Annotated in this window: 73 protein-coding genes, 1 tRNA gene, 1 pseudogene and 1 riboswitch; of the genes and pseudogenes, 29 read left to right on the top strand and 46 right to left on the bottom strand. The window is 71.9% G+C overall.

Going from position 1 to position 86339, the window contains the following annotated elements; all coding sequences use genetic code 11:
• Both UWG_RS0110260 and UWG_RS0110255 read right to left on the bottom strand, forming a co-directional pair.
• A pseudogene (locus tag UWG_RS0110260) lies at window positions 1–599 on the bottom strand (ATP-dependent helicase); the annotation flags it as partial.
• 421 nt (window positions 600–1020) lie between these two features.
• Window positions 1021–1881, bottom strand: coding sequence for a glycoside hydrolase family 16 protein (locus UWG_RS0110255; protein WP_016907117.1), 861 nt, complete (start codon window positions 1879–1881; stop codon window positions 1021–1023).
• Between the two features lie 320 nt (window positions 1882–2201).
• Between UWG_RS0110255 and UWG_RS0110250 the strand changes: the two genes are divergently transcribed.
• Both UWG_RS0110250 and UWG_RS0110245 read left to right on the top strand, forming a co-directional pair.
• Window positions 2202–2801, top strand: coding sequence for a TetR/AcrR family transcriptional regulator (locus UWG_RS0110250; protein ID WP_016907116.1), 600 nt, complete (start codon window positions 2202–2204; stop codon window positions 2799–2801).
• A gap of 105 nt (window positions 2802–2906) precedes the next feature.
• The gene (locus UWG_RS0110245; protein ID WP_016907115.1) at window positions 2907–4646 is read left to right on the top strand and encodes an MFS transporter; all 1740 of its coding nucleotides are present in this window, start codon (window positions 2907–2909) and stop codon (window positions 4644–4646) included.
• A gap of 57 nt (window positions 4647–4703) precedes the next feature.
• Here the strand turns inward: UWG_RS0110245 and UWG_RS0110240 are convergent, their stop codons facing one another.
• The 7 genes from UWG_RS0110240 to UWG_RS0110210 all read right to left on the bottom strand — a co-directional run bounded on the left by UWG_RS0110240 (window position 4704) and on the right by UWG_RS0110210 (window position 10599).
• Window positions 4704–5141 carry a RidA family protein gene (locus UWG_RS0110240; RefSeq protein WP_016907114.1) on the bottom strand — a complete coding sequence of 146 codons (438 nt, stop codon included), beginning with the start codon at window positions 5139–5141 and terminating at the stop codon, window positions 4704–4706.
• Window positions 5142–5148: 7 nt separating this feature from the next.
• Window positions 5149–6168 carry a 5-oxoprolinase subunit C family protein gene (locus tag UWG_RS0110235; RefSeq protein WP_016907113.1) on the bottom strand — a complete coding sequence of 340 codons (1020 nt, stop codon included), beginning with the start codon at window positions 6166–6168 and terminating at the stop codon, window positions 5149–5151.
• Window positions 6161–6877: a 5-oxoprolinase subunit B family protein gene (locus UWG_RS0110230; protein ID WP_016907112.1), complete on the bottom strand. Its 717-nt coding sequence runs from the start codon at window positions 6875–6877 to the stop codon at window positions 6161–6163. Before UWG_RS0110230 ends, UWG_RS0110235 begins: the two co-directional genes overlap by 8 nt.
• Window positions 6878–6885: 8 nt before the next feature.
• Window positions 6886–7674: a putative hydro-lyase gene (locus tag UWG_RS0110225; protein WP_016907111.1), complete on the bottom strand. Its 789-nt coding sequence runs from the start codon at window positions 7672–7674 to the stop codon at window positions 6886–6888.
• Between the two features lie 32 nt (window positions 7675–7706).
• Window positions 7707–8954 (bottom strand): NRAMP family divalent metal transporter, encoded by a 1248-nt coding sequence (locus UWG_RS0110220; protein ID WP_029391333.1) that lies wholly within the window; start codon window positions 8952–8954, stop codon window positions 7707–7709.
• Window positions 8955–8992: 38 nt separating this feature from the next.
• Window positions 8993–9757 (bottom strand): LamB/YcsF family protein, encoded by a 765-nt coding sequence (locus UWG_RS0110215; RefSeq protein WP_016907109.1) that lies wholly within the window; start codon window positions 9755–9757, stop codon window positions 8993–8995.
• Between the two features lie 200 nt (window positions 9758–9957).
• Window positions 9958–10599, bottom strand: coding sequence for a GntR family transcriptional regulator (locus UWG_RS0110210; RefSeq protein ID WP_016907108.1), 642 nt, complete (start codon window positions 10597–10599; stop codon window positions 9958–9960).
• Between the two features lie 145 nt (window positions 10600–10744).
• Between UWG_RS0110210 and UWG_RS0110205 the strand changes: the two genes are divergently transcribed.
• Entirely contained in the window at window positions 10745–11938 is a 1194-nt protein-coding gene (locus UWG_RS0110205; RefSeq protein WP_337459925.1) for a pyridoxal phosphate-dependent aminotransferase, read from the top strand.
• Between the two features lie 87 nt (window positions 11939–12025).
• Here the strand turns inward: UWG_RS0110205 and lpdA are convergent, their stop codons facing one another.
• The 5 genes from lpdA to UWG_RS0110180 all read right to left on the bottom strand — a co-directional run bounded on the left by lpdA (window position 12026) and on the right by UWG_RS0110180 (window position 16104).
• A complete protein-coding gene (gene lpdA, locus UWG_RS0110200; RefSeq protein WP_029391332.1) occupies window positions 12026–13423 on the bottom strand; it encodes a dihydrolipoyl dehydrogenase in 1398 nt (465 codons plus the stop codon).
• Window positions 13424–13518: 95 nt separating this feature from the next.
• Complete coding sequence (locus tag UWG_RS0110195) at window positions 13519–13878, bottom strand: hypothetical protein (protein WP_016907105.1); 360 nt, start codon at window positions 13876–13878, stop codon at window positions 13519–13521.
• A gap of 78 nt (window positions 13879–13956) precedes the next feature.
• Entirely contained in the window at window positions 13957–14358 is a 402-nt protein-coding gene (locus UWG_RS0110190) for a tetratricopeptide repeat protein (RefSeq protein ID WP_016907104.1), read from the bottom strand.
• A 133-nt stretch (window positions 14359–14491) separates the two neighbouring features.
• Window positions 14492–15082: a dephospho-CoA kinase gene (gene coaE, locus UWG_RS0110185; protein WP_016907103.1), complete on the bottom strand. Its 591-nt coding sequence runs from the start codon at window positions 15080–15082 to the stop codon at window positions 14492–14494.
• A gap of 74 nt (window positions 15083–15156) precedes the next feature.
• The gene (locus UWG_RS0110180) at window positions 15157–16104 is read right to left on the bottom strand and encodes a PAC2 family protein (RefSeq protein ID WP_016907102.1); all 948 of its coding nucleotides are present in this window, start codon (window positions 16102–16104) and stop codon (window positions 15157–15159) included.
• Window positions 16105–16380: 276 nt separating this feature from the next.
• On the opposite strand from UWG_RS0110180, the gene UWG_RS0110175 reads away from it, so the two are divergent.
• On the top strand, window positions 16381–17349 hold the full coding sequence (locus UWG_RS0110175) for a right-handed parallel beta-helix repeat-containing protein (RefSeq protein WP_016907101.1): 969 nt from the start codon (window positions 16381–16383) through the stop codon (window positions 17347–17349).
• 124 nt (window positions 17350–17473) lie between these two features.
• Here the strand turns inward: UWG_RS0110175 and rpsA are convergent, their stop codons facing one another.
• Window positions 17474–18985 carry a 30S ribosomal protein S1 gene (gene rpsA / locus UWG_RS0110170; RefSeq protein ID WP_016907100.1) on the bottom strand — a complete coding sequence of 504 codons (1512 nt, stop codon included), beginning with the start codon at window positions 18983–18985 and terminating at the stop codon, window positions 17474–17476.
• Between the two features lie 372 nt (window positions 18986–19357).
• Here rpsA and UWG_RS0110165 point away from each other — a divergent pair, with 372 nt between their 5' ends.
• On the top strand, window positions 19358–20248 hold the full coding sequence (locus tag UWG_RS0110165; RefSeq protein ID WP_016907099.1) for a class I SAM-dependent methyltransferase: 891 nt from the start codon (window positions 19358–19360) through the stop codon (window positions 20246–20248).
• A gap of 141 nt (window positions 20249–20389) precedes the next feature.
• Here UWG_RS0110165 and UWG_RS0110160 read toward each other — a convergent pair whose 3' ends face one another.
• A complete protein-coding gene (locus tag UWG_RS0110160; protein ID WP_193386435.1) occupies window positions 20390–21970 on the bottom strand; it encodes a lytic transglycosylase domain-containing protein in 1581 nt (526 codons plus the stop codon).
• Between the two features lie 279 nt (window positions 21971–22249).
• Window positions 22250–24907 carry a DNA polymerase I gene (polA, locus tag UWG_RS0110155; protein ID WP_016907097.1) on the bottom strand — a complete coding sequence of 886 codons (2658 nt, stop codon included), beginning with the start codon at window positions 24905–24907 and terminating at the stop codon, window positions 22250–22252.
• A gap of 313 nt (window positions 24908–25220) precedes the next feature.
• On the opposite strand from polA, the gene UWG_RS0110150 reads away from it, so the two are divergent.
• Window positions 25221–27509, top strand: coding sequence for an FdhF/YdeP family oxidoreductase (locus UWG_RS0110150; RefSeq protein WP_016907096.1), 2289 nt, complete (start codon window positions 25221–25223; stop codon window positions 27507–27509).
• Between the two features lie 282 nt (window positions 27510–27791).
• Entirely contained in the window at window positions 27792–28265 is a 474-nt protein-coding gene (locus UWG_RS0110145) for a PaaI family thioesterase (RefSeq protein WP_016907095.1), read from the top strand.
• A gap of 271 nt (window positions 28266–28536) precedes the next feature.
• Here the strand turns inward: UWG_RS0110145 and UWG_RS33020 are convergent, their stop codons facing one another.
• On the bottom strand, window positions 28537–28767 hold the full coding sequence (locus UWG_RS33020; RefSeq protein WP_157838546.1) for a hypothetical protein: 231 nt from the start codon (window positions 28765–28767) through the stop codon (window positions 28537–28539).
• 1392 nt (window positions 28768–30159) lie between these two features.
• Here UWG_RS33020 and UWG_RS0110135 point away from each other — a divergent pair.
• From UWG_RS0110135 to UWG_RS0110115, 5 genes are all read left to right on the top strand, one after another.
• Window positions 30160–31401, top strand: coding sequence for a branched-chain amino acid ABC transporter substrate-binding protein (locus UWG_RS0110135; RefSeq protein WP_016907093.1), 1242 nt, complete (start codon window positions 30160–30162; stop codon window positions 31399–31401).
• 107 nt (window positions 31402–31508) lie between these two features.
• Window positions 31509–32438, top strand: coding sequence for a branched-chain amino acid ABC transporter permease (locus tag UWG_RS0110130; RefSeq protein WP_016907092.1), 930 nt, complete (start codon window positions 31509–31511; stop codon window positions 32436–32438).
• A gap of 5 nt (window positions 32439–32443) precedes the next feature.
• Window positions 32444–34288: a branched-chain amino acid ABC transporter permease gene (locus UWG_RS0110125; protein ID WP_016907091.1), complete on the top strand. Its 1845-nt coding sequence runs from the start codon at window positions 32444–32446 to the stop codon at window positions 34286–34288.
• 4 nt (window positions 34289–34292) lie between these two features.
• The gene (locus UWG_RS0110120; protein WP_016907090.1) at window positions 34293–35213 is read left to right on the top strand and encodes an ABC transporter ATP-binding protein; all 921 of its coding nucleotides are present in this window, start codon (window positions 34293–34295) and stop codon (window positions 35211–35213) included.
• Window positions 35210–35926, top strand: a complete 717-nt coding sequence (locus UWG_RS0110115) for an ABC transporter ATP-binding protein (protein ID WP_029391328.1) — start codon at window positions 35210–35212, stop codon at window positions 35924–35926. The genes UWG_RS0110120 and UWG_RS0110115 overlap by 4 nt, the downstream gene beginning before the upstream one ends.
• A 108-nt stretch (window positions 35927–36034) precedes the next feature.
• Here the strand turns inward: UWG_RS0110115 and UWG_RS0110110 are convergent, their stop codons facing one another.
• Window positions 36035–36736, bottom strand: coding sequence for an ANTAR domain-containing response regulator (locus UWG_RS0110110; protein ID WP_016907088.1), 702 nt, complete (start codon window positions 36734–36736; stop codon window positions 36035–36037).
• 132 nt (window positions 36737–36868) lie between these two features.
• Here UWG_RS0110110 and UWG_RS0110105 point away from each other — a divergent pair.
• From UWG_RS0110105 to pyk, 5 genes are all read left to right on the top strand, one after another.
• Window positions 36869–36942 (top strand) — tRNA-Leu (locus UWG_RS0110105).
• An 86-nt stretch (window positions 36943–37028) separates the two neighbouring features.
• Window positions 37029–39554: an aminopeptidase N gene (pepN, locus tag UWG_RS0110100; RefSeq protein ID WP_016907087.1), complete on the top strand. Its 2526-nt coding sequence runs from the start codon at window positions 37029–37031 to the stop codon at window positions 39552–39554.
• Window positions 39555–39747: 193 nt separating this feature from the next.
• Entirely contained in the window at window positions 39748–41169 is a 1422-nt protein-coding gene (locus UWG_RS0110095; RefSeq protein ID WP_016907086.1) for a pyridoxal phosphate-dependent decarboxylase family protein, read from the top strand.
• A 1430-nt stretch (window positions 41170–42599) separates the two neighbouring features.
• Window positions 42600–44072, top strand: a complete 1473-nt coding sequence (locus UWG_RS31690) for a lysine N(6)-hydroxylase/L-ornithine N(5)-oxygenase family protein (RefSeq protein ID WP_050988543.1) — start codon at window positions 42600–42602, stop codon at window positions 44070–44072.
• Between the two features lie 136 nt (window positions 44073–44208).
• On the top strand, window positions 44209–45645 hold the full coding sequence (gene pyk, locus UWG_RS0110085) for a pyruvate kinase (protein WP_016907084.1): 1437 nt from the start codon (window positions 44209–44211) through the stop codon (window positions 45643–45645).
• Between the two features lie 74 nt (window positions 45646–45719).
• Here the strand turns inward: pyk and UWG_RS0110080 are convergent, their stop codons facing one another.
• Window positions 45720–46502, bottom strand: a complete 783-nt coding sequence (locus UWG_RS0110080) for an SDR family NAD(P)-dependent oxidoreductase (protein WP_016907083.1) — start codon at window positions 46500–46502, stop codon at window positions 45720–45722.
• Window positions 46503–46597: 95 nt separating this feature from the next.
• Here UWG_RS0110080 and UWG_RS0110075 point away from each other — a divergent pair, with 95 nt between their 5' ends.
• The gene (locus UWG_RS0110075; RefSeq protein ID WP_016907082.1) at window positions 46598–47248 is read left to right on the top strand and encodes a TetR/AcrR family transcriptional regulator; all 651 of its coding nucleotides are present in this window, start codon (window positions 46598–46600) and stop codon (window positions 47246–47248) included.
• 125 nt (window positions 47249–47373) lie between these two features.
• Here the strand turns inward: UWG_RS0110075 and UWG_RS0110070 are convergent, their stop codons facing one another.
• Complete coding sequence (locus UWG_RS0110070) at window positions 47374–47709, bottom strand: chorismate mutase (RefSeq protein ID WP_016907081.1); 336 nt, start codon at window positions 47707–47709, stop codon at window positions 47374–47376.
• A gap of 289 nt (window positions 47710–47998) precedes the next feature.
• Here UWG_RS0110070 and UWG_RS0110065 point away from each other — a divergent pair, with 289 nt between their 5' ends.
• Complete coding sequence (locus tag UWG_RS0110065; protein WP_016907080.1) at window positions 47999–48907, top strand: hypothetical protein; 909 nt, start codon at window positions 47999–48001, stop codon at window positions 48905–48907.
• 49 nt (window positions 48908–48956) lie between these two features.
• Window positions 48957–49424 carry a PPOX class F420-dependent oxidoreductase gene (locus tag UWG_RS0110060; RefSeq protein WP_016907079.1) on the top strand — a complete coding sequence of 156 codons (468 nt, stop codon included), beginning with the start codon at window positions 48957–48959 and terminating at the stop codon, window positions 49422–49424.
• Window positions 49425–49557: 133 nt separating this feature from the next.
• On the opposite strand, the gene UWG_RS0110055 is transcribed toward UWG_RS0110060, so the two are convergent.
• Entirely contained in the window at window positions 49558–50130 is a 573-nt protein-coding gene (locus UWG_RS0110055) for an HhH-GPD-type base excision DNA repair protein (protein ID WP_016907078.1), read from the bottom strand.
• Between the two features lie 166 nt (window positions 50131–50296).
• Here UWG_RS0110055 and UWG_RS0110050 point away from each other — a divergent pair, with 166 nt between their 5' ends.
• On the top strand, window positions 50297–52045 hold the full coding sequence (locus UWG_RS0110050; protein WP_016907077.1) for an amidohydrolase: 1749 nt from the start codon (window positions 50297–50299) through the stop codon (window positions 52043–52045).
• Between the two features lie 97 nt (window positions 52046–52142).
• On the opposite strand, the gene UWG_RS0110045 is transcribed toward UWG_RS0110050, so the two are convergent.
• From UWG_RS0110045 to UWG_RS0110035, 3 genes are all read right to left on the bottom strand, one after another.
• Window positions 52143–53606, bottom strand: a complete 1464-nt coding sequence (locus UWG_RS0110045) for a glutamate synthase subunit beta (protein WP_016907076.1) — start codon at window positions 53604–53606, stop codon at window positions 52143–52145.
• On the bottom strand, window positions 53599–58149 hold the full coding sequence (gene gltB / locus UWG_RS0110040; RefSeq protein WP_016907075.1) for a glutamate synthase large subunit: 4551 nt from the start codon (window positions 58147–58149) through the stop codon (window positions 53599–53601). Before gltB ends, UWG_RS0110045 begins: the two co-directional genes overlap by 8 nt.
• Window positions 58150–58550: 401 nt before the next feature.
• Complete coding sequence (locus UWG_RS0110035) at window positions 58551–59282, bottom strand: VIT1/CCC1 transporter family protein (protein ID WP_016907074.1); 732 nt, start codon at window positions 59280–59282, stop codon at window positions 58551–58553.
• 242 nt (window positions 59283–59524) lie between these two features.
• Between UWG_RS0110035 and UWG_RS29800 the strand changes: the two genes are divergently transcribed.
• Complete coding sequence (locus UWG_RS29800; RefSeq protein WP_050988542.1) at window positions 59525–60307, top strand: DUF1275 family protein; 783 nt, start codon at window positions 59525–59527, stop codon at window positions 60305–60307.
• Between the two features lie 3 nt (window positions 60308–60310).
• Here the strand turns inward: UWG_RS29800 and mnhG are convergent, their stop codons facing one another.
• The 17 genes from mnhG to hisI form a co-directional block, all read right to left on the bottom strand.
• Window positions 60311–60823: a monovalent cation/H(+) antiporter subunit G gene (gene mnhG, locus UWG_RS0110025; protein WP_016907072.1), complete on the bottom strand. Its 513-nt coding sequence runs from the start codon at window positions 60821–60823 to the stop codon at window positions 60311–60313.
• The gene (locus UWG_RS29795) at window positions 60820–61227 is read right to left on the bottom strand and encodes an MrpF/PhaF family protein (protein ID WP_106429947.1); all 408 of its coding nucleotides are present in this window, start codon (window positions 61225–61227) and stop codon (window positions 60820–60822) included. The genes mnhG and UWG_RS29795 overlap by 4 nt, the downstream gene beginning before the upstream one ends.
• Window positions 61227–61817, bottom strand: coding sequence for a Na+/H+ antiporter subunit E (locus tag UWG_RS0110015; RefSeq protein WP_029391326.1), 591 nt, complete (start codon window positions 61815–61817; stop codon window positions 61227–61229). The genes UWG_RS29795 and UWG_RS0110015 overlap by 1 nt, the downstream gene beginning before the upstream one ends.
• Window positions 61814–63601, bottom strand: coding sequence for a Na+/H+ antiporter subunit D (locus UWG_RS0110010; protein WP_016907069.1), 1788 nt, complete (start codon window positions 63599–63601; stop codon window positions 61814–61816). The genes UWG_RS0110015 and UWG_RS0110010 overlap by 4 nt, the downstream gene beginning before the upstream one ends.
• A 70-nt stretch (window positions 63602–63671) precedes the next feature.
• Window positions 63672–64304, bottom strand: coding sequence for a Na(+)/H(+) antiporter subunit C (locus UWG_RS0110005; RefSeq protein WP_016907068.1), 633 nt, complete (start codon window positions 64302–64304; stop codon window positions 63672–63674).
• Window positions 64301–67324, bottom strand: coding sequence for a Na+/H+ antiporter subunit A (locus tag UWG_RS0110000; protein WP_016907067.1), 3024 nt, complete (start codon window positions 67322–67324; stop codon window positions 64301–64303). The genes UWG_RS0110005 and UWG_RS0110000 overlap by 4 nt, the downstream gene beginning before the upstream one ends.
• Window positions 67325–67465: 141 nt before the next feature.
• Window positions 67466–68434 (bottom strand): prolipoprotein diacylglyceryl transferase, encoded by a 969-nt coding sequence (gene lgt / locus UWG_RS0109995; protein ID WP_016907066.1) that lies wholly within the window; start codon window positions 68432–68434, stop codon window positions 67466–67468.
• 123 nt (window positions 68435–68557) lie between these two features.
• A complete protein-coding gene (locus UWG_RS0109990; protein ID WP_016907065.1) occupies window positions 68558–69301 on the bottom strand; it encodes a DsbA family protein in 744 nt (247 codons plus the stop codon).
• Window positions 69302–69437: 136 nt separating this feature from the next.
• On the bottom strand, window positions 69438–70268 hold the full coding sequence (gene trpA, locus UWG_RS0109985) for a tryptophan synthase subunit alpha (protein ID WP_016907064.1): 831 nt from the start codon (window positions 70266–70268) through the stop codon (window positions 69438–69440).
• Complete coding sequence (gene trpB / locus UWG_RS0109980; RefSeq protein ID WP_016907063.1) at window positions 70265–71518, bottom strand: tryptophan synthase subunit beta; 1254 nt, start codon at window positions 71516–71518, stop codon at window positions 70265–70267. The genes trpA and trpB overlap by 4 nt, the downstream gene beginning before the upstream one ends.
• Window positions 71519–71617: 99 nt before the next feature.
• The gene (gene trpM / locus UWG_RS33645; protein ID WP_078495630.1) at window positions 71618–71821 is read right to left on the bottom strand and encodes a tryptophan biosynthesis modulator TrpM; all 204 of its coding nucleotides are present in this window, start codon (window positions 71819–71821) and stop codon (window positions 71618–71620) included.
• 5 nt (window positions 71822–71826) lie between these two features.
• Window positions 71827–72636 (bottom strand): indole-3-glycerol phosphate synthase TrpC, encoded by an 810-nt coding sequence (trpC, locus tag UWG_RS0109975; RefSeq protein WP_016907062.1) that lies wholly within the window; start codon window positions 72634–72636, stop codon window positions 71827–71829.
• Window positions 72637–72861: 225 nt separating this feature from the next.
• A complete protein-coding gene (locus tag UWG_RS0109970; RefSeq protein WP_016907061.1) occupies window positions 72862–73254 on the bottom strand; it encodes a DUF2752 domain-containing protein in 393 nt (130 codons plus the stop codon).
• A gap of 44 nt (window positions 73255–73298) precedes the next feature.
• A complete protein-coding gene (locus tag UWG_RS0109965; RefSeq protein WP_016907060.1) occupies window positions 73299–73550 on the bottom strand; it encodes an HGxxPAAW family protein in 252 nt (83 codons plus the stop codon).
• Window positions 73551–73690: 140 nt separating this feature from the next.
• Window positions 73691–74392, bottom strand: a complete 702-nt coding sequence (locus tag UWG_RS0109960) for a TIGR02234 family membrane protein (RefSeq protein ID WP_016907059.1) — start codon at window positions 74390–74392, stop codon at window positions 73691–73693.
• On the bottom strand, window positions 74389–75924 hold the full coding sequence (locus UWG_RS0109955; protein WP_016907058.1) for an anthranilate synthase component I: 1536 nt from the start codon (window positions 75922–75924) through the stop codon (window positions 74389–74391). The genes UWG_RS0109960 and UWG_RS0109955 overlap by 4 nt, the downstream gene beginning before the upstream one ends.
• A gap of 91 nt (window positions 75925–76015) precedes the next feature.
• Window positions 76016–76390: a phosphoribosyl-AMP cyclohydrolase gene (gene hisI, locus UWG_RS0109950; RefSeq protein ID WP_016907057.1), complete on the bottom strand. Its 375-nt coding sequence runs from the start codon at window positions 76388–76390 to the stop codon at window positions 76016–76018.
• A 140-nt stretch (window positions 76391–76530) separates the two neighbouring features.
• Between hisI and UWG_RS0109945 the strand changes: the two genes are divergently transcribed.
• From UWG_RS0109945 to UWG_RS29790, 7 genes are all read left to right on the top strand, one after another.
• A complete protein-coding gene (locus tag UWG_RS0109945; RefSeq protein ID WP_016907056.1) occupies window positions 76531–77163 on the top strand; it encodes a TIGR03085 family metal-binding protein in 633 nt (210 codons plus the stop codon).
• 298 nt (window positions 77164–77461) lie between these two features.
• A complete protein-coding gene (locus UWG_RS0109935; RefSeq protein ID WP_016907054.1) occupies window positions 77462–78673 on the top strand; it encodes a helix-turn-helix domain-containing protein in 1212 nt (403 codons plus the stop codon).
• A gap of 94 nt (window positions 78674–78767) precedes the next feature.
• Window positions 78768–79253 (top strand): recombinase family protein, encoded by a 486-nt coding sequence (locus UWG_RS0109930; protein WP_033196067.1) that lies wholly within the window; start codon window positions 78768–78770, stop codon window positions 79251–79253.
• Window positions 79254–79306: 53 nt separating this feature from the next.
• The gene (locus UWG_RS0109925) at window positions 79307–79630 is read left to right on the top strand and encodes a hypothetical protein (RefSeq protein WP_237720043.1); all 324 of its coding nucleotides are present in this window, start codon (window positions 79307–79309) and stop codon (window positions 79628–79630) included.
• Window positions 79631–80029: 399 nt separating this feature from the next.
• Entirely contained in the window at window positions 80030–80170 is a 141-nt protein-coding gene (locus UWG_RS33015; RefSeq protein ID WP_157838545.1) for a hypothetical protein, read from the top strand.
• Window positions 80171–80224: 54 nt separating this feature from the next.
• Window positions 80225–81355: a methyltransferase domain-containing protein gene (locus UWG_RS0109915; RefSeq protein ID WP_016907050.1), complete on the top strand. Its 1131-nt coding sequence runs from the start codon at window positions 80225–80227 to the stop codon at window positions 81353–81355.
• Window positions 81356–81477: 122 nt separating this feature from the next.
• Window positions 81478–82791 (top strand): extracellular solute-binding protein, encoded by a 1314-nt coding sequence (locus UWG_RS29790; RefSeq protein ID WP_016907049.1) that lies wholly within the window; start codon window positions 81478–81480, stop codon window positions 82789–82791.
• 34 nt (window positions 82792–82825) lie between these two features.
• Here UWG_RS29790 and UWG_RS0109905 read toward each other — a convergent pair whose 3' ends face one another.
• From UWG_RS0109905 to UWG_RS29785, 4 genes are all read right to left on the bottom strand, one after another.
• Window positions 82826–84097, bottom strand: a complete 1272-nt coding sequence (locus UWG_RS0109905; RefSeq protein WP_016907048.1) for an MFS transporter — start codon at window positions 84095–84097, stop codon at window positions 82826–82828.
• A complete protein-coding gene (locus UWG_RS0109900) occupies window positions 84094–84771 on the bottom strand; it encodes an ArsR/SmtB family transcription factor (RefSeq protein WP_016907047.1) in 678 nt (225 codons plus the stop codon). Before UWG_RS0109900 ends, UWG_RS0109905 begins: the two co-directional genes overlap by 4 nt.
• A gap of 173 nt (window positions 84772–84944) precedes the next feature.
• Window positions 84945–85661, bottom strand: a complete 717-nt coding sequence (locus tag UWG_RS0109895; protein ID WP_016907046.1) for a M23 family metallopeptidase — start codon at window positions 85659–85661, stop codon at window positions 84945–84947.
• Window positions 85662–85774: 113 nt separating this feature from the next.
• Window positions 85775–85907: riboswitch (cyclic di-AMP (ydaO/yuaA leader) on the bottom strand.
• A gap of 213 nt (window positions 85908–86120) precedes the next feature.
• Window positions 86121–86339 (bottom strand): LysR family transcriptional regulator substrate-binding protein (locus UWG_RS29785; RefSeq protein WP_033196063.1); only part of this gene is annotated, 219 nt, incomplete at its 5' end.

Here is an 86339-nt window from a genome sequence, read left to right as displayed (position 1 = left end):
GGCAGCCGCTGCGGTTCGGCCGCCGCGAACGGCAGCCCGGCGGCGAGCGGCGCCGCCGGAGTGCGCGGGAGGGTGTCGGCTACCGCGTCGAGGAAGGCGCGGAGCAGCTCCTCCGGGGCGGGAAGGCGCGGCGGGACGCTGCCGGGCTCGGGGACCGCGTGGCCCTCGGCGGGCATGGCGGCGGCCGTGCGGCGCAGTTGCTCGCCCTCGGCGCCGGGGAACGGCCTGGCGTGCCAGGCGTCGAGAGCCCGAGGGGTGAGGCCGGGGGCGAGCCTTCCGCGTGCGGCGAGTTGGAGGGCGTGCAGCGCGGCGGCGCCCCAGCAGGCCGCGGCCGGATGCGCGCGGGGCGCGCCACGCGCACGCGTCAGCACGGGCAGTGCCTCGGAGACCGGCAGCAGCACCGCGGGGACCTCCCGCACCCGCACCCCGCTGCCGTACGCAACCGCGACGCCGATCTCGGCGACCTCGCCCGCACCGCGCGGAACCTCCTCGCCCCCCGGCCGCCAGAACGCCAACCGCCCCTGCCGCGGCACCTCTTCGGGCAGGAAGACGACGGCGCACCGGACCAGCTCCGCGGCGACGCCCTCGGGCACGCCCATACCGCCACCTCCCGCCGTTGCTCGCCGTACACGCCTGCCTGCGGACGGGCACCGCGCTCGATGCCCATCCGCACGCGAGTCTACGAACGACCACTGACAGAACCTCCGGACACCGGGAGCCCCCTCCCGGAGCCGGCAGGCGGCCGACCGGTACCACGGCGAGCAGCTACCGGACGGCGCCGGTGCGGACGGCCACGCCGCCCTGCCGCGCATCGACGCCGAGAAGTGCGGAGTTCGGCCGCCGCTGCGAAACGGTCCTGCACTTCCTCTGTCCGCCGGGCCGGTGTCCACGGACGCCGGCCCCGCCCGCCGACAGCGGGCGGCTCGTGGATCAGCCCAGGCACCCGGGCAGCAGCACGAGGAAGCGTGCCGCACCCGGCGCCCCGGAGAGGCGCCCGGCACGGTGCCGGGCGCCCTGGGATCACTCTCCGCCGGTGACGCGCACGTGGTCGACGACCATCTCCTGCGGGAACTCGGTGCCCTCGTCAGGGGAGCCGGGCCAGTCGCCCCCGACGGCGACGTTGAGGATCAGGTAGAAGTCGTGGTCGAAGACCCACTCACCGCCGACGTCCTCCGGTGTGAGCGTCTGGTACTCCGCACCGTCGACGGACCAGGTGATCTTGTTCGGCGACCAGTCGACCGCGTACGTGTGGAAGTCGTCGGCGAAGTCGCCTCCGTCGGGGAGCCGGTAGCTGGCGCCGACCCCCTCGCCTCCCGAGTAGCCGGGCCCGTGGACGGTGCCGTGGACGGTGTCGGGCTCGTTGCCGACGTTCTCCATGACGTCGATCTCGCCGCAGGCGGGCCAGCCGACGTCGCCGATGTCCGTTCCCAGCATCCAGAAGGCCGGCCACATCCCCTGGCCTCGGGTGATCTTGGCGCTGATCTCGGCGTGCCCGTACGTCGTGGTGAAGGTCTGCGCGGTGTTCATCCGGGCCGAGGTGTACTCGCACGGCCCGTACCAGCACTGCTCGCCGTTGGCCTCCCGCTTCGCCGTGACGACGAGGTGCCCCTCGCCGTCGAGCTGGGCGTTGGACGTGCCGTCCGTGTAGTACTGGAGCTCGTGGTTGCTCTCGTTGTCGCCGGGGTCCAGCCGCCACTTGGAGGAGTCGACGGGGTCGCCCGCCGCTCCGTCGAACTCGTCGCCGAATTCGGCAACGGCGGCGGCCTTGCCGTCCGTACGGTCCTGCGCTGCGCCGGCGTCGGCGGGGGCGGTGAGCCAGGGGACGGTGGCGAGGGCCGCCGTCGCGGCGAGCCCTGCGAGGAGGGAGCGCTTCTTACGCATGGAGCGGGTGCCTTCCTGTGGGGGAAGGGCCGCCGAGGCGGCCCCGAGGACGGCCACGCACCCAGGACACGGGCCTTGCCGCGGACCGGGAACCGGCCTGCTCGACAGCCGCCGTCCGCGCAACCATCACAGAGCGACGTCGCATACATGTCAACACCCGCACGGGAACTGGCACTTCAAACCCGCGGCGGAAGCGCACCGCGACGTGACGGAGCCCACCTCACGCGCCCGGTTTTCGCACACATGACCCTGTTACCGTTGCACTCGGTGCAGAGCGTGCATCGGGTGCACGGAACCCCTGGACGAGAACGGACGAGGCTGTGACGGAGAACGAGCGGAGCGACCTGCGCGCCGCACGCCGTCAGCAGACCCACGGACTGATCTCCCGCACCGCGCTCGAACTCGCCCTGGAACGCGGCCCTTCCGCGGTGACGGTCGACGAGATCGCCACGGCGGCCGGGGTCTCCCGCCGAACCTTCTTCAACTACTTCGCGGCGAAGGAGGACGCGCTCCTGACGGGGCCGCCGGCGCCGAGCACGGAGGAGTTGGAGCGGTTCGCCGCCGACCCCGACCCCTCCTGGTCGGACGCACTGCGGCGACTCCTCGTCGGACACGCACGCGGCGCCGAACACCAGCGCACCCACATCCACGACACCCACCGGCTGCTCTCGGCCCACCCGGAGCTGGCGGCACCGATGCACAGGCGGTTCGTCGCCTTCGAGGAATCGCTCGTCGCAGCCGTCGCGGACCGCGGCGCGCGGACGGGCAGCCCGGTCGACGCCCAGGTGGCGGCGGCGCTCTCGACCGCACTGCTACGGGTCGCCACCGAAAGGTGGCTCGCCGAGGAGGAACCCGCCGAGGGCCGCCTCGCCGCCCTCGTCGACGAGGCGGTCTCGGCTCTCCGCGGCCTCCTCTCCTAGCCCGGCGCCCACCGGCACCACCCGCCGGGTCGCCGGGCACCACCCGCGGGACACCCCGCACCCCGACTCGCGCCGCCCCGAGGGCGGCCCACCGCCAGGAGCACGATGACCGACCCCCGCACGCCCGCCACCGAACGCGCCGCCAGAGCCGCGGGCAGCGACCGCACCACCCACCACGCCACGGAGAAGAAGGTGAACGAGAAGACCGCCCCCGACCTCGACGGCATCGACCCCCGCGTCTACGCACGGCGTTGGAAGATCCTCGGGGCGCTCTGCGTCAGCCTCCTCACGGTGATGCTCGCCAACGGCAGCCTCACGCTCGCGCTGCCCGGCATGAGCGCCGACCTCGGACTCAACACGCTCCAGCAGACCTGGGTCCTCGACCTGTACTCACTCGTCTTCGCCGCGCTCCTCTTCACGTGCGGCGCGGTGGGCGACCGCTACGGACGCAAGGGCGTGATGCAGGCCGGCCTGGCGGTCTTCACCCTCGTCAACGTCTACGCCGCGGGAGTGGCCGACTCGGGTGCCGAACTCATCGCGATGCGCGGCCTGATGGGCATCGGCGCCGCACTGGTGATGCCGACGACGCTCTCCCTGATCAACAACGTCTTCCCGCGCGGCGAGCGGGCACGGGCCATCGCGATCTGGACCGGTGTCGCGGGCGGCGGCGCGGGACTCGGCAGCGTCTTCAGCGGCGTGCTGCTGGAGCAGTTCGACTGGCGGTCGGTCTTCCTCGTCAGCGCGGTGCTCAGCGCCGCCTCCCTGCTCGCCAACCAGCTCCTCGCGCCCGAGTCGAGGGACGAGAAGCGCACTCCGATCGACTGGTGGGGCGGCCTCTTCTCGACGATCGGCATCCTGGGCCTCGTCTACGCGATCATCGAGGGCCCCTCGGAGGGCTGGACCGACGAGTGGATCCTCGCCGCCATCGGCGTCGCCGTCGTCGGACTCGGCCTCTTCGTCCGGTGGCAGCTCCGGGTCAGGCACCCGATGCTCGACCTGAAGCTCTTCCGGAACCCGGTCTTCAGCATCTCCACCGTCGCCTGCACCATCGCGTTCTTCGCGCTGATCGGCTCGATGTTCGCGCTCGCACAGCTCTTCCAACTGATACTCGGCTACGGGGAGTTGAAGTCGGCGCTGCTCACGCTGCCGATGATGGTCCCGATGATGCTCCTCGCGCCGCTGGTGCCGACGCTGGTGCGCAGGTGGGGTCCTCGCTGGACCATGACGACCGGCCTCGGCGTCATGAGCGTCGGGTTCCTCCTCAGCACCCAGTGGGACGCGCACGTCGGCTACTGGTCCGTACTGCTGCCCATGGTCGTCATAGCCCTCGGCATGGGCCTGATGATGCCGCCCGCCACCGATCTGCTGATGTCGAGCGTCCCCCGGAACCGCTCCGGCATGGGCTCCGCGATGAACGACACCTCGCGCGAGCTCGGCGGAACGATCGGCATCGGCGTCCTCGGCTCGCTCCTCAGCTCCGGCTACGCGGCCGGGATCGCGGGGGCCGTCGTCGGGTTGCCGGACAGGCTGAAGGAGGTCGCGGAGAGCAGCCTCGCGGGTGCGCTCCACGGCGTCTTCCCCGCGCTCCGGGAGACGGCGGGGCCCCGTGCGGCCGAGCGGTTCCTCACCGAGGCCCAGCAGGCGTGGATGGACGGACTCACCACCGCGCTCCTCGTCGCCGCGGGCATCAGCATCCTCGCCGCACTGATCACGGCCGTCGGGATGCCGGGCAAGGCGAAGATCGGCCGGTACACCGGGCCCGCCGCCGAGCCGGACTCCCCCGCGCCCGAGGCGTCGGGGGACGACGCCGAGCGCGTGCCGGAGCCCGCGGGGTCCGGGCGCTGACGGAGGGCGGGGGGTCGCGGCCCCCGCCGTCCGTCGGCCCTGTGCGCGCGGCCGGCGTCACTCCAGTGCGGCCGTGAGTTCGATCTCGACGCATGCCCCGCTCGGCAGCGAGGCCACGCCGATCGCCGAGCGGGCGCACGCCCCGCGTTCGGCGAGCACGCGCGCCAACACGTCGGACGCCGCGTCGGCGACGCGCGAGTGGTCGCGGAACCCGGCGACGGCGGCGACGTACACGGTCATCCGGAGCAGCCGCACGCGAGCGAGCGTTTCGTCCTCCAGCGTGAGCGCCAGCAGTGCGTTGCGCACCGCGATCCGGGCCGCCTCCCGTGCGTCGTCCAGCGCGACGTCGGCGCCGACGACACCTGGGGACCGCATCTCGCCCTGTGCACGCGGAGTCATCCCCGCGGTCGCGACGATCGTCCCGCAGCGCCTGACCGGCCGGTAGTGCCCCTGCGGGGACGGAATCCGCAGCCCCTCCAACTCGGGGTGTGCCATCGTCACTTCACCTCGCGTTCGCTCCGCGGGGCCGCCGCTCTTCCGACGTGGCGGCGCGCAGCGAAGCAATGACCGTGGTCATACGTGCGCGTACCGACTGGACGGCCTCTGCCTCCCGGGCGCGCAGCCGGCGGGCGTCGGCGATCGTCAGCGGGACGAACCGCACCGGGGCGCCCGGCCGGGTCTGGGAGAGCGCGTTCATCGACGACGTGCAGATGACCCCCACCACCGGGTATCCGGCCGACAGCCCCCGCCCTCGGTTGAGGACGAGTAGTTCCTTGCCGCCGGAGACCTCGATCGACCCGATCGGCAGTGCACGCGAGAGGATCTCTCCCGTGTCGAGGCGGCGGGGTACGCGTCCTTCGAGGCGCGCTCCCACCGCGTCGGTCTTGTCGGTCATGACGTAGTCGCCCTCGAACAACTCGCCTGCCCGGTTCTCGAAGAGGTCACGGCTCTCCCCCGGTAGAACGCCGAGCTCTCCTTCGGCGAGCAGCGGGTTGCGCGGCGGGACGCACTCGGGAAAGGCGTACTGCCGGCCGGAGAGGTCGAGGCGGTCCCCGTCGCCGCAGGAGAGGGTCGTCCCGGGGACGAGGTCGAGGCCGAACCCGAGGGTCCGGTCAGGGGAGACACTGCCGAGGAAGGCGTCCGCGCCGTGGAATCCGCCGAAGACGCTGACGTAGCTGCGCATGCCGTCGCGGATGTCCCGTACGGCGAGTTCCCATCCTGCGGGCACGACGACGGCCTGGTTCGTCCGTGCGGAGAGGCCGCCGACCGTCACCTCGGCGTGCGCGCCGGTAACGGCCACGAGGGAGTCCTCGTCGAAGCGGACGACCAGATCGGTCATCGTGGCCTCGAGCGACGGCGGACCCATCGGGTTGCCGACGAGGGCGTTGCCGTAGTGGTAGGCGAACTGGTCGAGCGCGCCGTTGGCGGCGATGCCCCAGGACGCTCCCGCCGGGCGGCCCGCGTCCTGCAGGACCGCGAAGGTGCCCTCGACGACGGTGGCCGTGCCGGACGTTCTAGACACGGAAGTCCTCCATGGTCAGCCCTGCGTACTTCGCCCACTCGCCGTCGTTGATCGGGAAGTAGCTCACGAAGTCGCCGGGACGGTACGCGCACACCGGGTCGTTGCGGGTGGAGACGAGCAGGGCGGGAGTGCGTCCGATCAACTGCCATCCTGCGGGCGCGCTCACGGAGTAGATCAACGATTGCACGCCTGCCACCGCGACCGAGCCCTCGGGCACCCGCACTCGTGGGTCGCTGCGGCGCGGAACGGATACGCCGTCACGGAGCCCGTCCATCATCGGCGACGCCGCCGGCGCGCCGAAACAGCGAACGAGGTACCAGTTCGCGCTGTGCAGTCCGACGAGGTCGTCCTCGCTCTCCCCGAAGTGCTTTGCCACGAAACCGAGATCGGGGCCCAGTTCGCCTCCGTAGCGGACCGGGACGGAGAACCGCCGCGGCTCGCCGTCAGCGGTCACCGCGGTCCGGGCCTCTCGCGTGACTGCGAATTCCAGCAGCGATTCGAGGTTTTCCAGCCCGATGCTCAGGCTGTCGAACTCGACCAGCGCCGAGTCGTAGGTGGCCGCTACCCCGCTGATCGCAGGAAGCCGAAGCTCCTCCAGAGAGGCCACCAGACTCCGTACGCCGTTCCATCGCTCCTCCGAATCGCCTTCGGTGAACCGCACCCGGACAGCAGCGTCCCCTTGGGAGGTGATCTCCACCCCGCCGTGCATGCCGCCCCCTACGGTGTGATCAATTCGGACTCGTTGATATCAGTGATGGCCATCCGGCCCGGCGCGTGCGCGATGGCGAATTCCGGACGGGATTCGATGACCATGGCCTGCGGTGTCACACCGCAGGCCCAGAAAACGGGCACGTCCCCGTCCCGCATGACCGGTGAGTCGCCCCAGTCCGGCTTCTCCAGGTCGGTGACGCCGATGAGGCTCGGGTCTCCGATGTGCACCGGGGCCCCGTGCACGGCCGGATACCTCGCGCAGATCCGCACGGCGTCCGGAACACGGTGGGGCGGAACTCCCCGCATGGAGACCACCATCGACGAGGAGAACACGCCCGCTGACTCGCAGGGGAGCGTCGTCCGGTACATCGGAACGGTGCTCCCCGACAGCGTGTGCCGCATTTCGATGCCGGCCTCCGTCAGCGCCCGCTCGAAGCTGAAGGAGCAGCCGAAGAGGAAGGCAACGAGGTCGTCGCGCCAGAGGTCGGCGACATCGGTCCTCTCCTCGACCAGTTCCCCGTGCTCGTACACGCGGTAGGCGGGGACGTCCGTGGTGATGTCGCCCTGGAACCGGCTGCTCCGTGTGGCGCCAGGGTCGAACACGTCGAGCAGCGGACACGCCTTGGGGTTGCGCTGCGAGAAGAGCATGAGATCGAACGCCTGCTCACGAGGTACGGCCAACAGGTTGGCCTGCGCCCAACCGTCGGACCAACCGGACGTGGTGTCGGTGTGCCCGTCCCGGATCTTCTGCCGTGCCTCTCCGGGTGTGAGGGAGCGCTGCGTCTTGCTGTCCATCGAATTCGTCCTTCCTTCCGCGCGAGTGGCTACTACTGCAGGAGCCCGAAGACCGGTTCGAAAGCGAGCACCGCGAGCACCCACGAGACGGCCAGGCCGAGCACGCCCACCACGATGAGCCACCGCGGGTAGCGGTAACCCTGCAAGAGGTCCCGCCGCCGCCAGGCGATCCACATGGTCACGGTGAAACCGATGGGCAGCACCAGGCCGTTGAAGCCTCCGGAGAACACGAGCACGGTCGCGGGGGTCTGCCCGGCGAGCAGCAGAGCTGCGCAGCACGCCACGACGAACGCTGCGACCGCGAGCCCCTTGCGTTCCCGGACGTGCCGCGAGTAGGTCGCGATGAAGGAGATCGAGGTGAAGGACGCACCGATGACCGAGGACATCGCCGCGGCCCACAGCACCACACCGAAGATCTTGAATCCGATGTCGCCGGCCGCCGCCTGGAAGGCGTCGCCCGCCGGATTGTCGGTGACGTCGAGGACGGTCCCCGTCGAGACGACGCCCAGCACCGCGAGGAACAGCAGCCAGCGCATCGCACCGGTGGCGACGACGCCCGCCGCCGAAGTGCGCGCGATCTCGCGCGCCCGCCGAGGCCCGGTGACCCCGCTGGCCAGCAGTTTGTGGGCACCGGCATAGGTGATGTAGCCGCCGACGGTGCCACCGACGATGGTGGTGATCGCGAGGATGTCGATCTGCTCCGGCACGACGGTCTGCAGGGCGGCTTCGTTCACCGGTGGCGCGCTGACGACGGCGACGAGCAGCGTCAGCCCGATCATGATCACCCCGAGCGGGATGACCGTGGAATCCATGACCTTGATGAAGTACCGGTTCACGAAGATGACGAGCGCGAGCACGGTGGTGATGACCGCGCCCCACCGGGAGTCGAGGCCGAACAACACGTTGAGCCCCAGCCCGGCGCCCGCGACATTGCCCATGTTGGCGATGAATCCGCAGACGAACACGAGGATGCTGAGGACGACGCCCAGCCCCGGAACCACCCGCTGCGCCAATTCCTGAGCGTGCAGACCGGAAACCCCGACCACGCGCCACACGTTCATCTGAATGGCCAGATCCAGCAGAACCGAGATCAGGATTCCGAAGGAGAAAGCGGCGCCCAACTGCTGGGTGAAAGTCGCCGTCTGGGTGAGAAAGCCCGGCCCGATGGCACTGGTCGCCATCAGCGCGATGGCACCGACGAGTGGCATCACACGGCCGCCGAATTTCGACCGAGGCGCCTGCGTCGGAGCCGATCCGACGTCCTGCTCGGTATCACTCATGAGCAGTGATCCCTTCTGGGAAGGTGGAGAACGGCGGCCTAGCGGCCGGACCACGCGGCGACTTCCACGCCGGCGGATTCGAGACGTTGGCGAACGGTGGACGCCGTGGACACGGCGCTCGGACCGTCCCCGTGGACGAGGAGGCTGTCGCAGGCCAGACCGAGCGTCGTGCCCGATGCCGTGGTGACGGTCCCGTCGACGGCCATCCGAACGGCGCGCTCTGCGACCTCGTGAGGGTCCTCGACGAGAGCACCGGGGAGGGCCCGGCGGACGAGAGTGCCGTCCTCGTTGTACGCACGGTCGGGGAAGCCGACGCGCGCGACCGGCAACCCTTCCTCCTCGGCCGCGCGGATCATCCAGCCTTCCTGGTAGACCACGGTGAGACGCGGATCGAAGGCGTGTACCGCACGGGCGACGGCGCGAGCGTAGTCCTCACGGACCACCGTCATGTTGCCCAGGCTTCCGTGCGGGAGCACGTGGTGCAGGCGATGCCCGTGCGGCCGGAGAAAGGCCTCGAGCGCACCGAGCTGATAGAGAACGTCCGCCTCGATATCCGAGGGCGGCAATTCGATCCGGCGCCTGCCGAACCCCCGAAGATCGGGAAAGCTCGGATGCGCGCCCACGGCAACACCGCGCTCGACGCACAGAGCGACGGATTCCCGGATAGTCGAGGGGTCCCCGGCGTGGAAGCCGCAGGCGACATTGGCTGACGAGACGATCCGTGTCAGCGCGTCGTCTTCGGTCATCGTCCACGCGCCGTACCCCTCGCCGAGGTCAGCAATGAGATCGATGGACCTCGACATGGTCCTCCTTTGGACGTCGTCACCCCTGAGCCGCCCGACGCGATCCGGCTGGATCCGCGAAGGTCGGGCGAGGAACCCGTGGACCGGGTCCCCACACGGAGCAGCGCTCCCGGCGGGGCTTGATGAGCACCACCCTCAGCCCGTCAACGTTGAATGTCAACATTTAGAGATCGCCACTTCATCGCCCTGGGCACCTCGCGTTACTCGCCCAGTCGACCCAGCAGCCCTTCCAGCGCGGACTCCACGTGCTGCTCGGCGTACCGACCGGCAGCCTCGGCATCGCCGCTGGTCAGAATCTCGGCGTACCGCGAGTGCTCGACGACGAGCGACGAGTCGTACCCGCGCTCGGGCTCGGCGCTGCGCACGAGCTGATACAGGCGGATCTGGGAACGGATGGCCTGCCAGGCACTGACGAGGGGGCCGTTCTCCGCCACGTCGTACACCGCGTCATGGAACTCGAGGTCGGCACGCACCACCTCGCTGCGCGTCGTCCCGTCGGTCACCGCGGAGCGCAGGCCCTCCAACGCGGCAGCGAAGCAGTCCGGCCGCGCGCGTTCCGCCGCTCCCTGGGCGGCAATGCGCTCGAGTCCGGCACGCAACCGGTAGAGGTTCTCAGCGTGATCGCGCGACACCGGGATCACCGTGGCGGGCCGGTGCCAACCGGTGCGGATGATGCCCTCACGTTCGAGGATCGACAGCCCTTCGCGGACGGACCCGCGACTCACCGTGAGCGACTCCGCCAGGGCGCCTTCCCTGAGCTCCTCCCCCGGCTGGAAGGTCCCGTTCATGATCGCCTCACGGATCATGTGGGCGGCCTCGACGGCGATTCCACGGGTGTTCACCGGCCCGATCGGAGCTGATGTTCGCATGCCCGCAGTATGCCATCGACGTCAATGTCGAATGTTGACATTAGCTCTCCGTTGACAGCACACTGACCCTGCTGGGGCGGGTCCCGCTCCAGCGCACCAGGCGACAGCCGTCGAGAGGATGGATGACATGGCCGTGGCCCCTTGGCCCGCCCCCCACCGTTTCCAGCGCATGAGCGCCGATCACGCGCCTGGCCAGGAGCAGAGTCACGTCGCCCAGGGCCTCCACCACGTCGATTTCTCCCACGGCGACGTCAGTGCGTTCCCGCCCCCGCCCGAAGTCGTCGACGCCGTCACCACGGCATTGCGCGACGGAGGCCGCTACGCCTACTCCCCCTACCGGGGCCACACGTTCATACGGGATCTCGTCGCACAGCGGCTCGGTGACTTCACGGGCGCACCGATCGATCCCAGCCGGGAAGTCATCGTCACGCCAGGCACGCAGGGCGGGCTGTTCCTTGCGCTGTCAGCGCTGGTCGAACGCGGTGACAAGGTAGCCGTCGTCGCCCCCGACTACTTCGCCAACCGCAAGATCGTCGAGTACCTCGAGGCCACCCCGATACCCGTCGATCTGGCGTACCGCACAGCGGACGACGAACCCGCACGGCTGGACCTCGACAGGCTCCGTACGGCATTCCAGGACGGGGCTCGGCTTCTCGTCTTCTCCAACCCGAACAACCCCACGGGCGCGATCTACACAGCCGACGACATCGAGGCCGTCGCACGGCTCGCCGCCGAGTTCGACGCCTTCGTCGTCGTGGACCAGCTCTACTCCCGGCAGATATTCGACCAGCGACCGTTCACGCACCTGCGCGCACACGCCCGCGAGCGCTGCCTGACCCTCATCGGTCCGTCCAAGACCGAATCCGTCTCCGGCTGCCGGGTCGGCGTCGCGGTCGCTCCGCCCGAGATCGTCGATCGCATGGAGCAGTTGCAAGGCATCGTCTCGCTGCGGGCAGCCGGATACATGCAAGCAGCTCTGGAACCCTGGCTCGCCGAAGCCCCCGGCTGGCTCGCGCAACGGATCACCGAACACGCCCGCATCAGGGACGACCTGCACGAAGTATTCAGCGCCAGCACCCACCTCAGCACCCGGCGCACCGAGGGCGGCAGCTACCTGTTCCTCGACGTGCCCGCCGCGAAAGGTCGGATCGACGACCTCGTACGGCAGCTCCGTACGGAGGCGGCCGTGACCGTCACCCGCGGCCCGGAGTTCGGAGACTTCCCCGAGTCGGTCCGCCTGAACTTCTCCCAGGACCACCGAGCAGCCGTCGACGCAGCGCACCGCATCGTGGACGTGGTCGCCCGGTTCTGACGGCACGGCGGCGTCACGGACCCCGGTCGGCCTGCGAGGGACGCAGGCCGACCGGGGTCCGTGCCGAAATGCTCGGCTGCGCCGTCCCTACATGTTGATCATGTGTCCCGCGAGGCCGTGGACCGCCTCCTTGACGGCCTCCCCGAGCGTCGGGTGCGCGTGGACGTTCCGTGCCACCTCGTGGACCGTGAGGTCCCACTGCTGCGCCAGCGTCAACTCCGGGAGCAGCTCGGTGACTTCGGGGCCGATGAGGTGCCCGCCGAGCAGCTCCCCGTACTTGCCGTCACTGATCAGCTTGACGAACCCGGCGGGCTCGGCGAGGCCGTGCGCCTTGCCGTTGGCCATGAAGGGGAACTTCGCGACCTGCACGTCGTAGCCGAGGTCGCGTGCCTGCTGCTCGGTGTGGCCGAAGCTCGCGATCTGCGGGCGGCAGTAGGTGGCCCGCGGGATCATCGTGTAGTCGAGCTCCATCGTCTCTGCGCCGGCGATCGTCTCCGCCGCGACGACGCCCATCGACTCGGCGGTGTGCGCGAGCATCAGCTTCGCCGTGACGTCGCCGATCGCGAAGATGTGCGGCACGTTGGTGCGTCCGCGTCCGTCGATGTCGATGGCACCGCGCTCCGTGAGCGCCACGCCGGTGTTCTCCAGGCCGAAGCCCTCGGTGCGGGGGTGGAAGCCGATCGCCTGGAGGACCTTGTCGGTCTCCAGCACCTGCTGCTCGCCGTCCTTGCTGACGGTGACGCGGACCTTCGGGCCCGTGTCGTCGATCGACTCGACCTTCGTCGACGTCATCAGCTTGATGCCGAGCTTCTTGTACTGCCGCGTCAATTCCTTGGAGACCTCGGCGTCCTCGGTGGGCACGAGGCGGTCGAGGAACTCCACGATCGTGACGTCGACGCCGTAGCTGCGGAGCACGTAGGCGAACTCCACGCCGATCGCACCCGCCCCGGCGACGACGATGGACCCGGGAAGGTCGCGGGTGAGGATCTGCTCCTCGTAGGTGACGACGCGGTCGCCGAGCCTGGTGCCCGGGAGGAGCTTGGTGGTGGCGCCCGAGGCGATGATGCAGTGGTCGAAGGTGACGGTCTCGTCGACGCCCTCTCCCGTGACGCGCAGGGTGCGCTGGTCGGTGAAGGTGCCGCGGCCGTTGTACTCCGTGATGTTGTTCTTCTTCATCAGGTAGTGCACGCCCTTGACGCGCCCCTCGGCGACGCTGCGACTGCGGTCGTAGGCGACGCCGTAGTCGAAGCCGACTCTTCCCTCCACCCGGATGCCGAAGGTGTCCGCCTCGGCGCCGACGATCTGCGCGATCTCCGCGTTGCGCAGCAGCGCCTTGGAGGGGATGCAGCCGACGTTGAGGCAGACACCGCCCCAGTACTTCTCCTCGATCACCGCCACCCGCAGCCCCAACTGCGAGGCGCGGACGGCTGCTACGTACCCGCCGGGCCCTGCGCCCAGCACCACCACGTCGAAGTGTCCACTCATGCGGCCAGCTTAGGCCCTGCCGGGACTGCTCTCACGGGACGCCGCGCTCGTCGCCGTACGCCGGACTCACATGCGGCGCAAGGGAGTTCGAGTTCTCAGCCGAAGTGGAGGCCGCCGCTGATGTCCCGCGCCTGTACGACGGGACCGTTGACGGTCGCGCCCTCGCCGACGGAGTTGTGCACCGCTCCCGCGTCCGCTTCCAGGCGCGGCCCGTGCTCCTCCGCCCAGCTCAGCAGCGCGCTGCGGAACTCCGCGTTCTCCTCGGCGAGTTGGGAGAGGCGTGCCTGGAAGTCACGCACCTCGCCGCCGGCCGAAGGAGCGGGGAACTCCTCCTCGCCGCGGCCGGTGAAGCGGCGGGTGAGGCTCGTCAGCGCGGACCAGGCGCTCTGGCCCGCGGCCGTCGCGGCGCCGCCGGCGGCGGCGGAGACGAGGGTGAGGGCGGTGGAGACGTCCATGGGGCAACGGTAGCGGCGGCCGGGCGGCGGCGCCACGGCACACACATGCGAACTCCCCTCCGGAAGAGGGGAGTTCTCTCAGTTGCCCAGCGGGGTGCCGGGCGGCGGCGGCTCGAAGGTGTCGAAGCCGGCGGCCTCGACGAAGTCCGGTCTCGGGTTGAGCGCCGCTGCGATCTTGAAGTGCTTCTTCGCCTCCTCCGACCGGTCGGCGCGCTTCAGCGTGCGCCCCATGGCGAAGTGCGCAAAGGCGTTGTCCGGCTCCCGCTCCAGCACCCACCCGAACTCGGCCTCCGCCGAGGTCAGACGCGCCTGGAGGAAGTAGGCGCGAGCGCGGAGCAGCCGCGCCCCTGCGTGGTCCGGATGCTCCTCCAGGACGGAGTCGAGGAGGGTGATGGCGCCCCGCGGGTCGTGCGCCTCGACGAGCTGCTCCGCGGCCCGGAACTGGATGACGTTGGTCTCGGGGCTCGATGATCCCGGCACGGCCGCCTCCTTCCCTACTGCGGCGTTCGACTCAACAACACCGGCCGCCGCACCATTCCCGTTCCGGTCGATCCTTCCCCGCAGCGCCCGACGGCTACCTCCCCGCCCATCGGCGTACGGACGACCGAAGACCTCACACGGTGCGGAGCTGCCGCCAGACAGCGCGTACACGGGACTCCAGATCGGCGAGCGCACCGTCGTTCTCCACGACGAAATCCGCGACGGCCAACCGCTCCTCGCGCGTGGCCTGCGCCGCGACGCGCGCCCGTGCCTCCTCCGGCGCCATGCCCCGCAGCCGCACCAGGCGATCCATCCTCGTCTCCTCGGGGGCGTCGACGACGATCACGGAGTCGTAGCGGGGCGCCAGACCGTTCTCCACGAGCAGCGGGACGTCGTGGACGACGACGTCGTACGAGCCCGCCGCCGCCTCCAGCTCGGCGGAGCGGGCGGCGACGAGCGGGTGGACGATCGCGTTGAGCGCGGCGAGGCGCTCGGGGTCGGAGAAGACGAGCGCCCCGAGCTTCGGCCGGTCGAGCTTTCCCTGCGGCGTCAGCATCTCCTCGCCGAACTCCGCGACGACGGCTGCGAGTCCGGGCGTCCCCGGCTCGACGACCTCCCGTGCTGTCCGGTCCGCGTCGATCACTACGGCCCCCAGGTCGGCGAGCAGCCGGGAGACCTCGCTCTTGCCCGCGCCGATACCGCCTGTCAGTCCCACCTTCACCATGCGCACACGGTATCGGTGGCCGAAGGACCGTCGGGCCCCGCTCCCCGTACCGGGAGCGGCCCCGACACGTCGGTTCAGGAGTGGCCCGGCTCCCCCGGCCCCGAGCCTCCCTCACGCTCGGCGAGGAAACGCTCGAACTCCTCCCCGAGCTCGTCGGCGGAGGGAAGCTCCGTCGGCTCGGCGACGAGGCTGCCGCGGCTCTCCGCGCCCGCGAGCGCGTCGTACTGCTGCTCCAGGCCGCGGACGACCGAGGTGAGCTCCTCGTCGCCTTCGGCGAGTTGGCGCTCGATCTCGTTCTGCGTCCGCAACGCCTCGGTACGCAGGTTGTGCGCCACCTCGGGGAGGACGAGTCCCGTCGCCGAGGTGATCGCCTCCAGGACGACGAGCGCCGCGTCCGGGTAGGTCGACCGTGCGATGTAGTGCGGGACGTGCGCCACGACACCGAGGACGTCGTGGCCCGACTCCGCGAGGCGCAGTTCCGTCAGGGCCGCGGCGCTGCCGGGGACCTCCGCCTCGTTGAAGAAGGTGCCCTGCACCGGCACGAGCTCCGAGCGGTTCCCGTGCGGGGTGAGGCCCACGGGACGGGTGTGCGGGACGCCCATCGGAATGCCCTGGAAGCTCACCGCCAGGCGTGCGTGCACCCGGTCGACGATCTCGCGGACGGCTGCCGTGAACCGTTCCCACTCGGTGTCCGGCTCGGGGCCCGAGAGGAGCAGGAAGGGGGTGTCGGTGGCGTCGCGCACGAGGCGGAGTTCGAGGCTGGGGGTGTCGTAGGAGACCCACTCGTCCCGGCGGAAGGTCATCGCCGGGCGGCGGGCGCGGTAGTCGATCAGCCGGTCGACGTCGAACCGTGCGACGGTGGTGTGCGGCTGGCTCTCCAGAACGCTCTCCACCAGTTGCTCGCCGGTGTCCCCCGCGTCCATGAACCCCTCGAAGTGATAGAGCATCACGAGTCCGGCGTTCTCCGGCTCGTCGATGATCTCGTCGACCGCGCGCAGACCGCTCTGCTCCCATGCGTACATACGCTGCGGATCATCCACTGGCTCACGCTCCTTAGGCATACACAGAGTCAACACGTCGGTCGTCTGCGGAATTCCCGCGGGGGGCGCCCGGCACGCCGACACGCGCCGCCGGCTTGGAGCGCTCTTGACGCGTCCCGGGCGCAACTCTAAATTCCCTTCGCGGTGTTGGGACGGGCACGTACCGTCCCCGAGACCGCCGCCGTGTGGCACCCGTCACAACCGGCGCCTCGCACGAGTACGACCGCCCGCAGGCTCCCCACCGCCCGGAGGTCCGCAGTGCCAAGCCCTGTCACCGCAGCCGCAGCCCCGGCGGCCGCCCTCCTCTGCGCCTGCCTCCTCGCCGCACCGGCGGGCGCCTCCGCGCACGCGTCCGTCATCCCGGTCACGGACGCGGACGAGTTGCAGGACGCGCTCGCCTCGGCACGGCCCGGCGACACCATCGATCTCGCCGACGGCACCTACCGGGGCACCTTCTCCACGACATCGCCAGGCGAGGCGGACGCGCCCGTCACCCTCACCGGCTCCGCCGACGCGCGCCTCACCGCCAGCGGCGGCTACGGTCTCCATCTCGACGGCGCCCCGCACTGGCGGCTCACGGGCTTCACCGTCTCCGGCGGCCAGAAGGGCATCGTCCTCGACCGGTCCGACGACGTGCACCTCGACGGTGTCACCGTGGAGGACCTCGACATGGAGGGTGTCCACTGGCGCAACTCCAGCTCCGACGGCTCGATCAGGAACTCGACCGTCCGGGACACGGGGCACGACGGCCGCGGCATGGGCGAGGGCGTCTACATCGGCAGCGCCGGCAGCACCGACGACCGGAGCGACGACGTCGTCATCGAGGGCAACACCCTGGGGCCCGGCATCGGCGGCGAGAACATCGACGTCAAGGAGGGGACGACCGGGACGCGCATCGTCGGCAACACCTTCGACGGTGACGGGCTCACCGGCGCCAACTACGACGACTCGTGGGTCGACATCAAGGGCAACGACGTCCTCGTGGAGGGGAACACGGGGGCCCGCACCACCAACGACGGCTACCAGGTGCACCAGCAGCAGCCGGGTTGGGGCTGCGGCACCGTCTTCCGCGACAACCACTCCGACCTCACCGGAGCGGTCGGTCCCGGCCGGTACGCGATCAACGTGACCGACTACGACGCGCAGAGCTGCCCGGCGACCGTCGCCGACTCCAACACCGTCGTGGGCGGCAACGGGCTCACCAACCCGGGCGTCCCCGTGGGCTGAAAGCGCTGTCGCCGCGCGGGAGTTCGCCTCGCGCGGAGACGCTGAGAGGCCCGCCCCCCCTCTCGGGGAGCGGGCCTCTCAGCTCGCTCGGTTCAGGCCGCCGACGGCCCGGACTCCGCTGGGCTCAGCTCTGGCCGCCCGCGAGCTTCTCGCGGAGCGCCGCCAGGGCTTCGTCCGAAGCGAGGGCGCCGCTGTCCTCCTCCGACTCGGAGGAGTACGAGCCGCCGCTGGACTGGCCGCCGGCCTGCGAGGCGGCGGCGCCGCCACCGGCGGCACCCTCGGCCGCGGCCTGCTCGTCGGCCTCGCGGGACTTGATGACCTGCGCCTGGTGCGCCTCGAACCGCGACTGGGCCTCGGCGTACTGCCGCTCCCACTCCTCGCGCTGCTTCTCGTAGCCGGGGAGCCAGTCGTTGGCCTCCGGGTCGAAGCCCTCGGGGTAGATGTAGTTGCCCTGGTCGTCGTAGGAGGCGGCCATGCCGTAGAGGGTCGGGTCGAACTCGACCGCGGTCGGGTCGCCGCCGAAGGACTCGTTGGCCTGCTTCAGCGAGAGGCTGATGCGGCGGCGCTCCAGGTCGATGTCGATGACCTTGACGAAGATCTCGTCGTTGACCTGGACGACCTGCTCCGGAATCTCCACGTGCCGCTCGGCGAGCTCGGAGATGTGGACCAGCCCCTCGATGCCCTCGTCGACCCGGACGAACGCACCGAACGGCACCAGCTTCGTGACCTTGCCGGGCACGACCTGGCCGATCTGGTGGGTCCGCGCGAACTGCTGCCACGGGTCTTCCTGGGTCGCCTTGAGCGACAGGGATACGCGCTCGCGGTCCATGTCGACGTCGAGCACCTCGACCGTGACCTCCTGGCCGACCTCGACGACCTCGGAGGGGTGGTCGATGTGCTTCCAGGAGAGCTCGGAGACGTGGACGAGTCCGTCGACGCCGCCGAGGTCCACGAACGCACCGAAGTTGACGATGGAGGAGACGACGCCGGAGCGCACCTGGCCCTTCTGGAGGGTGGTGAGGAAGGTCTGGCGGACCTCGCTCTGGGTCTGCTCCAGCCAGGCGCGGCGCGAGAGCACGACGTTGTTGCGGTTCTTGTCGAGCTCGATGATCTTCGCCTCGAGCTCGCGGCCGACGTACGGCTGCAGGTCGCGGACGCGGCGCATCTCGACGAGCGAGGCGGGCAGGAAGCCGCGCAGGCCGATGTCGAGGATGAGACCGCCCTTGACGACCTCGATGACGGTACCGGTGACGATCCCGTCCTCTTCCTTGATCTTCTCGATGGTGCCCCAGGCGCGCTCGTACTGCGCACGCTTCTTCGAGAGGATCAGGCGGCCCTCCTTGTCCTCCTTCTGGAGAACCAGGGCCTCGATCTCGTCGCCGACGGCGACGACCTCGTTGGGGTCGACGTCGTGCTTGATCGACAGCTCACGGGAAGGGATGACACCTTCGGTCTTGTAACCGATGTCGAGCAGGACCTCGTCCCGGTCGACCTTCACGATGACGCCGTCGACGATGTCGCCGTCGTTGAAGTACTTGATCGTCTCGTCGATCGCGGCGAGGAAGGCTTCCTCGGAACCGATGTCGTTGACCGCAACCTGAGGAGTGGTGGCGGAGGTCTCGGTGCTGCTCGTCATGTGGGAAAGGGTCTCCGGTACGGACATTGAGTCGTAGGTACTGCTACGCCGAGAGCCCTTGATCGCATCGAATGCAGCCTGCCGGACAGCCTTGAGGGCTTAAGACCCGAGGGGACATACAACTGATGCGAGCGCGACCTGCTCCGTCTGAGGTGCGCAGGCCCGAAGCGCAACTTGTAGCATACGGTCGCTGCTGGGCATGGTCAATGCGCGAAAGAGCACACCTGGGAAGGAACGTCCCATAACCGGCAGAAGTCGGTGGTCCGGAGCCGTGCGCAGCACGTTCTCACGGGCGTGGAACCCCCGCCCACCCCGGCGCGACGACGAGCAGCGGCGGGCGCGGCCCGCCAACGAGCAGCAGGCGGCAGCACCTTGCACGAGCACCGAGCGTACGACACCGGCTCCTCCGGAGCCCTGCCCGTTCCGGCGGAGGAGGAACCGGACGCGGTGCGGCGGCCCGCCGACGGCCGGGAGACCAGCCGCGCCAACCGCCGCTGGTGGGACCGGAACGCGGACGAATACCAGGGCGAGCACGGGGAGTTCCTCGGCGACGCCGGCTTCGTCTGGGGTCCCGAGGGGATCGACGAGGCAGACGTCCGGCTGCTCGGGCCGCCGGGATCGCTCGCGGACCTCGACGTCCTGGAGGTCGGCGCGGGGGCGGCGCAGTGCGCGCGCTGGCTCGTCGCCGAAGGCGCGAGGACGGTGGCGCTCGACCTCTCGCACCGCCAACTCCAGCACGCGCTGCGGATCTCGGAAGCCTCTCCACCGCCCTCCGGCGCACAGGAGCGCGGACCGGCGCTCGTCGAAGCGGACGCGCAGGCGCTGCCGTTCGCCGACGGCTCTTTCGACCTCGCGTGCTCCGCCTACGGCGCGCTCCCGTTCGTCGCCGACTCGGCGCGTGTGATGCGCGAGGTGGCGCGGGTGCTGCGTCCGGGCGGGAGGTGGGTCTTCTCCGTGACGCACCCGATCCGCTGGGCCTTCCCCGACGAACCGGGCCCCGAGGGGCTCACCGCGGTCGGCTCGTACTTCGACCGCACGCCCTACGTGGAAGAGGACGCGGAGGGCCGCACCCTCTACGCCGAGCACCACCGCACCCTGGGCGACCGGGTGCGCGAGGCCGTTGCCGCGGGGCTGCGGGTCGTCGACGTCGTCGAGCCGGAGTGGCCCGAGGAGAACCGCGCGGTCTGGGGAGGCTGGTCTCCGCTCCGGGGGCGGGTGCTGCCCGGGACCCTGATCCTCGTCTGTGAGCTGCCCGTTTCCTGACGCCCTCCGGGCCGCGGCGCGGGTCCGTGGCGAAGAGGGCAGCAGGCTCTTCGTGCGCGATGCGCCGCGCCCCTGGTCCGCTCCCGTGATCCCCACGTACACGGCCGTCGGCCGTCCTCCGCGGAGGAGTACCGTCCGCCGTCAGTCGGTGACCTTCAGTTCGAGGGTCAGCGTCCCGCCGCCGGCGACCGAGTCGAGGCGGAGGAGGTAGGTGCCGGCCTCGTCGTCTGCGGTGATCTTGGGAAGGGTCAGGACGCCCTCGCCGTCGGCGCGCAGGGTGACGGTGCGGACGGGCTCGCCCGCGGGATCGGTGAAGTAGGGGCCGACCGTGTTCTCTTCAGGCTCCTCGCCCTCGGTGACCATGGTCGCCCGGACGGCTGCGTGCGGGGCCGCGGCGCCGTCGAGGGACGTCTTGACCTCCACCTGCTCGCCGAACTCGGCTCCGGTGGCGGCCTCCAGCGCCTCGTCGCCGGTGCGAACGAGCGTGTCGGACTGCGGCTCGACGACCTCTGCGTCGAAGGAGAGCGCAGTGAGCTTCGCCGCCTTCGCCTTGACGGTGAAGGCGCCCGGCTGCTCACCTGCGTCGATCGCCGGTGCGGTGGCGGTACCGTCCGCCGCGGTCGAGACCTCGGCGGTGGTGGCGTCCTCGCCGAAGCGCGCGCCCGTCTCCCCTTCGAGGGCGAACTCCACCTTCACGCCCTTGACCGGCTCGCCCTCGGAGGTCACCACCCGGACCTCGGGCCGCTTCTCGAACTTCCCGCCCACGGGTGCGCTGAACTCGGAGGCTCCGACGCGCTGGAGGTCGGCCGGCGCCGTCGGGGTCGGTGTGGGCGTCGGGCTCGGCGAGGGGCTGCCGGAGCCTCCGCCGGGCGCTGGCGTGGACCCGTTGCCTCCGGAGCCGCCGTCCTTGCCGCCGCCCTTGCCCGGCTTGCCCGCCCTGTCGCCCGAGCCGGCGCCCGTCTTCTGGGAGTTGCCGGAGCCGGGGGACGTGGGCAGGGCACCGCTGCCGTCGGGGACCTCGTGGGTGCCCTCGCGGTAGAACTCGTACCAGGCGAGGACGGTGCGGAGGTAGTCGCGGGAGTTGTTGTAGCTGAGGATGGCGCGGTCCAGGTCGGCCTTGCGGTCGAGGGCGCGGCCGTCGGCGCAGAGGTAGCGGCCGGCGGCGAGGGCCGCGTCGTGGATGTTGTTGGGGTCCTTCGTGCCGTCGCCGTTGCCGTCGGCGCCCCAGCGGGCCCACGTCGAGGGGATGAACTGCATGGGCCCGACCGCGCGGTCGTAGCGGCTGTCGCCGTCCCACTCGCCGCCGTCGGTGTCGCTGATGCGGGCGAACTCGCCGCCGTTGAGGACCGGTCCGAGGATGGGCTTGCGGGTGGTGCCGTCGGCGGTGACGTCGCCGCCGCGGGCCTGGCCGGACTCGACCTTGCCGATCGCGGCGAGGAGTTCCCAGCGCAGGCCGCACCCGGGCACGTCGGCGCGGAGGTCTCTGGCCGCCTTCTTGTAGGCGGCGAGGACGGTCGCCGGGATGCCGGACTCGGCTCCTGCCGGGTCCGGCGTGCTCGGCGAAGAACCGGGCGGATGCGGGGACTTCAGCGGGGGCAGCTCGGTGTGGTAGGAGCCGTCGCCCGCTCCGTCGCCACCGGGTGAGGTTCCTGCGCGGTCCTGCGAACGGTCGGGCTCGGTGTGCTCCAGGCCGGGGGCCTGCGAGGCGGTGAGAGCAGCCATCGCCACTGCGGCGACGGCGGTGCCGCCCAGCCCCCTGCGAAGGCGGCTGTTCCGCCAGCTGCGCCGACCGGTCCTGCCGGCCTGCTTCGCCGCCACATGCCTTCCGCGGTACCGCGCCATCGTTCGGCCCTTTCCCCGTCGGACGCCAACTGCCGTGACTCTACGGCAAGTCGGGGGCTGAAGTCAGCGGGCGAGGCGTACGTCGACGCGTTCGGAGGCATCCCCGTCAGCCGTGCACGCCAACGCCCCGCGAAGGACGCGACGCGCACGGCTGACGGCTCAGTGCGCGGCGGACTCCCAGTCGGAGCCGGAACCGACCGAGACGTCGAGCGGGGCCCTGAGGCTCACCGCCGTCGACATCTCGCGGCGGACCAACTCCTCCACGGCCGCCCGCTCTCCGGGGGCGACCTCCAGGACGATCTCGTCGTGCACCTGGAGGAGCATCCGGGAGGAGAGCTGCTCGACCTCCAGCGCCCGGTCCACCTGGAGCATCGCCACCTTGACGATGTCGGCGGCCGTGCCCTGGATCGGTGCGTTGAGCGCCATCCGCTCAGCCATCTCCCGGCGTTGGCGGTGGTCGCTGGTGAGGTCGGGGAGGTAGCGGCGGCGGCCCATGATGGTCTGCGTGTAGCCGATGGCGCGGGCCTCGTCGACGACGTGGCGGAGGTAGTCCCGCACGCCGCCGAAGCGCTCGAAATAGGTCTCCATCAGCTTCTTCGCCTCGTCCGGCGCGATGCCGAGCTGCTGCGAGAGACCGAAGGCCGAGAGGCCGTAGGCGAGGCCGTACGACATCGCCTTGATCTTGCGGCGCATCTCCGCGTCGACCTGGGCCTCGGCGACCGAGAAGACCTGCGCGGCGACCGTGGTGTGCAGGTCCTCGCCCGTGGTGAACGCCTCGATCAGGCCCTCGTCCTCCGAGAGGTGGGCCATGACGCGGAGTTCGATCTGGCTGTAGTCCGCGGTGAGGAGCGATTCGTACCCCTCGCCGACCTTGAAGCCGCGGCGGATCGCCCGGCCTTCGTCGGTGCGGACGGGGATGTTCTGGAGGTTGGGGTCGGTCGAGGAGAGGCGGCCGGTGGCGGCGACGGTCTGGTTGAAGGTGGTGTGGATGCGGCCGTCCGGCGCGATGGTCTTGATCAAGCCCTCGACCGTGGTGCGCAGCTTCTGCTGCTCCCGGTACCTGAGCATGATCACGGGGAGTTCGTGGGTCGTCTGCGCCGCGAGCCAGGCGAGGGCGTCGGCGTCGGTGGTGTAACCGGTCTTGGTGCGCTTGGTCTTGGGGAGGCCGAGCTCGCCGAAGAGCACCTCCTGGAGCTGCTTCGGGGAGCCGAGGTTGAACTCGTGGCCCACGGCGGCGTGCGCCTCGGAGACGGCCTGCTGGGCCGCGTCGGCGAACTGCTGCTCCAGACCGCTCAGCCACTCCCGGTCGGCCGCGATTCCGGCGCGCTCCATCTTCGCGAGCATCGCCGAGGTGGGCAGCTCCAGTTCGCGCAGCATCCGGGCAGCGCCCGAGTCGGCGAGCCGGGCCTCGAACGCCTCGCCCAGGTCGAGGACGGCGCGGGCCTTGCGCATCAACGCCTCGGCCTCGGCCTGTTCGTCGGCGCCGAAGGCGAGTTGGCCGTTGGCGTCGGCGGCCGGCTCGAGTTCGCGGCCGAGGTACTCCACAGCGAGGGCGTCGAGGGCGAACGAGCGGCGGCCCGGCTTGTCGAGGTAGGCAGCGAGGGCGGTGTCCATCGCCACACCGGCGACGGTGAGGCCGCGCTCGCCGAGGACCCGGATCAGGGCCTTGGCATCATGCATCACCTTGGCGCGCTGCGGGTCGGCGAGCCATTCGGCGAACGCCTTCTCCTCCTCGGCGTTCAACTGCGAGGGGGCGAACCAGGCCGCCGGGCCCTCGTCGCTCGCGAGGGCCACCTCGGTGACGTCGCCGCTGCCGAGCTTCCAGGTGTCGACCGTGGCGACGCCGAGCGTCCGGCCGCCGTGGTGCGCGAGCCACTCGGCGAGTTCGCCCTCGCCGAGGACGGTGCCGTCCAACTCGACGCCGGGGGCCACCTCCTGCCCGGCCTCCTCGCTCGCGCCGGGGTCGACGGCGTAGAGGCGGTCGCGGAAGTTCTGGTGGCGGAACTCCAGGGTGTCGAGGACGACGTCGAGCGCCGTGCGGTCGTAGGGGGCGCGGAGGAGGTCCTCGGGGTGGCAGCCGAGCGGGACGTCCCTGACCATCTCGGTGAGGCGGCGGTTGAGGCGGACCGAGTCGAGGCTGTCGCGGAGGTTCTGGCCGGCCTTGCCCTTGATCTCGTCGGCGTGGTCGGTGAGTCCGGCGATGGAGCCGTACTGCTTGATCCACTTCGCGGCCGTCTTCTCGCCGACGCCCGGGATGCCGGGGAGGTTGTCGGACGGGTCGCCGCGCAGGGCGGCGTAGTCCGGGTACTGGAGGGGGGTGAGGCCGTACCGCTCCTCCACCTTCTCGGGGGTGTAGCGGGTGAGCTCGGAGACGCCCTTGGTCGGGTAGAGGACGGTGACGTCCTCGGAGACGAGCTGGAAGGAGTCGCGGTCGCCGGTGACGATGGAGACCTTGAACCCCTCGGCCACCGCCTCCGTCGTGAGGGTGGCGATGACGTCGTCGGCCTCGAAGCCGTCGACGGCGAAGCGGGGGACCTGCATGGTGTCGAGGAGTTCGCCGATGAGCTCGACCTGTCCGCGGAACTCGTCGGGGGTCTTGGAGCGGTTGGCCTTGTACTCGCTGAACTCCTCGGAGCGCCAGGTCTTCCGGGAGACGTCGAAGGCGACCGCGAAGTGGGTGGGGGCCTCGTCACGCAACGTGTTGGCGAGCATGGAGGTGAAGCCGTAGATCGCGTTGGTGGGCTGGCCGCTGGTGGTGGTGAAGTTCTCGGCGGGCAGCGCGAAGAAGGCACGGTACGCGAGCGAATGCCCGTCCATCAGCAGCAGCCTGGGCGGTTCCGCACCCGGGCGCCCCTGCTCACCGGGCGCCTGCCCGCTCTGCCTCGCCTGTGCCGGCGCGCTCTTCCGCGGGGCGCCGGGTTCCTTCTTCGCTTCCTCTGTAGCCACGTGACCGATACTCCCACGGGCCGCTGACAATCCGGCCGCGGACGGCCCGCGGCACCCCAACCGCGCTACCGTGCGCGGCCGGAGAGACACGGAGCGGAGTATTCCGTTCAGAATGCGGGACGCTCGCCCGCGGAGTTATCCACAGGGCTGCCGTCGAGGCCACCCTGCGTGGCAGCATCGGGGCATGCCGCAGAAACCGCCCTCAGCCGATCCCGTCCAGGACTCACCCCAGGTCCGTGAGCCGGAGCATGCAGCCGCCGGGCTCACCGCCGTCGCGCACTCCCTCCGCGTCGCCCAGCGCCAAATGGGCACGAAGCGGACGGCGTTGACCCTCCTCCGGGTCAACCAGAAGGACGGATTCGACTGCCCCGGCTGCGCCTGGCCCGAGGGCGACCACCGACACCGCGCCGAGTTCTGCGAGAACGGCGCGAAGGCAGTCGCCGAGGAGGCGACGCTCCGCAGGGTCGGCCCCGCCTTCTTCGCCGAGCACTCGGTGCCGCAGCTCGCCGAGCGCTCGGGTTACTGGCTCGGTCAGCAGGGTCGCCTCACCGAGCCCATGTATCTTCCCGAAGGCGCCGAGCACTACGAACCGGTCTCCTGGGAGCGGGCGTTCGACATCGTCGCGGAGGAGCTCACGGCGCTCTCCTCGCCCGACGAGGCCGTCTACTACACCTCGGGCCGCACCAGCAACGAGGCCGCCTTCCTCTACCAGCTCTTCGCCCGCGAGTTCGGCACCAACAACCTCCCCGACTGCAGCAACATGTGCCACGAGTCCTCCGGCTCGGCGCTCACCGAGACGCTCGGAGTCGGCAAGGGCAGTGTGCTCCTGGAGGACCTCTGGCAGGCCGATCTCATCATCGTCGCCGGCCAGAACCCCGGTACCAACCACCCGCGGATGCTCTCCGCGCTGGAGAAGGCGAAGTCCGCAGGCGCGAAGATCATGACGGTCAACCCGCTCCCCGAGGCGGGCATGGAGCGGTTCAAGAACCCCCAGACGGCGCGCGGCCTCGCAGGCGGCGGCACCCCGCTCACCGACCACTTCCTCCAGATCAGGCTCGGCGGCGACCAGGCCCTCTTCCGCATGCTCTGCCGTCTCGTGCTGGAGGCGGCGGACGCGGGGGACGAACGCGCCGTCGACTCCGCCTTCGTACGCGAACACACCCATGGCTACGAGGAGTTCGCGGAGGCCGCGCGGAAGACCGACTGGGACGAGGTCCTCACCGCCACGGGTCTCGCCCGCGAGGAGATCGAACGCGCCGCCGAGCTCGTGCTCGCCGCCGAGCGGCCCGTGATCTGCTGGGCGATGGGCCTCACCCAGCACAAGCACTCGGTCCCGACGATCCGCGAGGTCGTCAACCTGCTGCTGCTCCGCGGCGCCGTCGGCCGGCCCGGCGCGGGCGTCTGCCCGGTGCGCGGGCACAGCAACGTGCAGGGCGACCGCACCATGGGCATCTTCGAACGTCCGGAGCCGGCCTTCCTCGACGCGCTGGAGCGGGAGTTCGGCTTCGCACCGCCCAGGGAGCACGGGCTCGACGTCGTCCGCGCGATCCGCGCCCTGCGGGACGGCGAGGCGAAGGTGTTCTTCGCGATGGGCGGCAACTTCGTGGCCGCCTCCCCCGACACCGAGGTGACCGAGGACGCGATGCGCCGCGCCCGCCTCACCGTGCACGTCTCCACCAAGCTCAACCGCTCGCACTGCGTCACAGGCGCCCGCGCGCTGATCCTCCCGACGCTGGGGCGGACCGAGCGCGATGTGCAGTCCGGCGGTGAGCAGTTCGTCACCGTCGAGGACTCCATGGGCATGGTCCACGCCTCGCGGGGCCGCCTGGCGCCGGCGGGCGAACAGCTCCTCTCGGAGCCCGCGATCGTCTGCCGCCTCGCCCGGCGGGTGCTCGGCGAGTCCTCGGTGGTCCCCTGGGAGCGCTTCGAGGAGGACTACGGCCTCGTGCGCGACCGCATCTCCCGCGTCGTCCCCGGCTTCGAGGAGTTCAACGAGAAGGTCGCACGCCCCGGCGGCTTCGCGCTGCCGCACGCCCCCAGGGACGAGCGCAGCTTCCCCACGGCCACGGGCAAGGCGAACTTCACCGCGGCATCGCTGGAGTACCCCGAACTCCCCGAGGGCCGCCTGCTGTTGCAGACCATCCGCTCGCACGACCAGTACAACACCACGGTCTACGGCCTCGACGACCGCTACCGCGGCATCAAGCAGGGCCGCCGGGTCGTGCTCGTCAACCCGGAGGACGCCGCGGCGCTCGGCGTCGCCGACGGCTCCTACGTCGACCTCACCAGCGAGTGGCGGGACGGCCGCACGCGCACGGCACCCGGCTTCCGCGTGGTCCACTACCCGACGGCCCGCGGCTGCGCCGCCGCGTACTACCCGGAGACCAACGTCCTCGTCCCGCTCGACGCCACGGCCGACACGAGCAACACCCCGACGAGCAAGTCCGTCGTGGTGCGGGTCGATCCGGCGTGAGGTGACCCGCGGTCGCTTCGGGACAAGCGGGAGGAGCCGGGCGCGGCCCCTCCCGCCGACCCTGCGTCATCCGTGCACGCAGCGACGCCGGGGGGGGCGGGCACCGCTCGGCACCCCGGCCGCCGCGCGGCGCGCGCTCTCCGCAGCAGGGAGAGACGGGAGGCAGGCCCCCGGGAGCGCTCCGGGCACCTACCCGGGGCGACGTGTCGATCGCCTGATAGGACAGTGTGCGCAGCGGACCCGGCACGAGCCGGGGTACGGACGAGACGAGAGCGGAGCACGATGGGCGAGCAGAGCGCAACCACCTTCCCCCAGGCGGTCCTGGACGAGTGGGCCGGCATCGGCGTCGACCTGCCCGCGCTCTTCTCCGCCGGGCATCTCGGCGAGCGCATGGGGCTCGAGGTGCTGGAGGCGTCCGCCGAGAAGGTCGTCGGCACGCTTCCCGTCGAGGGCAACACCCAGCCGTACGGCCTCCTCCACGGGGGCGCCTCCGCCGTCCTCGCCGAGACGCTCGGCTCCGTCGGGGCGATGCTCCACGGCGGCCCGCGCAAGTCGGCCGTCGGCGTCGACCTGAACTGCACGCACCACCGCGGGCTCTCCTCCGGGCTCGTCACCGGTGTCGCCACGCCCGTGCACCGCGGGCGCTCGACGGCGACGTACGAGATCGCCCTCACCGAGGAGAACGGCAAGCGCGTCTGCACCGCCCGCCTGACCTGCCTGCTGCGCGACGGCGGCCCTGCGGACACCCGCGGCTGACGGACCGGAGACTCGCACCGAGCTGACGGACCCGGAGGGCCGAGTAACCGTCCTCAACTCCCGGAGCAGCAGTCCTCGTTCGCGACCGCGGCTCACACCGCGCCGCGTCGAAGAGCCGCACCCCCGGAACGGCTGGTCCGCCCGGGCACGCCCCCGACCGCGTTCCGCACGGGCCGGCGGGTGGTGCAGCGCGTCCTCTGCACCACCCGCCGGCCCGACGAGCGCGCGGCCGCCGCCAACCGGCTGCGGGCTTCGTCGTGTCGGCGGCAGGTCAGTCGATGCCGCGGCAGATGTGCCAGTCCTCGTCGTCCTCCTCGACGCCGGCGAGGCGCAGCCGGGGAGGCAGGGCCCCCGTGGCCGGTGCGTCGCGCTCGCCCGGGTACGGGCGTTCCGGGGCGAGGAGCACGGAGGTGATCGCTACGGTCGCAGCCGTGGCCGGGGTCGCCGATGCGGTCGCACGCAGCCCTGACGACCCTCTCTCGCACGGCGGTGCTGTCATCATCCTCGGCTCCTCTCGGCCGCCCGGCGGGCGGCAGTGCTTCGGGCGCCTGCCTCGGATCGGGGCCTGCGCCGAGTCGCGCTTCCTCCGCGTGCAGGCGCCCGCACGCGGACTCGGCGCAGGCCGCAGCACACAGCACCGGACCGAGGGCCCGGGGCGAACCCGCCACGGGGTCCACCCTCCGCAGTCTGCAACGGCGCCCGGCCCTCACGCATCCCTTTAGGGGCAAGTCGTGCGATTCGACGTACGTCTCACACACCGTCGGCCGTACGGCATCCGCACGACCGCGCCCCCGTCGGGAGACGCGGGCGAGGGACCACCGTCGCGAAACCCCAACCCGCCCCGGACACAGCTCCGTTGACGCGGCGGCCCGTGCCGGGCACCGTACATCCCCCGCAGGCGGAAGCACGCACGGCCCTGGAAGCCGAGTGCCTCCCGCCCTCACCGGCCGCCCCCCGGCCCCCACCGACGCGCCGGCCCGCCCGATCACGTCAGCCGAACGACACCGCGGCACTCAACACGCCCGCCACGAGGGCGGGTTCGCACGGCAGGTCCGACGAACGGTGACACAACGCGACGACACGGTCCCTCGCGCGACGGGCGCACGCGCCGCCGGACGCGCCCTCGTGCCCGTTTCACGCCCGCTGCCGCTCACCGCGGATCCGGAACGGCAGCCCGTCACCCACCCGCGTCACGAGGGCCGACCCCACGCTCCCCGTCGGGGACCGCGTATGTGCGCAACCATCCCGCTGACCGCCAACTGCACCGTTTTCCCCAGGAGTTGGCCCCCACCGCTGCACGCCAGGCGCCCCGACATCACACCACCCGGATTCCAACTCCCCCCGCACTTGCGACACTTGGAAACCCACCCCGAGCCACCGCACTCACCGCCGCACCTCACCTCCGGATCACACACCCGACCGGCCCGCCGGCAACACTCCTCTCCAGTCACCCTCAGTGACGAAACACGGCGGGAAAACCACGCCCTCCCCTCCCCTCGTCCTCACCCCCGCCCGCCCCGCCCAGGCACTCCGCACGCTATGCGGACACGCCACCCCCGCCTCCGGCCCAACCTCCCGGCGAGCGGCGGCTTCGCGCCCAACTCCCGTTCGCTGCACGGCGGAAAGCCCGCCGTGAGCAAGGGGAAATACCGGCGAAACAGGATCACCGAGCCGCAGGCGCACGGCATGGAGTTCCCGCGCAGGCATGGTCATAACAAGACAGTCACATCCTGTCCTTCACCTCTGCCGGTGCCGATGCCCTCGCCATAGAGTCACGGCCAGTCACCGCGCCGCCGGGCGTGCGACACAAGCACGAACTCCACCCCTAGTACGGCCCGGCGGCCGCGAAGAGGTCATCCACCGCCGATGGCCCCGCCAGGGGAAAGGACAGATCGTGCGTCACCGCTCCTTGTTCACCATCTCCACCACCGCCGTGGCCGTGGGAGCTCTCACGCTCTCCGCCTGCGGCTCTCGCGACGACAGCGGCGGCGACAGCGGCGGCGGGGACAAGACCGTCGTCATCGGGCTCGACGCGCCGCTCTCCGGCGACCTGTCCGCGCTCGGCGCGGGGATCAAGAACTCCGCGGACCTCGCGGTCAAGGTCGCCAACAAGAACAACGAGGTCGACGGCGTCAAGTTCAAGCTGGAGTCGCTCGACGACCAGGGCCAGGCAGGCACGGGCCAGCAGAACGCCACCAAGCTCGTGGGCAACCAGGAGGTGTACGGCGTCGTCGGCCCGCTCAACTCGCACGTCGGCGAGTCGATGCAGAAGGTCCTCGGCAACGCCAACCTCGTGCAGGTCTCCCCCGCCAACACCGCGCCGCAGCTCACGCAGGGCGCGAAGTGGCAGTCCGGCGACAAGGTCCGCGGCTTCGACTCGTACTTCCGCACCTGCGCCACCGACGACGTCCAGGGCCCGTTCGCCGCCCAATACCTCTACAACGAGAAGAAGTTCAAGAAGGCGTACATCATCGACGACAAGAAGACCTACGGCGCCGGCCTCGCCGGCACGTTCACCACCGAGTTCAAGAAGCTCGGCGGCAAGATCGTCGGTACCGACCACGTCAACCCGGACGACCGCGACTTCTCCGCCGTCGCCACCAAGGTCGCCAAGTCCGGCGCGGACTTCGTCTACATCGGCAGCGAGTACCCGACGGCGGCCCCGCTCTCGGCCCAGATCAAGAAGGCCGGCGCGACGTTCCCGACCGTCGGCGGCGACGCGCTCTACAGCGCCGAGTACATCAAGCTCCACAAGAAGAAGTCCGAGGGCGACATGGCCACTTCGGTCGGCGCCCCGTTGAACACCCTCGACACGGCCAAGGAGTTCATGAAGAACTACAAGGCCCAGGGGTACAAGCTCCCCTACGAGGCGTACGGCGGCTACGCGTACGACAGCACCTGGGCGATCGTCCAGGCGGTCAAGGCCGTCGCCGAGGAGGGCGACGGCCTCCCCGACGACGTCGACGAAGCGCGCGAGAAGATCGCCAAGGCCGTCCAGAGCGTCAAGTTCAGCGGCGTCACCGGCGAGGTCGCCTTCGACAAGTTCGGCGACACCACCAACAAGCAGCTCTCCGTATACGAAGTGAAGGGCGGCGACCACAAGGCGGTCAAGACCGGCACCTTCGGCGAGAGCTGATCCGCCAGGCCAACCCGGCCCCGTCCCGCACCACTTGCTGCTGCTGCGCGGGGGCGCCGATCGCGCCCCCGCGCAGCCGTATCTGACACATCCCCGGAGGAACCCCGGTGAACGACCTGCCGGATCAGCTGGCGAACGGACTCGCACTCGGCGCGCTGTACGGTCTCATCGCGATCGGGTACACGATGGTCTACGGCATCGTCCAGCTCATCAACTTCGCCCACGGCGAGATATTCATGATCGGCGGCTTCGGCGCGCTGACCGCCTGGCTCTGGCTGCCCGCCGGCACCAGTCTCACACTCGCGCTCCCCCTGATGATCCTGCTCGGGGTCGTCTGCGCCGTCCTCGTCGGCGTCGGAGCGGAGCGCTTCGCCTACCGTCCACTGCGCGGCGGGCCCCGGCTCTCCCCGCTGATCACCGCAATCGGCCTCTCGCTCGCTCTCCAGCAGGCGATCTGGGCCTTCTACCCGGACGCCAAAAAGGCCCGCCCCTTCCCGCAGTTCGAAGGGGGCGACTTCGACCTCGGCTTCGTCTCGATCGCGCGCGAGGACCTGTTCATCTACGTCGCCGCCCTCGTCTGCATGCTCACGCTCGGCCTCTTCGTCAGCAAGACGCGCACCGGCCGTGCCATGCAGGCGACTTCGCAGGACCCCGACACCGCGAAGCTCATGGGCGTCAACACCGACCGCATCATCGTCATGGCCTTCGCGATCGGCGCCGCCTTCGCCGCCGTCGCCGCCATCGCGCAGGGCTTCAAGACCGGCGAGGTGCAGTTCCGGATGGGCTTCATCGCCGGGCTCAAGGCATTCACCGCCGCCGTGCTCGGCGGCATCGGGAACATCTACGGAGCGATGGTCGGCGGCCTGGTGCTGGGCGTCGGCGAGGCGATGGCCATCGCGTACATCGGAAACGTGCCGGGGATGGAGCAGTTCGGCGGCGGATCGTGGAAGGACGTGTGGGCGTTCGCGCTGCTCATCCTGGTTCTGCTGATCCGACCGCAGGGCATCCTCGGTGAACGCGTAACGGACCGGGCGTGATAAGGATGACCAACTCCACCCCGACCACCGCCGCTTCGGCGAAGGACCACCGCACCGACGACGACCGGCTGCCGGGACTCCTCCGGCTGCCGCACCCGGCGGCCGCGGCGCTCACCGCGGCCGGCGCCGTGCTCGGCCTCCTCTCCACCTTCCTCGCCTGGACCTGGACCGCCGAGTTCCCGGGGAACCTCACCGTCTACGCGTACCCCGGCGGCCTCCAGATCCTCACCCTCGTGGGCTCGCTGCTCATCCTCGCCTCGCTCCTCGGCGGCGTGTACGCCGTCAGGGGGCTGCGCTGGCTGACCCCGGGCGGCACCCGCAGCCCCGTGCTGCTCTGGGCGCTCGGCACCTTCGCCACCACCGGGTTCACGGCGGCCGCGATCTCCGTCCAACTCGGCGGCGCCGTCAACCTGGAGCCGGGCGCGTACGTCGCCGTCGCCGGCACCCTCCTCGCCCTCGTCGGCGCGCTCGGACTCGGGCGCGACGTGGCGGGCGACGACGCCGAGCCCGGCGCCTGGCGGCGGTTCGTGGGGTCGCTGAAGGCGCCGGCACCCGCCGCGGCCAAGGAGACCCCCGGCTGGGTGGAGATCCTCGCGATCTGCGCCTCGTGCGCCATCGGCCTCTACGTCTTCGCCTACGGCATCGAGGCGGAGGACGGCCCGCCGTTCATCGGCTTCCTGATCCTCGCCTGCTTCGGTGCGCCGGCCGTCGGACGTGCAGGGCTGCTCAGGCGGCTCTCCGGCCTCGCGGCGAAGCACCGGAACGTGACGCTCACCGCGGCCTTCGTCGCCGCGCTGCTCTTCCCGATCACCCAGAGCAACGAGGCGTACACCAACATCGCGGTGAGCGTGCTCGTCTTCGCGACGGTGGCGCTCGGGCTCAACATGGTCGTCGGCCTCGCCGGCATCCTCGACCTGGGATACGTCGCCTTCCTCGGCGTCGGCGCCTACACGGCCGCGCTGGTCTCGGGCTCGCCGACCTCGCCGTTCGGCATCCATGTGCCGTTCTGGGCCGCGGTGTTGATCGGCGCAGCGGTGGCGCTCGTCTTCGGGCTCGTCATCGGCTTCCCCTCGCTGCGGCTCCACGGCGACTACCTCGCGATCGTCACCCTCGGCTTCGGCGAGATCTTCCGGATCTCGATGCAGAACCTCGACGGCGACTCGGGCCCCAACGTCACCAACGGCCCCAACGGCGTCACCAACATCCCGGACCTGGAGCTCTTCGGCTTCAACTTCGGCCAGGAGCACTCGCTGCTGGGCTTCGACATCGGCCGGTTCGCCAACTACTACCTGCTGATGCTGGTCTTCACCGCGATCGTGGTGATGATCTACCGCCGGTCGGACAACTCCCGCATCGGCCGCGCCTGGCTCGCCATCCGCGAGGACGAGACGGCGGCCCGTGCGATGGGCGTCAACGCCTTCCGGCTGAAGCTGATGGCGTTCGCGCTCGGCGCCACGCTCGCCGGCATGGCGGGAACGGTCCTGGCGCACGTGGAGTTCTCGGTGAACCCGGAGTCCTACAAGTTCGTCCACTCGGCCCCGCCGAACTCCGCGTTCCTGCTGATCGCCGTGATCCTCGGCGGCATGGGGACCGTCAGCGGCCCGCTGATCGGCGCCTCCCTGCTCTATCTCATTCCGGCGAAGCTGCAGTTCATGGCCGACTACCAGCTGCTGCTCTTCGGCGTCGCACTGGTGCTGCTGATGCGGTTCCGCCCGGAGGGGCTCATCGCCGACCGGCGCAAGCAGTTGGAGTTCCACGCACCACCCGGCCAGGAGGGCGGGGGCGGGACACCCGCAGGAGAGATCGACGTGCCACCGGGCAGCGGCGGCCTCAGCAAGACGGAGGCGTAAGGCGATGACCACGACGACCACGAAGGAAGCGGCGCAGCCGGCGCCCGACACCGGCGGCAGCGTCCTCACGGCCACGGGCGTCACCATGCGCTTCGGCGGCCTCACCGCGGTGCGGAACGTCGACCTCACCGTCGACCCGGGCGAGATCGTCGGCCTCATCGGCCCGAACGGCGCCGGCAAGACGACGTTCTTCAACTGCCTGACGGGGCTGTACGTCCCCACCGAGGGCACCGTCCAGTACAAGGGCCGCGTGCTGCCGCACCGCTCGCACCTCGTCACCGAGGCCGGGATCGCGCGCACGTTCCAGAACATCCGCCTCTTCGCCAACATGACGGTCCTGGAGAACGTCCTCGTCGGACGCCACACCAGGACCAGCGAGGGACTCCTCGACGCGCTGTTGCGGCTGCCCCGCTTCCGCAGGGCCGAACGCGCCTCCGAGGAGCGTGCGATGGAGCTGCTCGACTTCATCGGCCTGGCGCACAAGCGCGAGCACCTCGCCCGCAACCTGCCCTACGGCGAGCAGCGGAAGCTGGAGATCGCCCGGGCCCTCGCGAGCGAGCCGGGCCTGCTCCTCCTCGACGAGCCCACGGCCGGCATGACCGCGTCGGAGACGACGGCCACCCGCGAGCTGGTGCTGGCGATCCGCGAACTCGGCACCGCTGTACTGGTGATCGAGCACGACATGCGGTTCATCTTCAACCTCTGCGACAAGGTCGCCGTCCTCGTCCGCGGCGAGAAGCTCGTCGAGGGCGGCTCGGAGACGGTGCAGAACGACGAGCGGGTGATCGCCGCCTACCTGGGCACCCCGCTCGACGACGATCCGGGGAGCGCGGAGGCGGCGGAGGTGCGCGAGGCCGAGGAGCGCACCGCCGCGAAGGCCGAGACGCCCCGCGACTCGGCGGCGCAGGAAGGAGACGAGGACTGATGGCCCTGCTTGAGGTCGAGAACCTGCGGGTCGCCTACGGCAAGATCGAGGCGGTCAAGGGGATCTCGTTCACGGTCGAGGCCGGACAGGTCGTCACCCTGATCGGCACCAACGGCGCCGGCAAGACCACCACCTTGCGCACCCTGTCGGGGCTCCTCAAGCCGGCGGGAGGCAGCGTCTCCTTCGACGGGCAGCCGCTCGCCGGCGTCGGCGCCCACAAGATCGTCGCGATGGGTCTCGCCCACTCCCCCGAGGGCCGCCGGATCTTCCCGCGGCTGTCGATCGAGGAGAACCTCCGGCTCGGCGCCTTCCTCCGCAAGGACACCGACGGCGTCGCGGAGGACATCGCGCGCTACTACGAGCTCTTCCCGATCCTCGGCGAGCGGCGCCGGCAGGCCGCGGGCACTCTCTCCGGCGGCGAGCAGCAGATGCTGGCGATGGCGCGGGCGTTGATGTCCCGCCCCAAGCTGCTGATGCTCGACGAGCCCTCGATGGGCCTCTCGCCGATCATGATGCAGAAGATCATGGAGACGATCCGGGAGCTCAAGGCGCAGGGCACGACGATCCTGCTCGTCGAGCAGAACGCGCAGGCTGCGCTGGAACTCGCCGACTACGGGCACGTGATGGAGATCGGCAACGTGGTGCTCTCGGGCACGGGCGAGGAGCTGATCCACGACGAGTCCGTCCGCAAGGCGTACCTCGGCGAGGACTGAGCACGCCGGGCAGCGCGGCGCCGCGGCAGCGGCGACGGGGCCGGCACGGTGCGGACCGTGCCGGCCCCGTCGCGTCGACTCCGCGGCTCCGAGGGGAAGTTGCGGACGTCAGCCCTGCTTCTTGCGCTCCTCGCCGTCGGCGATGACGGCCTCGGCGACCTGCTGCATCGAGAGGCGCCTGTCCATGGACGTCTTCTGGATCCACCGGAAGGCGGCCGGCTCCGAGAGGCCGTACTGCGTCTGCAGGACGCTCTTGGCACGGTCGACGAGCTTGCGCGTCTCCAGCCGCTGGGCGAGGTCGGCGACCTCCTTCTCCAGCTCCTTCAGCTCGGTGAACCGCGAGACGGCCATCTCGATCGCCGGCACGACGTCGCTCTTGCTGAACGGCTTGACGAGGTACGCCATCGCGCCCGCGTCCCGCGCCCGCTCGACGAGCTCGCGCTGCGAGAACGCGGTGAGCATCAGCACCGGCGCGATCGACTCCTCGGCGATCTTCTCCGCGGCCGAGATGCCGTCGAGCACCGGCATCTTGACGTCGAGGATGCAGAGGTCCGGGTGGTGCTCGCGGGCGAGTTCGAGGGCCTTCTGCCCGTCGCCTGCCTCGCCGACGACGGTGTAGCCCTCCTCCTCCAGCATCTCCTTGAGGTCCATCCGGATCAGCGCCTCGTCCTCGGCGATCACGACCCGCCTGGTCGCGGGAGGGACGTGGGCCTCCTCCGACAGGTCCTGTCCGGGGTTCTGCGCCGCCTCGTCGGGTGCCGGCTCGGCGTCCTCGGGGGTGCTGGGTTCGGGGGCGTCCGCGGTGCTCACTGGGCTCCTCGTTTCCGCGCAGGTGGGACTCTAGAGCGTACCCAGGTCCTGTAAAGTGTGCGCACGGCGGGTGGACGCAGCTCCCCTCGTGGCGTGTTCGTCGCATCGCCCGGCGCGCTCCGCGGAGGAAGAGCCCCGGTAGTCCAATTGGCAGAGACGATGGCCTCAAAAACCATTCAGTGTGGGTTCGAGTCCCACCCGGGGCACTCCACCGCCGGCGCACGGCCCAACCCGCGCGCCGCACCTTCTCGTTGAGAGCAATCCGGTGCACGGCACACGGGCATGCGGCACCATGGCGCGCATGCCGGCACTCACGCGCAGCGAAGCCCGGGATCGAGCCGCCCTCCTCGACGTGCACGACTACTCGGTCGACCTCGACCTCACCACGGGCGAGGAGCGGTTCCGCTCCACCACTGTGATCAGCTTCACCGCACGCGAGGCCGGCGCCACCTTCGCCGACCTGCGCCCCGGCGCCCTGCTCAGCGCCGAGCTCGACGGCGTCCCGCTCCCGGACGGCAGCCTCGCCGGCGGGCGCCTGGCGCTGGAGGACCTCGCCCCCGGCGCGCATCGGCTGCGGGTGGCGGCGGAGATGGCCTACTCCCGCGTCGGGGAGGGCATGCACCGCTTCGACGACCCGGCGGACGGGCGCACGTACCTCTACACGCAGGGCTTCATGAACGACGCGCCCCGCGTCTACGCCTGCTTCGACCAACCCGACCTCAAGGCGGTCTTCGCCTTCAGCGTCACAGCCCCCGCGGGATGGACGGTCCTCGGCAACGGACGCGCCGAGCAGACGGCGCCGGGCCGCTGGGCGTGCGCACGGACACCGCCGATCAGCACCTACCTCACGGCGATCGTCGCCGGCCCTTACCACTCGGTGCGCACCGAGCACGCGGGGCTTCCTTTCGGACTCCACGTCCGCAGATCGCTCGCCGACGCGCTCGACGCGGACGCGGAGGAGCTCCTGGAGATCACCCGCCGCTGCTTCGACCGCTACCACCAACTCTTCGCCGAGCCCTACCCGTTCGACTCCTACGACCAGGCGTTCGTCCCCGAGTTCAACGCGGGGGCCATGGAGAACCCCGGACTCGTCACGCTGCGGGACGAGTACATCCGCAGGTCGGCCTCGACGAGCACGGAGCGGCGGCTGCGCGGCATGGTCGTCGCGCACGAGATGGCGCACATGTGGTTCGGGGACCTGGTGACGCTGCGGTGGTGGGACGACGTCTGGCTCAACGAGTCCTTCGCCGAGTACATGGGCTACCAGGTGCTCGACGAGGCGACCGCGTACACCGGCATGTGGGCCGACTTCGCCGTCGGGACGAAGCCGCAGGGCTACGACGCCGACCAGCGCCCCTCCACCCACCCGGTGGCGCCGGAGCGCGGCACCGTCCTCGACACCGCCGTGGCCCGCACCAACTTCGACGGCATCTCCTACGCCAAGGGCGCCTCGGCCCTGCGCCAACTCGTGGCCTGGATCGGCGAGACGGCGTTCCTCGCCGGCATCAACGAGCACTTCGCCCGGCACCGCTTCGGCAACGCCGAGCTGACGGACTTCCTCGACTCCCTCTCCACCGCCACCGACCGCGACGTCTCCGCCTGGGCGCAGCGGTGGCTCGGCACCACGGGAGTCGACACGCTCACGCCCGACTTCCCCGACGAGCAGTCCCCCGGCGGCTGGACCGCGGTGCTGCACCACTCGGGCAGCCGCCCGCACCGGCTGCTGCTCGGCGCCTACGACCTGGCGCCCGCCGACGGTGGACGGCTGGTGCCCCGCGAGCGCCGTACCACCGAACTGGCGGCGGACGGCGGGGAGTCGACGATCGGCGGCACCGGCGCCCGCCCCGACCTGCTCCTCCTCAACGACGGCGACCTCACCTACGCCAAGGTCCGCTTCGACGCGCACTCCTGGCGCACCGTGCGCCGCGCCCTCTCCGGACTCCCCGACCCGCTCTCCCGCGGCGTCGTCTGGAACGCGGCGCGCGACATGGTGCGCGACGGCGCACTCCCGCCGCTCGCCTACGTCGAAACGCTCCTCGACCACCTGCCGCGGGAGACGGACAGCGCCGTCGTCCACCACGTGCTCGCCTTCGCACGCGACCCGCTCGCCGACCGCTACCTCGCGCCCGAGGAGCGCCGCACCGCGCTCGACCTGCTCTCCTCCGCCTGCACCGAGCTCCTCTCGGCGACGGCCGGCGACCGCAGCCCCGGCCTGCGCCTCACCGCCGTCCGCCATGCGATCGACAGCGCGACGACGCCCGAGCCGCTCCGCGCCTGGCGCGAAGCGGACACCGTGCCCGGCGGCCCGCGCCTCGACCGCGAGCTGCGCTGGCGCCTGCTGCTGCGCCTCTGCGTCCTCGGCGCGGCGACCTCCGACGAGATCGACGCGGAACTCGCCGCCGATCCCGGTGCGTCGGGGCGGGAGTCGGCGGCGCGGTGCAGGGCGGCGCTGCCGCTGCCCGAGGCGAAGGCGGCGGCCTGGTCGGCGCTGTTCGGGGACACCCTCTCCAACCGGCTCTTCGCCGCGACGGCGCAGGGCTTCTGGCAGCCCGAACAGAACGCCCTGCTCGGCGAGTTCCGCGACCGCTACCCGCAGGACGCCGTCGCGCTCGCCCACCGTTGCGGGCAGACGATCGGCGAGGCCGCAGGACGCTACGCCTTCCCCGCGAGCCTCGTGGACGAGCGGACGCTGCACCTGGTGGAGGAGTGCGCCGCCCCGGGCTTTCCCGCCGTCCCCGCAGGTCTCCACCGCCGCCTCGTCGACCAACTCGACGAGCTTCGGCGCGCGTTGCGGGTGCGGTCGCGCGTGAGCGCGTGAGCGGCCGCGTCAACGCCCTTCCACGCACGGGCTCCAGGGGCCGCGCAACCCCACGGGCGCGGTAGTACCCCCTTCGGGCGAAGCTGCTCGCCGATCGGCGCGGTGCACCGCCCGAGATGCGTAGGTTAGGGCGGCCTTACCCCACCGGAGCCGGGGCGCCGGCCCCGGGCTCCGCGACGCGAAAGAGTCCGCCATGCCTGCGTACCCGCCCGAAGAACCCGCACCCCTGGCAGGCGGCGCGGCGGGCCCGGCCGCGCTCCGCCCGCTGCTCGGCACCGTCCTCGACGCGCTCGCGGAGGGCGCGGCCGAACGCGGCGGGCCGCTCCCCTCCGGCGGGCCGCCGCGCGTGGCCGAGGACCTGCGCGCCCGGCTCGGCGGCACTCTCCTCACCGAGCACGGACGGGGGCCGCAGGAGGCGCTGCACACCATCGTCTCGGCCCTCGCGCGCGGCGCGGCCGACCCGGCCGAGCCGCACTGCGCGGCCCATCTGCACTGCCCACCGCTCGCTCTCGCCACGGCCGCCGACACCGCGGCGAGCGCGGTCAACCCCTCGATGGACTCGTGGGACCAGGCGCCGTCCGCCTCGGAGTTGGAGGCCCTCACCTGCGCCGAGTTCGCCGCCCTCGTCTTCGGCGAGGAGCACGGGGACCGCGCCGACGCGCTCGTCACCACGGGCGGCACCGAGGCCAACCAGCTCGCTGCGCTGCTCGCCCGGGAGCGCGCGGGCCCGGGCGTACGGCTCGTCTGCGGCGCCAACGCGCACCACAGCGTGGCCCGCGCCGCGTGGCTGCTCGGCCTGGCGCCGCCGTTGACGGTGCCCACGCCCGCCGGAGTGCTCACGTCGGCCGCGCTCTCCAACGCCCTCGCCCGCGGGCGCCCGGAGGAGCCCCGCCTCGTAGTGGCGACGGCCGGCACGACGGACACGGGCGCGATCGACGCGCTCCCCGAAATCGCCTCGGTCACGGCCGAGTTCGGCGTCCCGCTCCACGTCGACGCGGCGTACGGCGGCCCGCTCCTCTTCAGCCCGCGGCTGCGCGGCCTCGTCGCGGGGCTGGAGCGGGCCGACACCGTCACCTTCGACCTGCACAAGCTCGGGTGGCAGCCGGTCGCCGCCGGGCTCCTCGCCGTGCGGGACGCAGGCCGGCTCGGCTCGCTCTCGCACCGCGCCGAGTACCTCAACGCCGAGGACGACACCGAGGCGGGCCTCCCCGACCTCCTGGGCCGCTCTCTCCGCACCAGCCGCAGGCCGGATGTGGTGAAGGTCGCCGTCACCCTGCGGGCGCTCGGCCGGAGCGGCCTCGCCGCGCTGGTGGAGCGGGTCTGCGACGCGGCGCGGGAGTTCGCCCGACTCGTCGACGACGAGCCGGAGTTCGAGCTGCGCTCCGTTCCCGTGCTCTCCACCGTCCTCTTCAGGCCGCGGGGCGCCGATGCCGAGAAGGTCGCGCTCGTGCGGCGCCGCCTGCTCGCCGAGGGCCGGGCCGTCCTCGGCCGTGCCCGCCTGGAGGACGGCACCTGGCTCAAGGCGACGCTCCTCAACCCGCACGTCCAGCACTCGGACTTCGCAGCCCTGCTCAAGCTCGTCCACGACGCGGTACCGGAAGGAAGCAACAGTTGACGGCCGAAGAACCCCAGCCCCCGGAGCGCCCGTCCGCCGGCGGGGGAGGGTCCCCGCTGAGCAACGTGCCGCGCCAGCAAGGCCGTCGAGGACCGGTGCCGCGGCCGAACCGTCCGGACACCAGCGAGGTCTACGACCAGGAGACCGACTCCAGCACCTTCGCCGACTTCCTCGCCGGACTCGGGCTGCTCCCGTCACGACCGGAGGAGCCGACCACGACCGGGGACGGCGCACCCCAACCGGCCGACGACGCGGGCGAATCGGGAGAACTCCACGACGGTGCGGCACCGGTGCCCGGCGGCGCACAGGGTGCCGTCGAGTCCGCATCGGCTCCGCCACTGCCCCCGCGGGAGCCGGACGCGGCACCTCCGGAGCCCGATAGGACGGGTCAACGCCCGCCGGAGAACGGGGAGTCGGAGCCGCCCGCGCGTGGAGGGCTGGTCCCGCACGCCTCCTCGGTGCCGAATCCGCCCCGTGACGAGGGCCCCGAGGTGCACGAGCCGGGGTCGGACGGAGAGACGAGCCCTCCGGCAATCCCCACCGCTCCGACGGAGCCGCCCACGCGCCGCGTCAACGCGCCGGCGGCACAGGACACGTCGCACTCGGAACCCGTAGACCGTCCAGCACCGCCGCACGAGCCCGCTCCCCCGGCGGGCGCGACCGGCACGCCGGTCACCGAGCAGCCCGTCCCCCGATCGGTGCCGGACTCCGAGTCGTTCGCACCACGGGACCAGTCGGCACCGAAGGAGGCGGGCCCGCACCCCGCACAGCCGCACGAAGCCCGCGCCACGCCCCCGGCGGGCACAGCCGGCACCCCACTCACCGAGCACACGGACGAGCAGCCCGACCTCCCGTCCGCTCCGCACTCCGTCCCGTCGGCACCGCCGGACCAGCCGTCACCGACGGAGAACCACGCACGACCGCCCGAGCCCCCGACCGGCACGCCGCTCCCCCGGAAGTCAACCGAGCAGCCCGATTCCCAACCCTCCCCGAACGCCGACTCGTTGACGCCACCGAGCCAGCCGGCACAGGCGCAGGCCGACGCACACCCCGCACCACCGCACCAGCTCCGCACCACGCCACCGGCGAACACGACCGGGACAGCATCCCCCGAGCGAACAGCCGAGCACGCCGACCCCCAACCCACCAGAGACCCGTTGACAGCGACGGACCGCACAACGCAGACGGACACCGACGCGCACCCCGGGCCCCTCTCCGCCACGGACGACCCGGCGGCTACGCAGCCCTCTGCCCCGGAGACCCCGACACGCCAGAAGCAACCCACCGCACCACCCCCGCGCACCACCACCGAACTCACCGGCACCCGGCCGCCCGTACCCTCCGCGCCCGAAGCACCGACCGAGCGTCCGAACCGTACGGAGACAGCCGACGAACCACCGGACCCGCAACGCCCGCGATCCCAGCCGGGGTTGACGCCTTCCCCGCCCCGACGGCGGGACGCCGGAACCGGGGGCGAGCAGGTCCTCGACCTCGTCTGCGTCGGAGGCGGCCCGTTCAGCCTCTCGCTCTCGGCACTCGCGGACTCCGTGCCGGGGCTGCGTACCGCGTGCTTCGAGCGGGAGCGTGCCTTCCGATGGCATCCGGGCCTGCTGATCGAGGGCGCCACCCTCCAAGTCCCGTTCCTCGCCGACCTCGTGACCCTCGCCGACCCGGCGAGCCCGTGGTCGTTCCTGCGCTTCCTGCGCGACAGGCGGCGGCTCTTCCCCTTCTACTTCGCCGAGCGCTTCCACATCGAACGCACCGAGTACGACGCGTACTGCCGCTGGGTGAGCGACGGGCTCGCGGAGCGGGCGGTCGGCGCGCCGGGGACGGGCCCGCACTACGGGCACCACGTGGACGCCGTCAGGTGGAACCCCCGGCGGGCCCTGTTCGAGGTGGACTTCACCCGGCTCGACGCGGGCGGCGGCACGGGCTCTCCGGGGCGCGCAGCGGCGCGGAACGTGGCGCTGGGGATCGGCACCGAGCCGTACGTCCCCGAGGCCCTGCGCCCGCTCGCGGAGAGCGACTCGGTCCCCGTGGTGCACTCCGCCGAGTACCTGGACCATCGCGAACGGCTCCTGGCGGCCGAGCACGTCACGGTCGTCGGCTCGGGGCAGTCGGGGGCCGAGGTCTTCCTCGACCTGCTCCGTCGCCGTCCCGCGGGGCACGAGGGCCTCCACTGGCTGACGCGCAGTCCCGCCTTCGCGCCGATGGAGTACAGCAAGCTCGGCCTGGAGCACTTCACCCCCGACTACACCCGCTACTTCCACTCGCTCCCCGAGGAGGCGAGGGACTCGCTCCTGCCGAAGCAGTGGCAGCTCCACAAGGCGGTCGACGCGGAGACCCTCGCCGCCGTCCACGAGGAGCTCTACCGCCGTACGGCCGGAGGCAGTTGGCCGGACGTGGTGCTCACCCCCGGGGTCGGTGTGCGCACCGCGGGACGCCTCGGCACCACGCACCTGGAGCTGCACCTCGTCCACGCCGAGCAGCGGGAGCGCGGGCGCCTCCTCACCGACGCGGTCGTCCTCGCCACCGGCTACCGCGAGCGCCCGTCCGACGGGCTCCTCGCGGCCCTCGACCCGCACCTCTCCAGGGACTCCTCCGGCCGCCCCCTCGTCACCGCCGACTACCGCCTGCGGCTCGACACTTCGGTGGCCGGCTCCGTCTACGTGCAGAACGGCGAGCGGCACACGCACGGCGTCGGGGCCCCCGACCTGGGCCTCGCGGCGCACCGCAGCGCGGTGATCCTCAACTCGCTCACCGGCGAGGAGCACTTCCCGCTCCCCGCCCGCACCGCGTTCACCAGCTTCGGCCTGCGCGAACCCGACCCGGGCACCCCCAGCACGCGGGCGCCCGGACGCCTGGGGGACGTGCGTCCGATGCCGGCGCCCTCCGTGGGCTGAGCCACGACGGGTGAACGCTCATCAGAGCAGGGCGCCGCACACCTTTCAAGTCTTGTCAACACCCTTTAAGAGAAAGGCCGTTGCGCCGTCGCTCGGGCACAGTTACCTACCCGCAGGTAAGCCGTAGGCTCGCAGCATGCGCCGAGCAAAGATCGTCAGCACACTTGGTCCGGCCACCGACTCGTACGAGCAGATCAAGGAGCTCGTCGAGGCCGGCATGGACGTGGCCAGGTTCAACATGAGCCACGGTACGCACGCCGAGCACGAGGAGCGCTACCACCGGGTGCGCGGCGCAGCCGAGGAGACCGCACGCAGCGTGGGCGTCCTCGCGGACCTTCAAGGCCCGAAGATCAGGCTCGGCCGCTTCCAGGAAGGACCCGTGTTCCTCGAAGCCGGGGACGAGTTCACCATCACGGTCGAGGAGGGCTGCGAGGGCGACCGCACCAGGTGCGGGACCACCTACGCCGGTCTCGCCGAGGACGTCGCCCCCGGCGAGCGCATCCTCGTCGACGACGGCCGCGTCGGCCTCGAAGTCAAGGCCGTCGAAGGCCCGTTGGTGCACACCGTCGTCGTCGAGGGCGGTGTCGTCTCCGATCACAAGGGGCTCAACCTGCCCGGCGTCGCCGTGTCGGTCCCCGCGCTCTCCAAGAAGGACGTCGACGACCTCCGGTGGGCGCTGCGCACCGGCGCCGACCTGATCGCGCTCTCCTTCGTCCGCAGCGGCGAGGACGTCCGCGAGGTGCACCGCGTCATGGAGGAGGAGGGCCGACGGCTCCCCGTCCTCGCGAAGTTGGAGAAGCCGCAGGCCGTCGAGGAGTTGGAGTCGATCGTCGACGCCTTCGACGGTGTCATGGTCGCCCGTGGCGACCTCGGCGTGGAGATGCCGCTGGAGACGGTCCCCCTCGTCCAGAAGCGGGCGATCAAGCTCTGCCGCCGGAACGCGAAACCGGTGATCGTCGCGACGCAGATGCTCGACTCGATGATCGACTCCTCCCGGCCGACGCGCGCCGAGGCGTCGGACGTCGCCAACGCCGTCCTCGACGGCACCGACGCGGTGATGCTCTCCGGAGAGACGAGCGTCGGCAAGTACCCGATCGAAACCGTCCGCACGATGGCGCGCATCGTCGGCGCCGCCGAGGACGAGGTGCTCGCCAAGGGGCTGCCGCCGCTCACCGAGCGCAGCAAGCCCCGTACCCAGGGCGGGGCCGTCGCCCGCGCCGCCGCGGAGATGGGCGACTTCCTCGGCGCCAAGTACCTGGTCGCCTTCACCCAATCCGGGGACACGGTCCGCCGCCTCGCCCGCTACCGCTCCCCCATCCCCGTCCTCGCCTTCACGCCCGACGCCGCCACCCACTCCCAACTCGGCCTGAGCTGGGGCGTGGAGACGTTCCTCGGCCCGACCGTCGCCTCGACCGACGAGATGGTCGACCAGGTCGACGAGCAGCTCCTCAAGCTCGGCCGCTGCCGGCGCGGCGACCTCGTCATCATCACGGCCGGCTCACCGCCCGGCGTCCCCGGCTCGACGAACCTGGTGCGGGTGCACCGGATCGGCGAGGACGACGCCGAGGGGTGAACGCCCGCCGTCCAGGGAGGGCTTGAAGTAGGGGCCCGTCCCAGCGCCGCCTGTCGCCGCAGCGGAAGCGGGGCTCACGGGACGGCGGCGGAGGGCCGGGGCGCCTCTCGCGCCGTCAGCGCGAGGACGAGCCGCCGGGGCAGAACGCGCATCAGGGTTGCGGCGAGGGCGTTCGCGCGTCCCGACACGACGGTGGGCCGCCGCTTGCCCAGCGCACGGAAGGCCGCGTCGACGACCTGTTGCGGAGTCTGGAAGCGAACCCCGTCGGTGGACGTCCCCGAAGTCCCGTAGAACTCACTGCTGGTGGGGCCGGGCGACAGGCACAGCACTCGCAGCCGGCTACCGCGCCCCTCGGCCCACAGCGCCTCGGTGAAGGAGACCACGAAGGCTTTCGCCGCCGCGTAGACGGCCATCCCCGGCATCGGCGCGTACCCGGTGAGGCTGGCCACATTGAGCAGCAGCCCCGCTTCGGCGTCGAGCAGGTCGGGCCAGAGTGCTCTGGTCAGATCAGTAAGGGCGGTGACGTCCACGGCGATCTGCCGGGCCGTCTCCTCCGCATCGGCCCGGGCGAACGCCCCGGACCTGCCGTACCCGGCGCAGTTCACCAGTGCGCCGGCGACGACGCCCTCCTGCGCGAGCCGGTGACGCAGCGCCCGACCGGGCCGGGGAGCGGTGAGGTCCAGCGCGACGGGTGTCACCCTCACCCCGTGCTGCTCCCGCAACTCCGCCGCGAGGCGTTCCAACCGCTCGACGCGCCGGGCGACCACGACCAGGTCGTCGCCCCGGCTCGCGAACCGGCGTGCGAACTCCTCGCCGATGCCGGAACTCGCTCCGGTGACGACCGTGACCCTCCGCATGAAACCCCCAAGGTTGACAGCTGTCAAGTACCGGTTCCGCACGGTACATTGACACCTGTCAACCAACAAGGCCCGGAAGCGCACGGAGGATGGGAATGGCCGTCGGCACGGCGGGCAGGGGCGGCCGCGACCTGCGGCAGTCCCTGATCGAGGCGGCATCGAGGCTGCTGCAGGAGCCCCGCACCGCCCCCGCCCCCTCGCTCCGCGCGGTCGCCCGCGCCTGCGACGTCTCGGCGACCGCCGTCTACCTGCACTTCGACTCGCGGGCGGCGCTCATCGACGCCGTGCTCGAGATGCACTTCGCCGAGGCACGGGAACGGGCCGAGGCGGCGGTGGCCGCAGCCGCAGGGCCGCGGGAGCGTCTCGACGCGTTCGCTCTCGCCTACGTCGGCTGGGCGCTGGAGCGTCCCGGCCCGTACCAGTTGCTCTTCGAAAGCGTCGACTGGCTCAAGGGGACCGGCGCCGTCCGTGCGTGGATGGAGGAGCGGACGGCCTCCCTGGCCGACGACCTGCACGCGGTCGACCCCGGAATCGGCCCGGAGGAGGCGCTGGAGCGGGGCGAACAGCTCTGGACGGCCCTCCACGGCATCGTCGCGGGCCGCTCACGCCGGGGAGACCACGTGTGGCCCCGCGAAGTCGCCGAGGAGGTCGTCGGCATGGTGGCGATCTTCGCCGGCGCTCAGCGCCTCGGCACACCGCCTCCGTCAACGCGCACCCCGAAGCGCCCCCCACGTACGCCCCGTTGAGCAGTCGTGTCCCGAGCGGCGGGACGGGAGCGATACTGCGGACCCCGGGCTGCCGTCGCGAACTCCCACAGGAACCCGAGCACTTGACGCGGCAGCGACCGAGCGCCGCAGGACCGCGTGCGCCCTCAGCCGACCGGCGTGTCCTGGCTGCCCACGCCCTCCTCCGCGATCCGCTCGTGGTGCCGGATCACCTCGGCGATGATGAAGTTGAGCAGCTTCTCCGCGAAGGCGGGGTCGAGCTTGGCGTCCTCGGCGAGGCTGCGGAGGCGGTCGATCTGCCGGGACTCGCGGGCCGGGTCGGCCGGCGGAAGACCGTGCCCCGCCTTGAGCCTGCCGACGCGCTGGGTGCACTTGAAGCGCTCGGCGAGCATGTGGACCACGGCCGCGTCGATGTTGTCGATGCTGTCCCGCAGCTCCGCCAGCTCGTCGCGTACGGCGGTGTCGATCTCGTTGTTCTCCATCGGCCGGTGCTCTGCTCCCGTGTCGTCGCTGCGGGCTGTGCGGTGGGCGGCACGCGCACCGCACAGCGCACCCTAGCCCAGGTTCGTCGAGTGCCCGTCCGCTGCGGTGGTCCCCGCCGAGGAGAGCAGGCTCACGACCGTCGGCCGTCGGCGCGCATTCGGCGGTCGCAGGCGAGGAGGACGAGCGCACCCGCGATACGGCAACCGCTTTCCGGACCGCCCGCCGGGAGCCGTACATCCGCCCGTAGAGTGGAACGACCGCAGGCGCGAGGGTCCGAGGTGGTAGGCGATGGGCACGGGTAGCGGGCGCGGCGCGGCCGACCCGGTCGAACACGGCTTTCCGCACCTGGAGACGGTCCGCGACGCCATCGCCGCCCTCCACCGCCGCCTGTCGTACGAGACCCTCAGAACCTGGGACCCGAGCCTCTCCCCCGCCGAGGTCGCCTTCGCCGACGACGACGAACTCCACCTCGGCGTCCAGCAGGTGGCCGCTGCCGTCGTCCGCCACTACCGGCTGCCCGAGGCCCGGGTGATCGTCAGCTTCCGCGAGATGGAGCACGCGGCCAACGTCGAACTGGAGGCGGGGCCCGAGTACTTCGTCGAGCTCAACACGCGGTTCAAGACGCACCGCAGGGACGTCGGCGCCGCCCTCGCGCACGAGGTGGCGCACGTACTGCTGCACCGGCTCGACCTCGCCTTCGACACCGTCGGCGAGAACGAGATCCTCACCGACACGGCCGCCGCCTACCTCGGCGCCGGCTGGCTCCTCCTCGACGCCTTCCGCCAGGACGCGCTCACCTCGCAGAAGCTCGGCTACCTCACACCGGAGGAGTTCGGCTACGTCCTCGCCAAGCGCGCCGAGCTCAACGGCGAGGACCCCGCCGTCCGGTTCACCAGCCCGCAGGCGTACGACGCGTACGTCGCGGGCCGCGCCCTCGCCGCGCGCGACCGGCGGCAGCCGCCGCTCACGGCCGCCGGTTGGGCGACGCGCGCCCGGTACGCCAAGGACCGCAAGCTCGCCCTCGCCGGCCGCCCGCCCGTACCGCGGCCGAACGCCGCCTACGCCTTCGACTCCGGCTCGCCGCCCCGCGTCTCGTTCCGCTGCCCGACCTGCCTCCGCCGTATCCGGATACCGGTGCGGGGCAGGGTGCGTGCCCGGTGCTCGTCGTGCCGCTCGGTGCTGGAGTGCGACGCCTGAGGCCGGGCCGGACGGGCGCGCGGTCCTCCGTCGCGTAGGTTCGGGTGCCATGAGTCCTACGATCGCGACCAACACCCCCGTCGGCCTCGACGACCTCCTGGAGTTCGTCCGGCCCAGGCACCGCGCCGTCCTGCTCACCACCCGTACCGACGGCACCCCGCAGGCGTCGCCCGTCACCTGCGGAGTCGACCAGGAGGGGCGGATCGTCGTCTCGACCTACCCGGAGCGCGCCAAGGTCCGCAACGCGCGGCGCACGCAGCGGGCGAGCGCCGTCGTCCTCTCCGACGAGTGGAACGGGCCGTGGGTACAGGTCGACGGCGAGGCGGAGGTGATCGATCCGCCGGAGTCCGTCGAGCCGCTCGTCGAGTACTTCCGGGCGATCTCCGGCGAGCACCCGGACTGGGACGAGTACCGCGAGGCGATGCGCAAACAGGGCAAGTCCCTGCTGCGCCTCACCCCGACCCGCTGGGGCCCGGTCGCCACCGGCGGCTTCCCCGCCCACCTCGCCGAGGACTGACGAGGGGCCGAGCGCGTCCGGCGGGACGCTCGGCACACGCCGGGCGCGGTAGTCGGCCGCGTCGCGGGGAGCCGTCCCCGACGGGGCCGTCGTGCGGCCGACCACCGTGCAGAGATGCCGAATCCGCGTCGGCCTAACGCCCCTTCGCCTTCTGCTCCTTCTTCTGCGCCCGCACCTTCTCCAACGTCTCGGGGCCCGTCACGTCGGCGGCCGAGCGGTAGGTGCCGTCCTCGCCGTACGGGCCCGCCGCCTCGCGCCAGCCCTGCGGACGGACGCCGAGCTGCTTGCCGAGCAGGGCGACGAAGATCTGCGCCTTGGCGTCGCCGTAACCGGGCAGGGCCTTGAGTCGGCGCAGCAGGTCGCGCCCGTCGGAAGCGCCCTCCCAGACGGTCTCGGCGCTGCCGTCGTAGTGCTCCACGAGGTACTGGCAGAGCTGCTGCACGCGCTTCGCCATGGAGCCGGGGAAGCGGTGCACGGCGGGCTTCTCCGAGAAGAGCTGCTCCAGCTCCTCGGGGTCCATCGCGGCGACGGCGCGTGCGTCGAGGCCGTCGTCCCCGAGGCGCCGGGTGAGTTCGTACGGTCCTGCGAAGGCGCGTTCCATGGGCACCTGTTGGTCGAGGAGGGAGCCGACGAGGAGCGCCAGAGGGCTGCGGCTCAGCAGGGCGTCGGCGTCGGGCTGCTGCGCCAGGTGGAGCGTGTGGTCCATGGCGTCGATGGTCGCCCCGGGAGACCCGCCGCGCACGCCGCGGCACGCGGAACCCGGCGCCCACACGCGTAACGCCCCCGGCATCTGGGCAGCGTACGGCCGAAACAGCCCCGAGTCAGAGTGCGCAGCGCATCGGTGATCAAGCACGTACGAGACGGAGGCTCCCGTGTGCGACTTGCACGATCCCCACGAAAGCGTCGAGCAGGCGAAGCAGGCCGCCGAGACGATGGCCGCAGGCGGCATGAGCAGGCGCCGCATCATGCAGCTCCTCGGCGCCGCCGGCGTGACGACGGCCGCAGGCGCCGCGACGGCGGACCCCGCGATGGCTGCGGCGGCCGGCCCGGCGGCCGGTGACGGCTACGAACCCCCGAAGGGCCTCGCCAAGGACTCCCCCGCCAAGACCTCGGCGCTCTCCTGGATCGAGCGCCAGGAGAAGCGCATCGTGGGGCTCAACGACGAGATATGGGAGAACGCCGAGCTGAGCCTGCGCGAGTGGAAGTCCTCGCTCGCCCAGGCCGACTTCCTCGAACAGGCGGGCTTCGACGTGGAGTTCGGCACCGCCGGCTTCCCCACTGCGTTCACGGCGACCTTCACGAGCGGCTCGGGCGGCCCCGTCCTCGGGTTCAGCGGCGAGTACGACGCGCTCCCCGGCCTCTCGCAGCGCAAGGGCGCGGGCGAGCACGCACCGCTGGAGTACATCCACGACCCGTTCTCCCCCACCTACGGCCCCGGGCACGGCTGCGGCCACTGCGCGCTCGGCACCGCGGCGGCAGCGGCGGCGGCAGCGGTCGCGCGTGCGGCGAAGCAGCACGGGCTCGACGTCACCGTGAAGTTCTTCGGCTCGACCGCGGAGGAACAGCTCATCGGCAAGACCTACGCGGTCAGCAAGGGCGTCTACGACGACCTCGACGCCTTCCTCGACTGGCACCCCTCGACAGCCAACGCCACCGGCTGGGACACCTCGACGGCGATGACAGCCGTGACCTTCACCTTCCTCGGCGTCGCCGGGCACGGCGGCAGCCCGCTCGGCAACAAGAGCGCGCTCGACGCCGCCGTGATGATGGCGACGATGTCGGAGTTCCTCCGCGAGGAGGCGATGGCGCCCTCGGCACGGCTGCACTGGGCGATCGTCAACGGCGGGGACATCCCCAACGTCACCCCGGAGAAGGCGGAGATCTCCTACTACGTCCGCGAGGGGAGCCCGGAGCGCGTCGAGTCGCTGCTGGAGAAGGTGATCGCCGTCTCCGAGGCGGCGGCGAAGGCGAGCCGTACGAGCGTCCGGCACAAGATCACGTCGGCGTGCTGGAACCAGCTTCCCTCCCGCTCCTTCGCCGAGCTGATGTACGACAACATGCGGCAGATCGGGCCGCCGGACCACTCCGACGAGGCCCAGCGGATCGCCAAGTCCCTGCAGAAGTCCCTCGGCCTCCCGCAGAAGGGCCTCCACGACGAGATCGGCGAACTCACCCCGCCCAACCCGGTCTTCAACGGCGGCGGCTCCACGGACGTCGCCGACATCAGTTGGCAGGTGCCGACGGTCTCGCTCGGCACGGCGCTCGCACCCGTCGGCTCGAAGATGCACACCTGGTCGACGGCGTCGTGCGCGGGTTCGGCGCCCGGGCACGCGGCGCTGCTCGCCGCGGCGAAGTACCTCGCGGCGACCGCGCTCGACCTGGTCGTGCAGCCGAAGCTGCTGAAGGCGCTGAAGAAGGAGTTCGCCGAGCGCACCGAGGACGTCGACTGGAAGACGGCCCTCCCCGACGGATACGAGCCGCCGATGTACGAACCGCCGTCCTGGTTCCTCGAGAAGACGGGCCAGAGCTGGCCGCCCGAGAACATCACCTGGCCCCCGGCGCAGGTGATCAGCAAGGAGAAGTTCTCCTCGCTGGGGCCCGAGTTGGAGCCCCAGTACTGAGGGCGTGACGGCAGCGCCCCGCACCCGGCAGCGCGATGCGGGCGCGGGGCACCGCCCGTGCGGCCGCCGCCGGGCGGTGGCCGCACGGGTGCGGGGGTCAGACGGTGAGCGCCCGGTCCGTCGGCCGGATCGGCGCCGGGAGCGCGCTCGCGCCGCCGGCGAGGTGCCGGTCGACGCCCTTCGCCGCGGAGCGCCCCTCGGCGATGGCCCAGACGATGAGGGACTGCCCGCGCCCGGCGTCGCCCGCGACGTACACGCCGGGGACGTTGGTGGCGAACTCGGCGTCGCGCGCGACGTTCCCGCGCTCGTCGAGGTCGAGGCCGAACTGCTCGACGAGGCCGTTCTCCCTGTCGATGCCGGTGAACCCCATGGCCAGCGTGACGAGTTGGGCGGGGATCCTCCGCTCGGTGCCCGGCTTCTGCGTCAGCTTGCCTTCGACCATCTCGACCTCGACCAGGTGGAGCCACTGGACGTTGCCGTCCTCGTCGCCCTCGAAGCGGGTGGTGTTCACCGAGTAGACGCGCTCGCCGCCCTCCTCGTGCGCCGAGGTGACCTTGTAGAGCATCGGGAAGGTCGGCCACGGCTGGTGCGGCGCGCGCTCCTCGCCCGGCTTCGGCATGATCTCCAACTGCGTGACGGAGGCCGCGCCCTGGCGGTGCGCGGTACCGACGCAGTCGGCGCCGGTGTCGCCGCCGCCGATGACGACGACGTGCTTGCCCTCCGCGGAGATCGGCGGAGCGACGTAGTCGCCCTCCTGGACCTTGTTGGAGAGCGGCAGGTACTCCATCGCCTGGTGGATGCCGTTCAACTCGCGTCCGGGCGCCGGCAGTTCGCGGGCCGTGGTGGAGCCGGCCGCGATCACGACGGCGTCGTGGCGCTTGCGGAGCTTCGCCGCGTCGATGTCCCGGCCGATCTCCACGCCGGTGCGGAACTTGGTGCCCTCCGCGCGCATCTGCTCGATACGGCGGTTGATGTGCCGCTTCTCCATCTTGAACTCGGGGATGCCGTACCGCAGCAGCCCGCCGAGGCGGTCGGCGCGCTCGTAGACGACCACGGTGTGCCCCGCGCGGGTCAACTGCTGCGCGGCGGCGAGCCCCGAGGGCCCGGAGCCGATCACCGCGACCGTCTTCCCCGAGAGGCGCTCGGGCGGCTGCGGCGTGACGAGGCCGCCGGACCACGCCTTGTCGATGATGCTGACCTCGACGTTCTTGATCGTCACCGGCTCCTGGCTGATGCCGAGGACGCAGGCCGACTCGCACGGCGCGGGACACAGCCGCCCGGTGAACTCCGGGAAGTTGTTGGTCGCGTGGAGCCGTTCGCTCGCCGCCGACCAGTCGTCCCGGTAGGCGTAGTCGTTCCACTCGGGGATGAGGTTCCCCAGCGGACAGCCGCTGTGGCAGAACGGGATGCCGCAGTCCATGCAGCGCCCCGCCTGCTCGCTGACGATCGGCAGCAGCGAGCCGGGGACGTGGACCTCGCTCCAGTCCCTGACGCGCTCCTCGACGGGGCGCGACTGGGCGCCCTCGCGCTCGGTGGTGAGAAAGCCCTTCGGGTCAGCCATGGGTCGCCGCCTCCATCATCTTCTCGTGGGTCTCGGACTCGGAGAGTCCCGCCCGCTCGGCGGCGTCCTTGGCGGCGAGCACGGCCTTGTAGGTGGGGGGTAGAACCCGGCTGAACCGGGCGGCGGTCCGCTCCCAGTCGGCGAGGAGCCGCTCGGCGACGGTGGAACCGGTCTCCTCGAGGTGGCGGCGCACCACGCCGTGCAGCCACTCCAGCTCGTCGGCCCCCGGTACGCCGACGGCGTCCCGCAGGCCGGGGTTGACGCGGTCGGGGTCGAGGTCGAGGACGTACGCGGTGCCGCCCGACATGCCGGCGCCGAAGTTCCGCCCCGTCTCCCCGAGGACGACGGCGGAACCGCCGGTCATGTACTCGCAGCCGTGGTCCCCGACACCCTCGGCGACCACCGTGGCACCGGAGTTGCGGACGCAGAACCGCTCGCCCACACGGCCGCGGAGGAAGACCTCGCCACCGGTCGCGCCGTAGCCGAGGGTGTTGCCCGCGATCGTCGAGTACTCGGCGAGGTGGTCGGCCCCGCGGTCGGGGCGGACGACGAGGCGCCCGCCGGAGAGGCCCTTGCCGACGTAGTCGTTGGCGTCGCCCTCCAGCCGCAGCGTGACGCCGCTCGGCACGAAGGCGCCGAAGGACTGGCCCGCCGAGCCGGTGAAGGTGACGTCGATGGTGTCCTGGGGGAGCCCGGCGCCGCCGAACTTCCGGGTCACCTCGTGGCCGAGCATCGTGCCGACCGTGCGGTTGATGTTCCGGATCGCCAGCTGGGCGCGGACCGGCTGCGCCTGCTCGGCGGTCTCCGCGTTGAGCGCGTCGGCCGAGAGCTTGATGAGCTGGTTGTCGAGCGCCTTCTCCAGGCCGTGCTCCTGCGGGATGGCCCGGTGCCGCGCCGCGCCCTCGGGGAGCTCGGGCACGTGGAGGAGCGGCGCGAGGTCGAGGCCCTGCGCCTTCCAGTGGTCGACGGCCCTGCTGGTGTCGAGGAGTTCGGCGTGGCCGACGGCCTCGTCGAGCGACCGGAACCCGAGCGCGGCGAGGAGCTCGCGGACCTCCTCGGCGATGAACTCGAAGAAGTTGACGAGGTGTTCGGCCTTGCCCGTGTACCGCTCGCGGAGCACGGGGTTCTGCGTCGCGATGCCGACCGGGCAGGTGTCCAGATGGCAGACGCGCATCATGACGCAGCCGGAGACGACGAGCGGCGCCGTGGCGAAGCCGTACTCCTCGGCGCCGAGCAGCGCGGCGACGAGCACGTCGCGGCCGGTCTTGAGCTGCCCGTCGGTCTGCACGACGATGCGGTCGCGCAGGCCGTTGAGGAGCAGCGTCTGCTGGGTCTCCGCGAGCCCCAACTCCCAGGGCCCGCCGGCGTGCTTGAGGCTGGTGAGCGGCGAGGCACCGGTGCCGCCGTCGTGCCCGGAGACGAGCACCACGTCGGCGTGGGCCTTCGAGACGCCGGCCGCCACGGTGCCGACGCCGACCTCGCTGACGAGCTTGACGTGGATGCGGGCCTGCGGGTTGGCGTTCTTCAGGTCGTGGATGAGCTGGGCGAGGTCCTCGATCGAGTAGATGTCGTGGTGCGGCGGCGGCGAGATGAGGCCGACGCCCGGCGTCGAGTACCGGGTCTTCGCCACCCACGGGTAGACCTTGTGGCCCGGGAGCTGCCCGCCCTCACCCGGCTTGGCGCCCTGCGCCATCTTGATCTGGATGTCGTCGGAGTTGACGAGGTACTCGGAGGTCACACCGAACCGTCCCGACGCGACCTGCTTGATCGAGGAGCGCCGCTCCGGGTCGTAGAGGCGCTCGGCGTCCTCGCCGCCCTCGCCGGTGTTGGACTTGCCGCCGAGGCGGTTCATCGCGACGGCGAGCGTCTCGTGCGCCTCCTGCGAGATGGAGCCGTACGACATCGCGCCGGTCGAGAACCGCTTGACGATCTCGCTCGCCGGCTCGACCTCCTCCAGCGGGACCGGCCGCCGCTCGCCCTCCTTGAGGCGGAAGAGCCCGCGGAGCGTCATCAGGCGCTCGGACTGCTCGTTCACGCCGTCCGTGTACTTCTTGAAGATGTCGTAACTGCGGGTGCGGGTGGCGTGCTGGAGCCGGAAGACGGTGTCCGGGTCGAAGAGGTGCGGCTCGCCCTCGCGGCGCCACTGGTACTCGCCGCCGATCTCCAGCGCCCGGTGTGCCGAGGCGATCCCGGTCGCCGGGTACGCCTTGGCGTGCCGGGCCGCGACCTCCTTGGCGATCGTCTCGAGCCCCGCACCGCCGATCTTGGTGGTGGTGCCGTGGAAGTAGGTGTCGACGAAGGACTCGTCGAGCCCCACCGCCTCGAAGACCTGCGCACCGCGGTAGGAGGCGACGGTGGAGATGCCCATCTTGGACATCACCTTCAGCACGCCCTTGCCGAGCGCCTTGATGAGGTTGCGGATCGCCGCCTCCGGCTCCATGTCACCGGGGAGGAAGGTGCCCGCGCGCACCAGGTCCTCGACCGACTCCATCGCCAGGTACGGGTTGACCGCGGCGGCGCCGTACCCGATGAGCAGGGCCGCGTGGTGCACCTCGCGGACGTCGCCCGCCTCGACGAGCAGCCCCACCTGGGTGCGCTGCTTGGTGCGGATCAGGTGGTGGTGGACGGCCGAGGTGAGGAGCAGCGACGGGATCGGCGCGTGCTCGGCGTCGGAGTGCCGGTCGGAGAGGACGATCAACCGGGCGCCGGACTCTATCGCCGCGTCCGCCTCGTCGCAGATCTCCCGGAGGCGGGCGGCGAGCCCCGCGCCGCCGTCGGCGACGCGGTAGAGGCCGGAGAGGGCGGCCGAGCGGAAGCCGGGGAGGTCGCCGTCGGCGTTGATGTGGATCAGCTTGGCGAGCTCGTCGTTGTCGATCACCGGGAACGGCAGGGTGACGCTGCGGCAGGAGGTGGCCGACGGCTCCAGCAGGTTGCCCTGCGGGCCGAGCGGCGAGCGGAGCGAGGTGACGAGCTCCTCGCGGATCGCGTCCAGCGGCGGGTTGGTGACCTGCGCGAAGAGCTGGGTGAAGTAGTCGAAGACGAGCCGGGGACGCTCCGAGAGCGCGGCGATCGGCGAGTCCGTGCCCATCGAACCGATCGGCTCGGCGGCGGACTTCGCCATCGGCGCCAGCAGGACGCGCAGCTCCTCCTCGGTGTACCCGAAGGTCTGCTGGCGGCGGGTGACGGAGGCGTGGGTGTGCACGACGTGCTCGCGCTCGGGCAGGTCGGCGAGGGCGATCAGGCCGGAATCCAGCCACTCCTCGTACGGGTGCTCGGCCGCGAGCTGCGCCTTGACCTCGTCGTCCTCGATGATGCGGTGCTCGGCGGTGTCGACGAGGAACATCCGGCCCGGCTGGAGCCGGCCCTTGCGGACGATCCGCTCCGGCTCGATGTCGAGGACCCCGACCTCGGAGCCGAGCACGACGAGCCCGTCGTCGGTGACCCAGTAGCGGCCGGGACGCAGTCCGTTGCGGTCGAGTACGGCGCCGACCTGGGTGCCGTCGGTGAAGGTGACGCAGGCCGGGCCGTCCCAGGGCTCCATGAGCGTCGCGTGGTACTCGTAGAAGGCCCGGCGGGCCGGGTCCATCGTCTCGTGGTTCTCCCACGCCTCGGGCACCATCATCAGTACCGAGTGCGGCAGCGAGCGTCCGCCGAGGTGGAGCAGCTCCAGGACCTCGTCGAAAGTGGCCGAGTCGGAGGCGCCCGGCGTGCAGAGCGGGAAGATCCGCGAGAGGTCGGCGGCGGCCTCGGGGGTCGCGTCCTTCGCCGCGAAGAGCGCGCTGGAGAGCTGGGATTCCCGGGCGCGCATCCAATTGCGGTTGCCCTGGACGGTGTTGATCTCGCCGTTGTGCGCGATGAACCGGTAGGGGTGGGCGAGGGGCCAGCTCGGGAAGGTGTTGGTGGAGAACCGGCTGTGCACCAGCGCGATCGCGGAGGCGAACCTGCGGTCGGAGAGGTCGGGGAAGAACGGCTCCAGTTGGCCGGTGGTGAGCATCCCCTTGTAGACGACGGTGCGCGAGGAGAGCGACGGGAAGTAGACGTCCGCGTCGTGCTCGGCGCGCTTGCGGAGGACGAAGGCGATCCGGTCGAGCGCGACGCCGTCCCGCTCCCCCGCCGCGTCGGCGACGAAGAGCTGGCGGAGCTGCGGCAGGGTCTCGCGGGCACCGGCGCCGAGGAGCTCGGGGGCGACCGGTACGTCGCGCCAGCCGAGGACGCGCAGCCCCTCCTCGTCGGCGAGCTGCTCGATCCTCGCGACGGCGGCGGCTGCGTCCGCCTCGTCCGCGGGGAGGAAGGCGATGCCGACGGCGTACGCGCCCGCGGCCGGCAGCGCGAAGTCGGTGACCTCGCGGAGGAAGGCGTCCGGGATCTGGACGAGGATGCCCGCGCCGTCGCCCGTGTCCGGGTCGGAGCCGGTGGCGCCCCGGTGCTCCAGGTTGCGCAGGACGGTGAGACCGCGTTCGACGAGCTGATGGTCGGGCTCGCCTGTCAGGGTCGCCACGAAGCCGACGCCGCAGGCGTCGTGCTCGTACCTGGGGTCGTACATGCCCTGCTTGGCAGGGTGGGCCAAAGCCGCCAATGGTGCTGCACGCATCGGCTCTCCCGTCGTCTCGTGGCAATCGCACGCGCCGAGGGACGACGTTGGCCCTCTGCATGAACAAATTTTCGCGCAGGTTACATCATCACCCCCTTCCCGCTGCACGGAAACCCTGGACCACCATGCGGACGCACGGGGATGCCCGGGGTGTGTGCACGGAGGTGCCGTGCGAGGGAAGGGGGGTCTGTGGACCCGCTGTCTCAAAAGGGTGCGGAAGGTCTCCGCTCAAGTACGCGCTACGCCCCGGGCTTCGTTGCCCTGGGGACTTCCGGCTTCTGCCCGGCACGGAAGAAACGCAAACCGTCGAGTAACACGGGATCATGCCCGGAGGTCGCGGAGCAGGCCGTGGCTCAGCCCACGGCGACGCCGAAGAGCGCCCCGAGCCCGTACGTCAGTGCCGCGGCACCGCCGCCGAGCGCAAGCTGGCGCAGCCCGCTGAACCACCAGCTTCGCGCCGTCACCTTCGCGACGACCGCCCCGCAGAGGAAGAGCCCCAGCAGCGCCACGACCACGGCGGGCAGCAGCGCCGTCGCCCCGAAGAGGTACGGCAGCACCGGCAGCACCGCGCCCGCGCCGAAGGCGAGCAGCGAGGAGACGGCGGCGACCGCCGGAGAGGGCAGGTCGTCCGGATCGACGCCCAGTTCCTCGCGGGCGTGCACCTCCAGCGCCCGCTCCGGGTCCCGATGGAGCTGCCGCGCCACCTCCCTCGCCAGCTCCGGATCGACGCCGCGCCCCTCGTAGACGGCGGCGAGCTCGCGCACCTCCGCCTCCGGGTTCTTCCGCAGCTCCCGGCGCTCGACCTCCAACTCCGCCTGCACCAGCTCCCGTTGGGAGGCGACGGAGTGGTACTCGCCCGCCGCCATCGAGAAGGCACCGGCCGCGAGTCCGGCGAGGCCGGAGAGCACGATCGTCTGGGGCGAGGCGGAGGAGCCGGCGACGCCCGTCATCAGGCCCAGGTTGGAGACGAGCCCGTCCATGGCGCCGAAGACCGCGGGCCGCAGCCATCCCCCGCTCACGTCGCGGTGGTGCGGCGTACCGTCCGCCGCCTCGCCGTGCTCCGGTTCGGCTATGCCGGTGCTCATGGTGGTGACCCGCTCCCTTCGACGACGGAAGCCGGCGCTCCGGCGCCGCGTCTCCCAGCTAGAAGGTAGGCACACTCCCGCCGGCCGCGCCAGCAAGGAAGGCCGAACTAACCGCGCTGACCTGCGCCTTCACCGAAACCCCACCCCGCACCCCCGGCCGCGGAACCGCGGATGCGGACCGGCGGGAGGCGGTGGACGATGAGCCGCGTGTACGCAGCAAACGCCCCGCGCCGGCAGCACCGGTGAACGCCCGGCGCCGCGCCTACGCGCACGACGAGCCGCCACCCGAACCCCGGGCGGCCGACCCGTCGGGCCCCCGCGCCCAGTTGACGCTCCTGCTCCTGGCGACCGCTTCCGGCAGCGTGGACGCGCTCGCCTTCACCGCGCTCGGCGGCGTCTTCGCCGGGGTGATGACGGGGAACCTCGTGCTCGGCGGCGTCGCGGCGGCAGGTGCCGCACCGCCCGGGCACGTCTGGTCCGCCGCCTGCGCCCTGGGCGGGTACGCGGTGGGCACAGCGGCCGTCGCGCTGCTGACGCACTGGGCGCGGTCGGCACCGTCCGCGGAGCCGGGGCGGCTGTGGCCGCGCCGGGTGAGGATCGCCTTCGGCGCCGAGGCGGTGGTGCTCGCCGTGCTCGCCGGGTGCTGGATGGCGGCCGGGTCCGCGCCCGCCGACCGCTGGCAGACGCTGCTCGTCGTCGGCTACGCGACCGCCATGGGCGCACAGGCGACGGCGCTCCTCGCCGCCGGCCGCAGCGGTGCCCCGACGACGTACTTCACCAGCACCCTCACCACCCTCCTCGCCCGCCTCGCGACGGGGACCGCCCGGTCGGCCGGCGCCCGCCCGTCCGACCTGTGGATCGCCGCGCGCCTCGCCTGCCTCGTCGCCGGCGCGGGCGGCGCCGTGGCGCTGCATGCCGCGGTGGCGGCGCCTGCCGCGCTGCTGCCGGTGGGGCTCGTCGGCGCGGCAGGGGCCGTCACGGTCGTGGGTGACCGCCTCGACCCCCGCACGCACGGTCGAAGTTGACGACTAGGCCGCGCTCGGGCCGCGGCCTTCGGGGCTGCCGCCCTCCTCGCTCGAGCCCTCGCCGGATGCGGCGGAGGCGTCCCCGCCCGTCTCCCCTTCGCGGCGCTCGCCCGCGTCGACCGGTTCCGCCTCGCCGCGCCGCTCGGCGGCGCGCTGCGCCTCCCTGCGCTGCTCGGCCTCCTCTATCGCCTCACCGAGCTCGTCGAGGACGAGTCGCTGGCGGTCGAGCCGGCCGCGGTAGCCGGCGCGGCCGACCATGTGCGCGGCGACCGGCGTCGTCACCAGCTGGAAGATCGCGATCACGATGAGCGTCGTGACGTCGACGGCGGTGCGCAGCCAGAGCGCGGCGCCGCCGAGGACGAACAGCAGACCCAGCGCCTGCGGCTTGGTCGCCGCATGCATGCGGGTCAGTACGTCGGGGAGGCGGATCAGTCCGATGCCGGCGACGAGGCAGAGCAGCGCCCCGAGGAGCATGAGGACGGCGCCGGTCCAGTCGACGACCGCGGCCCAGTTCATCGGTTCTTCCCCCGTCCGCCGCCGTTCGTGCCGTCGCTGCCCTCGCTGCCTTTGCGGCTCCTGGGCCGGGTCGACCACGAGCCGACGTTCTGCTCCGCGAGGGTGTCGGCGCTCTTGCCCGCGTACCGGCTCTCGTCGACGTCGGTCGTCCCCGCCTCGTCCCGCAGCGTCATGAACCGCGCGATCGCGACGGAGCCCGTGAACCCGAGGAAGGCGAGGACGAGCATCACCGGCAGGTAGAACGGCACGTGCTGGACGGCGGTGTAGACGCCGATCCCCGCCATTATCACGGAGACCAGCGCGTCGAGCGCGACCGCGCGGTCGAGGGTGGACGGGCCGATCGCCAACCGCGCGGCCACCAGGACCCCCGCGGCGATGAGGACCGCCGCGACCACGAGCATCATCACGTCCACGGGCCGATCACCCTCTCCGCTGTCTCGGCCGCCTCCATGGCGGCGACGTCGTCGGGCGTGCCGAACGCGCGGACCACCCGGGCCTCCAGGCGCAGCACCTCGTGCACCGCCCGCTCCCGCTCGGCGAGGCTGTCGGCGCCGAGCACGTGGATGTAGAGGGTGCCGGTCGCGCGGTGCACCTCCAGCACGGTGCTGCCGGGGACGGCGGAGACGGCGATGGCAGTGCCCGTCATCATCAGGTCGCCCGGGCAGCGCATCCGCACCCGCAGCACGGCCCAGGAGGGCTTGCTCTGACCGAGGATGAAGCGGTTCAGCCGCCAACTGGAGATGAGCATGTCGAGCACGAAACGCGCAAGGAACCTGGTGACTCCCAGCGGATGCAGGCGCGCCTGCGTCTCGATCGGCGGCAGCGGGAAGGCGACGCAGACGAGGACGCCCACGAGGAGCCCGGTGAGGACGTTCGCCACCGAGAGTTCGCCCCAGAGCAGCACCCACACGATCATCAGCCCGACGATCATGGGCCACTGTGTCGCGCGGAACCGCCCCGGCGCCTGCTCTTTGAACCTCTGCGGAGAGGTCACCTGTCCATCACCGCCGATACGTACGGGGTTCGCTCGATGAGCTCGTCGGCCGTGCGCCCGGTGAAGTCGAAGAGCGGACCGGCGAGGGCGGTGAAGGCGAGTCCGAAGAGGACCAGCCCCACCGTGGAGCCGATCATGCTCGCGGGGAGCCGGGTCGTCGTGGTGACCTGCTGGCCGCCGAAGGTCGCCGCCTGCGTGTGCCCGGCCGGCGCGGGCGCCTCTTGCCTGCCGGTGTCGGTGGCGGTGCCCACCGCCGCGTGCGCTTCCTCGGGTGCGCGTCCCGAGCCTACCGGCGGCTGGGAGGCGGGCGCACCGGTGTCGAACGCGGTGCCGGTCTCGCCCTGCTCGCGGCTCGCCTCCGCCTCGGACTCGTCGGTCTCCTCGTCGGTCTCCTCGGAGTCCAACACGGCGCCCACCTCGTAGAGTTCGGCCGGCGCCGCGCGCCAGAAGGCGAGGTTCCAGACCTTCGCCATCGCGTAGAGCGTCAGCAGCGAGGTGAGGGTGCCCCCGGCGACGAGCACGTACGCGAGGACGCTGCCGTCGGCGACGCCCGCACGCAGCAGGCCCAGCTTGCCGAGGAACCCGGAGAGCGGGGGGATGCCGGCGAGGTTCATCGCGGGGATGAAGAAGAGGACCGCGAGCAGCGGCGAGAGCGTCGCCAGCCCGCCGAGCCGTTGGAGGTCGGTCGAGCCGCCTCTCCGCTCGATCAGCCCCACGACGAGGAAGAGCGTCGTCTGCACGGTGATGTGGTGGGCGACGTAGAAGATCGCCCCTTCGAAGCCCTCCGGGGTCGCCAGCGCGATTCCGAAGATCATGTATCCCATGTGGCTGATCAGCGTGAAGGAGAGCAGCCGCTTGAGGTCGGTCTGGGCCACGGCCCCGACGATGCCGACGAGGAGCGAGAGCAGCGCGACGATCATCAGCACGTCGGTGAGCCGGGTGCCGGGGAAGAAGAGCGTCTGCGAGCGCAGCATCGAGTAGACGCCGACCTTGGTGAGGAGTCCCGCGAAGACGGCCGTCACCGGGGCGGGCGCCGTCGGGTACGAGTCGGGCAACCAGGCGGCGAGCGGGAAGACCGCGGCCTTGATCCCGAAGACCCCGAGGAGCCCGATCTCCATCAACGTGGTGACGCCGTCCGGCAACTTCTCGATCGCCGCCGGCAGTTCGGCCATCGTCACGGTGCCGGTGGCCCCGTAGACCATGACGATCGCCACCAGGAAGAGCACCGAGGAGAGGAGCGAGACGATCGCGTACGTCGCCCCGGCGCGGATGCGCGCGATGGTGCCGCCGAGCGTCAGCAGCACGAAGCTGGCGACGAGCATGATCTCGAAGCCGACGTACAGGTTGAAGAGATCGCCCGCGAGGAAGGTGTCCGAGACGCCGGCGACGAGCACCAGGTACGACGGGTGGAAGACGCTGAGCGGCGTCGCCCCTTCCCGGTCCGCCATGCCCTGGCCGTTGGAGTAGACGAGTACGCCGAGCGTCACCGACGTCGAGACCACGAGCATCAGCGCGGAGAGCCGGTCGGCGACGAGCACGACCCCCACGGGGGGCGCCCACCCGCCGGCGTACATCACCTGCGGGCCCTCTTTGTCCGCCACGACGAGCAGCACCAACGAGACGATCACGACGAGCGACAGCACGACGATGCTGATGGCGCGCTGGGTGCGCTGGAGGCGCAGCCCGATGGCGAGCTTCAGCCCGGCCGCGAAGAGCGGCAGGATCACGGGCAGGGGGACGAGTGCGGAGGCGACGGAGGCGGCCTCCGAGGGTCCGGCGCTCATGGGCGCTCCCTCGCAAGGTCGGGGTGTGCGGGTGCCGGGCGCGGGTGCGGCCCGACGGGGTCACTCGGTGTCACCTGTCGGCTCCCAGAATCGTCTCCCACGGGTCGTCCTCCTCCGCGGTCTCCTCGGCGGTCTGCTCGGCCCGCGCCTGCCGTGCGCGGTGCGCCCGCGCGTCGGCGCGCGCCCGGTCCTTCAACTCGCGGTAGCGGTCGCGGGCCTTGCCGAGCCGCTGGTACGCGCGGCGCTCCGCGGCCCGCTGCTCCTCCTCCGAGCCGACCATGCTCTGGTACGCCTCGCGCCAGTCGTTGTAGGTGGCCCGCAGGCGCTCCCGCTCCTCCATGTAGACGGCGCGCCTGGCGACGCGGATGTCCTCCACGTCGTCCTGGACGTCGTCGCTCCCGGAGAGCTGCCAGGCGCGGTACGCCATCGTCACGAGGAACGCGGTGAGCGCCAGCGTGATGACGATGGCGGTGAGGATGAACGCCTGCGGCAGCGGGTCGACGATGGACGACGTGTCGTGGCCGAAGCCGAGCAGCGGTGCGTGTCCCGCGGCCCCCGCCGTGGTGAGGACCAGGATGTTGGTCCCGTTGCCGAGGAGTACGGAGCCGAGCAGGATGCGCGTCAGCGGGCGGCAGAGCAGCAGCGTGGTGCCGGCCCCGAAGAGCGTGCCGCCGACGACGACGAGCGCCAGGGTCAAGGTCATTTCTGCGTCGCCCCTCCCTCTGCCGTCGCGTTCGGGGCGCGACGGAGTTCGCGTTCCACCCGCCGGTCGATCTCGGAGCCCAGGCTCCGCAGGACGTCGAGGACGACGCCGAGGACGAGCAGGTAGACGCCGGTGTCGAAGAGGACCGGCGAGGCCGCGTGGAAGTCGCCGATCACCGGCAGGTGTCCGTGGAAGGTGCCGGAGCCGAGCACGGAGCCGGTGAAGAGCAGCCCGCCGAGCCCGGTGAGGGTGATGGTGAGCAGCCCGACGCCGAGGAGGAATCCGGCGTCAACCGGCGCCGCGTTCGCCAACTCGTGGCGCCCGCCCGCCAGATACCGCACCCCGAGCGCGAGCGAGGCGACGAGCCCCGCGGTGAACCCGCCGCCCGGCAGGTTCTCGGCGCAGAAGAGCAGGAAGAGCGAGAGCACCACGATCGGGTGGAAGACGAGCCTCGCCACCACCTCGAAGACGACCGAGCGCCGCTCCGGCGCGAGCGTGGAGCTCGCGGCGAGCCAGGTGCGGCGCGGCGCCCTGCCGATCGGGTCGGGCTTCGGCCACCGTTCGGCCCGCTTCGCTCTCGTGTCGACGTGCGGCTGCTGCCCCGTGGTGCGGGCGGCCTCCGCGGGCCGGCCGCCGTGCTCCTCGGGGTGCGCGGTGCCGGAGCGGTGCCCGTGGTGGGCGAGGGCCGCGTTGGGCGGCGCCCCCGACGGTGCGGGCGACGCCGGTGTACCGGAGCGGCGCCGCAGGTACACCAGGCTGGTGACGCCGACGGCCGCGACGGCGAGGACCGAGGACTCGCCCATCGTGTCCCAGGCCCTGAGGTCGACGAGCGTGGTGGCGACGACGTTCTTGAGCCCGTGGTCCTCGGTGGCCTGGCTGAGGAGCGGCCCCGCGGGCTCGTCGACACGGGCGGAGGCCGCGATGTATGTCAGTCCTGCGGCGAAGGTCCCCGCCGCGACACCGAAGACGATCTGCGTCACCCGGCGCATCCGGCCCGCCGCGGGACCGACGGGGAACCTCGGGGGCAGCCTCCGCAGCACCAGCACGAAGACGATGATCGAGACCGTCTCGACGGCGAACTGGGTGAGCGCGATGTCCGGTGCGCCGTGCAGGACGAAGAGCACCGCGGCGCCGTACCCGGTGACGCCGGCGAGGACGACCGCTTTCATGCGCTGCCGCGCCCGCACGCAGAGCACCGCGACTGCGCAGACCGCGAGCGAGACGGCGAGTTGGGCCGTCGAGTCGTAGAGGCGTACGTCGCTGACGTGCTCCCAGGGCCGGTCGACGACGAGCGCGACCAACTGCGCCCCGATGAGGACGGCGAGCGCGGTGCCGAGGTAGAAGGGGAGCGAGCCGCGCTGGACGATGCCCGTCGTCTGGAGGGAGAAGCGCTCCAGGCCCCAGAGCGAGTGCGCGAAGGCGTGTTCCCCGTCCAGGACGGCGAGTTGGTCGCCGGCCTTCGCGATCGGCCGGTTGAGGGCGAAGAGGGCGGCGCCGAGCACCCACGTGACGGCGGAGAGCCCGAAGGCGAGGCCGATGCCGTGCCAGAACTCCATGTGCAGCGGGTTGTGCACGGCGGGGAAGGAGCCGGCGTAGTCGGAGAGGAGCGGGTCGAGAAGCACGGCGCCGGGTCCGAAGGCGAGGCTCACCAGGACGACGGCGGCGCCGGGCACGAAGAGCGCGGCACCGGGCCTGCGCAGCACCTCGATGGGCTCGGCGCCCGGCTTGCTGGCGAACGCGCCCCAGAGGAACCGCAGCGTGTAGGCGGCGGTGAGTCCGGAGCCGACGACGATGGCGGCGAGCGCCCACTGCTGCACCGGCCCTTCGTGGAGCAGCGACTCCAGAGCGGCCTCTTTGGCCGCGAACCCGAAGAGCGGCGGCACCCCGGCCATCGAGGCACCGGCGAGCACCGCGACCGTACAGACCCACGGCATCTTGCGTCCGAGGCCGGAGAGTCGGTGGACGTCGCGGGTGCCCGTCGTGCGGTCGATGAGGCCGACGGTGAGGAAGAGCGCCGCTTTGAAGAGCGCGTGCGCGAGGAGCATGGCGAGCCCGGCGAGCTCGGTGTCGCGGTGGCCGTCGCCCACGAGCATGGTGAGGAAGCCGAGTTGGCTGACGGTCCCGAAGGCGAGGATGCGCTTGAGGTCGGTCTCGCGGAGCGCCCGCCAGCCGCCGAGGAGCATCGTGAGTCCGCCGAGCACCAGCACCGTGCCGCGCCAGGGGACGACGTCGGCGAAGGCGGGCGCCAGCCGCGCGATGAGGTAGATGCCTCCTTTGACCATCGCCGCGGCGTGGAGGTAGGCGGAGACGGGGGTGGGTGCGGCCATGGCGCCCGGAAGCCACAGACTGAACGGCCAGATCGCGGACTTGGAGAGCGCGCCGACGAGGACGAGCACCAGCGCGATGGAGACGAGCGCGTTGGCCTCCGGTGGGTTCTCCACCAACTCGGAGATCCGGAAGGTGCCGGCCTCGTGGCCGAGCATGAGGAACCCGATGAGCATCACCAGGCCGCCGAGGGTGGTGACGATCAACGCCTGCAGGGCGGCGCGGCGGTTGGTCCTCGTCTCCGGATTGTGGCCGATGAGGAGGAAGGAGAAGATCGTGGTCAACTCCCACCAGACGTACAGCACGATCAGGTCGTCGGAGAGGACCAGTCCGAGCATGGCGCCGGCGAAGGCGGTCAACGTCCCCGCGAAGCGCCCCAGTCGTGGTTCGTCACTGCGGAAGTAGCCGGCGCAGTAGACCATCACCAGGGCGCCGACGCCGCCGGCGATGAGCGTCATCAGGAGCGACAGCGAGTCGAGGCGGAACCCGAGTTCGACGCCCTGGTTGGGGATCCACGCCCAGTGGAGGCTGACTTCCTCGCCGCTGCCCACCACCTTCGGGTACTGCACGCCTGCCCACACGGCGGCGGCCGCCGGTGCGAGGGCCAGCAGCAGGAAAGCGCGCGAACCGAGCCACCGTACGAGGAGAGGGGCACAGCACGCGGCGGCGCAGTGGAGGACGATCAACCACAGCATGGGGGAAGCTTTACACAGAAGGGTCGCCGAACGATGCAGGTCCCCCTCGGGCTGGTCCAGACCCCGTCCGGTAAAGTATCCCTTTGCTCTCGGCCAAGTTGACGCAAAGAGCCCGGTCGGAACCGGGCCCCTGTCGTTCCGCTACTCCTCCTTCGCCGCCGAACTGGCGCTTCCCGCACCGTCCTTGGCGTCCGCGCTCCCCTGCCTCGGCGGCGCGGAGGCGGATTCCTTCTCCTCCTCGTGGGAGGACTCGGCTCCTTCGCCTTCCTCCGAGCCTTCAGGGCCCTGCGGTTCGACGGTCTCCTCGCGTCCCGGCACCTTACGAGCCGAGACCACGATGTACGCGACGGCGCACAGGAAGACGACGATCGCCGTCCAGTTGTTGAGCCGCATCCCGAGCACGTGGTGCGCATCGTCGACGCGCATGTACTCGATCCAGAACCGGCCCGCGGTGTAGGCCGCGACGTAGAGCGCGAAGGCGCGGCCGTGCCCGAGCCGGAAGCGCCGGTCGGCCCAGATCACCAGGAGGGCGACGCCGACGCACCAGAGCGACTCGTAGAGGAAGGTCGGGTGGTAGGTGGCGATGTCGGGGGTCTCGACGGGGCGGTGCTGCGCGTCGATCTCGACGGCCCACGGCAGGTCGGTGGAGCGGCCGAAGAGCTCCTGGTTGAACCAGTTGCCCCAGCGTCCGAGCGCCTGTGCGAGGACGATGCCGGGCGCCACCGCGTCCGCGTACGCGGGGAGCGGGATGCCGCGGCGGCGGCATCCGATCCACGCGCCGAGGGCGCCGAGGGCGATCGCGCCCCAGATGCCGAGACCGCCGTCCCAGATACGGAAGGCGTCCACCCAGTTCCGGCCCTCGCCGAAGTAGAGCTGGTAGTCGGTGAGTACGTGGTAGAGCCGGCCGCCGATGAGCCCGAACGGGACGGCCCAGACGGCGATGTCCGCGACGGTGCCCGGCCGGCCTCCGCGCGCGACCCAGCGGCGCGAGCCGAGCCAGACGGCGACGAAGACACCGGCGATGATGCAGAAGGCATAGCCGCGCAGCGGGATCGGCCCGAGATGAATCTCGCCCGACGAGGGACTGGGGATGAAGGCAAGGGTGTCCATGGCGATCCAGACGCTACCGTGCCCGGGCGCACCGCGGGCAATCAGGCCGCACAACGGCTCCGTAACAGCCGCGCCCCGGCAGCCGATCGGCCGGTACCGACCTGCGCCGGGGCGCCGGACCCGTCAGTTCTTCCCCGCGACGAGCTCCTTGAGCCGCTGCGGGGTGAGCGGCTCCTGCTGGTTGCCGTAGATGTCCTCGCCGTCGAGCAGGACGGTGGGCGTCGACTGGTGGCCCGACTCCCCGAACGCCTTGTCCGACTCCTCGACGGTGCTGTTGTGCCGGCCCTCCTCCACGCAGGAGGTGAAGGACGAGCCGCTGAGGCCCGGGACCTTCTTCGCGAGCCCGAGCAGGGTGGAGGTCTTGCCGAACGCGTCGTCCTGTTCCTGCGGTTGGTTGCGGTAGAGGACGTCGTGGTACTCGGGGAACTTTCCCTCGTCCTTGGCGCAGTAGGCCGCGTTCGCCGCCTTCTTCGAACCCGTCCCCGGCATGTTGCTGTCGATGAGGGTGACGAGGTGGTACTCGGTGCGCAGCTCGCCCGCTTCCGCCAACTCCCTGATCGTGTCGCTGAACTGGTTCTCGAACTGGCCGCAGGCCGGGCAGCGGAAGTCCTCGTAGATGCTGAGGCGGGAGGCGGCGGACGCGCTGCCCATCGAGATCGGCTTCGCCGAGGACCGGCTCTCCGTGCTCTCCCCGCCGCCCCTGTTCACCAGGAACACACCGGCGACCGCGGCCACCCCCAGCACCAGCACGCAGGCGAGGCCCATCTTCAGCGCGCGCCCGCGGCGTTGGGCGGTCTTCTGCCGCTGCAGCTCCTCCCGCAGCCGCTCGCGCGCGGTGCGCTTTCCCTCACGGTTCTTCTGGCTCATCACACCCGGGGGCAACGAGCAGCCCCGGGGCAACCGCACCCCACCGCCGCCGATTCACCCGAAAGAGCAGGGAGTTGAGGACCCGCGTACGGCACCGCACCGAGCGCCGTGCCGCACGCGGACCGCAGCCCCGGCGTCAGCCGGTGCGGCGCACGCCCTCGGCGAGCTCGCCCGCGAGCGCCCGTACGCCGGCGAGGCCGCCTTCGAGGTCCTCTCCTGCCAAGAGGAGGAGCTTGACGAAGGCGGAGCCGACGATCACCCCGTCCGCGAACCCGGCGACCTCGGCGGCCTGCTCGGCCGTGGAGACCCCGAGCCCGACGCAGACGGGCAGTTCGCCGACGCTCCGCGTCCGCGCCACGAGGTCCTGCGCCCGGCCGCCCACCGACTCGCGCGTCCCCGTGACACCCATCACGGACGCCGCGTAGACGAAGCCGCTCCCGGCCTCCGTGATCTTCGCCAGCCGTTCGTCCCTGCTGCTCGGCGCGACGACGAAGACCGTCGCGAGGTCGTGCTCCTCGGCGGCCTTCCGCCAGCCCTCGGACTCCTCGACCGGCAGGTCGGGCAGGATGCACCCGGCACCGCCCGCCGCCGCGAGGCCGGCCGCGAACCGCTCGGTCCCGTACCGGTCGACGGGGTTCCAGTACGTCATCACCAGCACCGGCTTGCCCGTCGCCGCGTGCGCCTCGCGCACGGTGCGGAGCACGTCGGCGATGCGGACGCCGCCGCGCAGCGCGACGTCGTCGGCGGTCTGGATCACGGGGCCGTCGAGGACGGGGTCGGTGTGCGGCAACCCGACCTCGACGACGTCGCACCCGCCCTCGAGGAGGGCGGTGCAGGCGCGGATGCCGCCGTCCACCGTGGGGAAGCCGGCGGGCAGGTAGCCGACGAGGGCCGCGCGGCCCTCGTCCTTCGCCGCCGCGAGGGTGGACTCCAGCAGTGCGCGGTTTCCGCCGCTGTCGGTGCTCACTTGTCGCCCTCCGGGTCTGCGTCGTCGGCGCCGTCGTAGAGGCCGAAGTAGCGCGCGGCCGTCTCCATGTCCTTGTCTCCCCTGCCGGAGAGGCTGACGAGCACGACGCCCTCGGGGCCGAGTTCGCGGCCCGACTCCAGGGCACCGGCGAGCGCGTGCGCGGTCTCGATGGCCGGGATGATGCCCTCGGTCTCGGAGAGCAGGCGCAGCGCCTGCATCGCCTCGTCGTCGGTGACGGGGCGGTACTCGGCGCGGCCGGTCTGCCGCAGGTGGGCGTGCTCGGGGCCGATGCCGGGGTAGTCGAGCCCGGCGGAGATCGAGTACGGCTCCGTGATCTGCCCCTCGTCGTCCTGGAGGACGTAGCTGCGGGAGCCGTGCAGGATGCCGGGACCGCCCTCGGTGAGGGTCGCTGCGTGCTCGCCCGACTCCACCCCGTGCCCCGCCGCCTCGAAGCCGAGGAGGCGGACCTGCTCGTCGGGGAGGAAGGCGTGGAAGATGCCCATCGCGTTGGAACCACCGCCGACGCAGGCGGCGACGGCGTCCGGCAGCCGGCCGATGCGCTGGAGCACCTGCCGGCGGGCCTCGACGCCGATCACCCGGTGGAAGTCGCGCACAAGCTGCGGGAAGGGGTGCGGACCCGCGACGGTGCCGAAGAGGTAATGCGTGTGGTCGACGTTGGCGACCCAGTCGCGGAACGCCTCGTTGATGGCGTCCTTCAGCGTGCGGCTGCCGGTCTCGACGCCGACGACCTCGGCGCCGAGCATCCGCATCCGCGCGACGTTGAGCGCCTGCCGCTCGGTGTCGACGGCGCCCATGTAGATCGTGCAGCTCAGCCCGAAGAGGGCGCAGGCCGTGGCGGTGGCGACGCCGTGCTGTCCCGCGCCGGTCTCGGCGATGATGCGCGTCTTGCCCATGCGCCGGGCGAGGAGCGCCTGGCCGAGCACGTTGTTGATCTTGTGCGAGCCGGTGTGGTTGAGGTCCTCGCGCTTGAGGAAGACGCGGGCGCCCCCGGCGTGCGCGGCAAAGCGGCGCACCTCGGTGAGCGGGCTCGGGCGTCCCGTGTAGTCGACGAGCAGCTCGTCGAGCTCGGCCGCGAAGGACGGGTCCTGCTTCGCCTTCTCGTACTCGGTGGCGACCTCGTCCACGGCGGCGACGAGCGCCTCGGGGACGAACCTGCCGCCGAAAGCGCCGAAGTACCCCTCGGCTGTGGGGGTTCGACCCTCGGGGTCGGGGATGAAGTAGTCGGACATCCGACGGTGCTCCTCGGACAGAAGAACGGACGTTTCCGGGTCGGCGGGGCGCACGGGCACGGCCGGCGGGCGGTGTCGCCCCCGGTTCCGGCGCCTCGCTCAGGTCGCGGCGGTGCCGCGGGAGGCGCGCCATCGGCGGCCGTTGATCTGTCCCGGCTCGCAGCCGATGTGGTAGCGCACCCGGCGGCCGAGCGCCCTGCGCGCCGGGGCCCTGCACCCGCGCGGCCGGCACCCGCGCGCCAGCGCGGGGTGCGCCCCGGTGGCCCGGGGCAGGTACGTCGGCGAAGGGGGTGCGAGGGGCAAGGGGCTCAGTCCCTGCCGTGCCGCAGCGCCGGGTGGGCGCCGGCGGCGACGAGGTCGGAGACGGCGGTCTTCGGGTCCTTGCCGATCACGAGGGACTCGCCCACCAGGACGGCGTCCGCGCCCTCGTTGGCGTAGGCGATGAGGTCGTGCGGCCCGCGGACGCCCGACTCGGCGACCTTGACGACGTGTTCGGGGATCTCCGGCGCGATCCGCGTGAAGTTGCCGCGGTCCACCTCGAGCGTCCTGAGGTTCCGCGCGTTGACCCCGATCACCTTCGCGCCCGCGTCCACGGCGCGTTCGGCCTCCTCCTCGTCGTGCACCTCGACGAGGGGGGTGAGCCCGATCGACTCGGCCCGCTCGATGAGCGAGACGAGCGCCTCCTGCTCCAGCGCCGCGACGATCAGCAGGACGACGTCGGCGCCGTGCGCGCGCGCCTCCCAGAGCTGGTAGGCGGAGAACATGAAGTCCTTGCGGAGGACCGGGACGTCCACCCGGGAGCGGACGGCTTCGAGGTCGGCGAGGGAGCCGCCGAACCTGCGCTGCTCGGTGAGGACGGAGATGACGGCGGCGCCGCCCTGCTCGTAGTCGGCGGCGAGCGCGGCCGGGTCGGCGATGGCGGCGAGCGCACCCTTGGACGGGCTGGAGCGCTTCACCTCGCAGATGACGCGGACTCCTTCGCCCTTCAGCGCGGCCAGGCCGTCCAGCGCACGGGGAGCGTGGGCGGCGCGCTCCTTGAGCTCGTCGAGACTTACGCGCGCCTGCCGCTCGGCGAGGTCCTCACGCACGCCTTCGATGATCTCGTCGAGCACACTCACGCGAGCGGCTCCCTTCTTGGCTGGCTCTCGGCTGGTCCTGGCTGACTGCTTCTCTGGGGTTCTCAGCGCTTCTCGGTGCCTGTCGGCCGGGTGCGCCCCCGCGGCCGCGGGCAGACGTTCAGGTCACGGAATGCGATGGTATCCGCCACCCGACCCGGGCCCCGCATCCGCCCGTCGCAAATCCCACATCGCGGACGAACCTCGCAGTACGGCACCCCGCGTCCGTCACGGCGCGAGGACGGCTCCGAAGGGCAGGTTCCGGACAACGCTGAAGACGCCCACCACGGCACCAACCGCCCACCAGTGCACCGCACTCGGCGCCGGCACCCGCAACGGCCTCCCGCGCGCCGACCGCACCAGCCACGCCAGCAGCACCCCGGCGAGCAGCACGACGAGGACGACGGCGAACGCGTTGGCGCCGAGCGCCGCCGGCACGTCCCCGTGCGCGAGGGCGTGCGCGGCGCGCAGGCCGCCGCAGCCCGGGCAGTAGACGCCGGTGAACGTGAGCAGCGGGCACGCCGGATAGTGGCCGGGGGTGTTGGGGTCGACCGCGCCGACGTACGCGAAAGCCGCGCCCGCGGCGGCGAGTGCGGCCAGGGGCGCGGCGAGGCGCGGCACCGCGCTGCGCAGGCGGTGCCGTAGTGCGGCCTCGGGCCGCTCGCTCAGGAGCGGGCTCCTGCCGTACCGCCCGGCTCCGTCGCGGCCTTGGCGGTGGGCCGGTTCCTCTCCTTGCCCATCCCGGCGGCGCTCATCGCCATGCCGACGAGCCCGCCGGCCCCCACCACGACGAGCCCGGCCACGACACCCCACGGCTGCGCCATGACCATGAAGGCGCTGCCGATGCAGAAGCCGATGAAGGCGATGGTGACGCCCGTCCATGCCGCGACGGTGTTTCCGTGGCCTGTGTCCGCCATGAATGCTCCTTGTTACCGACGAATCCCGTGGTGTGCCCGTACGGCCGCGCCCACCTGCCTCCATTGTCCCCTGCGGCGCCCACCGCGCAGCGAGCGGCCCCCGCTAGTGTCCGCCGGCGCCTCCGGCCCGGCGGCGGGCTTCAGGTGGGGTCCTCGCCGCGGTCGAGCGCCTTCCACAGGTCCTCGGGGCGCTCGGGGTCGACCTCGGCGGCCGGCGCCTGCTTGCGCGAGGTCCGCTCGTACCGGGAACTCCCCGACATCGTCGGCCAGTTGCGGCCGTGTACGAGGGCGAGCAGCCCGGCGAGGAGGATCAGCAGGCCGCCGGCGGCCGAGAGATAGGGCCAGGGCGTGGTGGAGACGGCGCCGATCGTGCTCTCCGCGAGGCCGCTCGTCTCGGCGGCCTCCTCGCGCAGCGCCGAGTCGTCGCCCATGCCCGTCAGCGAGGAGACGACGACGCCCGCGCCGCAGAGCGCGAGGAGCCCCGAGACGAGGAACCGTCCCGCCCTGCGGACCGCGAAGACCGCGACGAGCGCAGCGAGTCCGACGAGCGCGAGGGCGTTCGGCAGGCCCGTGACCTCGCTGCCCGAGGCGCTGACGGGGACGCGTCCGCGCGCGAAGCTCGTCGCCGACTCGCTCCACGTCTGCCCGCCGGCGACGAGGGCGAGCGCGGCGCCGACGGCCCCTGCGAGGAGCGCGACGCCGAGCGCCCTGCGGGCGGCCCGGGAGCGCGACGCGCGGCCGTGCGCCTCGTCGGGCGCGGGCTCGGCCTCGGAGGCGTCCGCGTCCTCTGGCTCCGGGGCGTCCGAGGACTCGGAGGTGCGCGCGTGCGGGAGGGAAGTCACCTCTCCACGCTACCGCCGAGGCGCTCGGCCGTACGGACCGCCCTCAGGACGGCCGCCGCCTTGTTCCGGCACTCGGCGTCCTCGGCCGCCGGTTCCGAGTCGGCGACGACGCCGGCGCCGGCCTGGACGTAGGCGGTGCCGTCGCGGAGGAGCGCGGTGCGGATGGCGATGGCGGTGTCGGCGTCGCCCGCGAAGTCCAGGTAGCCGACGCAGCCGCCGTAGAGGCCGCGTCTCGTCGGTTCCAGTTCGTCGATGATCTGGAGCGCGCGGGGCTTGGGGGCGCCGGAGAGGGTGCCGGCGGGGAAGCAGGCGGTGAGTGCGTCGAGCGCGGTGCGGTCCTCGGCGAGGCGGCCCGTGACCGTGGAGACGATGTGCATCACGTGGCTGTAGCGCTCGATCGTCATGAAGTCGACGACCTCGACACTGCCGGGGGCGCAGACCCGGCCGAGGTCGTTGCGGCCGAGGTCGACGAGCATCAGGTGCTCGGCGCGCTCCTTCTCGTCGGCGAGCAACTCGTCGGCGAGGGCGGCGTCCTGCTGCGGGGTGGCGCCGCGGGGCCTGGTGCCGGCGATGGGGTGCATCATGGCGCGCCCCTCCTCCACCTTCACGAGCGCCTCGGGGCTGGAGCCGACGACCTCGAACCCGTCGTCCGCCTCCTGCCCGGCGAACCGGAACAGGTACATGTAGGGGCTGGGGTTGGTGGCACGCAGCACCCGGTAGACGTCGAGCGCGTCGGCGGCGCAGTCCGCCTCGAACCGCTGGGAGGGCACGACCTGGAACGCCTCGCCCGACCTGATCCGCTCCTTGATCTCCTCGACCCAGCCGCGGTAGGTGGCGCCGCCCGGTCGGCTGCGGTGGTCGGGGAGTTGGGAGGCGGGCAGGGCCGACGGGGGGACCGGTGCGGCGCGGGCGAGGTCGGCCTCCATCGCGTCGAGGCGGGCGAGGGCGTCGGCGTAGGCGTCGTCGACACCGGAGTCGAGGTCGTTGTGGTTGATGGCGTTGGCGATGAGGAGGACGGTGCCGTCCTTGTGGTCGACGGCGGCGACGTCGGAGGCGAGGAGCATGGTGAGCTCGGGGACGCCGAGATCGTCGGCGGTGTCCTCGTCGCGGCCGAGCCGCTCCAGGCGGCGGACGACGTCGTAGCCCAGGTAGCCGACCATCCCGCCGGTGAACGGCGGGAGTTCGGCGTCGCGGTGGAGGTCGCGGGGCGTGTGGAGGGCGGCGAGCGTCTCGCGGAGCGCGGCGAGCGGGTCGCCGCCCGTGGGGAGGCCGACGGGAGGCGTGCCGCGCCAGTGGGCCTCTCCGCCGCGGACGGTGAGCGCCGCCGCGCTGCGTACGCCTATGAAGGAGTAGCGGGACCAGGTACGGCCGTTCTCGGCCGACTCCAGCAGGAAGGTGTCGCGGCGGTCGCCCACGAGTTTGCGGTAGAGCGCGATGGGCGTGTCGCCGTCCGCGAGGAGGCGCCTGGTGACGGGGACGACGCGGCGGTCCTCGGCGAGGGCGCGGAAGCCTTCGAGGTCGGGGGTGGTCATGGCGGGCAACCTTGGGGCCGTGGGGGTCGGGTGGGGTGCGCGGTCCGCGGCGGCGCGCGGGCGGTGGCAGTCGGGAGGCGTACTGCGCCAACTACTCTGCCTGCGTGGCCTCTTGGGCTCCGCTCACCGGGAGGCGGTCGGCGTCGAAGCAGGTGCGGTCGCCCGTGTGGCAGGCGGCGCCGATCTGGTCGACCCGGACGAGGACGGTGTCGCCGTCGCAGTCGAGGGCGACGCTCTTGACGTACTGGACGTGCCCCGAGGTGTCGCCCTTGGCCCAGTGCTCTCCGCGGCTGCGGCTGTAGTAGGTGGCGCGGCCCGTGGTGAGGGTGCGGTGGAGCGCCTCGTCGTCCATCCAGGCGAGCATGAGCACTTCGCCGGTGTCGTACTGCTGGGCGACGGCGGGGAACAGGCCGTCGGCGTTGCGCTTGAGGCGCTCGGCGATCGACGGATCGAGAGAGACGGACATGGCTCCATTCTCGCCCATCGTCGCGCGAACCCTTCGCGCGGAGGCGAACACGGAAGGTGACGGGACCCGAGAGTGCGGAAGCCGCGCAACACGCCTTCGCACCGGCTCGCGGCAGGGTGCTGCGCCGTAGGGTGGGGCACATGTCGACACACGCACAGCGGGAACGCCTCCTCCTCGCCGACCTGTTGGAGAACCACGGCCCCGACGCGCCCACCCTCTGCGGCGACTGGCGCACCCGGGACCTCGCGGCGCACCTCCTCGTCCGCGAACGCAGGGGCGACGCGGCGGCGGGGAGCTTCGTCAAGCAACTCCAGCCGCGCATGGAGCGCGTGCAGGCCGAGTTCGCCGAGAGGCCCTACGAAGAGTTGCTCGGGCTCTTCCGCTCGGGGCCGCCGCGCAGCTCTCCCTTCGCGATCAAGCAGATCGACGAGGCCGCCAACACCGTCGAGTTCTTCATCCACGCCGAGGACGTCCGCCGCGCCGAGGAGGACTGGAAGCCGCGGCAGCTCGACGCCGTCTTCCAGGACGTGCTCTGGCGGCGGTTGGAGAAGGCGGCGCGGGTCCTGGCGCGCAAGTCGCCCGTGGGCCTGGTGCTTCGGCGCCCCGACGGGCAGACGGTCGTGGCGCGCAAGGGAACGCCCGTCGTCACCGTGACCGCCGAGCCGTCCGAGCTGCTGCTCTACACCTCGGGGCGGCAGCGGGTCGCGAAGGTCGAGGCGGCGGGCGACAACGAGGCGGTGGCGCGGGCCGAGACGGCGGACCTGTCTTTCTGAAACGCATCAACCGCCCCTCGGTGCACGCTGGTTGACGCTTCTCCGTGCGTCGTCCCCGAACCCCTGTTGACCGACGACGACCGCGCGTATCGTCTGCTCCGTGGCTGCGGACGGGGGAGGGAGAGACGACGCCGAGCGCTAGTTCTTACGGAGGGCGTCGGCGGCAACGCGCTGGAAGAGAGCCTGCTGCCCGCCAGGAAGGGCGAGGAGCCGCTCGCCCTTCACCATGGGCAGTTACCCGCACGGCCCTACCATCGGAAGTGACGCCACCACGCCCGAAATCCGCTGAGGTGCACACGTGAGCAACTGGGCTGATCTGACGACCGGTAAGCGCATCAAGGCCCTACGGGGCTCCGACCTGACACAGCAGGGGCTGGCCGAAGCGGCGGGCGTCTCGTACGCCCTGATCCAGAAAGCCGAGCAGGACCGCGGCGAACTCTCCGTCGGCTCCCTGCTCAAGCTCGCCGCCGCGCTCCGCACGGACGTGGGCGTGATCCTGGGCCAGCAAGCACCGCGCCGCGGTATGGACCGCGGCAGCCGTACCGCCCTGCGGCAGCTTTCCGACGCCGTGCACGAGAGCGCCCTCGGCGAGTGGGACGGTGTCGAGGACCCGAGCACCGTCGACGAGCTCGGCAGCGCGCGCGACCTCGCATGGTCGGCGTACTGGGAAAGCGACACGGTGCGCGTGGCGATGCTCGCCTCGCAAGTGCTCATGGAAGGGCAAGTACGGTTCGACTCGGCAACCGGCGAGGAGCGCGATCGTCTCGCGGCGATCCTCGCGAGTACGTACCGTGTCGCCGCCTCGACGGCAAATGGGTTCGGGCACCGCGACCTAGCCCTGTCCGCGCTCACGTCCGCGAAGTTGCTTGCCAAACAGGCAGACGATCCCGTGATGGGCGCGCTACTCGAATCCACGCTGTCGTGGATCTACTTGCGCGGTGCGAAGATGCCGCGGGCCGAGGCCGTCGCCGAGCGCGCCGCCCTCGCGATCGAGCCGTCGTTCAGCCGGTCGACGCAACCCGAACTGCTCGCGTACGGGCGCCTGATGATCTCGGCGGCCGTAGCCGCGTCGAGGCGCGAGGACGAGAGCAAGGCCGACGATTACATTTCGCAGGCGCACGCCGCCGCGGCGAGGCTGGGCAAGGAAAAGAAGCTGTTCGGCACGTCGTTCGGGCCGACCGCGGCGAAGACGGAAGCAGTCGGGATTCACGTCGCGTTGAAGAACTACGGGCGCGCGCTCAAGCTCGCCGATCAGCCGGACATGCGGCAGCTTCCGTCGACCATGTCGAAGGTGGCGCGCAACCGGTACAAGCTCGACGTTGCCCTCGCCCAGTGCTCGGCCGGGCTCTACGACAAGGCCGGTGACACGCTGGTCGAGGTCGGCCTCGACGCGCCGGAGTGGGTGAAGCACCAGGCGTTGCCGGGCGTGATCGGGCAGCGGATCGCGAAGGTGTCGACGGCGCGCGTGCGGAACATCAGCGAATTGATCGGCGTCCCCTTGGTCGCGTGACGCCTACGGAGCGTAGGAGTTGACCCGGAACGGGTTCCGTCGCTCCTACGCTCCGTCTCTTCACCATGCGTGATCGAAACGACGCGATATGCACATGGTCAGCACCGAGCCAGTACTCAAGCAGGGGCCAACTCCGGCCCGAAGGACCGCAGGTGAGAAGAAGCGGCGGCAGGCCCTCGCGGACCACGCGGCCGGCCACGTGCCGGGCGAGGGCCCCGTACCGGACCACGCGTCCAAGGTCGGCCGATTCCGTGTCGTGATCTACCTGTGCGCGGCGGCCAACTCCGATATTTCGGGGCCGCGCAAGGAGTGCACCGAGTACGCCGCGGCGTTCGGCTGGGAGATCGCCGAGGTGGTCGAGGACCGCGTCGGCCTGCTCCCCCCGGAGGGGCGCGAGGGGCTGACGCGCGCCGTCGAGATGGTCGGGAAGAGGGAAGCGGGCGCGGTACTCACGCCCTGGCGCTCGATGATCTCGACCATTCCGCAGGAGTACGACGAGGTCGCGCGCAACGTCGAGAAGGTGGGCGGCTTCCTGCACGTCATGGGCTCCGACCGGGTCCGACCGCACACTCCGTGCTGACGGCGTCGACCATGCTGGGGAAGGTCACCGCCGGGTACTGGTGTGAGTGGTGGGTGTCCGATCCGAGCTCGCCCGCACCGCGCCGCATACAAGCGTGCCCGGTCGCTGCGCCATCGAACGCGCTCCGTTGGGCGCGCGTCGGCCTCGCCATCATCGCGTCAGCCCTCGAAGACCCGGCCTCGGCGTACGTCTTCGACTGGCTCGGCTCGGACCCGCGCGAGGCCGAGGCCGACCTCGCCCGCGGCGAGCCGTTCGAGTTCGCCGTCTCGTGCGGCGAGGCACGGTTCGCGTGGACAGCTCGGCCGGTCGACTTCCTGCCCCTGGTGGGCGGCGCCCCCTTGCCCTGCGGCGCACGCGGGGGTGCGCCGTGGGAGTAAGGCCGCTGGCACTGTGGGCACGGTTCGACTTCCGTCGCGACTCCTGCCATCGCTGCGAGCGTACGAACCTGCCCGTGGCGCGCCCGGGGACGGTGGAGGCGCACGGCGTCACCGTCGTGTTCCGCGCCTGACACTGGTGCATCTTCCGGGTTGAACAGCTCCATCGGGCCGAGGCCGAGCGCGCTCGACTGCGGACCGGCTGCCCCGTGCCGGAGCAACAGCCCACCCCACACCGACCCTCGCGGCGGGCACTGTGCGTGCCCGGTGTCCCGCTGCGAATCGGGCGCCTGCTCATCAGCGCCCGCGTAGGCTCCGCCTCGACCGCGCCCGATGGTTCATCGCCCGGTCGAGGCGGATTTCGGAACCACCACCCGAGCACCACCGATCAGGAGGTACCCAGTGGACGCATTTCCGTGGATGACGCGGGCCGATGGCGGAAATCCGCAGGATGACAGCGACTCCGGCAACAAGCACGGGGGCGGCGGCTCCGACGAGGGCGGCAACACCTCGGACGGCCAGGGTCCGGCGGACGGCGAGTAAGTGACCGCTGAAACTCCCAGCACGAAGGAGGCCGGCCCGGGAGGGCTGGCCTCCGTGCTGCTGGAAAAGGGTGCACTCACGTCGGATTGGGTTCCCGCATTCAAGGCGGTGCCGCGTGACGCGTTCGTGCCCGACCGGCTGTGGCCGGGGACGGCGGGCGGCAACCGTCAGGGCGAGGTGATCGACCGGAACACGGACCCGGCGCGGTGGTGGGAGAAGGTCTACAGCGACGTTCCGCTCACGACGCAATGGGACGACGGCGCGCACACGGGCACGGACAAGGGCCGGGCCCCGACCTCGTCCAACTCCATGCCCAAGATGGTGTTTTCCATGCTCGGCGCCCTGAGCGTCGAGCGCGGAAACCGGGTGTTGGAAATCGGGACCGGCACGGGCTGGAATGCGGCTCTGCTGTCGCACCGGCTCGGACCGGACAACGTCGTGACGGTCGAGGTTGATCCGTCCGTCGCCGAGGAAGCCCGGCGCCGCCTCGCCGCGGTCGACCTCAACCCGTTGTCCGTCGTCGGCGACGGCGCACACGGCTACCCGGACGGCGCCCCGTACGACCGCGTCGTCGCCACGTGCGGGATCTCCACCGTGCCGTACGACTGGATCGAGCAGGCCGCGGAAGGGGCCGTCGTCGTCGCCCCCTGGGGCCCGCCCTACGGCGGGCAGGGAGTCGCGCGGCTGAGGGTCGGCGAGGGCGGCGTCGCCATGGGCCGGTTCGTGATGTCCTCCGCGTTCATGCGTCTGCGCGATCAGCGCGACACGTTCCCGCCGACGGACACGTTTCCGGACGCCTCGAACTGGCCGAGCACCGCGTCGCGGCGCACGACGGCCCTCTCGCCGGACGACATGGGCGCCTGGCACCACATGTTCACGCTCGGCGTGCAGGTGCCGGACATGTTCTGTCGCGTCGAGTGGGGCAAGGCCGGCGCGTATCGGCTGTGGCTGCTCGACATGGGCTGCACGTCGTGGGCTACGGTCGACTACGAACCCGGGCGTACCGAGTTCGAGGTCGCCGAATACGGGCCGCGTCATCTGTGGACCGAGGCCGAGGCCGTCATGTCCTGGTGGCGAGAGAAGGGCGAGCCACGGTTCGAACGGTACGGCCTGACGGTCACGCCGCACGGCCAACGCGTGTGGCTGGACAGTCCGGACGACTTGGTACCCGTGCGGGCGCCGTAAGGCTCCGGCACGTTCCGGTGCCCCCGTGCGGAATGAGGCGAACAGCAGGGCCCCGGCGGTGAGCGCCGGGGCCCTGCGGATACGCGAAAACGCCCCCCGCGCTCCTCGCCGCGCTGCTGCTGGTGCTGACCGTCGGCGCCACCGCGTGCGGCCGCACCGAACTCGGTGAGCAGGACCGGCCCGTGATGGTCCTCGGGCCGTGGACCGGCGCGGAGGAACGGGCCTTCCGCGACCTTCTCGACAGCTCGGGGGTGCCGTACGAGTACCAGGGCACGGCCGTGCTGCGGGAGGTCCTCCTCTCCCAGGTGCAGTCGGGCGACCCGCCCGACATCGCCGTCATGGCGAGCCCGGGCGAACTCGCGGACTACGCGCGCCAGGGCCAGTTGGAGCCGATCGACGGCCTCTACGAGCCCGGCGAGTACGGCCCCGGCACGCCGTGGCAGCCACGCGCCGGCGGTGCGCGGGGGCTCCACTGGGTGCCGGTGAAGGCGGACATGAAGAGCATCGTCTGGCATCGCGCGGGCGAACGCGTCCCCGACGGCTCGCAGTTGGACCACTTGTGCCTGGGGATGCGCGACGACGGGGTCTCCGGCTGGCCGGGTAGCGACTGGATCGAGGACCTCGTGCTGCAGCGGTACGGGCGCGGCGTCTACGAGAAGTGGGCGAGCGGCGTGCTCCCGTGGACCGATCCGCGCATCCGCAACTCCTGGGAACTGTGGGGGGAGTTGCTGCGGCAGGACCGCACGGAGGCGCGCCGCGCCCTGCTCACCGACTACCGCGCGGCGACGGGCCGCGACGGCCTCCTCTTCTCCCCTCCCGACGCCCCCGAGCCGGACGTGGACGGCGGGTCGCGGAGGCGCGCGGTACGCGGCGCCGCGGACGAGCCGCGGTGCGCGCTGGAGCACCAGGGCACGTTCATGCGGCACTACTACGGCGAGAGCCACGGTGAGGCGCGGTTCAGCCCGTCGTCCGCCTTCCTGCCCGGCGGCCCCTACGACGGCGACCGCGGGCGGCGCGAGGTGAGCGCCGACTTCGCCGCGCTCTTCAAGGGCGGCAGGGACACCGGGGACGCCCGCCGGCTGCTGCGGTTCCTCGCGTCGGCGGACGGGCAGCGGAAGTGGTCGGGCGAGATCCCGTACTTCTCCGCCAACTCCGCGGCCGCCGACGGGAGTCGGATGCACGACACCGTGTCCCGCCGGATCTCCCGGCAGTTGACGGACCCGGGCACGGAGCGCTGCCTCGACGCCTCCGACGTGATGCCGCCCGCGGTGCGCGACGCGTTCTACGAGTCCGTGCTGCTCTTCCTCGACTCCCCCCGGGTGGCGCCCCGCCTGAAGTCGATCCAGGCGGTGCAGGACGCGGAGCGCGGCAAGCTCGTACGGAGCGGCCAACTCGCGGCCGGGGAACCGTGGATGCGGGGCATCTGCAGCAAGTGACCGCGTACGGCGGCCGTTTGGGTGCGTAGGCGGCTCAGAGCGCGAGTTCGCTTCTCCGTACCCGGGACGAGGCCCCGGCGATCACCACGCCGACGAGGCTGAAGCACGCGCACGCCGCGAAGACGGGCCCCGCACCCCATACGCCGGCGGCGAGCCCGAAGACGGGATAGCTCAGCGGCGCGACGCCGATGGCGCCGAGGAGCTGCACGGAGGAGACGCGCCCGAGCATCGCGGGCGCCGTCTCGGTCTGCACCAGTGCACGCCCCAGACCGCCCCACGTACCGCCCGCGAGCCCGGCGCATCCGGCCGCCCCGACGGCCCAACCCAGCCCCGGCGCGAGGCCGATACCGGCGACCGCCGCGACGGCGAGCACCATCCCCAGGAGCATCACGGCACCGGTACGCGGCACACGGCCCGCCACCGCCAGCACCAGCGCCGCACCCGCCGCCCCGACGCCGAAGGCCCCGACGAGCCACGCCGTGCCGCCTGCGCCCCACCCCCGCTCGGCTGCGAGGAGGACGACGCCGACGTTCATGGGTCCCGCTATCGTGAGTTCGCAGACCGTCCCCGCGAGGACGATGCGGCCGATCAGCGGATGCCGCACGACGTAGCGCAGCCCGTCCCCGAGGTCCCGCAGGGCACCTTTGCGCCCCGGTGCCGGGTCTGCGTGCCCGGTCGGCTCCGTATCGGCGGGGAGCGGCGCGAGCCGGACGGTGAGGAGCAGCGCGAGCGAAACGGCGAAGAGGCCGCCGGCGAGGCCGAAGGCGCTCGCCGGGCCCCCGAACCCCATCGCGAGCCCGGCGAGCGGCGGCCCCGTGATGTTCCCCGCACGGACGGCGAGTTGGGCCATGCCCTGGAGCCGCGCGAGCTGGCTCCGGTCGGTGAGGCGCGGCGGCAGCGCTCCGACGGCCGGCATGAAGACGGCGTCGACGGCGCCGAAGACGAGCGCGGCGACGACGAGCACCCACAGCCCTGGCGACCCCACGACAAGCGCCGCCGCGACCCCGAGGATCACCGTGCACCGCACCGCGTCGCCCCCGAGCGCGACCCGCCGCGGCCCGAACCGGTCGGCGATCACCCCTCCCCCGAGCATCAGCACCGCACGCGGCACCGCACCGACCGCCATCACGAGGCCGACCTGCGCAGGGCCCGCAGCCTCCCGCGCGGCCCAGCCGAGCGCGAGGAAGTAGATGCCGTCGCCGATCATCGAGGCGGCGTAGGCGGCGAGCCACCGCAGCACGTTGGCGTCGCGGTAGGCGGGGCGCGGCGCGGGCGGCTGGGCGCGCGGGGTCTCCGTGGCCGTCACGGGCGGAAGGGGAAGCCGTAGAGGTGGACGGAGACGTGCTCGCGCCGTGCGTCCCCGGCCTCGGCCGCCGACTTGCCGTGCTCGCCCCAGCGCTCGGCCACCTCCTGCAACTCCGCGGCGTACGCGCCGAGTTCGTCCGTGGTGAGGTAGGCGAGGTACTCGGCCGAGAAGGCCGCGTCGCGCCACTCGCGCGGCCAGCTCGCCGCCGTGTCGAGGTACTCGGCGTACCGGCGCGTGCGCGTCTCGACCAGGCGGCGCACCACCTGCTGGACCACGGCCGCGCCTTCGGGGGCGCCGTCGAAGTCGCTGCTGCGGAAGGCGAACTGCTCGTCGGGCGACACCTGCCACCACCGCTCGCGCGCGTCCCCCGTGCCGCCCCGCGCCTCGGCGAGGAAACCGTGTGCCGCCATCTTCCGCAGGTGGTAGCTGACGAGCGAGACGGCCTCGTCGACCTGCTCGGCGAGGTGCGAGGCGGTGGCGGGGCCGACGGCGGTGAGGAGTCGGAAGAGTTCGATGCGCAGCGGGTGGGTGAAGACCTTCAACGCGTCGAGGTCGGTGATGCGCGGCTTCGGCGCGGTCTCGCCCGGGGGCGTCGGTATGCCGGAGGGCTCTTCCGCCGCGGGCTCGGACGGCCCCGAGTTCGCGGCCGGCGGCTGCTGCGGTGCGGAGGGCATGGTGCAGACCCTAGGCGTGCAACTCGATTTGCACAAACCTTCTTGCGCAATTTTCCTTGCGCGAAAGGCCGTTGAGGGAACGGCACGACGAAGAGGGCGGCCCGCGGGCCGCCCCCTTCTTCACGGCGTGGGAGTCGAGGACAGGCGCGGGGTGCCGCCGCACCCCGCACACGTCAGAGCCTCACGCCGTACCCCGCGAGCCACTCGGCGGGGTCGATCGCCGACCCGTACTCGGGGGTCGTACGCACCTCGAAGTGGAGATGCGGTCCTGTGGTGTTGCCCGTCGAGCCGGAGAGGGCGACGCGGTCTCCCGCGGCGACCCGCTGGCCCTTCTCCACCTTGGTCTCGGACAGGTGCGCGTAGTGCGAGTACTTCCCGTCGGCGTGCTCGACGACGACCTCGTAGCCGAAGGCGTCGTCCCGGCCCGCACGGTGCACGGTGCCGTCCACGGCAGCCGAGACCGAGGTGCCGACGGGCACGGCGATGTCCGTGCCGGTGTGTCCCTGCGACCAGTTGGCGCCCGACGCCTGGTACTCGGCGGTCCTGGTACCGCCGCCGACCGGGCGGACCGCCTGCTCCGCGCGGAGCGTGAGCTGCTGCCCCGGACGCAGGAGGTCGGGGTCCGAGCCGATCGCCGACCCGTTGGCGGCGTAGAGCTCCTTCCAGCCGCCCTCGACGCCCTGCTCCTCGGCGATCGTGGAGAGCGTGTCCCCCGACTCGACGGTGTACGAACTCCCGTCCACCGAGCCGGCGTCGGCCACCGAGGCGCCGACGAACGGCAGCGCGAGAGTGGCCCCGGCCGCCGAAGCCCGGGTGACGAGTCGGCGCGTACGGCTCTCCCGGGGGGCGCGGTGCCGCGCACGGGCCTCCGCGCACGGGCCTCCGCGCACGCGAGCGGTACGTCGGGGGCGTACGGAAAGGTGGGCGCGTACGCCGGGCGGGGAGGAGGCGCGGCGGAACCGCGTGGCGGCGCAACGGCCATCGGAACTCCTGGTCTCCGGCGCCTGCGGGGTGAGCTGTCGGGTTCGGGCGGGAGAGCGCCCGGCCGCGCGGTGGTCGGGGAACGCGGCTTCACCCCGAGCCGCAGCAGGTGGCGTACGGCGAAGGTGGTTCCCCCGCCCCTGCCCTGCGGTGGGGGACGTCGGGCGGCGCACTCGCCGGGGGCAGGATTCGGCGTCCGGCGGGTGCGTGTTCTTCTCGAACGCGCTGCACGCTAGGGCGGCGTTCTCGAGCGGCACAACCGGTGCCGCCGCCGCGGGTCGCCCAACCGACCTGCCATGTAAGGCATTTCGGTCGCGATAAGCGGAGGCTTAGGCTTCCGTTAAGCCTCCGATCGGGAACCGCAGCGGCTACTCGGCGGCCAGGTGCTCGGTGAGGATGCGCCGCAACTCGCGTGCCGCACGCGGCGGGGAGACGTCGCTGCGGTGCGCGACGGAGACCGTGCGGTGCAGCCCGGGCGCCGCGAACTTCGTCGCCCTGAGCCCGGAGCGCTCCGCCACCATCCCCGGGACCACGGCGAGGCCGAGCCCGGCGCGGACGAACCCCAGCACCGCGTCCATCTCGCCGCC

Origin of the sequence: Streptomyces xiaopingdaonensis (genome assembly GCF_000262345.1) — a bacterium.
In the GTDB taxonomy this organism is placed as follows: domain Bacteria; phylum Actinomycetota; class Actinomycetes; order Streptomycetales; family Streptomycetaceae; genus Streptomyces; species Streptomyces xiaopingdaonensis.
Note: the sequence above shows the minus strand (reverse complement) of the source record. Positions and strands in the feature narration are given on the sequence as shown.

Excerpts from the sequence above, each read along its gene's own strand:
- UWG_RS0110255 (WP_016907117.1), bottom strand. The coding sequence starts at position 1,881 with ATGCGTAAGAAGCGCTCCCTCCTCGCAGGGCTCGCCGCGACGGCGGCC.
- UWG_RS0110245 (WP_016907115.1), top strand. The coding sequence starts at position 2,907 with ATGACCGACCCCCGCACGCCCGCCACCGAACGCGCCGCCAGAGCCGCG.
- UWG_RS0110240 (WP_016907114.1), bottom strand. The coding sequence starts at position 5,141 with ATGGCACACCCCGAGTTGGAGGGGCTGCGGATTCCGTCCCCGCAGGGG.
- UWG_RS0110230 (WP_016907112.1), bottom strand. The coding sequence starts at position 6,877 with ATGCACGGCGGGGTGGAGATCACCTCCCAAGGGGACGCTGCTGTCCGG.
- UWG_RS0110225 (WP_016907111.1), bottom strand. The coding sequence starts at position 7,674 with ATGGACAGCAAGACGCAGCGCTCCCTCACACCCGGAGAGGCACGGCAG.
- UWG_RS0110220 (WP_029391333.1), bottom strand. The coding sequence starts at position 8,954 with ATGAGTGATACCGAGCAGGACGTCGGATCGGCTCCGACGCAGGCGCCT.
- UWG_RS0110215 (WP_016907109.1), bottom strand. The coding sequence starts at position 9,757 with ATGTCGAGGTCCATCGATCTCATTGCTGACCTCGGCGAGGGGTACGGC.
- UWG_RS0110205 (WP_337459925.1), top strand. The coding sequence starts at position 10,745 with ATGGATGACATGGCCGTGGCCCCTTGGCCCGCCCCCCACCGTTTCCAG.
- lpdA (WP_029391332.1), bottom strand. The coding sequence starts at position 13,423 with ATGAGTGGACACTTCGACGTGGTGGTGCTGGGCGCAGGGCCCGGCGGG.
- UWG_RS0110195 (WP_016907105.1), bottom strand. The coding sequence starts at position 13,878 with ATGGACGTCTCCACCGCCCTCACCCTCGTCTCCGCCGCCGCCGGCGGC.
- coaE (WP_016907103.1), bottom strand. The coding sequence starts at position 15,082 with ATGGTGAAGGTGGGACTGACAGGCGGTATCGGCGCGGGCAAGAGCGAG.
- UWG_RS0110180 (WP_016907102.1), bottom strand. The coding sequence starts at position 16,104 with ATGTACGCATGGGAGCAGAGCGGTCTGCGCGCGGTCGACGAGATCATC.
- rpsA (WP_016907100.1), bottom strand. The coding sequence starts at position 18,985 with ATGACGAGCAGCACCGAGACCTCCGCCACCACTCCTCAGGTTGCGGTC.
- UWG_RS0110160 (WP_193386435.1), bottom strand. The coding sequence starts at position 21,970 with ATGGCTGCTCTCACCGCCTCGCAGGCCCCCGGCCTGGAGCACACCGAG.
- polA (WP_016907097.1), bottom strand. The coding sequence starts at position 24,907 with ATGGACGGGCATTCGCTCGCGTACCGTGCCTTCTTCGCGCTGCCCGCC.
- UWG_RS0110150 (WP_016907096.1), top strand. The coding sequence starts at position 25,221 with ATGCCGCAGAAACCGCCCTCAGCCGATCCCGTCCAGGACTCACCCCAG.
- UWG_RS0110145 (WP_016907095.1), top strand. The coding sequence starts at position 27,792 with ATGGGCGAGCAGAGCGCAACCACCTTCCCCCAGGCGGTCCTGGACGAG.
- UWG_RS33020 (WP_157838546.1), bottom strand. The coding sequence starts at position 28,767 with ATGATGACAGCACCGCCGTGCGAGAGAGGGTCGTCAGGGCTGCGTGCG.
- UWG_RS0110125 (WP_016907091.1), top strand. The coding sequence starts at position 32,444 with ATGACCAACTCCACCCCGACCACCGCCGCTTCGGCGAAGGACCACCGC.
- UWG_RS0110120 (WP_016907090.1), top strand. The coding sequence starts at position 34,293 with ATGACCACGACGACCACGAAGGAAGCGGCGCAGCCGGCGCCCGACACC.
- pepN (WP_016907087.1), top strand. The coding sequence starts at position 37,029 with ATGGCGCGCATGCCGGCACTCACGCGCAGCGAAGCCCGGGATCGAGCC.
- UWG_RS0110095 (WP_016907086.1), top strand. The coding sequence starts at position 39,748 with ATGCCTGCGTACCCGCCCGAAGAACCCGCACCCCTGGCAGGCGGCGCG.
- pyk (WP_016907084.1), top strand. The coding sequence starts at position 44,209 with ATGCGCCGAGCAAAGATCGTCAGCACACTTGGTCCGGCCACCGACTCG.
- UWG_RS0110080 (WP_016907083.1), bottom strand. The coding sequence starts at position 46,502 with ATGCGGAGGGTCACGGTCGTCACCGGAGCGAGTTCCGGCATCGGCGAG.
- UWG_RS0110075 (WP_016907082.1), top strand. The coding sequence starts at position 46,598 with ATGGCCGTCGGCACGGCGGGCAGGGGCGGCCGCGACCTGCGGCAGTCC.
- UWG_RS0110070 (WP_016907081.1), bottom strand. The coding sequence starts at position 47,709 with ATGGAGAACAACGAGATCGACACCGCCGTACGCGACGAGCTGGCGGAG.
- UWG_RS0110065 (WP_016907080.1), top strand. The coding sequence starts at position 47,999 with ATGGGCACGGGTAGCGGGCGCGGCGCGGCCGACCCGGTCGAACACGGC.
- UWG_RS0110060 (WP_016907079.1), top strand. The coding sequence starts at position 48,957 with ATGAGTCCTACGATCGCGACCAACACCCCCGTCGGCCTCGACGACCTC.
- UWG_RS0110055 (WP_016907078.1), bottom strand. The coding sequence starts at position 50,130 with ATGGACCACACGCTCCACCTGGCGCAGCAGCCCGACGCCGACGCCCTG.
- UWG_RS0110045 (WP_016907076.1), bottom strand. The coding sequence starts at position 53,606 with ATGGCTGACCCGAAGGGCTTTCTCACCACCGAGCGCGAGGGCGCCCAG.
- gltB (WP_016907075.1), bottom strand. The coding sequence starts at position 58,149 with ATGTACGACCCCAGGTACGAGCACGACGCCTGCGGCGTCGGCTTCGTG.
- UWG_RS0110035 (WP_016907074.1), bottom strand. The coding sequence starts at position 59,282 with ATGAGCACCGGCATAGCCGAACCGGAGCACGGCGAGGCGGCGGACGGT.
- mnhG (WP_016907072.1), bottom strand. The coding sequence starts at position 60,823 with ATGAACTGGGCCGCGGTCGTCGACTGGACCGGCGCCGTCCTCATGCTC.
- UWG_RS29795 (WP_106429947.1), bottom strand. The coding sequence starts at position 61,227 with ATGATGCTCGTGGTCGCGGCGGTCCTCATCGCCGCGGGGGTCCTGGTG.
- UWG_RS0110010 (WP_016907069.1), bottom strand. The coding sequence starts at position 63,601 with ATGAGCGCCGGACCCTCGGAGGCCGCCTCCGTCGCCTCCGCACTCGTC.
- UWG_RS0110005 (WP_016907068.1), bottom strand. The coding sequence starts at position 64,304 with ATGACCTTGACCCTGGCGCTCGTCGTCGTCGGCGGCACGCTCTTCGGG.
- UWG_RS0110000 (WP_016907067.1), bottom strand. The coding sequence starts at position 67,324 with ATGCTGTGGTTGATCGTCCTCCACTGCGCCGCCGCGTGCTGTGCCCCT.
- lgt (WP_016907066.1), bottom strand. The coding sequence starts at position 68,434 with ATGGACACCCTTGCCTTCATCCCCAGTCCCTCGTCGGGCGAGATTCAT.
- UWG_RS0109990 (WP_016907065.1), bottom strand. The coding sequence starts at position 69,301 with ATGAGCCAGAAGAACCGTGAGGGAAAGCGCACCGCGCGCGAGCGGCTG.
- trpB (WP_016907063.1), bottom strand. The coding sequence starts at position 71,518 with ATGTCCGACTACTTCATCCCCGACCCCGAGGGTCGAACCCCCACAGCC.
- UWG_RS0109965 (WP_016907060.1), bottom strand. The coding sequence starts at position 73,550 with ATGGCGGACACAGGCCACGGAAACACCGTCGCGGCATGGACGGGCGTC.
- UWG_RS0109955 (WP_016907058.1), bottom strand. The coding sequence starts at position 75,924 with ATGACCACCCCCGACCTCGAAGGCTTCCGCGCCCTCGCCGAGGACCGC.
- hisI (WP_016907057.1), bottom strand. The coding sequence starts at position 76,390 with ATGTCCGTCTCTCTCGATCCGTCGATCGCCGAGCGCCTCAAGCGCAAC.
- UWG_RS0109945 (WP_016907056.1), top strand. The coding sequence starts at position 76,531 with ATGTCGACACACGCACAGCGGGAACGCCTCCTCCTCGCCGACCTGTTG.
- UWG_RS0109930 (WP_033196067.1), top strand. The coding sequence starts at position 78,768 with ATGGTCAGCACCGAGCCAGTACTCAAGCAGGGGCCAACTCCGGCCCGA.
- UWG_RS0109900 (WP_016907047.1), bottom strand. The coding sequence starts at position 84,771 with ATGCCCTCCGCACCGCAGCAGCCGCCGGCCGCGAACTCGGGGCCGTCC.